We start from the raw sequence: 115,343 nt of genomic DNA, 5'->3' as shown, positions 1-115,343 counted from the left end.
TTGCCCGATTACGTCGGCACCTACGCCAACGAGTACTGGGGTCCGGCCACGATCAGCGAGGCCGGCGGCGAGCTCGTCCTCACCCTCGGCCCCGACCAGCGCCGGTACCCGCTGCGGCACTGGGACGGTGACACCTTCGCGTTCGACCTTTTCGGGGAGAACGCGCCGCCCGGCAGCGTCTCCTCGGCCCGCTTCGACGGCGATCGCCTGGTCCTGAACTACTTCGACGAGGACGGCCTGGGCACCTTCATACGCTGACCGTGCGCCAGGCCGCCGCCAAGCGCAGTGCGCGCACCTTGCCCGCCACGCCGAGCAGCGGCTCGTCCCGCTCCCACCGCGCCCTGGTGTCCTCGTCGACCAGTGCCCACAGCGGGGCGAGTTCAGCGCGCAGGCGTGTCAGCCGCTCGAAGACCCCGCCGAGCGCGATGTGGGCGCCCGCCGAGGCCGGATCCTCGGTGCTCACGCCACGCACCGCCGCAAACAGGCCCAGCAGCTGTTCTACGGGCTCGGCGGGCCAGTTCGCCTGTCGGGCCACCCGCACCAGATATCCGAGCACAGCGGCCACCACGTGGAGGTCCTCGACGGTGCGGAACGGTTTGAGGTAGTCGGCGTAGCCGTCGCCGGGCAGTAGTTCGCCCGGCGCGGCCTCGAAGGTGACGGTGGCGTGCGGGATCTCCGGCGCGAAGGCCAGCGCCGGCAGCGGCGTCACCACGGCGCCCTGGCCCGCCGGAACCAGGACCGCGCGCAGGTCGGGCCTGCCGTCCGCCTGGTCGCCGAACCGGGCGATCACCAGGAAGCGGGAGGCGAACTGGCCGAGCGTGGCGAAGGATTTCGTGCCGGTGACGAGGCCGTCGGCGGTCACCGTGGTCGTCAGCTGCGCGGGCTTGGCGCCGCCGGACTCGGTGGCGCACATGGCGGACAGTTCCTCGGCGGCCAGCGCCGGGACCAGCGCGTGCAGCGCCTCCTGGTAGCCACCGAGGAACGCCGTACCCGTTGTCGCACTGTCGAATCCGGCGACCGCGGCACGATCCACCGAACGCACGAACCCGGCGGCCCGCTCGCGATGACGAGCGGCGGCGAGGGAGATGTCACCCGAGGCGGACTCGTCCGGCGTCGCGGTGAGCAGGAAATCGAAAACCGAGGAATTCACAGAAGTGGAGCCTAGGGGAATCGAACCCCTAACCCCTGCCTTGCAAAGGCAGTGCTCTGCCAATTGAGCTAAGGCCCCGTGCGGGTTGGCAACCCCGAATCAGCGAGTGGTGACCTCGCGCCAGACATCAGCGTCGTCGCGCTTGCGGAATTTGGTGATACCGATGAGAACCGCGATCACAATGCCGACCGTGAGGACAATCTTCATGATTCCCACCCTACTGTGATGTTCGGGGAGTGGGCCTAGGAGGACTTGAACCTCCGACCTCTTCGTTATCAGCGAAGCGCTCTAACCGCCTGAGCTATAGGCCCGTACTCGTTCCGGGCCCCGCCTGAGCAGTGCACCGCAACGAAAAAAGAGGTTACCCTACCCGCCTGCCGATAACCAAAACGGCCGGTCAGGCCCCTTTTCATGGGGCTGACCGGCCGTCGTGGCAGAAGCGATTCCTAGTCCGGATCGGCCAGGGTCACCTGGATGCCACCGACCAGATCGCAGCACTGGTTGTAGATGAACACACCGACCGTGGCCAGCGCGGTGAACAGCACCACGTTGATCAGACCGATGACGCCGGCATAACCGAACACGGTGCCCGCGTCGATCAGGCTCGACGAGCTGCCCTCCTGGTTCAGCATCTCGCCGAGCGAGTTGTCCAGGTTGTCCCACACGCCCATGCCGGCGAGCACGATGTAGAGCAGGCCGACCGCCACCATCCACACGAAGAACAGCGCCACGCTGATCACCAGGGTGATCTTCAGCGTCGACCACGGATCGATCCGGCGGATCTGCACCGTCGCGCGTAGGGGCTCACCCGACGCGGCGGCCGCGATGGCCACCGGAACCGCGGGCGAGACCGACCCGGCCGCCGCCGCCCTGGCACTCGGCCCAGGCTGCGAGGGCACCTGGGCCATGGGCAGACCGGGAGCCGCGGGCGGCGCGTCCGGCGTCGGATGGCGCACCTCGGACAGGTCCGGCATGTCCTTGACCAGCTCCGGACGGGCGATGCTGCGCGTCGGGCCGTCGATGCCGACCGACTTCACCATCGCCGCTTCCTTGCGCGCCGCCTTGGCCGCCAGGTCGGCGGTCGTGCGGGCGTTGGAGGCGCCGCTGCCCTTCAGCCCGCCGCCCGAGGCGCCCGTGGCCCCCGAGGTCGGACGTCCCTGGCTCGGCGCCTCACCGGGCCGGTACAGATTCGACTGCGGTTCACGCTGCGGCAGCTGCGCCCACCCGTCCTGGTAGGGCGACTTGCCCTTGCCGTTGCCGGTCGGCGCGGATTCGTTGCCCATCCGCACGGTCGACTGGTCGAACGATTCGCCGCCACCGGCGCCGGACTCCGGCGCCGCGCCCTCGGCCGCACCCTGACGAGGGATCGGCCGCGGCTGGATCGGAGACGACGCGATCCGCTCGGTGACGCCGTTGGTCTGGTTCCGATCGTCGTTCGACTGATTCGGTGTGGTCAATGGAATCCTCAGATCCGTTCGTTGCCGCCGCTGGTTGGGTTATTGCTCCGAGGCCGCGTCGCCGATGAGCTGATCGGGATCGGGCTCGTCGGCGTTGCGCGCGATCGCTAGCAAGGTATCGCCATCCGCGAGGTTCATCAATCGCACGCCCTTGGTCTGGCGTCCAGCTTTCCGAACTTGCTTGGCTGCGGTGCGGATGACGCCACCACTGGAAGTGATCGCGTACAACTCGTCTTCGTCGTCGACGATGAGCGCACCGACCAGGCTGCCACGTTTCGGGTCGTACTGAATTGTCAATACGCCTTTTCCGCCACGACCCTGCGCGGTGTACTCCTCGATCGCCGTACGCTTGGCGTACCCACCGGCGGTCGCCACCAAAAGGTAGGTCTCGTCGCGAACCACGTTGAGCGAGAGCAATTCGTCGTCGGCGTTGAACCGCATGCCCTGCACACCGGAGGTGGCGCGACCCATCGGGCGCAGCGCCTCGTCGGTGGCGGAGAAGCGGATCGACTGACCGTGTGCCGAGACCAGCAGCAGGTCGTCGTCGGCCGAGCAGAGCACCGCGCCGACCAGCTCGTCGTCGTCGCGCAGGTTCACCGCGACGATGCCGCCGGAGCGGTTGGAGTCGAAATCGGTGAGCTTGGACTTCTTCACCAGGCCCGCGCGGGTCGCCAGCACCAGATACGGCGCGTCCTCGTAGGTCTTGAGCTGGATGATCTGGGCGATCTTCTCGTCCGGCTGGAACGCCAGCAGGTTCGCCACATGCTGGCCGCGAGCGGTCCGGTTGGCCTCGGGCAGCTCGTAGGCCTTGGCCCGGTAGACGCGGCCCTTGTTGGTGAAGAACAGCAGCCAGTCGTGCGTCGAGGACACGAAGAAGTGCTTGACGATGTCGTCCTGCTTGAGGCCGGCACCCTGCACGCCCTTGCCGCCGCGCTTCTGCGAGCGGTACAGGTCGGTCTTGGTGCGCTTGGCGTAGCCGGTCTCGGTGATCGTGACGACCACGTCCTCGCGGGCGATCAGATCCTCGTCGGCGACGTCACCGTCGTTGGCGATGATCCTGGTCCTGCGGTCGTCGCCGTACTTCTCGACGATCTCGGCCAGCTCGTCGCGCACGATCGCGCGCTGCCGCTCCGGCTTCTCCAGGATGTCCTTGTAGTCGGCGATCTCGAGCTCGATCTTGGCCAGATCGTCGATGATGCGCTGGCGCTCCAGGGCGGAGAGGCGGCGCAGCTGCATGTCGAGGATCGCGGTCGACTGGATCTCGTCGATGTCGAGCAGCTGCATCAGGCCGGTGCGCGCGGTGTCGGTGTTGGCCGAGCGGCGGATCAGCGCGATGACCTCGTCGAGCATGTCCAGCGCCTTGACCAGACCGCGCAGGATGTGGGCCCGCTCCTCGGCCTTGCGCAGCAGGTAGCGGGTGCGCCGGACGATGACTTCCAACTGATGGTCGACGTAGAGCCGGATCATCTGATCCAGGCGCAGCGTGCGCGGCACGCCGTCGACGATCGAGAGCATGTTGGCGCCGAAGCTGGTCTGCAGCTGGGTGTGCTTGTACAGGTTGTTCAGCACGACCTTGGCGACCGCGTCGCGCTTGACCGTCACCACGATGCGCATGCCGACACGGTCGGAGGACTCGTCGTGGATATCGGAGATACCCGCGATCTTGCCGTCCTTGACCTGCTCGGCGATCGAGTTGATGAAGTTGTCGGTGTTGACCTGGTACGGCAGCTCGGTGATGACGATCTGCGTCTGACCGCGGTTGCCCTCTTCGATCTCCACCACACCGCGCATGCGGATCGAACCGCGGCCGGTGGTGTAGGCGTCCTGGATGCCCTGGCCGCCGACGATCAGGCCGGAGGTCGGGAAGTCGGGGCCCTTGACGCGCTCCATGCAGGCGGCGAGGGTGGCTTCCTCGTCGGCGTCGTAGTTGTCCAGCGCCCAGTAGATGGCCTCGGCCAGCTCGCGCAGGTTGTGCGGCGGGATGTTGGTGGCCATGCCGACGGCGATACCGTTGCTGCCGTTCATCAGCAGCGCGGGCACGCGCGCGGGCAGCACGGTCGGCTCCTGCGAGCGGCCGTCGTAGTTGGGGACGAAATCGACGGTCTCGCTGTCGATGTCGCGCAGCATCTCCATCGCCAGCGGCGTGAGACGGCACTCGGTGTATCGCATGGCGGCCGCGCCGTCGTTGCCGCGCGAGCCGAAGTTGCCCTGGCCGTCGACCAGCGGGTAGCGCAGCGACCAGGGCTGCGCCATGCGCACGAGGGTGTCGTAGATCGACGCGTCACCGTGCGGGTGGTAGTTACCCATGGTCTCGGCGACCGGGCGCGCCGACTTCACGTAACCGCGGTCGGGCCGGTAGCCGTTGTCGTACATCGCGTAGAGCACGCGCCGGTGCACCGGCTTGAGGCCGTCGCGCACATCGGGCAGCGCGCGGCCCACGATCACGCTCATCGCGTAATCGATGTAGCTGCTCTGCATCTCGTTCTGGATGTCGACCGGTTCGATCCGGTCGCCCGCACCGCCGGAGGGCGGCAGCGTGGTCTCAGTCATCAAATCTCCTTGTCAGGGCTGACATGCGTCGCGGGCGCGCTCGACGGCGCAGCACCGGTTACACGTCGAGGAAGCGGACGTCCTTGGCATTGCGGGTGATGAAGCTGCGACGTGCCTCCACGTCCTCGCCCATGAGCACCGAGAACAGCTCGTCGGCCGCGGCCGCGTCGTCGAGCGTCACCTGACGAAGCACCCGCACCGACGGGTCCATGGTGGTCTCCCACAGCTCCTTGGCGTTCATCTCGCCCAGACCCTTGTAGCGCTGGACGCCGTCGTCCTTGTTGATCTTCTTGCCCGCGGCCAGACCGGCCTCGAGCAGCGCGTCGCGCTCGCGGTCGGAGTAGGCGAACTCCGGATCGGCGCGCATCCACTTCAGCTTGTACAGCGGCGGCTGGGCCAGGAACACGTGACCGTGCTCGACCAGCGGGCGCATGAACCGGAACAGCAGCGTGAGCAGCAGCGTCGCGATGTGCTGGCCGTCGACGTCGGCGTCGGCCATCAGGATGATCTTGTTGTAGCGCAGCTTCGCGATGTCGAACTCGTCGTGGATACCGGTGCCGAACGCGGTGATGATCGACTGGACCTCGTTGTTCTTGAGGACGCGGTCGATGCGGGCCTTCTCGACGTTGATGATCTTGCCGCGCAGCGGCAGGATCGCCTGGTACATCGAGTCGCGGCCGGACTTGGCCGAGCCGCCGGCGGAGTCACCCTCGACGATGTAGATCTCGCACTTGCTCGGATCCTTGGAGCGGCAGTCGGCCAGCTTGCCGGGCAGACCGCCCAGGTCGGTGGCGGACTTGCGGCGCACCAGCTCACGCGCCTTGCGGGCGGCGACACGGGCCTGCGCGGAGGAGACCGCCTTCTGCACGATGGTCTTCGCGTCGGCCGGGTTGGCCTCGAACCAGTGCGTCAGGTGCTCGTTGCAGGCACGCTGCACGAACGACTTGACCTCGGTGTTGCCCAGCTTGGTCTTGGTCTGGCCCTCGAACTGCGGCTCGCCGACCTTGACGCTCACGATGGCCGCCAGGCCCTCGCGGATGTCGTCACCGGTGAGGTTGCCGTCCTTCTCCTTGAGGAGCTTCTTCTCCTTGGCGTACTTGTTGACCACCGTGGTCAGCGCCGCGCGGAAGCCCTCTTCGTGGGTGCCGCCCTCGTGGGTGTTGATCGTGTTGGCGAAGGTGTGGACCGACTCGGAGTAGCCCGAGTTCCACTGCATCGCGACCTCGAGCTCGTGGCCGGTGCCCTTGCCGGTGAAGCCGACGACCGAGTTGTGGATCGCCTGCTTGGTGCGGTTGATGTGGCGGACGAAGTCCACCAGGCCGCCCGGGTAGCGATAGGTGCGGGTCTTGACCTTGTGCTCGACCGGCTTGTCCGCGCCTTCCTCGGCGTGCTTGGGCGCCTCGGCGGTATCGCTGACGACCTCGTCGATCACGTCGGACTCGGTGACGCGCTGGTCGGTCAGGGTGATGGTCAGGCCCTTGTTGAGGAAGGCCATCTCCTGCAGGCGGCGCGAGACCGTCTCGAAGTTGTAGGTGGTGGTCTCGAAGATCTCCGGGTCGGCCCAGAAGCGGATCGTCGTACCGGTGCGCTTGGTGGGCTCGCCCTGGATCAGCTTGCCCGGCTTGGCGTCCTTGTAGGTCTGGGCCCAGTGGTAGCCGTCGGTATCGATCTCGGCTTCCAGCTTGCTCGACAGCGCGTTGACCACCGAGATACCGACACCGTGCAGACCACCGGAGACGGCGTAGGAGTCGGAGTCGAACTTGCCGCCCGCGTGCAGCTGGGTCATGACGACCTCGACGGTCGGAATGCCCTGCGCGTGCATGGCGGTGGGAATGCCGCGGCCGTCGTCGATGACCTCGACACCGCCGTCCTCCAGCAGCGTGACGTCGACTCGCGTCGCGTAGCCGGCCATCGCCTCGTCGACCGAGTTGTCCACAACCTCCCAGATGAGGTGGTGGAGGCCGCGCTCACCGGTGGAACCGATGTACATGCCAGGGCGCTTGCGCACCGCTTCGAGGCCTTCGAGGACTGTGATGGAGGAGGCACCGTAGCCCTGTTTGTTGCCCGATGCGTTGGAGTCGTTGGCAGCCACTTGTCGGTAGCTCTCCTTACTTGCTGATCCCTGTCGCAGCGATCGGGCAGCACGCGGACTGCACAGCACGCGTCGAGGGTTCGCCGCTGGTTACGTCACCATCCTACTGGTAAGCCCAACTTACAGTGCACCTACGACACCCCTGACGCCGCCGTGAATGCGAGAAATCGACTTACGCCGACAAGCTTCCGCCTCGCGGAGATTTCCGCCCGCCAGAACTGGCGTGAGGCTCGCGTTCGGTGGTTCCACGTGAAACCCCGTCGACCAGCTTCAGGGTCCACCCGAGTTATCCACAGGCTTTGTCCACATGTCCACAGCGGGTGGGGGTGAGACCGGCCCCGCCGCAACGCAACTCGCCCTGGTCACCGCTCGGCTACCCGTAGGTGTCGCGCGGTCCCCGGCCCTTGATGTGCCGCTCACCCTTGCGCCAGCTCGGTGCGGCGGGGCCGGTGATCCGCAGCTGGGTCACCACGCCCTGGCCGACCGCGGCATTGATCTTGGCCAGGATCTGGCTCTGCAGCATGCGCAGCTGGGTGGCCCACGCGGTCGACTCGGCCGCGATCTTGAGCACCCCGCCCTCGAGGGTCACCGGGGTCGCGTGCGCGGCGATGTCCTCACCGACGACGCTGGACCAGCGGCCGAACACCATCCCCTCGGCGACCTTGCCCGACCAGCCACGACTCTTGGCGATCGAGCCCGCCAGCGACGACAACAGCTGGGGATCGCGGGGATCGGGTCCGGCGCCGGACCAGCCCGTGCGACGACGCCCGCCCGCGCGCAGCTTGCGCACCGGCGACGCCCTGCCCTGGCCGACGGACTTGCCGCTGGCCTTGGCCGCCGCTCGCGCCTCCTCCAGCGCACGCCGGGCCAGGTCGATCCCGCGCAGCTCCGGTTCGGGCTCGTTCGTCACGGGTTCCCGCCTTCCGGTGTCGATGCTGGCCGAGTGCGGACCGAGTCTACGCCGCGACGCCGACAACGCCCGCCCCGTCGGGCCGGCATATCTCCAGCATGTCGCCGGTTTTCCACAGGAGCTGTGGATAACCATGGCTATCTGTGCATATCCTCGGATTCCGCGACGGGCTCGGTGACGATCCGTGAGGTGCGCTGGTCGGCCTCCCCCGTCGTCTGCACCCGCAGTGGTTCGGCGGCGAGCTCGGCGGGCACGTCCTCGGCCACCGCTGCCGTGATCAACACCTGTTCGGCGCCCGCGGCGACCTCGGCCAGCGCGGTGCGCCTGCGCCGGTCCAGCTCGGCGAACACGTCGTCGAGCAGCAGCACCGGCTCGGTCCCGCCGCTGCGCAGCAGCTCGAAGGAAGCGAGACGCAGGGCCAACGCGAACGACCATGATTCCCCGTGACTGGCGAATCCCTTGGCGGGCGCGCTGCCGAGCAGCAGATCCAGATCGTCGCGGTGCGGGCCGACCAGGCAGACCCCGCGTTCCAATTCCCTTGTCCTGGCTGTGGACAACTCGCGCAGCACGACCTCGCGCAGCTGCTCCACATCGTCGGCCTCGGGCGCCCGCGCCGGATCGAGCAGTTCCGGCGGCAGGTACCCGGACCGGTAACCGATTGCCGCGGGACGTGATTCGGGCGCGATCGACCGATAGGCCTGTGCCAGATACGGATACAGGTCGTTGACCAGCCGCAACCGCTGTGCCAGCAGCACCGAGGCGTGCTCGGCCAGATGCCCGTCCCATACGTCGAGGGTGCTCAGGTCGGCCCGGGAACGAACATGCCGCCCAGCGGTTTTCAACAGGGCCGAGCGCTGGCGCAGCACCTTGTCGTAATCGGCGCGGACGCCGGCCAACCGGGGCAACCTGGCTGTGCACAACTCGTCGAGGAACCGTCTGCGCTCGCCAGGATCGCCGCGGACCAGCGCCAGATCCTCCGGGGCGAACAACACGGTCTGCAGGATGCCGAGGATCTCACGCGAGCGGCGCACCGGCGAGCGGTTGATCTGGGCCCGATTGGCGCTGCCCTGCTTGAGCTCCACGTCGACGCGCAGCTCCCGGCCCTGATTGACCACGGTCGCGCCGATCCTGGCGTGCGTCGCGCCCATCCGGATCAGCGGAGCGTCGGCGGACACCCGGTGCGAACCGAGCGTCGCCAGATAGCCGACCGCCTCGAGCAGGTTGGTCTTGCCGTTGCCGTTCGCCCCCAACAGCACCGTGCGCCCTGGGGACAACTCGAGCTCGGCGTGTTCCCACGACCGGAAATCACGGACCGACAGCGCACGAATGAACATGCCGGGTTACGCGGGCGGGGCTCAGCCGGGCAGCCGGACCGGCATCAACAGGTAGATGTACTGGCTCTCCAACGCCGCGAACGCGCCGGACTCCAGCACCTTGGGCTCCTCGTCGGAGGCGGGCAGCAGCACGGCGGGCCTGCTCGGGGTGGTGAAGCCGAAGGTGACCCGGTCCGCGTGCAGCGCCGACAGGCCCTCGGTGAGGTAGCCGGGGTTGAACGCGATGGTCAGCGGCTCGCCGCGGAAATCGGCCTCCAGCCATTCCTCCGCGCGGCCCGCGTCGTCCCCACCCGCCGACAGCAGGACACCGTCTGTGGAGAACTCCAGCCGCACCTGGGCGCCGCGCTCGGCCACGAGGGCGACGCGCTTGATCGCCTCGGACAGCGCGGCGACGGGCAGGGTGGCGATGGAGGTGTGCTCCTTGGGGAGCAACTGCCGGAACTTGGGGAATTCCGCGTCGAGCAGGCGCGTGGTGGTGCGGCGGCCCGCGTTGACGATGCCGAGCAGCCCGTCGGCCCCGCCGCCACTGCCCAGCGAGAGCTGCACGGGCGCGTCGGTGGCGCCGAGGGTCTTGGCGGCCTCGGACAGCGTGCGCGCGGGGATGAGCACCGCGGTCTCGATGTCGGGGCGGGTGGGCTGCCACTGCAGGTGCCGCACGGCCAGCCGGAAGCGGTCGGTGGCGGCGAGCACCACGTCGTTGCCCTCGATCTCGACCCGGATGCCGGTGAGCATCGGGAGCGTGTCGTCGCGGCCCGCGGCCACGGCGACCTGGCCGACCGCCTCACCGAAGACATCCACACCGAGCTCACCGGTCTGCTGCGGCACCTCGGGCAGCTGGGGATAGTCCTCGACCGGCATGGTGGGCAGGGAGAACTTGGCGCTGCCGCAGGAGATCAGCACGCGGGTGCCGTCGACGGACACATCGACCGGCTTGTTCGACAGCGCCTTGGTGATGTCGGCGAGCAGCCGGCCCGAGACCAGCACCTGGCCGGGACCGGCGACCTCGGCCGCGACGCGCATCTGCGCGGAGACCTCGTAGTCGAACCCGGAGACCGTCAGGCCGTTCTCGTCGGCGACCAGCAGTACGCCACCGAGAACAGGCACAGGAGGACGGGACGGCAGGCTGCGCGCCACCCAGGCCACCGACTCGGCGAAATCCTCTCGGGCGACCCGAAACTTCATGCTCGCAAGCTCCATCGCCCGATTTGTCCTCTCCGAGTTTCGAATCCGTGTGCGGGTGTGTTCAGCGGAGTTGAGGTGCTGCGTCGGCCGCGCACTGAGTCTCGCACAACAGGCCGACAACCAAACGGTACCCGGGCAACACGGGAAGTCCGCATCGACCCTCCCTGCCGATCCCGCGCTCTCGACCCACCCCCTCTCCTCCTTGCCGCTTGTGAGTGGAGCCCCGACCGAGCCGAGCCTGTCCGACCGACTTTCCACACACCCTGTTTTGAAGAGATCTCTTCAAGAAAGAGAACTGAAGTAGTAGTAGGCACTGTGGAATCTGTGGACTTCGACCGAATCCGCAGGTCAGACCGCACGGCGGCATGGGGATGGCCGTGGGGTGTCTCGAGGATGAATCGTCGGCGTCTGTGGACGCGCGAAGTTGTCCCATTTTCATCCTCGAGTAGTCCTCGAGTTGTTCCACCGGATTCACCCTGTTGTTCACACGCGGGGGCAGGGTGGTGGCAACCAGGTGGATTCCTCGAGGAGTCCACACGGATTCCTCGAGGAATCCACAGGCCCGATCCGGCGCCGTCGCAGGTGAGGACGACCGCGCGGCTGTGAGTGGATCAACCTGTGGACGATGTGGACAACTGCCTGTGAGCGAACACTCCCAGATCGGTCCCCAGGACCTGTGCGTCAACCGGTGCACAACCGGTGGATTCCTCGAGGACTCCACAGGGACTCCTCGAGGAATCCACAGGGCAAAAAAGAACACCGCCCCAGGTCAGGGCGGTGTTCGAGGGTGTGGATGAAATCAGCGCGAGCGCTGTTTGATGCGGGCTGTGAGTTCTTGCACCTGGTCGTAGACGCGGCGCCGCTCGGTCATCTCCTTGCGCACCTTCTTCTCCGCGTACATCACCGTCGTGTGGTCGCGACCGAAGGCCTGGCCGATCTTGGGCAGGGACAGATCGGTGAGTTCACGGCACAGGTACATCGCGATCTGGCGGGCCTGGGCGAGCGGACGCGCCTTGCCGGGCCCGGTGAGCTCTTCCAGCGTGGTGTTGAAGTACTCCGCGGTGACGGCCATGATCGTGGCCGCGTTGATCTCCAGCGCCGCCGTGTCGGGCATCAGGTCCCGCAGCACCACCTCGGCCAGGGAGAGATCCAGCGGCTGACCGTTCAGCGAGGCGAAGGCCGTCACCCGGATCAGCGCGCCCTCGAGTTCGCGGATGTTGCGCTCGACCCGGCTGGCGATGAGCTCGAGCACGTCGTGCGGCACGTCGAGCCGGTCCATCCGCGCCTTCTTGCGCAGGATCGCGATGCGGGTCTCCAGCTCCGGTGGCTGCACATCGGTGATCAGGCCCCACTCGAAGCGGGTACGCAGCCGCTCCTCCAGGGTCGCCAGCTGCTTGGGCGGGCGGTCCGAGGAGACCACGATCTGCTTGTTCGCGTTGTGCAGGGTGTTGAAGGTGTGGAAGAACTCCTCCTGGATGCCTTCCTTGCCCTCGATGAACTGGATGTCGTCGACCAGCAGGATGTCGGTCTCGCGGTAGCGCCGCTTGAACGCGACCTTGCGGTCGTCGCGCAGGCTGTTGATGAAGTCGTTGGTGAATTCCTCGGTCGACACGTACTTCACCCGCATGCCGGGGAACAGTCGCTGGGCGTAGTGGCCCGCGGCGTGCAGCAGGTGCGTCTTGCCCAATCCCGAAGCGCCCCAGACGAACAGTGGGTTGTAGGCCCGCGCCGGCGCCTCCGCGATCGCGACCGCCGCGGCGTGCGCGAACCGGTTGGACGCGCCGATGACGAAGGTCTCGAAGGTGTACTTCGCGTTCAGGCTCGCCGAGGACGAGGCCTGCGGCGGCGCCTCGGGCGACTTGTTGAAGTAGGTCGGCCAGTTGTTGCGGGCGTCGACGACCGGCTCGTCGTCGACGGAGTCGGCGCCCGGCGTGCCGGGGCGCATCGGCTCCTGCGCCGGTTCGGCGACGGTGTCCTCGGCGCGCGCGGCGACGGGTTCGTCCTGCTGCGGGCCCCGGCTCCGGCTGGGCGCGCGCTGCTGCGGCGGGTCGGGCGTGAACAGCGACTCCTGGCCGGGCGGGATGTGCTCGCGCCGCGGCGAGCCGGACTGCTCGCGCCGGGCGGGCGGCGCGGCGTCGGGCTGACGCTGGTCGGGCCGGGCGCCACGGAAGTCGCCGCGTCCGCCGAACTCACCGTTGGCGAAGTCGGGCACCGGGTAGACGGCCGTCGGCTCGAAGTCGGTACCGGGGAACTCGGCGCGCTCGGGCTGGAAGTCCGGCGTCTGGGCGTAGTCCGGCGCGGGCGCGTACTCGGGGGCCTGGGCGTACTCGGGCTGCTGCTGATATTCGGGTTCGGGCTGGCGGTACTCCGGCTCGGGTTGGCGGTACTCCGATTCGGGCTGGTACTCCCGGTGGCCGGAGTAGTCAGGGCGATCGCCGTACTCTCCGGAAGGGGCGGGGAACTCGCGGCCGCCGTAGCTGTTGCCGTAGTCGCCGCCGGCCGGATACTCCGAGCCGGACGGATAGTCGTTGCCGTACTCGCCGTTGTACTCGCCGGCGCCGTAGCGCGGCCGGCCGTACTCACCGCGCGCGGCGTAGTCGGGCACGCTGAAATCGGGACCGGGGTAGCCGGACGGCGGGCGCACCGGTTCGCGCGGACGCTCCGGGCGGCTGGTCATCCTGGCATGCCGTGGCGAGGAGCCGGTCCGCTCCCCCGCGGCCGGGCTCGGCGCGGCGATGCGGACGCCGAGTCCCTCCACCTGCGGACCCAGCCTGCGGCCGAGCGAACGCAGGATCGGCTCGCGCAGATCGCGCTCGATCGCCTCCTGCGCCAGCGAGGACGGAACCGACAGCAACGCGAAGCCCTGGGCGACGGTGAGCGGTTTCACCAGCTTCAGCCAGGCCTGCTGCGCGCGGCTGACCGCCGGGATGGCGCCGTCGGCGGAGCCGGTGGTGAGCTCGGCGACCACCTCGGGCCATACGGTGGCCAGCACGTTCTGCTCGTCGTCCATGCAGCGTCCTCCCCGGACCGGTTGTTGGGGCCCACGGCCGGGCGCACGCAAGTAACCACCTGTGACCAGGTGAAATCCAGTGATCCTGCGCACAACCGAAGCCGGTTCGAACGCCGTGCGGTCCCAGAATGCGGACTGCGGCGCGGGCACCGTCGGCCCTACGAATATGCCACTCCGGCCGTCTTTCCACACAATTATCCACAGATGTGGACAAACCTGGGGATAGAGGTGATCTGCCAGCGTGTGGCAGTGAATGGGGCTGGACCTGCGGTTCTTCAGCAATCCCCCGGCTACAGAGGTTAGCGGCCCCCGCCGCGGAAGGCCAGAGGTGTGGAGGAACTCACGAAAAGTTCCCGGGTGCGTGAGTGACGCCCGGGCGTGTCGTCCCAGGTCGGGCCGACTCGTGGCACCGAACCTGGGTCCGGTAGCCTGGACACCGTGCCTGGCGCACCTGCCTGGGGGCCGAGTTTGACCCTGCGTAGCGGTATCAGTACCCTCGTACAGTCACCCCTTGGCGCGGTGGCGGCTCCGTGCTGCACGCCGATCGCCAAGGCTTTCTGCGTGTAGACCGCGGTCGCTGCGCAGACACCGAATCACCGAACAGACTTCGGGTACCGAACGGTGCCCACCAACTCGAGGAGTGTTGACCGTGGCCAAGGGCAAGCGGACGTTCCAGCCGAACAACCGTCGTCGGGCGCGCGTGCACGGCTTCCGCCTCCGGATGCGTACCCGTGCGGGTCGCGCCATCGTTTCGGCGCGTCGCCGCAAGGGCCGTTCCGAACTGACTGCCTGATCGCGTCAGTCGGACGCTCGGGTGTTGCCTGAGCCGTATCGGTTGCACCACCGTGCCGAATTCTCCCGCACGGTGCGCCGCGGTCAGCGAATCGGGAGGCGAGATCTCGTCGTACACGCGCTCACGCACACGTACGACGATGTCGCCGATGTCGATTCCCTGATCCGGGTAGGCGGTCCGCGGTTCGGGTTGATTGTGAGCAAGGCGGTGGGAAACGCGGTGGTTCGCCACCGGGTGGCCCGCCGCCTGCGTCATATGTGCGCCCAGATCGTCGACGAACTGCCCGCCGATACCGATGTCGTGATCCGGGCGCTGCCCGGCGCGGCGACCGCCGACTCCGCCGAGTTGCTGCGCCAGCTGCGCACCGGCCTACGCAAGCTCGGCCTGCGTAGCGCGCCGGAGCCCGCGCTCGGTCGCACCCCGGCCGGTGAGCGGCGATGAGAAGCATCGCCCGGTTACCCGCGAACGCGCTGATCTTCCTGATCGAGCTGTACCGGACCTATGTCTCCCCCACCCGGATGCCGATCTGCCGGTTCACCCCGACCTGTAGCGAGTACGCGGTGACCGCCCTGCGCACCCGCGGGCTGGTCGTCGGATCGGCACTGACGGTGGTGCGCCTCGCCAAGTGCGCGCCCTGGCACCCTGGAGGGTGGGATCCCGTGCCTGAGCGCGGGTCGAAAGCCCGCATGAGAGGTCAGCGGCCGGAGGCGGAAGCGGAGCGTGACCACGCAGGCCGCCCGAGCATGCGTAATGGACACTGCACAAAGTCATCGCCCGCGCTGATCGGCGATACGAACGACGGGAGTACCTAGAGCCGTGCTCGACATCATCTATTGGCCGGTATCCGCGATTCTGTGGTTCTGGCACAAGGCCTTCGGCTTTGTGTTCGGGGCCGACAGTGGGCTCACCTGGGCCCTCGCCATCGTCTTCCTGGTCTTCACGCTGCGGCTCGTGTTGTACAAGCCGTTCGTCAAGCAGGTGCGCACCACCAAGCAGATGCAAGAACTGCAGCCCCAGATCAAGGAGCTGCAGAAGAAGTACAAGAACGACCGCGAGACCATGGCGCGGGAGATGCAGAAGCTGCAGAAGGAACACGGCTTCAACCCGCTGATGGGCTGCCTGCCGGTCCTGGTGCAGGTGCCGGTGTTCCTCGGTCTCTTCCACGTGCTGCGCTCGTTCAACCGCACCGGGCACGGCTTCGGCCAGCTCGGCCTGACGCCGGAGCAGAACGCCAGCCTCGGCAACTACATCTTCTCGGCGACCGACGTCCAGTCGTTCCTGAGCGCCCGGATCTTCGGCGCGCCGATCGCCGCCTTCATCACCGCCCCGCAGAACGAACTCGAGGGCTTCGCCGACTGGGGCGGCACGCCGACCCGGCTGAGCATCGCGCTCGTCGCGATCCCGCTGATGGTGATCGCCGGCGTGGCGACGCACTTCAACGCCCGCGCCTCCGTCCAGCGTCAGACGCCGGAAGCCGCCGCCAACCCGCAGGCCGCGATCATGAACAAGCTGTCGCTGTGGGTCTTCCCGCTCGGCGTCATGGTCGGCGGCCCCTTCCTGATGATCGGCATCCTGCTCTACTGGGTGGCCAACAACATCTGGACCTACGGTCAGCAGCACCTCGTGTTCGGCCGGATGGAGAAGGAAGAGGAAGCGAAGAAGGCGAAGAAGCTGGAGCAGCGCGCACAGAACGCGCCGAAGCCGGGAGCCAAGCCGGTCGACGTTCGCAAGCGTCCGCAGGACGCCGCCGCCGCTGATGCCGATACCCAGACGTCCAACGGCACCGCCGCGACCAACGGCACCAAGCAGACCGCCAAGCAGGGTGGTGGTCAGCGTCGCCCCGGTGGCCAGAAGCGGCCGGGCAACCGTGGTCGGGCGAACCAGAAGCGTAAGCGCTGAGTCGCGAGCAGATAGAGGAATCCAATGACTGTTGAGACCGAGACCGACGGAGGGGACGCCACCGTGTCGACGACTGTTGACGTCGCGAACGACGCCGAAGAGGCGTTGATCGAAGAGGGCGAGATCGCGGGCGACTACCTCGAGCAGCTGCTGGACGTGCTCGACTTCGACGGCGATATCGACCTCGATGTCGAGGGCGACCGCGCCGTCGTGAGCATCGACGGCGGCCGCGATCTGACCAAGCTCGTCGGGCGCAACGGCGAAGTCCTCGACGCGCTCCAGGAGCTCACCCGCCTGGCTGTGCAGCAGGCGACCGGTGTCCGCAGCCGGCTGATGCTCGACGTGGCCGGCTGGCGCGCGCAGCGCCGGACCGATCTGAGCGAGCTGGGAACCGCCGCCGCGAAGCGGGTGCTGGAGTCGGGCAAGCCCGAGGCGCTGTCGGCGATGACTCCGTTCGAGCGCAAGATTGTGCACGACGCCGTCGCCGAGATCGATGGCGTGGCGAGCGAGAGCGAAGGTGTCGAGCCGAATCGCCATGTGGTGGTAGTGCCCGAGTAGGCTGATTCCGCCGCGACCAAGAATCAGGCCTCCGGTCTCGGACCGGGGGCCTTATTCATGCCCTCTTGCGACCGACCACACTCGGAAGGATGTTTCACGTGGAACGAGAACTGGGTGCGCTGTCCGCCGAGCTGGAACCCCCGGCTGCCGCCGCGCGGGTTTTCGGTGAGCGCCTGGACCTCGCCCGCCATTACTGCGCGGCTCTCGCCTCCGCGGGTGTGGAGCGCGGACTCATCGGCCCCCGTGAAGTGCCCCGGCTGTGGGAACGCCACATCCTCAACTGCGCGGTCGTCGGTGAGCTGATCGAAGAGGGCGCGTCGGTCGTCGACGTCGGCAGCGGTGCCGGACTCCCCGGCATCCCGTTGGCCATCGCCCGGCCGGACCTCCGCATCACTCTGGTCGAGCCGCTGCTGCGGCGGACCGTGTTCCTGAGCGAGTTCATCGAAGAGGTCGGGTTGCAGAACGTCACCGTCGTGCGCGGGCGGGCGGAGCAGTCCGGGGTGATCAAGGAAGCCGGCGGCGCGGATGTCGTCACTTCGCGCGCGGTCGCCCCGTTGGCGAAACTCGCGCACTGGTCCCTCCCCCTCCTCCGCGACCACGGGCGGATGCTCGCGCTCAAGGGGACGAGCGCGGCCGAGGAACTCGAGCGCGACGGCGCCGAGCTGATCCGGGACGGCGCGACGGATTTGCGCGTGGTCGGCTGCGGCGCGGGGATCGTCGAGGTGCCGACTCTGGTGATCAATGCCGAGCTGCTCCCCCGGGGCGAGCGCCCGACGCGGCGAAGTGCGCGGAAGGCCGCGGGTGCGGAGAAGAAGGCGCGGAAGCGTCGCGAAGCCGGCTCTGCCTGAACACCGGACCCGGACGACCCGAATTTCCCTTTCGTAACGTGACGAAAATGTCCGAGGGTGGTTGTCTACGGCTCCGCCGGGTCGAATTCGGATGATGGCGCCGGGTTGCCGCAATCGGCTCGCCTGGAGTGTTTCACGTGGAACGTGGACGGCCTAGGCCGTGGACGAGGTCGTCGAATGAAATGTCATCGCCCACGGACGATCCGAACTCCCCCTCGCGCGGTGTCCGCTCCGCGGAATGGAATTCAGTAGTCGCCTCTGTTTCCCGTGAAACATCGATCAGGTAGCCGAATTCCGTGACTTTGGGTGTGTCCTTCCCGGCGTGCCGCGATTCAGCTTTCCTAACTGTCGCGGGGCTGGCAAGCTGTTCAGAGTCGGGCGTGTGCGCGAAGATTCACCGGAGTTGTGGACGGACGCCACGCCGATCTTGTTTGTGATGACACGGCGCCGACGCTCGGTCGGGAGAACGTGATCTGAAGTTTCTCGGGTTAGGAGCTGTCTATGTCGAGCGGTCCGGCGAATGTTTCACGGGAAACAGCGTCGCGGGTTCCGGGGATGCTGGACTCCAGCAACTTCGACGCGGAGACGTTCGGGAACACTCCTTTCGGGAACATCTCCCCGGCCGAGACCCCGATCGCGGCGGAAGCGCAACGCGCCAGCCAGATTCTCCATCCAGGAAAGGTCACTGTGCCGAAACCTCGCGAGCAACGGATCATCACCATCGCGAACCAGAAGGGCGGCGTCGGGAAGACGACGACCACGGTCAATCTCGCTGCGGCACTAGCGCACCAGGGGATGACGGTTCTCGTCGTCGATCTCGACCCGCAGGGCAACGCGAGCACGGCGCTGGGGGTTGCCCACCACTCCGGTGTGCCATCGAGTTATGAGCTGCTGATCGGTGAGGTGTCCGTCAAGGACGCGATCCAGGTGAGTCCGCACGGCGAGCGACTGCTGTGCATCCCGGCCACGATCGACCTCGCCGGCGCCGAGATCGAACTCGTCTCGATGGTCGCGCGCGAGGGTCGTCTGAAGACGGCCATCCACGAGGCCGCCCTCGCCGGCTACGACATCGACTACGTCCTGATCGACTGCCCGCCGTCCCTCGGGCTGCTCACGGTGAACGCGCTCGTCGCCGCGAAGGAGGTGTTGATCCCGATCCAGTGCGAGTACTACGCGCTGGAGGGCGTGGGTCAGCTGCTCCGCAATATCGGGCTGGTGCAGGCGCACCTGAATCCCGAACTGCACGTCTCGACCGTGCTGCTGACGATGTACGACGGTCGCACCAAGCTGGCCGACCAGGTCGCCGAGGAAGTGCGCAACCACTTCGGCGACGTGGTGCTCAAGTCGATGATTCCGCGCAGTGTGAAGGTGTCGGAGGCGCCGGGCTACGGGATGACCGTGCTCGATTATGATCCAGGCTCCCGCGGCGCGATGAGCTACTTGGATGCGGGCCGCGAGCTCGCCGCGCGCGCTCAGGTCCGCCAGGACGCGTCGTAGTGGTTGTGTTGGAACGAAGAAGGGATCGGTAGCCGATGAGTCAGGCGAAAAAGGGCGGTCTCGGGCGCGGGTTGGCCGCACTGATCCCGACGGGTCCGGCGGCGACGGCGCCGGGGCTCAGCAGTGCCGCGGCGAGCGTCATCGGGATCAACCCGATCGGCCCGCAGCCCGCCGAGGCGTTCCTGCATCGGGTACCCGACACCACCGAGGCTGAGGCCGAGCCGGAAGCGGAGCTGGTCTCCCCCGGCGACTCGGTCTACCGCGAGATCCCCGCCGAGCAGATCGAACCGAACCCGAAGCAGCCGCGCCAGGTCTTCGAGGAAGAGGCGCTGGCCGAGCTGGTGCACTCGATCCGCGAGTTCGGTCTGATGCAGCCGATCGTCGTGCGACGTGTCGAGCCAGGGGTCGACAAGTTTCAGTTGGTCATGGGCGAGCGCCGGTGGCGCGCGTGCCAAGAGGCAGGCCTGGCGACGATCCCCGCGATCATTCGCGACACCGCCGACGGCTCGATGCTCCGCGACGCGCTGCTGGAGAACATCCACCGCGTGCAGCTGAACCCCCTCGAAGAGGCGGCCGCCTATCAGCAGCTGCTCGAGGAATTCGATGTCACCCACGAGGAACTGGCCTCGCGAATCGGTCGGTCCCGGCCCGTGGTGACGAATATGATCCGATTGCTGAAGCTGCCGATCCCCGTGCAGCGTCGGGTGGCGGCCGGGGTGCTCTCGGCCGGACATGCCAGGGCGCTGCTCGGTCTGGATGCCGGAGCCGACGCACAGGAAGTGTTGGCGGCGCGGATCGTCGCCGAGGGATTGTCGGTTCGGGCCACCGAGGAAGCGGTGACGCTGGCCAACCGCAATCCGTCGGAGGTCGCTCCCCCGGCGCCGAAGCGCAAGCCGATCCACATGCCGGGACTGCAGGAAGTGGCCGAGCGGCTGTCGGGTTCCTACGACACCAGGGTCACGGTCAGCCTCGGCAAGCGTAAGGGCAAGATCGTTGTCGAGTTCGGTTCCGTCGAAGATCTCGAGCGCATTGTGGCGCTGATGGAGCAATCCGGCCCTGAAACGTCACTGTGACGGGGCACTTCCGGCCTTTCTACACAATTGAAAGAGGCGGCATTACTGTGGATAGTGATGTGGCGTGGCCGACCGCCAACGAGGCGGAGTCGTGAGCGTGGATGAATCGGACAGCTGGAGGCTGAGCAGAGCGGTGTCGACCAGCGTCACAGCCTTGACCCTCGACGGACTCGATCAGCTCCCGGCGCACACCCGGCGGTGTGTGTTCTGGGAGCTCGATCCGGCCGTCGCTGCCGACTCCCAAGCCTTCAGCGATCCGGTCTTCGAAAAGGAAGCCTGGCTGTCGACCGTCATGCTCGAGTGGGGATCGTGCGGACAGGTGGCGCACGTCGACAACAACATCGCCGGGTGCGCGCTCTACTCGCCCCCGAGCGCCGTGCCGCGGTCGACGCTGTTCCCCACCTCCCCCGTGAGCCCGGACGCGGTCCTGCTGACCACGCTGCAGGCCGAATTCCCCTATGAGGAGGCCGATGTAGCGGATCGGCTGATCCAGGCCGTGGTGGCCGATCTGGTCCGGCGTGGCGTGCGGGCGTTGGAGGCGTTCGGGATTCGCAACGGCCCGGCGACCAGCTCGCTGGCCGATCGCGGGCTCGGCTCCTCGATGCGGCTCATGGAACGGATCGCGGCCCCGCTGCGCGATCCCGCCGCGTCGACCCACTGCACGCCCGAAACCTGCATGATCGACGCCGACTTCCTCACCGATGTCGGCTTCGAGGTGATCGCCCCGCATCATCGCTTCCCCCGGCTGCGGCTGGAACTCGACTCCGACCACGGCTGGAAGGAAGACGTCGAGCGCGCGCTCGATCAGTTGCTCGCCGCCGCGTCGATGGCTCCCCCGGCTCGGGTCGGCGCGCAGTAGCACCGACGACAACGGCCCCGCGGAAAACCGCGGGGCCGTTGGTCGTTTCGGGGTTCGGTCAGACGCGCGGCGCGGTGGCGTTGCCCGCGTCGGCGGCGGCCAGTTCTTCGGCGAGCAGCTCGGCGAAGGTGTAGGTGCCGGTGGGCTGGTCGTCCTGGCCGAGCAGGTACAGCCGCTTCACCGAGATGAGGATCGCCTCGGCGATCACGTCGCGCATGCGCGGGTTGGTGAGGACCGAGGCGTCGTACTCGTTGGTGAGATAGCCCAGGTCGACCTGTACGGTCGGCATCTTGGTGAGGCGCAGCAGATCCCAGGTGCGCTGGTGGGTGCGGCAGTCCTGCACGGACGCCCGCGCGACCACCTCGCGCTGGATGAAGCCGGCCAGCACCTGACCGATCATCGACACCGAGCCGTGCGAGTTGCCCCAGTAGAAGCCGGCCACGCCGTTGGCGGACGGGTTGTCACTGGTGGCGCAGCGCAGCGAGATCATCAGGTCGGCGTCGAAGGCGTTGGAGGTCTCGGCGCGTTCCACATCGGAGGGGTTGGCGCCCCACGGCCGGGACAGGAAGGTCTCCATGCCGGTGGCGGCCATGCGGCCCTCGAGCCGGGAAGCCAGATCCCACAGGATCTCCGACTCGTAGACGTCACCGAACTCGGTGGGCACCGCGAAACCCTTGTCGGCGCCGCCGAACCCGGGATCGATGACGATCCGCTTGCCGGTGAGCTGCGGGCCCGCCCGGTGCACCACTTCCTCCTCGGCGATGCGATGCGGGTTGCCACCCGTCACGCGGGCGCCGAGCAGATCGAGCGAGCGCAGGGTGTCGGGACCGCAGATACCGTCGGCGGCCAAACCGATCTCGCGCTGGAACGCGCTGAGGCCGTCGTGGGTGTGCGGGCCGAAATAGCCGTCCACGCGGTGCACGTAGAAGCCGAGGTCCTGCAGCTTGCGCTGCAGGGTGGCCACGTCGTCACCGTAGAGCGGGGCGGACAGTTGATAGATCAGCGTGCGGGCACCCAGGCGGTAGGAGGCTTCCTTCAGCGCGCGGTAGGTCGCCGGACCGACCACACCGTCGACGAGCAGACCGCGCTGCTGCTGGAACGCGCGCACGGCGGAGTCCAGCGGACGGTCGAACTCCGCGTCGGTGTCTTTCCAATAGTCGCCGTGGGGCGGATGCAGGAAGCCAAGGCTTGCGAGGGTGCTCCGAACCTCTGCGACGGCTGGTCCTGAATCGCCGTGACGAAGTCGGTGCATGCGTGAGAGCCCTTTCCTTCGGCCGGAGCGTCGCCTCGATTGTCTCAGACCCGGGCGCTATTGCGGGAATCCCGGGTCCAGGCATCCTACGGCGCGTCGGCCGGTAGGAGGTGGGTTATCAGATCAGACCGTCGAGTTCGCGCAGCAGGGCCGCCTTGCCCTTCGCACCGACGATCTGCTTCACCGGCTTGCCGCCCTGGAACAGGATCATGGTCGGCAGGGACAGGATCTGGTAGTCGCGGGCGGTGGCCGGGTTGGCCTCGGTGTCGAGCTTGGCGATCGTCAGCTTCTCGGCGTGGGTACCGGCGATCTCCTCGAGCACGGGGGCGACCATCTTGCACGGGCCGCACCAGTCCGCCCAGAAGTCGACCAGCACCGGCTTCTCGCTGAGCAGGACGTCATCGGCGAAGGACTTGTCGGTGACGGTGATGGTGTTGGCGCTCTCGGCCATGGGTGTCTCCTAGGTGGAACTCAGTACTCGAAATCAGTTGGCGGACACCGCGGCCGCGCCGTCGGCGTTGGCGAGGGTGTTGGCGGTGATGTCGCCCTGCTCGGCGAGCCAGCGCTCGGCGTCGATCGCGGCGCGGCAGCCGGTACCCGCGGCGGTGATCGCCTGGCGGTAGGTGTGATCGACCAGGTCGCCCGCGGCGAACACGCCGGCCACGTCGGTGGCGGTGCCCGGATCGTTCACCCGCACATAGCCTTCGCCGTCGAGCGCGACCTGGCCCTTCACCAGTTCGCTGCGCGGGTCGTGGCCGATGGCGACGAACAGGCCGGTCGCGGCGAGCTCGGACTCCTCACCGGTGCGGGTGTCGCGCAGGGTCAGGCTGGTGACGCTCGTCTCGCCGTTGACCTTCACCACTTCGGCGTTGAGCGCGAACTTGATCTTCTCGTTGGCCTTGGCGCGCTCCAGCATGATCCGCGAGGCGCGGAACTCCTCGCGACGGTGCACGATGGTGACGCTGGCCGCGAACTTGGTGAGGAAGGTCGCTTCCTCCATGGCCGAGTCGCCGCCGCCGACCACCACGATGTCCTGGCCCTTGAAGAAGAAGCCGTCGCAGGTGGCGCAGGCGCTGACGCCGCGGCCGAGGAGCTCCTGCTCCCCCGGCACGTGCAGGTAGCGGGCCGCCGAGCCCATGGCGAGGATCACGGCGTAGGCCTCGAAGGTCTCGTCGCCGACGGTCACCTTTTTGATGGTGCCGGACAGGTCGATCGCGTCGACGTCCTCGGTGCGCAGGTCGGCGCCGAAACGCTTGGCCTGCTCACGCATCTGCTCCATCAGGTCGGGACCCATGATGCCCTCGCGGAAGCCGGGGAAGTTCTCCACCTCGGTGGTGGTCATCAGGGCGCCACCGAACTGGGTGCCTTCGAAGACGAGCGGCTGCAGCTCGGCGCGGGCGGCGTAGACGGCGGCCGTGTAACCGGCGGGTCCTGAGCCGACGATGATCAGGTCGCGAACTGGCGTGCTCATGGGGCCCTTCCGAAAGACAAGCTGGGGACGTGTCGGTCAACAACAGCCTAAACGGTGTTGTTCCCGGAGTGACGGCACTGCCCGGGAAGCAGCGCGCTCAGCCGATATCGCGCAGCGCCAGCTGTTCGGGCGCGCCGGTGCCGCAGCCGGGCCCGACGACCAGCGCGGTGATGGTCGGCGGCTCCGGCCCGAGGACGAGCACGAGCACCGCGTCGGTACCGCGGAAGGTGATGCTCGACGCACCGAGCACGGCGCGGTCGACACCGTTGGCCATGACGCAGCGGGTGAGCGCGGCCTCGTCGGCCAGCGGGCCACGCACCTCGCGTTTACCGAGGGCGCTGAGCGCGGCCGCGGCGGTGAGTTCGTCGCCGGGGCCGTCGGGTTCGATGAGCGGCGCCGCCGTGGGGGTGCCGTCGGTGGAGTCGAACGTCTGGACGACCGCACCGGCGCCGGCGAGCACTGCGACGGTGGCGGCGGCCGCGGCGAGCAGACCAAGCCGACGGCGGGACCGGCGCTGTGCCAGGGAGATCGGCGGCGGTGGCGCCGCCGCTTCGGCGGCGGGCGGGACCAGCGACATCGGCGTGATGCGGTCGGTCGGGCCGTCGCCCGCGTCGAGTTCGGCGACGAAACGGAACATGCGGTCGGCGACGTCGTCGGGCATGCGATGCGCGACCCGGTCGTCGGCGCCGAGCTTGCGGAGGTGGGCGTTCACCTCGTCGAGCTGATTCAGGTAGTGCAGCGCGTCTGGGTCGGTGCTGACCTGGGGCCACAGTTGCTCACGCAGTTCGGGCGCGAGGTTGTCGGCATGCAGATCGGCCAGCAGTTCCGACGGGAACGGAGGCTGCGGCACGGATCGAGACACCCTCGCACCTCCCCTGTTCTGTCGATATCGGATCGCAGGATTTACATCGCTGACTTGTTCGTCACTGTTAATGACGCATCCGGGCTAGATCCGGTTCCCTGGATCCCGGAAAAATTCCAAACGTTCTTGCAAACGTACTCTCGCTCGGGCGCATCGGCTCTTGATCGTGCCCTCCGCCACGCCGAGCGCGACCGCGGTTTCGGCCACGCTGCGGCCCTCCATCTCGACCATCACCAGGGCCAGCCGCTGCTCCTCCGGCAGCGTGAACAGGGCCTCCTCCACCACGGTCGTGAGCTCGTACTCGGCGAAGACGTCACGGGGCTCCACGGCCTCCGGCATGGTCTCCGGCAGCAGCGAGATCGCGCGGCGCGTCTTGTTCCGCCGGATCCGGTCCAGGCACGCGTTGACGACGATGGCGTGCAGCCAGCTGCGGACCTCGGCCTCGGCGCGGAACGAGCTCGCCGTGCGATGCGCGGACAGCAGCGCGTCCTGCAGCGAGTCGGCGGCGTCCTCGCGGTTGTAGGAGGTGCGCAGGGCGGTCTGCCACAGATGATCCTTGTGCCTGCCGAGCAGTTCGGCGAACGCGTGCGGCACTCCGCGCACGTGGGCGGCCAGCAGTTCCTTGTCGCTGCCGTTCGCCAGCACGAACGAGCGATCGCGGTCTGCGGCGACCTGCCGTGTCCCCCCGCGGACTTGCTCGTTGACTTCCGGCAACACCTGACCCCTTGGACAGCGCTCATTACGGCGACTTCACGTCGGCGAACGAGGCCGATCCATCACCTGACTACAACGCGGCGTCCAGGACCGACGTGGACAGATCCTGGGTAGCTCCCTGCCGAGAGCGCTGCTAGATCATATCGTCGATAACAATTGCGCACCAACCGGACCGCAGTTCGATCAACGTCGGCGTCCGCGGCGGAATCACGCGGCCACCTGCGCTGATAGCGGTGGGAAATGAGTTGGCTACGGTGCGGCGTCGAGGCGGACGTCGGCGATCGCGGTCTGGAACTGACCGCCGGAATTCGCCAGCCCGGTGATCCACACGAGCACGAAACGAGCTGCCTGATCGGTCTGCACGGCGATGTCGGTGACGCCCTCACCGAGCTTGGCGGAGCCGATCAGCTGGGTCTGGTCGAGCGTGGGCGCCTCGGTCGGCGAGGTGCGGATCTCGACCGTGCTGCCCGCGCTGGGCGAGGTGATCGAGACGTTGGTCAGTTTCGCCGGGGTGGGCAGCGTGGCCAGCAGGCCCACGCCCTTCTTGAGGGCGGGGAACTGCTGGAAGTACTGATCGGTGCGCCACACCGTGGCGGGGTTCTGATCGAGCACGGCCCCCGCCGTCGCCGCGCCGTCCGGGGTGCCCTCCGGCGAGAACACCGCGGCCCCGGTGACGGGCACCGGGACACTGGTCGGCGGGGCGACGGAGGTCTCCTCGGCGGGCACCGCGGCCGCGCTCGGCGGCGCGACGCTCGACGTGAGGCCGATGTTGATCTGCTCGTCCAGCGGCTTGTCCGAGGCGCCGGGCGCGAAGATGCTGACCATCCACCAGATCAGGATGCCGACGACCAGCGCGGCGAGCACACCGAGGCCGACCATGATCCACATCATCCGCTTGGAGCGTTCCCGCTCGGCGGCGAGCAGCTCCGGATCGGCCAGCGAATCGGGTCCGCCGGCGACCGCCCGCTGACCCAGCCGCAGCACCGGGATGAAATCGGTCTTCTGGTCGACGACCGAGGCCTGCTCCAGCACGTGCTGCACGGTGGCCGCGGTCCGCACGCCCTTGTTCGACTCGAGCGAGCGCACCGCGACGGCCGAGATCTCGAACGGCACCTCCGGCCGGATCTGGCGCGGCTCCACCGGCGTGCCGTCGGGCCCGAAATCGGCCAGGCGCAGGCCGCCGATGGTGGCGGCCGTGCCGGTGACACCGCCGACGCGGATCGGCCAGCGCGCGGTGATCAGCGCGTAGAGCATCGCGCCGAGGCCGCGCACGTCGGACTGGGCGTCGGAATCGCCGAGCGTGCCAGGGAACGCGAGCACCGCGTCGCCGGAGGCGCTGATCCTGATGCGATCGGGGTGATCGATCGAGAGCGAGCCGCCGCCGCGATGGGCCAGTTCGGCCGCCGAGGCCAGTGCCCTGATCGCCCTGGCCGCGCCGATCGGCGAGGGGACCGTCTCGGCCATCTCGCGCAGCGAACGACCCGGCGTCCACTCGGCCACCACGATGCCGCCCGAACTGCCGCGCACCACGTCGAGCACCCTTGCCAGGCCGGGCGAGTTGATCCGGCCGAGCCGCAGCGTGCGCGACAGGATGGCCTGCGGGCCGTCGTGCCCGGAGTTCTCACCCGACTTCTGATCGGCGTCGACGAACGTCAGCGCGACCTCGCGGTCGAGCTTGATGTCGAGCGCCTGCCAGAACTTCAGCCCACGCGCGCCGCCGTGACTCGCCAGCAGCCGGTAACGACCGCCCGCGACCGACGCGCCCGGAATCAGCTTCGGACCACGCTGCGCGCGGTTGGCCGACTGCGGCACCTGCGGCGGGATCGGCAGCATGCCGGTGTCGTGCGTCGGATCGTGCGGCGGCATGGCCGCGTGCGCGTCATCGGGCTCTCGGTCATCGTCAGCGGGTCCTTCGACCTGCGGATTCTCGCTGTCCTCGGGCACGTCGTCGGGCGCGGATCCTGCCTTGTCCGCCGCAGCGGGCTGGACGTCGGTGGACATACCTCCTGCTGCGCGCGCCGCAGAATCGGCGGCCGGGACTCCGCCCACCGCGTCATCGCTCACCCTCGGTCCTCCTTCGGCCTGATAATCGCCATCGGTCTGCCGAACAGCGTACGGGAACTGTGCCTGACCGGTGATGTCAACAGCGCCGGGTCGGATCACGGGCAGGACCATCGTCTGGGTGTCCATGGAGTGCCCGTACGCGGGGAAGGCGTAGGTATCGGGGCGCCGCAGGACCGTGGTCGCGTAGATGTCGTCGGACGGTGTGTCGTCGAGGCCGAGATCCGGCGCGGGCGGCGTGATGCCGAGCTTGCGCGAGATCGCCACCGTGATCGCGACGACCTCGGGGATGCCGGCCAGGCGCATCAGACCGAACGCCACCGAGAACATCACCAGCGCCCCGACGGTGACCCGCAGCAGCGAGGCGGGACCGCCCGAGAGGTGGTCCATCCGGGTGATGGTGTCCACGATCAGCATCACCGCGCCACCGGCCACCGAGGCGAGCAGTACGCGGGTGACAGTGCGGCCGACGTTGGACATGCGGAGATCGCCGAGGCTGCGGTGCAGCAGCATGCCGCCGATCACCGCCCCCGCTGTGAAGCCGAGTCCGGTGGCGACGCCGAGGATGATCACGACGTCGTCGCTGTCGCGTGCAAGGACCGGGGCCAATGCAGAGAACAGGATCTTGATCGTCGTGATGCCGAGGATGATCCAGGTGGGGGTCCACGCTTGTTCGCGGGCGTAAAACACGCGCAGATGGATCAGCACGAGTGAGTACGGGATCAGCGTGAACGCCGACCAGCTCACCGCTGTGCCGAGCCGCTCGGCATCGCCGGAGAATCGGGCGTAGCCGTAGAGCGCCTCACCGATCGTCGGGCCGGCCAGGGTCAGGAAGGTGACTACCGGGATCAGAGCGATCATCGTCAGGCGGGTCGCCACCGACAGGTCGTCGACCACCGCGGGTGTGTCGTCGTTGGCGGCGTTGCGGCTGAGCCGCGGCATGATCGCCGTCAGCAGGGTGACGCCGAGGACGCCGTACGGCAGTTGGAGCAGCAGCCACGCGTTCGTGTAGATGGCCGGGCCTGCCTCGTCGGCGGTCGAGGCGATGTGGTTCGCGACGATCGCGCCGATCTGGCTGATCAGCACGTAGAGAATGATCGCCGCGCCCATCTTGCCGAACTGCTTGAGCCGCGCATCGATGCCCCACAGCGGCCGCAGGTTGATGCCGTGGCGGCGGATCGCCGGAAGCAGGCACAACGCCTGCGTGGCGACGCCTGCCGTGACGCCGATGCCGAGCACAAGCAGCTTGATATCGCCCATTCGCACGGGATCGAGGCTGATCTCACCGGGCGTCAACGCGTAGACACCGAGCACGATCAGCACCACCATGTTGTTCAGCACGGGGGCCCACGCGCCCGGTTTGAACGCCTGCCTGGTGTTCAGGATCGCGGTGAACAGCGCCGATACGCCGTAGAAGAAGATCGCGGGCACCAACAGATACGTGAGTGCCGTGGTGAGCTGGGTGTTCACCTTGCCGTCGGCAGCGATGAACACCTGGCTGGCCAGGACCGGTGTGGCGGCGGCGGTCAGCAGCGTCGCGGTGAACAGCACGGTGACCGCCGCGGTGACGAGTCTTCGCACGAACGCGGCACCGCCGTCGGCGTCCTCCTGTTCGGCGCGCACCAGGGTCGGCACCACGATCGCCGTCAGCACCGCGCCGAGCACGAGCTCGGCGATCATGTTCGGGATCAGGTTGGCCGAGATGAACGCCGACGCCACCGCCGGGCCGAGCACCGTCAGCAGCAACAACTGCTTGGCGAAGCCGGTGATGCGGCTGATCAGCGTCGCGATCGCGATCGAGCCGGAATCTTTGAGCAGTTTCGCGTTGGCGCTCTGCGGAGCGGCGGCCTTCTCGGTCTGTACCCGCTGCGGCCGGGCGATCTTCTGCGTCTTCGCCGCGGCCGACTCGTCGACGGGCGGACGCCGCCGTCCGGCCTCGGGTTCCCGCCGATCAACCGGAGTCCCTGGCATGCCCGGATACGAGGCCCGCGCGGGAGCGCCGCGAAGCCCTGGCTCGCCAGGACCGGCGGCCTGTGCCGCGCCGTAGCCCGCCGCACCGGACCGATTCGCCGCTTCCGGCCGCGCGGGCCGCTGCGGCCTGCCGTCGTCGAACTCGTTCCGCGCCTGTCGCGGAATCGCACCGGACTGCCCGCCACGCGGCGGCACGGGCTCCCCCGGCCGCAGTGCCCGACCTGCCCGGCCTTCCTGCGCGAATTCACCGGACTGCGCCCCGCCCGCAGGCCGCGGCGGCTGTCCGGGCCTGCGCTGCGGCCGGTCACCGAAGTCACCCGAACCACCCGGCCTACCAAGCGCCTGGTTCGGCGTATCGCGCGGATGGTCGGCGGGACCCGCCGGCCGCGAAGGCGACACGAGCCCAGCGTTGGGCGACTGGTCCGGATACTCGCCGGATCCGTCATGGAAGGCGGAACGCGACGGCTGCGCGGGCCGCTGCCGCGGGAATTCCCCCGACTGCCCGGCCGAACCCGACGCCGGCCGTGGCGCCTGACCAGGCCGCTGCTGTGGAAATTCGCCCGATTGCCCAGCTGAACCCGGTGCGGGCCGTGGCGGTTGACCGGGCCGCTGCTGCGGGAACTCGCCCGATTGCCCAGCTGAACCCGGTGCGGGCCGTGGCGGTTGACCGGGCCGCTGCTGCGGGAACTCGCCCGACTGTCCGGCCGAACCGGGCGCATGCCGTGGTGGCTGTGCGGGGCGGTGCTGCGCGGACTCGCCACTCTGTCCGGCCGAGCCCGGTGCCGGCCGCGCGGGCTGGCCGGGGCGCTGCGGGAAGTCGCCCGCCGGTTCTCCGGATTGGCGCTGTTGGCCGTTGGCACCCGGCATCGGACGCGGGCCGTCGCGCAGATCATCGCCGCCGACCCCCGGCCGTGGGAGGTGGCGCTGATCGTCAGCGCCCACCACCGGGCGTGAGGTTTGCCCTGGATACTGTCCCTCGGCGCCTGGTGCCGGGCGAGGTGTCTGCGCCGGAGTCTGACCGTCGTACGGCGACATGTACCGGGTGGTCTCGCTGTCGGCGTGGGACTGTCGAGCCCCAGCGGCTGGCAGTGAACGGTCCGGCAGTCCATCGGCGCCCGGCATGTGACCGGGCCGTTGTGCGTCGAATCCCTGCACCCGTCGGGTGGTCTCGTCGTCGGCGCCGGGCAGTGCGTGGCCGAATCGGCTGTCGGCGCCGGGCCCGGGGCTGGGCTGGCCCTCGCCGGCCTGGGTGTACCCGGGCTGAGCACGGGGCCTCGGCGAGAGTGGTTCCTCCCAGTCCGGGCGCGCCGGTCGGCCCGGGCGTTGCTGGGGAAATTCACCGGACTGCCCCGCACCGGACGCGGGGCGGGGCGGTTGTGCGGGACGCCCGCCCTCGAAGGAAGGCGCGTAGCGGGTGGTCTCGCCGTCGGCGCCGGACACGGGGCGGCCCGGGTGGGGCTCGGCTCCGAGCCTCGGATAGACCGGCTGGCCGTCTCCGCCAGGGGGCAGCGGGCGCTGGCGGGGGAACTCACCGGACTGGCCCGCTGACCCGGGCGCCGGGCGCGGGGGCTGGCCCGGGCGTTGCTGGTACGGCGGCTCGCCGGAACGGCCGGCAGTGCCGGGGCGGTTCGGTCTCGGCAACTCCTCTGGCTGACCGGGCAGCTGTACGCGCGGAAGTTCACCCGATCGGCCTGGCTGCGGCGCGGGACCCGGTCGGCTCTTCGAGGGTTCGCCGGAACGGAACATATCGCCTGGTCGCCCGGTGTCGCCGGGAGGAAAGTTATGGCCGGAACTTCCGCTCTGTCGGTTCGCGCCGGGCGAAAACGAGTCGCCGGGCCGGCCGGAGCGGGACGCATCGCCCGGGCGGCCCGGCGCGGGCTGTGCGTGTTCTCCGGGGCGGCCGGAAGCGGGACGTGGGTCCTCGCCGAAAGCACCGGCGTCACCGAGACCGGGCCGACTCTGCCCGGGCCGATCACCATAGGGGTCCGGCTCATCAGGCCGACCGGGCATGGGCAGACGAGCGCCGGGCTCCCCCGGCTGACGTGGCCGCTCGAACGGCTCACCCGGCCGCGACCCGGCGACGTCGCGTTCCCCGGCCGTCATCCCGCGCTCCCACGGCGCGACGGGCGCGTGGCGCTGCGCCGGTCCGTCGCGATCATCGTCGTGGTCGTGCCGATGAGCGGAATCATCGTCGCCCATCATGCCTCCTGTACCCGGCGTAACCCGCGATGCCCGCCGGTCCGGTGAGCGTTTCGCTCACCCGTGCCACTCTCGTCCTTGTCTGTCATGGTCCCCCGCCCGCGTGTCAGGCGGTGGCGTTCACTGTCGTTCGAACCCCTCGTCGGCGGGGTCGGGTTGGCCGCGGAACCGGCGCAGGAGCCGACGCCCGGCCAACAGCAACAGCAGTATCGCGGCACATGCCGTAATTATGGCCAAGGCCTGCCCGTAGGCGTTCGAACGCACCGAGACCGAGGTCGGCTCTCCTAGCGCTACCCCTTCGGGCGTGGTAAGGGAAATCGGAATCACCAGCTTACGGCTGTCGCTCACCTCGGTCGGGATCTGGAACGACCTGGTCCCCGACGGTGGAAGCAGCTGTTCGCCGATATCGGTGATGTTCGTCTCGGCGGGCGCCTCGATCTTGAAATGGACCCTGATCGCGACCGGCAGATTGTTGCGGGCCACCAGCAGCAGCGGGCTCTGTTCCGAGGCCAGCGTGTACACCCCGCCCGGCGGCAGCACCGAGACCGCGCCGAACATCGTGTCCAGTTCGCGGGTGGCCTGATCGATCCGGCGCTGGGCGTGCAGATCGGCCTGGGTGTCGTCGTCGGCCCTGCGGTCGGACAGGCTCAGCGCCCGCAGCAGATCCTCCCGGACCGGAGTCATGTACGCGTGCGGGGTGAGCTCGGATTCCGGCAGTTCGACGAGCGCCCGCATGAGTTCGGTGATCCGCGCGCCCTGCGCCTGAATCGGCGGGACGAAACGCTCGGGTGCCGCGTCCTGCGCCGCTCGCGGCAGGTATTCGAGGGCGAACGGCCGCGGGTCGGGCCCCTGGGCGACGAGCTCGGCGAAGCTGCGCGGCCCGGCCAGGTTGTTCTTGGTGAGCAGCTCGATGTGCTTGAGCAGCGCGACGCCCTCCTCCCGGCTGGCGCCCCACTGCTGCGGCGGCATGAGCAGCTGCGAGCGCGGCCGATCCGGCGAGGGGTTGAGCGCCGTCCACGCCATCGCGCCCAGCGCGTCCTGCAGCCGGGCCGCGCGCGAATCGTTGGTCACGTCGAAACGCACCTTGGACGGCGTGAACGAGGGTGTCGGCGGGTTCGAGCCGACGGCGGCCAGCGCCGTCGCCGACCAGATGTCGAAGGTGGTCACGCGCAGCGCCGGATCGGTCCCGGCCGGCGCGTTCGCGGGCGGGTCGACGCTGACGCCGGGCACCCGCACGACGTCCGGCGCCGCCTCCTCCCCACCGACGACGACGCCCGGTTCCAGCGTCGTCGGCGCCGAGGTGAGCGCGTTGTCGGTGTCGGTGGGCTCCCCGTCGGCCGAGACCGCCGTGCTGGCCAGCACCGCCGTGCCGTACCCGTGCCCGCGCAGCAGCAGCCCGGCCGGATCGTCGATGGAACCCGAATCGGGCAGGCTCACCCCGCGCAGCGACCGGGTGTTGAGAATGGTGTCCACCACGTCGGCGGGCGCCTGCAAGGCTCTGGCCGAGAGGCCGGGATCGTTCACCGCGGCCAACGCCGACACGTCGACCTGCGCGAACGGCAGTGCCACCGTGCACATCGTGCTCGCCAGCGCGCGCAGCCGGTCGAGCCATTCCTGGGCGGCGACGGCCCCGGTGCCCTCCCTGGTCGCGCCCTCCGGGTCGGACGGGCTGGCCAGCACGCGATAGCCGTAGGTCATGGTCTGCACGGTCGACACCAGGTCGGGGTCGATCGCGATACACACCGAGTTCGCCACCCCGCGTTCCCGGCCGGGCGCTGGCGCGACGGTCTCCAGCGCGGCGACCAGCTGTTCCAGGCGCCCGCCCTTCCCGACCGAGACCGCCAGCTCGTCGTCGAGCAGCTCCGCCTGCGCGTTCACCGAGCCGGGCCTGCCCGCGACCATCCGCGGCCGATCGGCCAGCGGCCAGATCATCGTCGTGGCCACCGGCGAGGCCTCCGGCGGCGCGGCGACCGGTTCGCTGGTGGCGTCGCCGCCCACCGGCGGCAGCCCGAGCACGGGGAGCAGGAAGCGCGCGTCGTCGAGGCGGGCCTGCGTCCCGTAGGCGGGCTCGCCGTTGACATTGAGCAGCAGCGGATACACCCCGGGATCGGTGAGGCCGAGCGAGGGGCCGTCGCCGCCCGCCCGCAATGCGATCCGCACCGAGAACTGTTTGCGCTGACCGGGACTCAACCGCTCGGCGACATCCTGGAACGGCCCGGTGACCTCGTAGTTCACCTGATCGAGCCGCAGTGAGCTGCGCAGCCCGCTCGGCGAGTCCACCGCGGCGGCGCGCTGCACGCGCACGCTCACGTCGTCGACCACCCGGTCACCGATATTGGTGACGGTGCCCGACACCGTGAGCATCGAATCGCTGCTCGTCGTGACCGTCCCCGGCGCCACCGCGTCCAGCGTCAGCTTGAGGAACTTCGGCGCGGTGGTACCCGACCCGTTCGGTTGCGCGTGCCCGACCGCTCCGAGCAGCGTCACCGAACCCAAGATGGTCAGGACCGCCGTGATCAGCCGGAACAGTCCACCCGTCATCGCTTGCCGGTCTCCATCCGGTCGATCATCCGATTCGCCACCTCGGCCAGCCGCCGCTCGTCGGCGTAGGCCAAACGGGAATCCAACTCGCTCAACGGAACCCACGCAACCTGGGTGACCTCCACGTCGGCATCGGAGAGTTCACCGCCGAGCGAGCGCAGCAGGAAATGGTGCACGGTCTTGTGTACCCGTCTGCCCTCGGTCACGAACCAGTAATCGATACTGCCCAGTTCGGCGACCACCTCGCCGTTGATCCCGGTCTCCTCGGCGACCTCGCGGATCGCGGTCTGCTCGGAGGTCTCGCCCTCCTCGATATGGCCCTTGGGCAGCGACCACAGCAGGCGCCCCCGGCGATCGGTGCGTCCGATCAGCGCGGCGGAGCGTTGCTCACGCGGCCCGTCCAAGCCGTCGACGACCAGCCCGCCCGCGGAGGTTTCGCGCACGGTACGCATGCGCGGCTTACCGGCATTGCCCGCCGACCCGCGGCGCCGCGGCTGGCGGCGTCGACTGTTCGCGCGATCGGCCGGAGGAGACACCAAGTCAGCTTAGCGGTGTTGCTGGAGCGCGGGCGCGCTCGAGGTCGCGGCCCTCCGGGTCCCGCCGCGGATTACTGATTCGACGTGGTCAGTAAGCTCCTAGGCGTGGTTTCTCCTGACGTCGCCCCAGATGCTGTCGCGGATCGTCGTGCTCGACTGCTGGCCGGTGCGGCGGTGACGTTGGGGCAGCTGTCCGATGTGTTGACGCCGCTGGGGAAGATGTTCGCCGAGCGTGGCCATTCCCTCTATCTGGTGGGCGGCAGTGTGCGCGACGCGATTCTCGGGCGGCTCGGCAACGATCTCGACTTCACCACCGATGCCAGGCCCGAGGTGGTGCAGGAGCTGATGCGCGGGTGGGCCGATCAGCTGTGGGACACCGGCGGGCTGGCCTTCGGCACCGTCAGCGCGGCCAAGGACGACCAGCAGCTGGAGATCACCACGTTCCGGGCCGACACCTACGACCGGGTCTCACGCAATCCCGAGGTCACCTTCGGCGACACCCTCGACGGCGACCTGGTCCGCCGCGATTTCACGGTGAACGCGATGGCGGTGAAGATCGCCGCCGACGGCTCGCAGGAATTCGTCGACCCGCTCAACGGACTCGACGCGCTGCTCGCCGGCGTGCTCGATACCCCTGCCGCGCCCCAGGATTCGTTCGACGACGACCCGCTGCGCATGCTGCGCGCCGCCCGCTTCGTCGCCCAGCTCGGTTTCGACGTCGCGCCGCGCGTGCGTGCCGCGATCGTGGAGATGGCCGAGCAGATCGACCGGATCACCGCCGAACGGGTGCGCACCGAACTCGACAAGCTGATCGGCGCCGCCCATCCGATCGACGGCATCAACCTCATGTGCGACACCGGCCTGGCGCAGCGGGTGCTGCCCGAGGTGCCCGCGATGAAGCTCGAGATCGACGAGCACCACCAGCACAAGGACGTCTACCAGCACTCGCTGACCGTGCTGTCGCAGGCGATCGACCAGGAGGAGGGCGACCCCGACCTGGTGCTGCGCTGGGCGGCGCTGCTGCACGACATCGGCAAGCCCGACACCAAGCGCAACGAGCCGGGCGGTGGCGTGAGCTTCCACCACCACGAGGTGGTCGGCGCGAAGATGGTGCGCAAGCGCATGCGCGCGCTGAAGTATCCGAAGGCGTTCACCGAGGACGTGGCCCGCCTGGTGTTCCTGCACCTGCGTTTCCATGGCTACGGCAAGGGCCAGTGGACCGATTCGGCGGTGCGCCGCTACGTCACCGACGCCGACGACCTGCTCGATCGTCTGCACAAGCTGGTCCGCGCCGACTGCACCACCCGCAACAAGCGCAGGGCCGCCGCGTTGCGCGCCACCTACGACGAGCTCGAGGTGCGCATCGCCAAACTGCGCGAGCAGGAGGACCTCGCGCGGGTGCGGCCCGACCTGGACGGCAACGCGATCATGGAACTGCTCGGGCTGCCGCCGGGCCCGCAGGTCGGCAAGGCGTGGAAGTACCTCAAGGACCTGCGCCTGGACCGCGGCCCGATGACGCGCGAGGAAGCCGAGGCCGCCCTGCTCGAGTGGTGGGCCGGGTCCTGATCAGAAGACGATCAGCGTCGTCCCCGCGACGATCGCGGATCTGATCTGGGCCAGGTCGAACGAGCCGGTCGTCTCGGGTAGTTCGATCCGGAAGCGGACCTTGTCGCCGCGCCGGTGCGCGTAGGTGATGCTCGCCCGGTTCGGCAGGTCGTCCAGCAGCAGCGCGGGCGCCTGGACCGCGCGGCGCGGCAGCGGGATGCCGAGCCAGCTGGCCTTGCGGATGTCGATGGTGAGCAGGTTGTCGTAGACCTGCGCGTCGACGATGGCGCGCATCTTGCGCGTCCGGTGCGAGGCGACGATCCGGCCGCGTTCGTCCAGACTCACCCGCCAGTCGAGATTCTGCTCGTCCACCCAGGCGACCAGCGCGTCGATCCCGATGACGCCCTCGACATCGAGTTGCTGCGCGCGGATCTTCGTCGGCACGCCGGGGATGAGTCGCACACCGTGGGCGATCACGGTGACGTTGTCGAACGGATGCGAGTCCCAGACCAGGTCGGAGAGCACGGTCTTGCTCTGGAAGTGGGCGCCGCGGCGGCGCACCTTGAAGACGTCGAGGGTGGCGGTGAGTTCGTGCCCGAGCAGGGTGGCGTCGACCCGCTGGCCACCGAACCGGCTGAGGATGCCCTCACTGAGCACGGTCATCAGCACGTCGGGCATGAGCGCGGTGACGGTGCCGGAGCCCAGGTCGGCGACGGGATCGGCCCAGGACGTGGTGAAGCCGAGCCACTGGTCGATCCATGACGGGTCGAGCAGGCGCTTGCCCAGATCGACAGCGCCCGACAGTGACCAGGACTTCGGATCGAAATACGTGGCCATGATGCTCCGAGCGTACTTGGCCGCGGGTCCGGCGGCCACGCTCCGCGGCGTGTTGTGCGCGCATCACGGCCGGAGAGTTCCGAATGTGCGGAGTTGTTCTCTTGTTCTCTCCGAATCTGCGGAACTATCCTGGACCGGTGGCGACACTGCGTATCAAGGAAGCGGCCGATCTGCTCGGCGTCAGCGACGACACCGTGCGGCGCTGGATCGACGCGGGCACCCTGGCCGCGACCAAGGACTCCGCCGGCCGGCTGGTGATCGAGGGGCGCGAGCTCGCGGCGCTGGCGGTGGAGCAGGCGCGGCCGCCGCACGCGTCGGTCGGCAGTGCCAGTTCGGCACGCAATCGGTTTCCCGGGCTGGTCACCCGGGTGGTGGCCGACACGGTGATGGCACAGGTGGAGATGCAATGCGGTCCGTTCACGGTGGTCTCGCTGATGAGCAGCGAATCGGTGCGCGATTTGGGGCTGGAACCGGGCAGCGTCGCGCTGGCCAGCGTCAAGGCGACGACGGTCGTGGTCGAGAAGGCCGCCGGATGATCGGCCGGGTCGCGCTCGGTGCCACGCTCGTCCTGCTCACGGTCAGTGCTTGCGGGAGTACTGATTCCGCGTCCGAGGACACCCTCACCGTCTTCGCTGCCGCCTCGCTGAAGAATGTCTTCACCGGTCTGGAGCCGGAGTTCGAGGCCGCGAATCCCGGTGTGGACGTGCGGTTCTCGTTCGCGGGCTCCTCGGATCTGGCGGCTCAGCTGCTAGCCGGCGCGCCCGCCGATGTGTTCGCGGCCGCCGACCAGCCGACCATGGACAAGGTCGTGCAGGGCGGGCGGATCACCGCCGCGCCCGCCACTTTCGCCACGAACGTGCTCACGCTGATCACAGCGCCGGGAAACCCCAAGGGCATCACCGGAATCGAAGACCTCGCCGATGCGACCGTTGTGGTCTGCGCTCCGCAGGTGCCGTGCGGCCGCGCGACCCAGAAGGTCGTCCAGGCCGCGGGAACCGAATTGCGCCCGGCGAGTGAGGAATCCTCCGTCGCCGACGTGCTCACCAAGGTCACCTCCGGTCAAGCCGACGCGGGCCTGGTCTATGTCACCGACGCGACAGGCGCCGGATCAAAGGTGAGCACCGTCCCCATCCCCCAGGCCTCGGCCGCCGTCAACACGTATCCGATCGCGGTCGTGGCGGATTCGGAACACCCGGCAGCGGCGAAGTTCACCGAGTTCATCACCGGACCCGCTGGCCGAAAGGCATTGGTGGCGGCAGGATTCGGCGCTCCATGAGCGGCAGCCCCGTCCGGATCGCCCGTGCGTCCGCCGCGCTGGTCACGACCGCGGTGTCGGCTGGGCGCCCAGCGCCTGGTTCGCGGCCCCGGCTGGAAGTCGAGGTGTCCTGGGGAGAGGTCCAGCCGGGGATGAGGCCCGAACCCCAGCTAGAGCCGGTGGTCGTCCGCGACTACCCGACATGCGTGCAGTGGATGTTCGCGTCGGCGGTGGGGGCGTTCCCGCTGGGGGCGTTGGCTGCCAGGCCGTCGGTGCCGTGCGCCAGCAGTGGGTTCAGGGCGCAGCATGTGGGCCGGGGGGTCGCGGATGACGGCCGGGGCGCCGTGGTGGGGGCTGGTGATGCCGCGGCTGGTGGCGCGCACAGCCGTGCCGTCGTTGCCATGCTCCAGCTGTGGGCTCGGGGCGGAGGTCTTCCTGTCCCCGCGTGTGGGTCGGGTGGTCGCGGATGACGGCCGGGGTGCCGCGGTGGGTGCTCGGGCCCGCGGTGGTGGGGTTCGCGCTGGTGGTATTGCCGCTGGTGGCATTGGCGGCGGGGGTGGAGTGGGGGCGGTTCGTCGAGCTGGTCGGTAGTGCGGAGTCCAGGGACGCCTTGTGGTTGAGTCTGCGGACCGCGACTGTGAGCACGGTGCTGTGCCTGGTGTTCGGTGTGCCGATGGCGGCGGTGCTGGCACGGGCGCGGTGGCGTGGGCTGCCCGTGTTGCGCGCATTGGTGTTGCTGCCCTTGGTGTTGCCGCCGGTCGTCGGCGGTATCGCGTTGCTGTACACCTTCGGTCGGCAGGGGCTGCTCGGTGCGCATCTGGAGGCGGCGGGGATTCGGATCGCGTTCAGCACCACCGCTGTCGTACTCGCGCAAACCTTCGTCGCCCTGCCGTTTCTGGTGCTCACCCTCGAAGGTGCGCTCCGGACGGCGGGTAGTCGCTACGAACAGATCGCCGCGACCCTCGGCGCGGGCCCGAGCACCGTCTGGTGGCGGATCACCCTGCCGCTGCTGCGCCCGGCGCTGATCTCCGGCGCCGTCCTCGCTTTCGCCCGCGCCCTGGGCGAATTCGGCGCCACCCTCACCTTCGCGGGCAGCCTCCAAGGCCGAACACGCACTCTCCCCCTCGAGATCTACCTCCAACGCGAAGCCGACGCCGACGCGGCCATCGCCCTCTCCGTCGTCCTGATCGTCATCGCGATCGCCATCGTCCTGCTCGCCTACCGCCGAACCAGCCCCATCCCCGGCACCCAACTCCGCAGCCCCACCCCGTCGCGACCAGCGGAGGTGGCATCACCTCGATGACCGATGACCACCCGTCCCACGATGGCGCGTCCGGCGGTGTCACGTCCGGCGGTGTCACGTCCGGCGGTGTCACGTCCGGCGGTGCCGCGTCCGGCGGTGCCGCGTCCGGCGATGCCGCGTCCGGCGGCGGCGCGCCCGGCGGCGGCGCGTCGGGCGATGCCGCGTTCGGCGATGCCGCGTCCGGCAGTGCCACGTCGGGCGATGCCACGTTCGGCGGTGCCGCGTTCGGCGGTGGCGCGTCGGGCGATGCCGCGTTCGGCGATGCCGCGTCCGGCGGTGGCGCGTTCGGCGGTGGCGCATCCCCTGCCCGCATGTCCTGCGACGATGTCCCTCTCCCGGCATCCGATGCCGGTGCGGCCCAGAGTGATACGGCCACTGACGCGTTGATCGACGATCCAACGCGGCGGGCTGGGTTGTCCGTCTCCGCGCGGATCGCTGGGCGTGGACTCGATGTGCGGGTCGATGTGCGGCCGGGGGAAGTGCTGGCGGTGCTGGGTCCCAATGGGGCTGGAAAGTCCAGCCTGTTGCAGGTGATCGCCGGTTTGGTCGCGCCCGAGGAGGGGCGGGTGTGGCTCGGGGAGCGCGTGCTCACCGATGTGGCGAAAGGGATTGCGGTACCGGCACATCGGCGCGGGATCTCGCTGCTCGCACAGGATCCGCTGCTGTTTCCGCACCTCACTGTGCGCGACAACGTCGCCTTCGGTCCGCGCAGTCGCGGCGCGAGAAAGCTTGCGGCACAGGCGATCGCCGACGAATGGCTCGCGGCGGTCGACGCCACCGATCTCGCCGATCGGCACCCCGGCGCGCTCTCCGGCGGTCAGGCGCAGCGGGTCGCCCTGGCCCGCGCCCTCGCCGTCGACCCCGACCTGCTCCTCCTCGACGAACCCATGTCGGCCCTCGATGTCGATGTCGCCCCAGCCATGCGCTCCCTGCTGCGCCGCGTCCTGCGCGACGAGCCGGCCCGCGCCCGTCCGCGCTGCGCGGTGCTGGTCACCCACGACATCATCGACGCCATCACCCTCGCCGACCGCCTCGTCATCCTCGAAGCGGGCCGCATCGTCGACGCGGGCCCGGTCGCCGATGTCATGTCCCACCCACGCAGCCCCTTCGCGGCCCGCGTCGCCGGCCTGAACCTCCTTCGCGGCACCGCGATCGAGTATCGACAGGTCGAGTCGGCCGATGTCGAGCCACAATCCACAGCGCGCGGTCACGAAGCCGGTCCTTCGGCGCCCGGGCATGCCCACGGCCAGGTGAATGCGACTACACAAACTGCCGGGCCGAGTGCGGCCGAGCGAGGCGAGCGTGCGACTCGGTCGCCCGGGCACAGTCCGGCCGACACGGGAGACGCCGTCGACCAGCCGATTTCGGCGAAGCCATGCGAGCACTCGGGTCCGCCACCAGGGCACGATCCAGGCTACTCCGAGGTCGCCGGTCAGCAGCCGAGTGCGCCGGCGCAGGACGAGCATTCAGCTCAGCAACCCGAGAACGCCTACTCCGAGCTCGCCGGTGAGCAGCCGAGTGTGCCGTCGCAGGAAGAGTATTCGGCTCAGCAACCCGAGAACGCCTGTTCGGAGGAGTCCGGTGAGCAGCCGAGTGTGCCGGGGCGAGGCGAGTATTCGGGTCAGTCGATAGGGCGAGGGCCCGCCCACGCGGACGGCGTCGCCGACCACCCGCACCGAGCCGCGGCGTCGGCGTTCGGCACGGTCGACGCCGCCCGGCTCCGCGTCGACGGGCGCACCGTCGGCGAGTTCCGCCCAGGCGACAGCGCCGCCGCCGTCTTCGCCCCCGCGTCGGTGGCCGTGTTCACCTCCCCGCCCGACGGCAGTCCTCGCAATGTCTTCGCGGGCCGGATCGCCGACATCGCCGACCACGGCGGCATCGTCCGCGTTCGCGGTGAGCTGGGAGCGGCCGGAGCATTGCACGCCGACCTCACCCCGGCCGCTGTCGCCCAGCTCGATCTCACCGTGGGAACCACGGTGTATTTCGTGGTCAAAGCCACCGAGGTGCGGGTATACGCCTGTTGAACGCGCCCCGGTGGTGACGACACGAACGGAATCGTTCATGCTCGAAGCACCGGGGCACATCCACCTGGAACGACGGAGGGCATCGGATGCCGCTGGACCTGAACAGTGATCTGGGCGAGGGCTTCGGCCCGTGGCGGATGGGCGATGACGCCGCCATGCTCGACATCGTCACCAGCGCCAACATCGCCTGCGGCTTCCACGCGGGCGACCCGTCCATCATGCGCAGGACCTGTGAACTCGCCGTCGCCAAGGGCGTGCGGATCGGCGCGCACGTCGGCTACCGGGATCTGGTCGGCTTCGGCCGCCGCGACATCGCGATCGCCCCGGCCGACCTGCGCGACGAGGTGCTGTACCAGATCGGCGCCCTGGCGGCCTTCGCCCGCGCGGCGGGCGACCGCGTGCGCTACGTCAAGCCCCATGGCGCGCTCTACCACGCGGCGGCCCGCGATCGACTGCTCGCCGACGCGGTGCTGGCCGCGGTGGCCGAGGCGGAACCGGGGCTGGCTCTGCTCGGCCCGGCCGGAACCGAACTGGAACGGGCCGCGGGCCGGGTGGGTGTGCGCTTCGTCGGCGAGGGTTTCGCCGACCGCGCCTACACCGCCACCGGCGCGTTGGCCCCGCGCGGAGTAGCCGGTGCGGTGCTGGCGCCCGACGACGCCGTGGCGCAGGCCGTAGCCCTTGCGGTGTCGGGGTCCGCGCGTACCGTAGACGGTCCCGGTACGGTCGCCGTGTCCGTGGCCAGTGTGTGCGTCCACGGCGATTCCCCTGCTGCCGTGGAGATGGCCCGTCGCATCCGGCGGGCGCTCGACGAGGCGGGGATACCGGTGGAGCCGTTCGGCTGAGGGTGGGAGGCCAGATGACCGACTGGAGCGCGCGGATCCGTCCCGCGGGTGACCGTGCCGTGCTCATCACCCTCGACGATCCGAGCCCCGTCCAGCGGCTGGCCTCCGCGCTGCGGGTGCACGCCATCGCGGGCGTGCAGGATGTGCTGCCCGCGGCGGAAACGGTGCTGGTCACCATGCATTCGGTCAGCTACGGAACCCAGGTGCGACGCGAGCTGGTCGCCCTGCTGGATCGGCTGGATCTGGAACAGCCACAGGCGGATTCGCCGGATGTTTCCCGTGGAACAGTGCCCGCGGACGACGACGTGGTGGAGATCCCGGTCCGCTACGACGGCGCCGACCTGCCCGAGGTCGCCCGCCTGCTCGACCTGACGACCGCGGAGGTGATCGCCCAGCACACGGGCACCCTCTGGCGGTGCGCCTTCGTCGGCTTCGCGCCCGGCTTCGGCTACCTCACCTCGCCCGACGGCAGGCTCACCGTCCCGCGCCGCGCGCAGGCACGCACCGCCATCCCGCCGGGCGCCGTCGCCCTGGCCGGCGGCTATTCGGCGGTGTATCCGCGGGGCACGCCGGGCGGCTGGCAGCTGATCGGCAGCACGGATCTGCGGATGTGGGCGGTGGACCGCGATCCACCCGCGCTGGTGCGGGCGGGCACGGCGGTACGGTTCGTCGACACGGCGACAGCGGAATAACACCAGGGCTGCTCAACGATGCGCCGCCTCGACAGCGAATCGGGGAGTGATCGCATGCTGATCTTCATCGAGCGGGTGGGGCCGCTCGCGACGGTCCAGGACCTGGGCAGACCGGGCTGGTTCGATTCCGGCGTCGGACAGGCGGGCGCCGCCGATCGCGCCTCGCTGCGGCTGGCCAATCGACTGGTCGGCAACCCGGAGGAGCTGGCCGCGATCGAGGTGCTGCTCGGCGGACTCACCCTGCGCGCCGACGGTCATCTCACGGTCGCTGTCACCGGCGCCGCCACTCCCGCCACCGTCGACGGCACCCCGGTCGGCCATGCGAGCGTCCTCGAACTGGCCGAGGGTCAGGTCCTTCGCCTCGGTTACGCCACCTCCGGCCTGCGCAGCTATGTGGCCGTACGCGGCGGCATCGACGTGCCGATGGTGCTCGGCTCGCGCAGCCGCGACACCATGTCCGGCATCGGTCCCGAACCGCTGCGGGCGGGCAGTCAACTCCCCGTCGGCCCGTCCCCGCGCACCCTGCCGACGGTGGAGTTCGCGCCGGTGCCCGTGCCGCCCGAGCAGCTCACGGTGCGGGCGATGCCGGGTCCGCGCGCCGAATGGTTCGCCGATCCCGCCGAATTGTTCCGTGGTTCCTGGTCGGTCTCCCCCGACACCGACCGGATCGGCGCCCGCCTCGATCGTGCCGAGGGCGCTCCCCTGGTCCGGTCGATCACCCGGGAACTGCCCGCGGAGGGTGTCGCGCTCGGGTCGGTGCAGGTGCCGCCGAGCGGTCAGCCGGTCGTCTTCCTCGCCGATCACCCGATCACCGGCGGCTATCCGGTGATCGCCGTCGTCGTCGACGCGGATGTCGACCGGGTGGCGCAGGCCAGGCCGGGCGAGCGGCTGCGGTTCGTGTCGGTGGAGTGATTCAGCGCAGTCGCGCGTGCATGAGATACACGTTGTAGCTGTCCCACGCTGACATCGTGAAGTACAGGTCGCGCGCGGTCGACCAGGGGTGGATGAATCCGCCGTAGGCGCGCGGATAGTCGGCGGTGGAGACCAGCGGCGCCGCCTCGGTCCAGCGGCCCTGCGGGTGCCCCGCGGTGCGCAGCACGATCTGCCCGGCGGCCGAGTCGAGGTAGACCATCTGCCACTGCTCGCTCTCGGCGTCGAAGCGCACCGACAGTTCGCTGGCCATGCCGAGGACGAGCGGCGTCGCCGAATTCTCCGCCGCGGGCGCCCAGTTGCCGTCGACCCAGTACTGATAGGCCGTCTTGTTGAGCACGTCGTCCTTGCGCACCCTGGCCAGGCCGATCACGCCGATCCGCCCGTTGGGCGTGCCGAACATGTAGACGTAGTCGCCGTGCGGCACCATCGCCGCCACCTGGAACCGGCCGACGCCGAACATGTTCTCCCAGCGGGCGTGCTGATCCTTGGTCCAGGTCTGGCCGCCGTCGTCGGAATAGGCCAGCCCGCCGTAGTTCGTCAGCCACATGCCGGGCACCTTTGACCAGTGGTTCACCGACATGTAGCTCAGGAACTGCCTGCGCCCCAGCGCGAATCCCGAGGTGGGGATGGTGGTGGTCTCCCAGTTCCTGATCTTGCGGCTGCCCAGCAGTTCGGCGGCGTGACACGGGCTGTCCTGCACCATCGAGTCGATGACGATGCCGTCGGCGAGGTTCTTGTCGGTGCTGTAGGCGAGCACGTTGGAGCGCCAGTCGGCCGTGTCGCCGCCCGCGCCGCCGTAGACCCAGCCCGCACCGAAGGTGTCGCCGAAGACCATGGCGACCTTGCCGGGTTCGGTCTCCCAGAACAGGCCGAGGTCGGTGCCGTCGACCTGCCAGCGCATGTCGGTCCGGTTGTTCGACCCGTGCCCGGTGACCTGCTCGACGAGCCGCACCGATTCCACCACCGGCCGCGCCACCGCGGGCCGCAGCGGCCCCGGCTCGACAGGCCGCACCACGGGTTCGGGCGCCTCCTGCGGCGGATCGCCCTCGCCGCCGGGCACCGGGATCGGGATGGGCTCGAATTCGGGCCGGATCTGGATCCGCGGCAGCGCGATCGCCGAACCGGTCGACGTGCCTTCGGGTTCGGTGGATTCCGGTTCCGGCTCCGGCGTGTCCCGCACGTCGGGGCACGGGTTGCGGCACGGGTCCGACGGCAGCGGCGCCTGCGCGACGCGCGTGTTGTCGTGCGGGGGATCCGGAAGCGGCACCGGCGTGAGCTGCGGCACCGGGATCGGGATGTCGATGGTCGGTGGCAGCGCGGGGACCGGCGGCGGGTCCGGCGCGGCCGGGTCGGGTTCCCGCGCGAGCGGGTCGAATCCTGTTTCGCCGCAGATGTTCACGGGCGGCGGCGCCCACGGGAACGGGGTCGCCTGCGCCGGAACGGCGAGCAGCACCGCGAGGAACGCACCGAGTGCTGTCGAGTGCGGTACCAGCGTGGGGCGCATGCTGTGAGAACTTACCGGAATCGGGCGCCGTCACAGTGCATTCGACCAGTCAGAAGGTCCTGATCCGGCGGGCGTTGAGCGCGATGGCGACGATGCCGAGCGCGTACACGCCCGCGCCCGCGAGCACCACGCCCAGCGAGCGGCCGTCGGCGGGAACCACCAGCGCGGCGGCGGCGATCGCCAGCACGAAGGTCATGTTGAACACGGTGTCCTGCAGGGCGAACACCTGGCCGCGCTGGTCGTCGTCGATGTCGATCTGCATGCTGGCGTCGCCGGTGAGCTTGATCGTCTGGCCTGCGAGGCCGAGCCCGAACGCGCCCGCCAGCAGCAGCCGGTGCGCGTTGTCCACGGCCGCGCCGGTGGCCAGCGCGATCGGGGTCACCAGCGTCAGCTGGACGACGACCGCGGTGACGAGCCCGAGCAGGACGGTGCGCGGCCTGCCGAGGCGTGGGATCAGCACCGGCGCGAGAATCGCGGCGAGCAGCATGCCCGCCGCGGCGAACCCGATCGCGACGCCGAATCCCACCAGGCCACCGCTCATGTCGACGCTGGGCTGGCGCAGCACCAGCACCATGATCAGCGTGTTCATCCCGAACACGACGCGGTGCGCGCCGATGCCGATCATCGCCGTGGTCACCTGCGCCGACCGCCACACCGCGACGGCGCCGGTGCGCAGACCGGTGGCGATGGCGTGCACGGTGCTCTCCGAAGTCGCCGAACCACTTTCGGGCCCGAGCACCCCGCGCCGGAATCCGAGGGCGAGCAGCGCGCCGACGATCGATCCGATGCCGCTGAGCGCCACGGCCACAGCCGAGGCCGAGTCCCCCGCACCGAGCAGCGCGATCACCGCGACCGAGGCGGTGGCGCCGACACCCGCACAGACCGAGGCCACGGTCGCGAGGACCGAGTTCATCGGCACCAGCCACCGCTGTTCGAGCACCCGCGGCAGCGCCGCCGACACCCCCGCGAGCACGAACCGGCTGATGCCGACGGTGGCCAGCGCCAGAATCAGCAGCGGTGTCTCGCTGATGCCGGAGAACAGCCCGATCGCGGCAAGCCCGATCAGCACGGCGCGCGCCACACTGGCGGTCAGCAGGACATTGCGCCGATCCCAGCGATCGAGCAGCGCGCCCGCGTAGGGGCCGAGAATCGAATACGGCAGCAGAAGTACCGCGAACCCGGCCGCGATGGCCAGTGGATCGGTCTCTCGCTCGGGATTGAACAGGATGGCGCCCGACAGCGCGGCCTGGAACATTCCGTCACCGAACTGGGCGGCCAGCCGCAGCAGCGCCAGCCTCGGCATCTGCGGATTGCGGCGCACCACGCCGCGGCTCTCGCGGATCAGATGACGCAGCGAGACCGGTGACTCATCCGCCGGTGTGGAGCCGTCTGGGCGATGAGTCGACACCACGCGAGAATAGTGGTGCCAGAATTGGGGCGGCGGTACGGGTGCGAGCAGGAGGAACGTCATGACCATCGAACTCCATCGCGGCGGTGACCGGATGAAGACCCGGATCTCGTGGCTCGATTCCAAACATTCGTTCTCGTTCGGGGAGCACTACGACCCCGACAACACCCATCACGGCCTGCTGCTGGTGAACAACGAGGACGTGGTGCTGCCCGGCGAGGGCTTCGACACCCATCCGCACCGCGACATGGAGATCGTCACCTGGGTGCTCGGCGGCAGCCTGGTGCACCAGGATTCGCTCGGCCACAGCGGTGTCATCTATCCGGGCCTGGCGCAGCGGATGAGCGCGGGCACCGGCATCCTGCACTCGGAGAAGAACGACTCCTGGCGCCTGGACGGCAAGCTGCCCGAGCACGACGAGCCGGTGCACTTCGTCCAGATGTGGGTGGTGCCCGACGAGCCGGGGGTCGATCCGGGCTATCAGCAGCTCGAGATCGACGACGAACTCGCGCGCGGTGACCTGGTGACAGTCGCCTCCGGCCTGCCCCGCTATCGCGATCGCACCGCCATCGCCATCAATTCTTCGCACGCGGCCATGCACGTCGCCCGGATGCCGGCCGACAGCCCCGGCGTCACCCTGCCCGATGCCCCCTACCTGCACGTCTTCGTGGCGCGCGGGGAGATCGACATGGAAGGTCTCGGCACGCTGTCGCAGGGCGATGCCGTGCGCCTGACCCGCTCGGGTGGCCAGCGGCTGCGCCCGCACGGCGATGCCGAGGTGCTGGTGTGGGAGATGCACGCCCGCCTCGGCGGGCAGTAGTCAGGCCGAGCCGTCGCGCTGCAGCAGCGCCGTGCGCGCGTTGGTGCGGGTGGCGGCGACGATCTGGGCGAAATCCGGGCGGTAGTCGCCCTCGGGTTCCTGCATCCAGGTGCGGTAGCCGGTGCGTTCGTCGGCCGGGGAGGGCAGCACGATCTCGCTGCCGGGCAGGGCCACCGAGGCGCACACGCGGAACAGGTCGGCGAACAGCACGGTGTCGAGGTAGGAGTTGTCGGTGGGGCCGGTGAGGAAGGTCCAGCGTCCGGAGCGAGGATGGGCGATGATCGGGCCGCAGCGCAGGCCGCGCCCGGTGAGCAGGCCGCGGACCCGTTCACCGAGGGTCGAGGGCATGACCACGGCACCGACCGCGCCGATTTCGAGCATGATCCTGCCCATCGAGGCGTCGACGATGCCGTAGAGCCCGTTGTGCTTGCGGTAGTGACGACAGCGCGAGAGCGCATCCTGAGTGGCCGAGTATTCCTCGGCCGCGGTATACCCGCCCTTGTCTTCCGTGCGCGACGTGCTCATCACGACCTCGTCTCTGTCGACGCTGACTCGATGTAGCTGTGTGTTCGCTAGATCTACAGCCTAATGCCGCACAACCGCACTGACAATAGTCAATGGCGGGTGTGTCGACGGCGTACCATATTCGCCCATGGCCCCCCTTTCGCCGACCGCGGCGCGCTGGGAACTCGTGCTACGACTGCGTGAACTTCGCGAGCAGCGTGGCTTCGACTCGGCCGGTTTCGCCCGGCGGGTCGGCTTCACCCCCGCCAACTGGTCGCACGTGGAGAAGGGTCGACGGGTGCTCACCCGCACCACCATCGAACCGGTGCTCGATGTGCTCGACGTGAACGCCGAGGAGCGCGCCGAACTGCTCGCGCTGCTGGAGGCGAGCAAGCAGCGCGGCTGGTGGTCCACCGCGGGGACGCTGATCGGTCCGGAGCTGCAACGCCTGTACGGCATGGAGGCGGGTGCCCAGAGCATCCGCAGCTACGACAGCCTGATCGTGCCGGGCCTGCTGCAGACCGAGGCCTACGCGCGTGCCCTGATCAGCGCCGATGTGATGATCCGGCCGGTGCAGGTCGATCAGCTGGTCTCGATCAGGATGCGCAGGCAGCAGCGGCTGCGCGGCCCCGATCCGCTCGAGCTCACCGCGGTGCTCGGCGAGGCGACGCTGCGTCAGCAGACCGGTGGTCCCGAGGTCCTGCGCGGGCAGTTACGTCACCTCGTCGAGCTGATGAGCGAGCTCGACACCGTCGACGTCCGGGTGATCCCGTTCAGTGCGCCCGAGGGTGCTGTTCTCGGTGGTTCCAGCTTCCATCTACTCGACTTCGCAAGCGATCAGCTACCTACCTTCGCGTGGGCGGAGAGCGCGGTGTTCGGCGGTCCGGTCGACGATGCCGAGCAGGTCCGCGATCTGGGCTTCGCGTACGTGCGGGCCAGGGACCGATCGCTGTCCCGTGCTGATTCTCTTGCCCTGATCAGGGAGTATGCGAGCGTGTAGGATTCAAGGTATGTCCACCACCGCTCGTCGCCGCCCGGCCGATCACGGCTGGTTCACCTCGTCGCGTTCGAACAACGGCAATCAATGTGTCGAGGTTCGATTCGACGGCGACATCGTTCAGATACGTGACAGCAAATTCCGTCGCAATCCGATGAACATCGGTTCCGAGGAGCCGATCATCACCGTCGACGCCGAGGTGTGGACCGCCTTCTTACACTGCCTGCTGAGCTCCCGCCGCCACCCCGAACTGGTCGCCCACGTCGCCGTCGACGGGTCGGCGACGCTGCGCCACGAGGACGTGCTGCTCCGCTTCACCGCCGGCGAGTGGGAGGCCTTCGTCGCGGGCGTCCGCGACGACGAATTCGTCTGCGCCTAGTCGGCGAGCCGGCTGAAACGGGGTTGCCGACGGATCGCCGCCTGCACCGATTCACCTGGAAGCGCACCGCTTTCGGGTGAATTGTCCGGGTGTATCCCAGGGTTGTGCCGGATGTGGGCCGGGCCGTTCCGGAAATAGTGTTCGGTGATGACTTCGACATCGTGGCGGTGGCGCGTGGCCGCTCTCGGGGCGGCTGTGCTCGCCGTCGCCGGATGTGCTGGGCCGGAGGGGAATTCCGTCGAGCAGCGGCTGCGCGCAGATGTCGCGGCCATCCACGCGCTCGGGATCAGCGGGGTCCAGGCGCGCGTGATCACACCGGACGGCGAGGCGGTGGCCACGGCGGGCACCGCCGATCGCACCACCGGCGCCCCGGTCTCCGCCGACGGCTACTTCCGGATGGCGAGCACGGTCAAGACCATGGTCGCCACGGTCGTGCTGCAACTCGCCGCCGAGGGCACGCTGTCCATCGACGACCCGGTGGGCCGTTGGCTGCCGGAAACTCTGCGGGACAGCGGGAGCGCCATCACGATCCGCCACCTGCTCCAGCACACCAGCGGCCTGCGCGACGACCTCCCCGGCTACACCACCCCGGCGGAATACCTCGAGCAGCGCTACGACCAGCACGGCACCGAGCAGCTGGTGGCCCGCACCCTGACGAACGCGCCCGCCTCCGCACCCGGTGCGGCCTGGGCGTATTCGAACACCGGCTACCTGCTGCTCGACCTGATCATCGAACGAGCCACCGGCAGGCCCGGTCATCAGGCGATCGACGAGCGCGTCGTCGGCCCGCTCGGCCTCGACGACACCCGCTGGACGGGCACCTCGCCGACACTGCCGGCGCCGCACGCGCGGTCCTACGAGTTCTTCGGCCCCGACGCCGAGATCGATGTCACCGAGCAGGTCCCGTTGGGCCACGCGCTGTCGTGGGTGACGACCACCAGGGACCAGAACGACTTCTTCCGCGCGCTGCTCGACGGCCGTCTGCTCGCACCGGCGGAACTGGCCGAGATGAAGCGGGGCGTCCCGGTGAGCCCGGACCTCGAGCCCATGTGGCCGGGCGGCCGCTACGGGCTCGGTCTGCTCGAACGTCCGCTGAGCTGCGGCGGAGGTTACTGGAGCCATGAGGGCGGGGACGGTGGGTACATCACCCTCAACGGCGTCACCAGCGACGGCGCCCGCAGCGCGGTGGTGTCGATGTCCGAGGCGCTCGGCGACACCCCGGAGCACATTCTCGAACAGGAGCGAACGGCGGCGGCCCTGATCGACCATGCGCTGTGCCCCGGCGGCTCGTGACGGCTCACCGGCCCCACCGGCTGGCGCGAATTCTGCATACTGGAGCGCGTGACTTCCGATCTGAGCGCTCCCTCCGGTATCGACCTGTCCTTCCGTGATCAGGATGTGCGGGTGCAGGACGATCTGTTCGCGCACGTCAACGGTCAGTGGCTGGCCGAGTACGAGATCCCGGCCGACCGCGCGGTCGACGGCGCCTTCCGCACGCTCTACGACCAGGCCGAGCTCGACGTGCAGGCGATCATCACCGAGAGCGCGGCGGGCACCTCCGACGACGCCGACGCCCGCAAGATCGGCGATCTGTATTCCAGCTTCATGGACACCGACGCGGTGGCCGCGGCCGGGTTCACGCCGATCGCCGGCGAGCTGCGCGAGATCGCCGAGGTGGCCGATCAGAGCGCGTTCGCCGCCCTGCTCGGCCGCCTGCAGCGCACCGGTGTGCGCGGCGCGCTCGGCTACTACGTCGACACCGACGACAAAGACTCCACCCGCTATCTGGTGCACGCCACCCAGTCCGGCATCGGTCTGCCCGACGAGTCGTACTACCGGTCCGACGAGTTCGCCGAGATCCGCACCGCCTACCAGGCGCACATCGCGAAGATGTTCACCATCGCCGCCGCCGACCCGGCCCTGGCCGGCTTGCTCCCCGCCGACCCCGAGGACGCCGCCCGCCGGGTGTTCGAGCTGGAGCGCACCCTCGCCGCTGGCCACTGGGACGTGGTGCGTCGCCGCGACGCCGAGAAGAGCTACAACCTCGTCACCCTCGCCGATCTCGCCGCGCGCAACCCCGAATTCGACTGGGCCGCCTGGGTCGAGGCCGTCTCCGCCGGTGTCGACCGGGCGGGCGCCGAGCTGTTCGCCGAGCTGGTGGTCCGCCAGCCCGACTACGTGCGCGCCTTCGCGCAGGCGTGGGCCGCTGTGCCGTACACGGATTGGCAGGACTGGGCCCGCTGGCAGGTGCTGCACGCCAGGGCCGCCTTCCTCACCGACGAGATCGTCGAGGAGAACTTCGACTTCTACGGGCGCACTCTCACCGGCGCGCAGGAGAACCGGGAACGGTGGAAGCGCGGCGTCTCGCTGGTGCAGGACCTGCTCGGCGAGGCCGTCGGCAAACTGTATGTGGCCAAGCACTTCCCGCCGCAGGCCAAGGCGCGGATGGTGGAGCTGGTCGCGAATCTGCAGGAGGCCTACCGGCGCAACATCGCCGAGCTCGAGTGGATGGGCCAGGACACCAGGGCGGCCGCGCTGACCAAGCTGGCGAAGTTCACCCCCAAGATCGGCTACCCCGACACCTGGCGCGACTACTCCGCGGTCGAGATCGACCGGGCCGACCTGGTGGGCAACTACCGCCGCGGCTACGCCGCCGATCACGACCGCGACCTGGGCAAGCTGGGTGGCGAGGTGGACCGGGGCGAATGGTTCATGACTCCGCAGACCGTGAACGCCTACTACAACCCGGGCATGAACGAGATCGTCTTCCCCGCCGCGATCCTGCAGCCGCCGTTCTTCGACATGAACGCCGACGACGCCGCCAACTACGGCGGCATCGGCGCCGTGATCGGCCACGAGATCGGCCACGGTTTCGACGACCAGGGCGCCAAGTACGACGGCGACGGCAACATGAAGGACTGGTGGACCGACGACGACCGCGCCGAGTTCGCCAAGCGCACCAAGGCGCTGATCGATCAGTACAGCGTGCTCTCCCCCGCCGACCTGGCCGACGAGCACAAGGTCAACGGCGAGTTCACCATCGGCGAGAACATCGGCGACCTGGGCGGTCTCTCGATCGCCCTGGCCGCGTACAAGATCTCCCTCGACGGCGCCGAACCACCGGTGATCGACGGCCTCACCGGCCTGCAGCGCGTGTTCTACGGCTGGGCCCAGGTGTGGCGCACCAAGGCGCGCCCCGAGGAGGCGATCCGCCGCCTCGCCGTCGACCCGCACTCCCCGCCGGAGTTCCGCTGCAACGCCGTCGTTCGCAACATCGACAGCTTCTACGAAGCCTTCGACGTGACCTCCGACGACAAGCTCTACCTGGCCCCCGAGGAGCGCGTGACGATCTGGTAGACGCCGCGGGTGCGATGATGGAAACCGAATTGATCGGTGCTCGCAAGGCCTGACCGGTACGGTTGCTCGAGCGGCCGGACGCGATGGAGTTGTGATGTCTTGTGAGCTGGTGGCCGATGATGTCTTCGTCATCGGTGGCACCCACGTCAACATGTACCTCTTGCGCGACGGCCGGGATCTCACCTTGATCGATGCGGGTTGGTACGGCGACGCGGCGACGATCGAGAAGGCGATCCGCGGCATCGGCCATCGGCCCGAGGACATCGCCGCGATCCTGCTGACTCACGCGCATCTCGACCACGTCGGTGCCATGAACCACCTGCACAGCCACTACGGCATTCCCGCCTACACCAGCGCAATCGAGGTGGCCCACGCCCGCGGCGAGTGCCACGAGTCCGCGACTCCACTCGACGTGATCAAGCGTCTCACCGACCGCGACACCATCGCCTGGGCCGCCCGCATCACCGCCGCGGGCGGCCTCCGCAAGAACATCGTTCCCCACATCCAGCCCTTCCCCACCGAAGGCCCCCTGGACCTCCCCGGCCACCCCGTCCCGCTCCCCTGCCCCGGCCACACCTCAGGCCACTCGGCCTTCCATCTCCCGGAGGCAGGAGCCATTGCCACCGGCGATGCCCTGGTCACCGCCCACCCCACCTCGAAAATCCAAGGTCCCCAACCCCTTCCGAACTTCTTCAACCACGACACCCCGGCCACCCTCGCCGGCTACACCACCCTCGAGTCCGTCCCCGCCGACAACGTCCTGCCCGGCCACGGTCCGGTCTGGCGCGACGGCATCGCCGCGGCGGTGGCACTTGCCAGGGAAAACGCCCGGCACCAACGCGATTGAGCTGGGTTTCTGTCAACACCCGGCGCGACTTGCCAAAGCTGCCGACAGCCCGGGTCGCGGGCGGTTCGCATTCCGGTGCTGGGTGACACCGTCCCGCTTATATTGATTGACCCGCTCGGGTTCCGAGAACGGCGAAGGAGGTGGCCCGTATGGCGATGCCCGTGATGTCATGGTCGCCGCCGGTGCGGTCGACCTCGATGCCCGCGGCGTTCCGGTCGACCAGGTGGACTTGGTCGTGGAGGTCGTCTCGCGGTCGACGACGATGACAGACCGTGTCGTCAAGCCGATCATGTACAGCGCTGCCGGTATCGCCTCTTACTGGCGATTCGAGATCAATCCGTTCACAGGCCAATTTCCCGGTGAGACGTTGCCGGTCCTGTTCGCCTACCGGCTCGGCCCCGACGGCGGATACGAGCAAACTCACCGGGTAGCCGCCGACGATGCCGCCGACCTCCGTACCCCCTTCGCCGTTACCATCACCCCGGCCACCCTGCTGCCTCGATCCTGATGCGAGACCAGCCCGGGACAGTGGGCGCGACTCAGCGCAGGCGCTCGTCGGACGTGGCGTCGAAGTAGAAGATCTCGTCGGGCTTGGGGCGCAGGTGGAGGGTTTCGCCGAGGGTGGTGTGGAAGCGGCGGTCGACGCGGATGACGATCTTGCCGGAGCGGGTTGACCAGTCGGTGCCCGCGCCGTGGGTGTAGACGAAGGACTCGGCGCCGAGTTCCTCGAGGAGTTCGGCGACGACGGTGATGCCCTGGGGGTCGGTGGTGACCTCCCAGGATTCGGGGCGGATGCCGAGGACGACGCGCTTGCCGGTCACGCTGCGCGGCACCGGGATTCGCAGGCCGTCGAGCACGGCCGCGCCGTCGGAGACGGGCGCTTCGAGCAGGTTCATGCCGGGTGAGCCGATGAAACCGGCGACGAAGGTGTTCACCGGGTTGTCGTAGAGCTCGCGCGGTGAGGCGATCTGCTGGAGCGTGCCGTCGCGCAGGACGGCGACGCGGTGACCCATCGTCATCGCCTCGACCTGGTCGTGGGTGACGTAGACCGTGGTGGTGCCGAGCCGCTGCTGCAGCGCGGCGATCTGGGAGCGGGTGCTCACCCGCAGTTTGGCGTCGAGGTTCGACAGCGGTTCGTCCATGCAGAACACCTGCGGGCGGCGCACGATCGCCCGGCCCATCGCGACGCGCTGGCGCTGACCACCGGAGAGCTTGGCCGGCTTGCGATCGAGCAGCGGTTCGAGCTCCAGCATCGCCGCCGCCTCGCGCACGCGAACGAGAGTGTCGGACTTGCTCATTCCCGCGTTGCGCAGGGCGAAGCCCATGTTCTCGGCGACGGTCATGTTCGGATACAGCGCGTAGCTCTGGAACACCATGGCCACGTCGCGGGCGCGCGGCGGCAGCCCGGTGACGTCGCGATCGCCGATCCAGATCGTCCCCTCCTCCACCGACTCCAGACCCGCGAGCATGCGCAAACTGGTCGACTTGCCGCAGCCCGACGGCCCGACCAGCACGAGGAACTCGCCGTCGGCGATATCGAGATCGAGTGCGTCGACAGCGGGGGTGTCGGCGCCGGGATAGCGGTGCGTGACACCGTCGAACTGCACTGTCGCCATGGGGGTTTCTCCTGGGAACGAGGCGGGCCGGTGGTCACCACGACCACCGGCCCACGGGGTGACTACTTCGGCAGCTTGGGCGTGATCTGCCGGTCGATGATCGCCTGCACGTCGGCGGCGACCTTCGCCAGCACGGTCGCGGGATCGGCGTTCTGGAGGCCGATCTGCTCGTAGCCGGTGCCGATGATCTGATCGGCGCCGGGCACGAACACCCGCGCGTAGTCCTGCGACTTGGTCACCGCCAGCTGGTCGATGGCGACCTTCGAATTGGGGTTCTTCGCCAGGAAGTCCACCTCGGACGGGTCGTTGACCGCCGACTTGCGCACCGGCATGTACCCGGTGTTCTGCGAGAAGTACGCGGTGTTGGCCGCGTTGGTGACGAACTCGATGAACTTGAGCGCGTTGGCCTTTCGCTCATCGGAGATGCGCGAGGGGATGGCCAGGCCGGCGCCGCCGGTGGTGACGCCGGGGCCGTTCGGGTGCGGCAGGAACGCGGTGCCCAGCTCGAACTTGCCGTCGGCGTTCTTCTTGATGCCCTTGAGGTCACCGGTGGAGGCGATCGTCGAGGCCGCGACGCCGGTGCCGAAGTCGACCGCGATCTGCGGGCGGATCGCCGCGTACTTCTTCACATTGATCGAGTCGCGCAGGTAGGTGGCCGCGGCGATCGAACCCGGGTCGGTGAATTTCAGCTGCCATTTGTCGGAGTAGGCGCCGCCGAAGGTCCAGTTCGGGCCCTGGAAGGTCCAGCCGAGGTAGTTCTTGGCATCGCCCCAGGCGTGCGCGAACTTGTCGGCGCCGACCACCGACTGCAGCTTCGGGCCCCACTCGTCGAATTCCTGCCAGGAGTTCGGGCCGCGGTCGGGCAGACCGGCTTTCGCCCACACGTCCTTGTTGTAATAGAACAGCGGGGTCGAGCGGGCGTAGGGCAGGGCGTAGTGCTTGCCGTCGAAGAGGTAGTCGGCCGCGAGCGAGTCGACGTAGTCGTCGAGCTGCACGCCGGCCGCGCCGAAGAGCCCGTCGAGCGGCTCGATCGCCTTGGTCAGCGCGTAGTTGAACCACCAGACATCCGAGAGCACGACGACATCGGGCAGGTCGCCGCCGGTGAGCGCGGCGTTGAACTTCTGCGCCACCTCCTCGTAGTTCTTGCCCGCGTCGACCAGGTTGACCGTGAGGTCGGGGTACTTCGCGGTGAAGCGGTTGATCAGCTCCAGCTCGAGTTCCTTGGACGTGCCGGGGTGGTTGGACCAGAAGGTGATGGTCTTGGCGTCGCCGCCGGACCCGGACCCGCCGCCGGTGCCCGCGCAGGCGGTCAGCGCCAGACCCGCGGCGGCGGCGCCGGTGAGACCGAGGAAGCCGCGACGGCTCAGCGCCGGGAATCGTGTTGTGGACACGTGGATCTCCGTTCGAGAATCAACCCTTGACCGCACCGGAGGTGAGGCCTTTGATCATGTGACGTTGCAGGGCCAGGAACACGATGAGGATCGGCAGCATCGTGAGCACGGTGCCCGCCATCACCGGACCCCAGTTGGTGACCGAGGGGTTCTCGGTGTTCTGCAGCAGCGTGAGGCCCACCGGCAAAGTGGCGACCTCGGCCGAGTCGGCCATCAGGAACGGCCACAGGTATTCGTTCCACTCGTTCACGAGCGTGACGACCGCGAACGCGACCATGGTCGGACCCGACATCGGCAGCACCACCCTGGTCAGCAGCCGCCACCAGTTCGCGCCGTCCATCCGGGCCGCCTCGATGACCTCACCGGGCAGCGACAGGAAGTGGTTGCGCATCAGGAAGGTGCCGAAGGCGACCCCGCACAGCGGAATGATGATGCCCTGGAAGGTGTTGCGCCAGCCCAGCTGCGCGATGAGCGCGTAGTTGGAGATGACGGTGATCTGGTTGGGCACCATCAGCGCCGCGATGATCACCAGGAACACGATGTTCTTGCCGGGGAACCGCAGGAACACCAGCCCGTACGCGCTGAACACGCCGAGCACGAACTTCACCGCCGACACGACGCCCGTGACGATCAGCGAATTGCGCAGGAAGGTCCAGAACGGCACCGTGGTGGTGGCCTCGCCGTAGTTCTCCGGGTGCCAGGTGCGCGGCCAGTACACCGCGGGCTGGGTGTAGATGTCGGGCCGGTCCTTGACCGAGGTGATCAGGATCCAGAACAGCGGCACGCCGATTAGGATCAGCACGCACACCATCGCGGCATAGCCGAGCGCGGTGATCGCGCGTTCGCGCCTGCGGTACGAGAGGGTTTGTGGGCCGATGTGTTTCATCGCTCGTTCCGATCCATGACGCGCACCTGGATCAGCGTCACCACCAGCAGCACCAGGAACATGATGGTGGCGACGGTGGCGCCGTAGCCGGCCCGGAAATTGCGGAACGACTCCTCGTAGACCTGGAACACCATCGTGGTGGTGCCGTTGCCCAGCGGTCCGCCGCGCGTCATCACATTGATGATGTCGAAGACCTGCAGCGAATTCAGCAACACGGTGATCGACAGGAAGAATGTCGTCGGACGCAATTGTGGGAGAAGCACTTTCGTGAAAGTCGTCCACCGGCTCGCGCCGTCCATTTCGGCCGCCTCCATCAACTCCGCGCGCACGCCCTGAAGGGCGGCGAGATAGATGACGAAGGTGTAGCCGAGGTTCTTCCAGATGTAAGTGATCGTCACCATGAACAGGGCCCAGTGCGGGTCCTGATAGAAGTCCGGCACCCGCTCGACGCCGAGCCGGTGCAACACGTCCTGCACCAGTCCGAAACTCGGGTCGAAGATGAATTGGAAGGCCACGCCGATGGCCGCGCCGGAGATGACGAACGGCGCGAAAATCGCGGAGCGAACGACATTGCGCCCGAAGAGCTTTCGATCGAGCAGCAGGGCCAGCGCGAGACCGAGCGCCATGCTCACCGCGACCGCGGCCACGGTGAAGATCACCGTGTTGGAGACGACCTTCCAGGAGTCGTCGCGCTGCCACCACTCGAGGTAGTTGTCGAAACCCACCGGGGTCGCGACGGGATCGGCGATGTTCCAGTCGGTGAACGACAGCCGGATGTTGTCGGCCAGCGGCCGGTAAACGAACAGCGTCAGCAGCACCAGATTCGGCACGACCAGGACCAGGAACAGCGCATAGTCCTGCCACGGGCGGCTTTTCAGCCCGCGGCCTCGTGGTGCGGGGAGGACCCGCTCTGGACTGCTTCGCACCGCGGCAGTTTTACGGCGCATGGCGAACTGTTGGTTAACCCTGGCCGCCGATCTTCTGAACATCGGGCGCACAGGGCTGAGTACAGCAAAAAGCCGAACAACACGATCGCGATTGATCGTATTGTTCGGCTTTTGTTCAGTGAATCAGTTCCAGTCGCCCAGTCCGTCACCGGAACTCAGGGTCGGGCCCTGGGTGTTGGAGACGATCACGGCGTCGCCGCGCTTGGCGTTCTCGAGGAACCACTTGGCGTTCTCGGTGCTCACGTTCAGGCAGCCGTGGCTGGCGTTGGAGTAGCCCTGCTGACCGACCGACCACGGCGCGGCGTGCACGAAGATGCCGCTGTTGGACAGGCGGGTGGCGTACTCGACCTCGAGCTTGTAACCCTCGGGATCGGTGACCGGGACGCCGTAGGTGGAGGAGTCCATGGTCATCTTCTCGAGCCGCTCACCCACGATGTAGGTGCCGTTGGGGGTCTCGTAGCCGGGCTTGCCGAGCGAGGTCGGCATCTCGCGCACCGTCTCGCCGTTGACCGTCACGGTGATCGTCTTGGTGTTGTCGTCCACGTAGGCGACGAACGCGTCACCGATGTGGAACGAGCTGGTGGTGCCGCCCGCCACGACGGTGACGTCGGTGTTGGCCGGCCAGAACTCGTTCGGCTTCCAGCGCACCTGCTTCTCGCCGGTCCAGTAGAAGTGGCCGGGCGCGGGGTTGCTGGAGGTGACCTTGATGGCCTTCTCCGCGGCCGCGCGGTCGGTGACCGGCTCCTTGAAGGTGATGGCGATCGGCTGCGCGACGCCGACGGTCTCGCCGTCGGCGATGTTGATGTTCGGCGGCGCGAACGGCGCCTGGGCGGCGGGCGCGTCCACCGCGGGCTGGCTGGAACCGGAGCCCGGGAGGGTCGGCTCGGCCTGCGCGGGAATCACCAGCAGTGCGCCGGTCGTCGCGATGGCCGCCGACAGCAGCAGGCCCCGGCGAAGCCGACGCGATCGCTGCGTATGTGCCTCGTAGTGCATAGGTTTCTCGTCCATTCCATCTCCCGTGCCGCACGAGGCGCCACGAGATCTTCGTGATTGACGCGTTACTACTCCCCGACCCTGACCGTCCATTCCTACCTGGCCGGGGTGACAACGTGCCAGCGGCGTTGCGTCGCGATAACGACCTGGCAACTCTGTGCCCTGGATCACATAACAGGCTGTGATCCACCGGCTTTCGTCAAACGCCACGCTCACGGCGGCGAGTCGACGGGAGTGATCTCGGGGCCGCTGGAAGCACATCCGTGTGAGCTTCAAACGTCAAGTGATCGAAATCACTCCGGATTTGTGAAGTGGCTCGCTATGGTCGCGGAGCGGGCGAACTCGATCTGCTCGGCGACGACGCGCTCGCGCAGCGATTGATCGGTGTAGAAGCTGAAGTGGGTGCCCGGATAGACCCGCAGTTCGCCGTCGGGCGCGCGCTCGGCCAGCTCCCGGCTGGTCGCCACCGGCGTCTCGTGGTCGTCGGCGGCGGCGCAGACCAGCAGCGGGCAACGCAGCCGGGCGGCGGACTCGGCCGGGCGATACCGCGTCATCATCGTCAGTAGCGCGCGCGGGGCGACGGTGTTGCGCCAGCTGGTCTCCCCGTCCCCGGTGAGGGTGCGGATGTGCTGCTCGGCCTCATGGGTGGTGGTCACGGCTGTCGTGCCGGGCGCGCCGACCATCGGGATATAGCGCGGTCGCAGTCCGAGCGCGCCGCGCGCGGCATCGTCCACGATCGCCGCCAGCAGCCGCAGGGTGTCGGCGGTCGACCGGCCCGCCACCTTCTTCGGGAAGCCGTTGAACGGGATCTGCGCCACCACGGCGGAGATCCGGGGATCATCGGCGGCGACCGTCACCGCGTGCGCGCCGCCGAGCGAATTGCCCCACAGGACAACGCGTTCCGAGTCGACTTGTGGGTGCGCGCGGGCGAAGGCGATGGCGCCGCGCAGATCGTCGAGCTGGCCGGCGATCGTCGGCACCTGGCGCGGCTCGCCCGCGCTCGCGCCGAAGCCGCGATAGTCGAAGACGAGGGCCGCGAACCCGGCCGCCGCGAAGCGTTCGGCGTAGTCGAACAGCCGGTCCATGGTCCCGCTGAAGCCGTGGCAGAGCACCACGCAGGGCACCGGACCCGCGCCGGCGGGCACCCAGAGGCGCCCGGCGCACCGGGTGCCCGCGACATCGAATGTGACCGTGCTTCCCATGGCGACCAACTCCGCGGCAATAGACTGACCCTTGGTCGGCAGACTACCCCATCGACTGACCCGAGGTAAGTGGATTGTGACGACATCCGAGCGGATCCTGTCCGCCGCGGGCGAGCTGTTCTCGGCGCGCGGCTACCGCGCCACGGCCATGCAGGCCATCGCCGACGAGGTCGGCATCACCAAGGCGGCGCTCTACTACCACTTCGATTCGAAGGAAGCGATCCTCCAACGGCTCACCGTCCCGCTGCTCGACGAGCTGGAGGCGGTGCTGGCCGCGGCCGAGGCGGGCGGCGACCCCGAGGCGGTGCGGTGGCGGGCGATCGAGGGCTATGTCGATGTGCATCTGCGTCACCGGCACACCCTCACCATGCTGGTCAAGGACATGACACTGCTGGTCCAGGCGCCGATCGCGGATCGGTTCCGTGCCGCGATCGCGCTCGCCAACACGCTGGTCGCGGGCCCGGCGGCGGGCCTCGAAGCGCGGGTCAGGGCTTCGCAGGTGGTGGCGGGGCTGGCGGATCCGGTGGTCCTGTTCCGGGACGTGCCCGCCGCGACGCTGCGCGAGCTGATCCTCGACGGGGCGCGGGTACTGCTGGGCGCGCCGGTCGGCACGGTGACGCGGGGCCGGGCCCGTGGACGGGCCGGTGGGCGGCCGGCGAAGCTCGGCGCCGACCGCGTCGACGAGATGAGGGCGCTGCACGCCGAGGGTGTCGGCGCCGCGGAGATCGGCGCCAGGTTCGGGGTGTCGCGGGCCACGGTCTACCGCTGTCTCAAAACGTGAAGCATTGAGACTTTGATTATGAGACGTCAGGCGACCCGGACGAACCGAATCGGACGACCTGGTGCCGTCGCGAGATTGCGAGGCACGGCCCGTGGTCGCCTGCCGAGAGCGAGGGCGGGCTCCAACCTCAGCTCGGTCTCGGTCACCAGCATGGCCAGGACGCTGCGCAGCTCGTGTTCGGCCAGCGTGGCGCCGATGCACCGACGGTGGCCCCCGCCGAACGGCGCGTAGTCGGACGGCGCGATCTTGCGGTCGAGGAAGCGGTCGGGATGGAACAGGCGGGGCGCGGGCCACGTCGACGGCTGGCTGTGCAGCACGCCGACCGCGAGGCCGATGGTCTGGCCGGCGGCGAGGTCGACCCCGCGCCAGCGCCGCGGTTCGGTGAGGGTGCGCAGCACCATCGGCACCGGCGGGTGCAGGCGCAGGGTCTCCTGGCAGAGTGCGCCGAGCAGGGGCGAGGCGGCCTGTTCCTCGGGATCGGTTGGGGCGTCGGCGAGTTCGGCGGTGAGCCGGGAGCGCAGCCCTGGCTCACGGTGCAGGTGGTAGAGCGCCCAGGTCAGGGTCGTCGCCGTCGTCTCGTGGCCCGCGACGAGCAGGGTGCGGAGCTGTTCGCGCAGTTCGGTGTCGGTGAGGGTGCTGCCGTCGTCGTAGCGGGTGGTCAGGAGCAGATCGAGCAGGCCGCCGTCGCCGGGGCCGACGGCGCGGCGTCGATCGATGTCGCCCTGGATCAGACGATCGAGCCGGGCGCGGGCGGCGACGAATCTGCCCCACGGCCCGAATCCCGCTGGGCCACGGCGCAATACCGGCGCGGCGAGCAGCGGTGTGGTGAACGAGGCGAGGAAATCGGCGATGGCTCCGGCGTATTCGACCGCGCGGTCGGCGCGGCGGGCCGAGCCGGGCGCGTCACCGGCGGCCGGGCCGAACGCGGTGGCCAGGATGACGCGCTGGGTGATCGACCGTGCTGCGGACAAGGCATCGAATGTGGTCCCGACCCGCCACGGACCCGTTGCGCCGGAACCGCTTTCGATCTCGGCCAGGGTCGCCTCGCGGATCACCCCCGCCAGTTCCTTCGTGCGCGCCCCGTGCAGCGCCGGTGCGAGCAAGGTGCGGTCGGTGCGGTGCCGTGCGCCGGAACTGAGGATCAGCGACGCGGCGCCCACCATCGGCTCGATCGGATTCGGGCCGGGCGGCCGCACCGCCGCCGCGGGAATACGGAACAGTTCCCGCGCGCCGTCAGCCGTGCCGGTGAACAGCACCGGCGGAAAGCCGGGGAAGCCCACCGCGAACGGATCGCCGCGGCGGGCGCGCCGGCGCAGGTAACCGTCCAGGTCCCAGGCCGCGGCCAGGCCGTGCGGCAGCGACAGGCGCGGTGGTGTCGGCGCGTTCATGTCCTTACCTACGCGGGGGTGGCCGCGACCGGTTCGAAACACTCAGTGCTCGCTCGCGCGCAGCCTGCGCACCGTGCCCTGCGCGATCGCCGACAGTTTCGCCAGCCGCGCGTCGCCCAGCGCGGTGACCGCGTTGCCGAGCCGATTGGTGACGAACGCGATCGACATCCGCAGATCCGGATCGGCGTAGGCACCCGACCCGCCGATCCCATAGTGCCCGAACGCGTGTCGCGGCTGCTGCTTGGTCATCAGGACGGGGCGGTGATAGCCGAGGGTGAAGCGCAGCGGCAGACCGAGGACGTAGTCGCGGCTGTCGGTCTGCTGGGTCCGGTTGACCGCCGCGATCGTCTCCGGGCGCAGGAACCGCACCGGCTCGTCGGCGCCGGTGTACACCACACCGTCGTTGGCGAGGGCGCCGTACATCCTGGCCAGCGCCCGCGCCGAGAACACCCCGTTCCAGCCGGGCATCACCGCGTCGTGCACGCGTGGGTCGCGCACCAGTTCGTCGAAACTCTCCGGCATCCCGGCCTCGGCCAGCCCGCGCACCGGCCGCACCCAGGACAGCACCGACGACGCGGTGTTCCAGCGGATCCCCGGCGGCGCGAGATGCGGGAAGATCTTGGCGATCCGGTACCGCTGCGCCGGCGGGACCTGGAACCAGAATTCCTCGGTTCCCAAGGGCTCGGCCACTTCCCGGCGCAAGACCTCGGTGAACGGCTCGCCCGTGACGCGCCGCACGATCTCGGCGACCAGCCAGCCGAAGGTGATCGCGTGATAGCCCGACGACCTGATCCGGCGAGGGTCGGCCGGGCTCTCGGCCAGCGCGGTGATCACCGCGTCGTAGTCGAGGATGCCCTCGCGGCCGGGCACCAGCCCGCGCACGCGGTGCAGTCCGGCCCGGTGCGAGAGCACGTCGCGCACGGTGATGTCGTGCTTGCCGTGCGCGGCGAATTCGGGCCAGTACCCCGCGACCGGCGCCTCGTAGTCGATGAGCCCGCGCTCGGCCAGCCGGTGCACCACCGTGGCCGCGACGCCCTTTCCGGTGGAGAAGGTGAGCGCGACGTGTTCGCCGTTCCAGCGCTGATCCTTGGCCGCCCAGCCGGCCCAGATGTCCACCACCGGCCTGCCGTCCAGGTAGACGGCCAGCGCGCCACCGCCGCGGTGGGGCTGCGGGAAGAGGCCGAAGAAGTGATCGGCCAGCCGGATGAACCGCGGATCCACCAGCATCTGCCGAGGTGCCGCGAGTGGCTCGCCACCGCGCTTGGTCCTCGGCCCGAAATCTCCCGCCGTTGCCGCCACCATCGGGTTCACCTCCTGATGCAGGTTCGGCCGGGAGGCCGAAGACCAAGGGTAACCGGCGACCGGCCCGCGCGATCGAGTCGACGCGGGTGGCTCCGGTGGTGTATTCACAGTAGGTGTTTGCAGACCTGCCCATCGGCCGTATCGTCGGCGCCGTCGCCATCGCGGTGACCGCGTTCGTCGCGACCGGGTGCGGTGGCACCATCGACGGCCACGCACAACCCGCTATCGATGTGGTCCCCGCGACCAGCACCGGCAGCCCGACGACGAAACCGGGCAAGCCGACGACCAGCAAACCGGCGCCGACCTCGAGCAAGGGCGGCGACACCGACTTCCAGGCCAACGTCGGCGACTGCGTCTCGCTCGGCGGCACCGTCACCGACGCGACGATCGAGAAGGCGTCCTGCGGCAGCCGTTCGTCGAACTACAAGGTCATCGGCAAGGCCAAGACCAGCAGCGGCTGCATCAGCGACCGCGACAACTACTACGCCGAGACCCTCAACGGCATCGAGACCGGCGCGCTGTGTCTCGACATCGACTGGGTGGTCGGCGGCTGCATGGACGTCGGCGGCGACGAGCCCAAGCGCATCGAGTGCAGTGAGGGGGGTTCGGAGCCGGTCAAGGTCATCACCATCAAGAACGACACCGACAGCGTCGACTCCTGCCCCGACGCCGCCGACTCGGGCTTCAAGTACGAAGAGCGACGCGTCGTCGTCTGCGTGGAGAGCCTGTAACCCGGTGCCGGGCCTGCCGAACGGCTAGTTTGGACGGGTGCCCCCGATCAGGACGGTTCGGCTGAAGTCAGCCTCCGGGCGGTGGATTCTGCTCGCCACCATCCTCGGCTCCTCGATGGCGTCGCTGGACGCCACCGTCGTCTCGGTCGCGCTGCCTCGCATCGGTGAGTCGCTGCACACCGACGTCGCCGGCCTGCAGTGGACCGTCAACGGGTACACGCTCACGCTCGCTTCGTTCATCCTGCTCGGCGGCTCGCTCGGCGACCGGCTCGGGCGGCGGCGCGTGTTCGTCTGGGGGATCGTCGGATTCGCGCTCACCTCGCTGTTGTGCGCGGTGTCGGTGAACATCGAGATGCTGGTCGGCGCGCGATTGCTGCAGGGCGTCGCGGGCGCGCTGCTCACCCCGGGCAGTCTGGCGCTGATCTCGGCCTCGCTCGACGAGCGCGATCAGGGCAGCGCGATCGGGCTGTGGTCCGGGCTCGGCGGCGTGGCGGGCGCGCTGGGTCCGCTGCTGGGCGGCGGCCTGATCGACCTGGTCGGCTGGCGCGCGATCTTCCTGTTGAACGTGCCGTTGGCGCTGGTCGTCGCGGTGATCGCGGTGCGGTGGGTGCCGGAGAGCCGCGATCCCGAGGCGCCGACCCGGATCGACGTGCCGGGCGCGGTGATCGTCGCCTGCGCGCTCGGCGCGCTCACCCTCGGCTTGATCGACGGGTATCCGGTGCTGATCGGCGTCGGTGTGCTCGGCCTGGCCGGGTTCGTGCTCGTCGAGTTGCGCAGCCCGAATCCGCTGGTGCCGCCGTCGCTGTTCGGCTCGCGCGTGTTCACCGTGGCGAACCTGGTGACCCTGTTCGTCTACGCCGCGCTGGGGGGCGTCTTCTTCCTGCTCGTGTTGCAGTTGCAGCTGGTCTCCGGGTACTCGCCGATGGCTTCGGGCGCGGCCAGCCTGCCGGTGACGCTGCTGATGCTGGTGCTCTCGGCGCCCGCCGGACGCTGGGCGCAGCGGCACGGCCCGCGCCTGCCGATGACCGCGGGCCCGCTGCTGGCCGCGGTGGGCGTGTTCGCGTTGCAGCGGGTCGGGGCCGAGGCGAACTACCTCACCGATGTGCTGCCCGGCGTGCTGATCTTCGGGCTCGGCCTCGCGGTGATGGTCGCCCCGCTCACCGGCGCGGTGCTGGCGGCGGTGCCCGTCGCCGACGCGGGCATCGCCTCGGGAGTGAACAACGCGGTGGCCAGGACGGCCCAATTGCTCGCCGTCGCGGCGCTTCCCGGCCTGGCCGGCTTGTCCGGCGACTTCGACGACCCGGTCGGCTTCGCCGCGGGCTTCGACACCGCGATGCGCTGGTGCGCGGTGTTGCTGCTGATCGGCGCCGTCGTCGCCGGTGTGCTGTTGCGGGTCCCGCGCCGGGCCCCCGCGCCGGAGCGGGTCGACTGCCTGCCGCACTGCGCGGGCGCGGACGGACCGGCGCTGGCACCGAAATGAACGGGCCGCGTGGACGAATCCACGCGGCCCGCTCGGTCTCTTGTCGCGGCTAGATCGGGCGGTAGCCCGCTCCGACGCCGCCGCGGCCGTTGATGTCGTCCATGATCGAGTTCATGTTGGTGCCGACCTCGGGGCCGAAACAGGCCACGGCCAGGTAGGCGTTCACCATGCCGACCAGGGTCGAGCCGACGACGACCGGTGCGCCGGAATCACCTTCGACCACGCACATCTGCGACCAGGTCTCGGTGTTGGTCTGGAACACATCGCCCCAGGTGATCCCGCAGGTGTTGCCGGTGGTGCGGCCTTCCTTGCAGACGATCGTCGGGAACTGGGCCGGCCCGCCGACGCCGGTGATGCTGACATTGCCGATCCGGTTGACCGGGATGATCCGGCCCGGGGTGAACTCGATGACCGCGTAATCGAGTTCGTGGTTGCTGTAGGCGAACCGGCCGATCTCGCCGAAACCACGGTCGACCTCGGCGGAGACGGACGCGCCCGCGTCGCCGCAGTGGCCGGCGGTCAGGCCGACGAGGCGTCCGGCACCGTCGTGGCCGACGGTGGTGACGGTGCATTCGAAGGTGTTGTCGATGACGATCCCGGAGCCGCCGCCGATCACCGGCGGGCCGGGCTGTGCCTGCGAAGTGCCCGCGCCGGTGCCGAGGAGCGCGGCACCGAGGGCGACGGCGAAGGCAGCGTTGGCCACCTTGGCGAGTGTGGTGAACATGTCCCTCCAGACGTCGGAAGTCCGCACGATATCAATTCGGTCTGCCTATCGTGCCTGTATCCCGTCCCGGGCGCGCCTCGCCACGAGCGGCGTTTGGTGATAGCGATTCTCTATGAATTCAAGTGATCAATTGTCCAGTTTTATGCGAACCTGTGACATGTCGGGGTATTCGCCCGGGGGTCTCGTTATGAATGACAGTTTTCCGCAATATTTATTCGGCACCGCCGCCAATGCTGGAAACGGCCCGGAAAACGACATCTGACGTAACTGCCATACCTGCACAATTGTGGGCTGTATGGTCCGACATGGCAGGACGCATTGCTGTTTCCGGACAGTGACCTCTCTCTATGACAGCGCTCACATGTCGGTGGTGTGTTCTGCGCTACTCCGTAGTAAGGTGCGTCAAGCAAACAAGTCGTCGGGGTGTTGATGACCTGGCGTCGAGAGGGGTAAAAGCAGTGCAGTCGACCAAGAGTCCGCCCGCCCGTTCACGCGTCAGTGAAGCTGTCGACTGGACCAAGGGCCTTTGGGACGACCATCCGAAGAAGTCACTCGAGACCTTCGGTCGACAGATCACGATGGGTATCGAAGCGGTCACGGAGTTGATCGTCGCGATCTTCCGCCGCCGCTTTCCCTTCGACGAGTTCGTCCGCCAGTGCGCCTTCATGGCCAGCGTGGCCGCGGCCCCGACCCTGCTCGTCGCCATTCCGATCGCGGTCATCGTCTCGATTCAGGTCGGCGCCGTCGCCGGTCAGGTCGGCGCGACCTCGTTCATCGGCGCGGCCAACGGCCTCGGCATCATCCAGCAGGGCGCCCCACTGGTCACCTCGATCATGATCGCGGGCGCGGTCGGCTCGGCCGTCTGCGCCGACCTCGGCTCCCGCACCATCCGCGAAGAGATCGACGCGATGAAGGTGATGGGCGTCGACCCGTTGCGCAGGCTGGTCGCCCCCCGGCTCGGCGCGGCGATGCTCGTCAGCTTCCTGCTCTGCGGCTTCGTGGTCTTCGTCGGCTTCATCACCGGCTACATGTTCAACATCTTCGCCCAGGCGGGCACGCCCGGTTCCTACATGAGCACCTTCGCCTCGTTCGCGGTCACCCGTGATCTCGCGGTGGCCCTGCTCAAGTCGGTGATCTTCGGTCTCATCGCCTCGATCATCGCCTGCGACTCCGGCCTGAACGCGCGCGGCGGCCCCGGTGGCGTCGCCAACGCGGTGAACTCGGCGGTCGTCAGCTCGATGGTCATGCTGCTCGGTGTCAACGTGGCGATCACGCAGATCTACGCCGCCGTCTTCCCCCCTCAGGTGGTCTGAGCCATGTCATCAACGTACGTACCTCCCCTGCTGCGCCCGCTACGGCAACTCCAGGCCGCGGGCAAGGCGCCCATCGACATGCTGGCCCGCCTCGGCCATCAGGTCTTCTTCTTCCTGCGCTCCGTCGGCTCGATTCCGTTGGCGTTCAAGCAGTATCCGAAGGAGATCTGGCGTCTGCTCTCCGACGTCACCTGGGGCAACGGCAACATCGTCGTCGGTGGCGGCACCATCGGCGTCATCCTGATCATCAGCGCCTTCGGCGGCATGACGGTGGCCATCCAGGGCCACACCTCGCTGAACCTGCTCGGCCTGAGCCCGATCACCGGCGCCATCTCGGCCTTCGCCACCACCCGTGAACTCGGCCCGCTGCTGGCGGCACTCGCGTTCGCGGCACAGGCGGGGTGTCGATTCACCGCCCAGCTCGGCGCCATGCGCATCTCCGAGGAGATCGACGCGCTCGACTCCATCGCCATCCGCCCGCTGCCGTACCTGGTGAGCACCCGGATGATGGCCGCGGTCATGGCGATCGTGCCGCTGTACTGCATCGGCCTGGTGATGGCCTACGTGTCCTGCTCGATCACCGTCCAGTTGATCGGCGGCACGGCGGCGGGTACCTACTCGCACTACTTCTACCAATTCCTGGTACCGACCGACGTGCTGTACTCGCTGCTCAAGGCGGTCGTGTTCGTCATGATCACGACGTTCATCCAGTGCTACTACGGCTTCTTCGCCTCGGGTGGTCCCGAAGGCGTCGGCGTCGCGGCGGGCCGCGCGATCAAGATGTGCATCATCCTGGTCGTCTTCGCCGACCTGTTCATGACATTGGCGATCTGGGGCGTCAACCCCGGAATCAGGATCTCGGGGTAGGCGCGCGATGATCATCGATCCCAGTGGGCGCGGACCCACGATGAAACAGCTGTACGTGGCGGGAGCCTGCGGCCTCGCGGTCTTCGCCGTGATCCTCGCCTTCCTGATGGCCAGGTACCAGGGCTATTTCGTGCCCAAGGTGAACGTCGCCGCCAACCTGTCGACCACCGGTGACGGCCTCCCGTCCGACGCCGACGTGAAGTTCCGCGGCGTGCTCGTCGGCGCGGTCAAGGACGTCGAGATCGTCGACAAGGGCGCGACCCAGAAGGTGAACATCGAGCTCAAGCCCGAGTTCGCCGGCGACATCCCGAGCAACGTCACCGCGCGCGTGGTGCCGAGCAACCTGTTCGCCGTCACCTCGGTCGAACTGGTCTTCAACGGCGCCTCCGACCAGTACCTGCACGAGGGTTCGCAGATCCCCGAGGACCGCAGCCAGGGCACGATCGCGCTGCAGGACACGCTCACCACGGTGCGCGACATCCTCAACGAGGTCGACCCGGTGCAGCTGGGCCGGGTGCTCGGCACCCTCACCCAGGCACTCGACGGCAGCGGCCGCGTCCCCGGTTCGACCATCCAGCGCCTTGACCACTGGCTGACCACGGTCGCCGATGCGGGCCCGAACCTGGGCGGCATGCTCGACAATTTCTCGGCCTCGGCGCACGCGCTCAACCAGTCGGCGCCGGAACTGCTCAACGTGCTCGGCAGCTCGGTGCAGACCGCGAACACCATCGCGACCAAGCGTGATCAGCTGATCGCGTTGCTCGCCGGTGCCAGCGCCACCACCGACCGGGTCAACGACCTGTTCGCGGCCAACCCGGATGTCGGCAAGGAAGTCACCACCGGCATGAACGCCACCCTCGGCGCCCTCGCCTCCGATCCGGCCTCGATCACGACGCTCTTCGACGTGTTCGGTCCCTCGCTGGCACAGCTGAACACGACCTTCCATGGCGGCCCGAGCGGCAAGCAGATGGTGTGGAACGCGGGTCTGACGTTCACCCCGTACAAGCCGAACACCGTGGCCGAGTGCCCGCGCTATGGCGACCTGCTGGGCCCGAGCTGCTTCACCGCGCCCGCCGAGGTGAGCCTGCCGCCGATGCCGGAGAGCGTGCGTCCGCGCGCGCTGGACTCGGCCGCCGGACTGCCGCCGCTGGTGGCGATCCCGGGCATGCCCGCGATCCCCGGCCTCACCACGCCGGGCATCGCGCCGATGCAGACCGCGAACGGCACCGAGGTCAAGCCGTTCGCGGGCACCCCGCTCGAGGGCCTCGTCCCGTCGATCCAGATCCCGGGTCTGCCCGGCATCCTCGGCGGCTCGCCCGCCCCGGCCGCGGCTCCGGCCCCGGCGCCCGCGCCGGTGGAGCCCGCCTCGGCTCCGTCCGGCAAGCCGATCTCCTACCAGGGCGAAGCGGCGATGACGCAACTGCTGGGGCGTAAGCCGACGGCATCCGAATTCCTGCTGCTCGGTCCGATTTTGAAGGGCGGAACCCTGCAAGTGTCCGAAAACGGGGGTGGCGCATGAGCATCCGTAAGCCACTGATCGGGTTCAGTATCTTCGCGCTCGTCTCGATGCTGGTCATCGTGGTCGTGTGGAACACGCTCGCCCGCACGGTCGACGGAGACACCCGCAAGTACACCGCGATCTTCACCGATGTCCTGGGCCTGCGGCCCGGCGACGACGTCCGCATGGCGGGCGTGCGGGTCGGCAAGGTCGAGAAGATCGAGCTCGACGGCAAGAACGACGCCAAGGTCTCGTTCATCGTGCAGAGCGACCAGACGGTCTTCGACGACACCAAAGCCCTTGTCCGCTACCAGAACCTGATCGGCCAGCGCTACGTCGCGCTGACCCCGGGCGACGCGGCCAGCCCGCAGGCGCTCAAGAGCGGGTCGACGATTCCGCTCGAGCGCACCGAACCGTCGTTCGACATCTCGGCGCTGCTCAACGGATTCCAGCCGCTGTTCCAGGCGCTCGAGCCCGCGCAGGTCAACGCGATGTCGGAGACGCTGATCCAGGCACTGCAGGGTGACGGCGTATCACTGTCGTCGTTCATCGTGCAGGCGGCCCAGCTGGCCACCGATTTCCAGCGTCGGGACGCGATTCTGTCCGACGTGATCACCAACCTGTCCGGTGTGATGGCCGGGTTGGCCAAACGAGGGGATGAATTGGAGACCCTGGTTACCCAGACCCGGGCGCTGATCGGCGGGCTCTACGAACAGGGCCAGTCGCTGCAGAACTCGACGGTGATCCTGGCCGACGCCACCACCTCGCTGGTCAGCATGGTCGGCAAGATCCAGCCCCAGCTCGCGGCCGCGCAGAACTCGTCCACCGCGGCGCTGAACCTGCTGCTCGCCAACGGCGCCAAGCTCGACCAGGCCGCGATCGACCTGCCCTCGATGCTCGCCGACCTCGGCCGGATGACCTCCGAGGGCACGCACGCCAACGCCTACCTGTGTGGGCTGGACGTCTCGCTCTACGGCGTGCTGTTCCCGCGCGGCCTGTTCAGCCAGATCGGTGGCAACTCGCACTCGGCGGTGTGCCGATGAGCAAGCTGAAGAGGTCGTTCCTCGGCAACCGCAACTTCTGGCTCGGTGTCATCGGCTCGCTGGTGATCGTGGTGCTGCTGGTCGGTTCGACGATCTACCAGTTCATCGGCATCGGCAGGCAGTCCATCGAGGCGGAGTTCGTGCAGGCCGCCGGCATCAAGACCGGCGACAAGGTGGCGGTCTCGGGTGTCCAGGTCGGCACCGTCACCGGCGCGAAGATCGAGGGCGATCACGTGGTGGTCACCCTCGACGTGGACAACTCGCTGAAGTTCGGGCCCGACGCGCACGCCTCGATCAAGATGGCCACCCTGCTCGGCGCTCGCTACGTCGACCTGAAGCCGGGCGACGGATCGGGCCTGAAGGACGACACGATCCCGCGCACCAACACCGACGTGCCCTACGACATCGCCGATGTCGTGCAGGTCGGCACCCCGAAGTTCGAGGAACTCGACACCAAGAAGCTGGCCGCCTCGCTCAACACCATCAACGGTGAGCTCGGCGATTCCCCGCAGCTGGTCGCGCAGGCGCTCGACAGCGTCGGCGCGCTGGCCAAGGTCGTCGACCGGCGCAAGGGTGAGGTCGACAGCCTGCTCAAGGACCTGAACCGGGTCACCCAGCTGCTGGCCGACAACCGCAACTCCATCCTGCTGGTCATCACCCAGGGCGAGGCCATCGCCAACCGGGTGATGGAGCGGCAGAACCTGCTGCGTCAGCTGCTCGACAACATCGCCACGCTGACCCGTCAGCTGGAGGAGATCGGCGCCGAGAACGGCGGCCAGTTCGCCGGCACCATCGGCCAGCTCAACACGATGGCCGAGGGTCTGCAGAAGAACAAGGACAACCTGGACAAGCTGCTGCAGATCGGTCAGCCCACCGCGCGCTACTTCAACAACGCGCTCGGCAACGGCAACTACGGCGACGTCTCGCTGCCGTGGATCTTCCCCGACAACTGGCTGTGCTTCGTTCAGGTGATTCAGGGGTGCGCAGGATGAAACCGACTTCGACATTCAAGACGCTGGGCCGGTACCTGATGATCGGCGCCACGGCGCTGGCGCTGGGCAGCTGCTCGCTGATGCCCGGCTCGGTGAACGACGCGCTCGGCCGCACGACCAAGATCACCGCGGACTTCGAGAACATCGCGGGTATGTACGAGGGCAACGAGGTCATGGTCCTCGGCCTCGCGGTGGGCAAGGTCGACAAGATCGTCCCCAAGGGCACTTTCGTCGAGGTCCACATGACCATCGACGCGGGCGTGAAGATCCCGAAGGAGGCGATCGCCGCGATCGTCTCGCCCTCGATCGTCACCGACCGGCACATCGAGATCACCCCGCCCTACACCGGTGGTGAGGAGATGGAGTCGGGCCAGCACCTGACCAAGGCCAGCACCAGGACCCCGGTCGAGCTGGACACGATGATCAAGACCATCGACCAGTTCTCCGCTTCGCTCAAGCCCGAGGAGGGTCAGGAAGGTCTCGGTCCGCTCTCTGGCCGGGTGCTCTACCCGGTGCTCAACGGCAACGGGCAGAAGATCCGCGAGACCCTCGACGCGTTGTCGGCGGCACTGAAGGTCGGTGTCGACAACAAGGACGCGATCTCCAACATCATCATCAAGCTCAACGAGCTGACGACGATGCTGGCCGACAACGACCAGTCGGTGCGCGACTTCAGCAACCGGGTGACCGCGATGTCGGGTCTGCTCGCCGAGCAGGCGCCCGGCCTGCAGGCCACCCTGGACCAGCTCAACCAGTTCCTGGCCAACACCTCGACCACCTTCGGCGAGCACGCCGACGAGCTGTCCTCCTCGCTCACGGGGTTGACCACCGTCACCAACCAGTTGCGCGCCAACTCGGGCGCGATGGTCGAGATCGTCGACATCGTGCCGCTGCTGATGCAGAACATCGACGGCGCCATCGACAAGGAGGGCAGGTTCGTCCGGCTGCACGGCCTCATCGGCACCGCGCTCTCCGGCGAAATCGTGAGCGTGTTCTGTGAGCGGGTGCAGATGAAGTCCGATGGCTGCCGCTCCGGGAACATGCAGGACTTCGGCCCCGATTACGGTCTGACCGCCGCACTCCTTGGACTGACGAAATGACGCGACGAATGACGATGAAAGCCCGCCGCGCGGTCGTTGCCGCGGCCGCGGTGGCCACGGTGGCGATCACCTCCGGCTGTGGATTCACCGTGGAGGACCTGCCGCTGCCCAAGCCGGGCGCCGAGGGCGACACCTACACGCTCAACGCGGAGTTCGACAACGCGCTGAACCTGCCCGATCAGGCGAAGGTGAAGATCGGTGGTTCCGATGTCGGGGTGGTCTCCGGCATCTCGACCAAGAACTTCCAGGCCAACATCGTCATGCAGATCAGCAAGGACATCGTGTTGCCCAAGGGCAGCACCGCCGAGCTGCGTCAGGCGACGCCGCTGGGTGACGTGTTCATCGCGCTGTCGAAGCCGAAGAACGATACGAGCGGCGGTGCCTCGCTGCAGGACGGCGACACCCTCACCCGCGAGTTCACCTCGGCCGGCGCGACGGTGGAAGAGCTGCTGATCTCGGTCTCGATGCTGTTCAACGGCGGCGGCGTGGCGAGCCTGAGCCGCCTCGGCACCGAACTCGGTTCGATTCTCAACGGCCAGGGCGGCAACCTGTCGCACCTGATCATGGAGATGACCGGCGTCATCGGCGAACTGAACAACAACAGCGACCGCATCGACACGGTGCTCGGCGAGTTCAACTCGCTGGCCAACACGGTCGAGAACAACAAGGCTCAGCTCGGCCAGGTCGCCGACACCCTGCCGCAGGCCATCGGCGCGATCGCCGAGAACAACAGGGCCATCGGCGATCTGCTCACCAAGGTGTCCACGGCCAGTGCCGCACTCGGTGACTACTCCAACACCACCGGTGATCAGCTCTCCGAGCTGCTCACCAATCTCGACAACCTGATGAACGCGCTCGCCGCGACCGGCGACGATTTCGGTTACGTCCTGGATCAGCTGCACGCGATCCGTCCCGGCGCCAACCAGACCTTCCAGGGAAAGTCGCTCGCTCCGTACGCGACGCTGACCAACCTCGACATCGGGCTGCTGACGGCTCCGGAGAACAGCAAGTTCCCGGACCTCAAGGATGTGAACGATTTCGTCGGCACCTTCATCCAGGTGCTGCAGATCGTTCAGGGCCGGGTGGGAGGCCACCGATGAGCAAGGCGAAGAAGTTCTTCAGCAGCAAGATCGTGCTGGCCAACACCGCGCTGGTGCTGGTGCTGATCGTCGGCGCCACCTACTTGCTGGTGAACGTGATGCGGGTGAATCCGCTGCGCTCCGAGTACGCCGTGACGGTGAACCTGGACCGCTCCGGCGGTCTGCAGCCGGGCAACGACGTGACCCTGCGCGGGCACCGGATCGGCAAGGTCACCTCGGTCGAGCTGATCAACCAGGGGCAGGCGATCGCGGCCAAGGCCCAGATCGACAAGAGCTACAAGATCCCGGTCGACACCATGATCCAGGTGGCGGCGCTCTCGGCCGCGGGCGAGCAGTACATCGACTTCCGCCCGAAGTCCGATGTCGGCCCGTTCCTCGGTGACGGCGCCGTGATCGAGTACAACCCCGATCAGATCAAGACGCCGGTCCCGGTGTGGGCGGTGCTCGACGACACCAGCGCGCTGATCTCGCAGGTGAATCCGCAGCAGTTCAAGACCATCCTGACCGAGCTCGACACCGCGCTCGGCGGCGGTCCCGACCAGCTGCGCGGTCTCATCAACGGCGTCAGCCTGGTCGTCGCCGGTCTGGACAACCTGCTGCCGCAGACGGTGAACCTCATCGCGAACCTGCGGGTGATCGCCGAGACCACCTCGCACGCGCAGCCGGATCTGCAGACCCTGACCAGCAATTCGGGCACATTGTTCACCCAGTTCAACAACGCCAACGCCGAGTTGCAGGGCGTGCTGGACAACTCGCCCGCGCAGTTCGAGGCGCTGGGCGCGGTGCTGGACAAGACCGCCGACCCGATCAGCAGCCTGGCGGCGAACTTCGTCGCCATCACCAAGGCGGCGCAGCTGCGCACGCCCGCGCTGCGGTTGTTGTTCCCGTCGCTGGCGCTGGGTCTCGGGTCGATCAGCGCCCCGGCCCACGACGGCGAGTTCCACACCATCATCGATATCTGGCCCCGCCCGACCTGCTACTACGCGACGGAGTACCGCCGCAACGAAGAGGTCCAGGACGGCACCATTCCGAAGTGGAACTACTGCGTGAACCCGCCCGCCGACCAGCAGATCCGTGGTTCGGCCAACGCGCCGCGGCCGAATGTGCCGAACAACGGCGCGCAGATGCCGCCGGGTGTCGATCCGAACGAACGGACGCCGCTGCCGGTGAAGTGAGTTCTTGCCCCGGTCCGGTCGCTCGCGCACCGGACCGGGCATACTCGCACGAGAAGAGCGTGTGGCCCGGCTCACGGGTCCGCGAAGGAAATCGGTGCGATACGTGTGCCGGGAAAGAGCAGGATTGATTCGATGACCAGCGACGACGCCGAGAGCAAGAAGGACGATGCCACGGCGGACAAGCCCGACCTTGCCAAGTCCGCCCCGACCGTCAAGGGCGCGGCGGCGACTCCGGAGGACGACGCGGCGACCGTGAAAGCGGCCACCGTGTCCGAGGCGCCGGCGGCCACTGCGGCCGCGCCGACCGGGAAATCGAGCTCGACGGGCTGGATCGCCGCTGGTGTCGCCGGTGTGGTCGCGCTCGGCGCGGCCACCGCGGCCGTGGTGTTCTTCCTGCAGAGCAACGACAAGGCCGACAAGCTCGACGCCATCGCGGAGTCGACCAAGGCGGCCTGCGACTACGGCAACATCCTCGCCAACTACGACTACTCGCAGAACCTCGACGGCTACATCGAGCAGATGAAGGCGGGCGCCACCGGCGACTACCTCAAGGAGTTCAGCGACGCCAGCGAGGCGCTCAAGGGCGCGATGGTGCAGGCGCAGGTGAAGTCCCGCGGTGAGGACGTGCAGTGCGCTTACGTCTCGGGCAGCACCGAGGACGTGAAGTCGATGGTCACCATGACCCAGTACCGGACCAACTTCACCCAGACCGAACCCGACCGGATGATGTTCGCCATCGAGATGACCCTCGAGAAGTCCGGCGACAAGTGGCTGGTCAGCAAGCTGGATTCGCCGCTGCTCAAGAACGGTAGCGGGGGCCAGGCCGGCGCCGGCGCCGGCGCGGTGCCGGGCGGTCAGCCCGCCCCCACGCAGGAGGCCCCGGCGCCCGCTCCGGCGCCCGGCAACTGATCGATCCGAAACGCCTCCGGCGGTAGCTGCGCGCTGCCCGCCGGAGGCGTTTTTCGTGCGGACCGTCCCGGTCGTGCCTGCCCGTCAGAACAGGGTGAGTGTTGCCGACGGTGCGGCCGGCTCGACCGGCTTCCCTGAGGTCCGCGGTCTGGGGGTTTCCGGCACCGCGGGCGGGCGGGCGGCGGCTTCGCGCGCGGCCGCGCCGGCCAGGGTGTCGGCCTGTTCGTTGAAGTAGTTGCCCACGTGTCCGCGCACCCAGCGGAAGCGCACCGGGCCCTCGCGGGTGGTGATGGCGCGGTCGATCTGCTTGATGATCTCGACGTTCTTCACGGCGCCGCCGGTGGAGGTGCGCCAGCCGTTGCGTCGCCAGCTGGTGATCCACTCGGACGCGCACTTGATGGCGTAGAGCGAATCGCTCTCGATGAGCATCGGCTCGGCGCCGGGATGGGCGAGGATGGCTTCCAGTACCGCGCGTAGCTCGGCGATCTGGTTCGTTCCGGTGACCGCTCCCCCGCTGGCGGCCGGTCCCTGGTGGTTCACCCAGGCCCAGCCGATGGCACCACCGGGATTACGCAGGCAGGACCCGTCGGTGCTCACGATGATCATGACCGCCACCCTAGGCGATGCGGCCGACAAGATCGGTACCGTGGAATGCCTCTATCTCCCTTCGCAACCGCGACTCCGTCCGGCGCAGTGCCGATCTCGCGACCGCGTCGACGAGGCCGTGGCACAGGCGGCCGAACACACCGCGTGGTGGTGGATAGTCGGCTTCGGAGGTCAGCACCGACCGTTCGTAGCCGAGCGGATCGAACCGCAGGGTCACGGTTCCGTATACCCGCCCACGCAGGGTATACCCGATCACCGCGTTACGCCGGTATTCGGTGATCTCACAGCTGGATCGGACCGGAATCGCCCCGAGGAGACGGACTTTCATCGCGAACGCGGCACCGAGGCCGCGATCGGGATCACCGACGGGTTCGATGGCGCTGACGCCGGTCATCCAATGCGGAACGAACCGGAAGTTCTCGGCGTAGGCGAAGGCGACGTCGACGGGTGCGCCGACGTCGCACGCATACCTGATGTGGTCCATCGGCCCTCCCTGATCACGGATGGGCACAAAAGTACTACAACTATCCTCTTTATTTCCCGCTTTCCGGATCAGAGCTGGTCGACGAGGTATTCCGCGATGGGCATGGCCGAGGTGGCCGCCGGTGACGGCGCGTTGAGCACGTGGATCGACCGCGGGGTGCGCTCGATCAGGAAATCGTGCACCAGACTCCCGTCGCGCAGCACCGCCTGGGCGCGGATCCCGGCCCGATGCGGCAGCAGGTCGGCGACGGTGAGCTCCGGGCAGTACTTGCGGCATTCGGCCAGGTAACCGCGCTTGAACAGCGAATTGCGCAGCTCGCGCGCCCCGGTGCGAACATGGGCGCGCGCGACCCGGTGGAAGCCGGGGAAACCCAGCACGTCGACGGCGTCGCGGGCGCTGACGCTGCCCTTGGCGTAGCCCTCGCGCGCGAGGCCGAGCACCGCGTTCGGCCCGACGGTCAGCTCACCGTCGATGGTCGGGCTCAGGTGCACGCCGAGGAACGGCAGCGCCGGATCGGGTACCGGGTAGATCAGCGTGCGGACCAGGTCGGCCCGCGCGGCGGGCAGTCGGTAGTACTCGCCGCGGAACGGGACGATGCGGAAGTCGGTGCGGATTCCCGCTTTCCGCGCCATCCGGTCGGCCTGTAGGCCCGCGCAGACCACGAGCGTGCGCGTCGTGATCGAGGTCGCCGGGCCGGAAATCGTGACGGTGGCGTCGGTTTCGCCGATCGCCTCGATCGGGGTGTCGAGCAGGACCCGCCCGCCCATGGCCACGACCTGATCGGCCAGCGCTGTCGCGACCTTCGGGTAGTCGATGATGCCGGTGCTGGGCACGAACAGCGCGCCGACACCGGTGATCCTCGGTTCGCGCCGCGCCAGCTCGGCGGCGTCGATGGCCTCGACATCGACGCCGTTGGTGATCGAGCGCTCGTAGAGGTCGCGCATCCGCGCCAGCTCGGCGGAGTCTGTGGCCACCAGCAGTTTTCCGCATTCGCGGAACGGAATGTCGTTGGCGGCGGCGAATTCCTTATTCCAGGCCGCGCCCGCCCGGCACAATCGCGCCTTGAGGCTGTCGGGCGGGTAGTAGATGCCCGAGTGGATGACGCCGCTGTTGTGTCCGGTCTGATGGGCGGCGAGGGCCGATTCCTTCTCGACCAGCGCCAAACTCGCGCCGGGGAACTTCGTCAGCATACGGTGTGCGGTCGCCACGCCGACGATGCCGCCGCCGAGCACGCAGAAGTCGTACACACCGTCGCCGGTGCCGCCAGAACTCACACGCCGACGGTAGTCGGCGCCTCGTCGGCCGGTGCCTCGGCCTGCTCGTCGGCCGGTTCCGCCGCGGCCGTCGTCTGGTCGGCGGGCGCGGTGCCCGGCTTCTGGATCCGTTCGACGCGCAGCGTGTGGCTGCCCAGCGCCGGGTCGGACAGCACGAACATCAATTCGCCGCGTCGCGTGTCGAGTTCGGTGCGCAGCGCGGTGACCCCCGCCGGATCGGCCGTCACGCCAAGGTATTTCGAGGCGATGGTCACCACGTTGGTGTCGACGGTGAACGAGATCGTGTCGGTGCGCGCGGGCGCGACCTGCGCGCCGACGTAGGTGGTGCCGATGCGCAGCCGCCCGGCCAGGGTCGAATCATTCGGCGCCGCGGCGGTGGTGGAGCGCTGGGTCGTCACCGGGGTCGGGACCGGCGCGGAGGGCGCTCGCTCGGTGAACACGGCCAGCTGGACGAAATCGCTGGTGAACCGCGGCGATCCGCCCTCGGCGAGGGTGGGCTGATGCCCTCCCGGCGCGGGCGCCGATCCGGGTTCCGCGTGTTCGCGGGTGGGCGCGGGGGCGAGCTCGGGCATGTTGTTGACGATGTAGGCGCCCGCGGCGACGGTCAGGCAGAGACTGGCCGCGCCGGCGACGACGGTGGCGGACAGACGCGCGATCTGCGCAGGTCGATGTGCGGTCATGATGCGGGTCCTTCCTGTGCCTGTGGGTGTACCCGAGGGACGGGGCCCGCATCGTTGAAAGCCACGCGTTGATTTCCACGGTACGGGGTGCTAGCTAGAGTTAGCACTCTCCATGGATGTGATCAGGCACACACCTGGACGGGCGACCTATAGGGCCTGGTCAGCACGGTCCCGCGCGGCCGCCGTTGTTTCTCACATCACTCGATGGGTAACCCATCAGAGCAGGCGAGCGTCATTCGCGACTGCCACGGAGGTCAGCCCCCGGCCAACGAAGTCCGGGGCAGTCGGCACGAATGGCGCTCAGAGACTGGCGCTCGCCTGTACCTTCCGCCGATCAGGCGAACTGGCCCGCCGCCCGGCCCTCGCCGGGCGGGCCCGCGAAGGCCTGGGCGATGGTGAGCCAGTGCTCGGCGTCGGGGCCCTCGGTGGCCAGTGCGGTGTCGTCGCGATGGCGGCGCTGGGTGGTGACCAGGCAGAAGTCGAGAGCCGGGCCGGTGACGCGCTGCTTCGCGTCCTCGGGGCCCCAGGTCCACAGGCTGCCGTCGGGTGCGGTCAGCTCCACCCGGAATTCCTCGCTCGGCCCGGACTCCCCGTGCACGGTGTAGGCGAAGTTCCTGGTGCGGACGCTGATGTGGGCGACGGTGCGCAACCGTGCGGTGGGCGTGCGGTCGACGCCGAGCGCGTCGGCCACGTCCTGACCGTGCGCCCACGTCTCCATGATGCGCGCCGAGATCATCGACGCCGGGCTCATCGGCGGGCCGAACCACGGCAGTTTGGTGCCCGCGGGCACGGCGGCCAGCGCGGCGATCAGCGCGGCGCGGCCGGTCCGCCAGCGCTCGAGCAGCTCGGCGGGCGGGGTCTTGGCCACTTCCTCGGCGGCCTCGTCGACGAAGGTGAACATCTTCGGCGCCGCCTCGGTGAGCAGCTTCGTGAAGGTCTCCCCGTCGGTGGCGGCGATCACCGACACCTCGTCGGTCCAGGTCAGGTGGGCGATCTGGGTGGTGATGTCCCAGCCGGGCGCCGGGGTGGCGGTGCGCCACTGCTCGGCGGTCAGCGGCGCGACGAGGTGTTCCAGGTCCGCGCATTCGGCGGCGAAGTCGTCGAGCAACGGTGCGAGGTCAGCCATCTGTTCCCTTGCCGATCATGGCGCGGTCAGGTCCGGCGCGCCTCGCCACCAAGAATCTCAGCGGGCCGAGAAAAATGCAAGCACGCGTGCTTGTTATTCGTGGGCTACCAACCGAAGGTGATCAGGTGGATCGCGCCGACGCCGAGGCCGAGCACGCCGCCGTGCAGGTAGAGCAGCCACGCGTCCTGTTCCACCGAGGCGTAGAACATCTCCATGAACTCGCCCGGCGTCAGTTTCTGCAGCTTGCGGCCGGCGAAGGCGTCGATCTTCTTCGCCTGCTCGAGCACGAACTTCTCGTCGTCGACCATGCCGGGCGCCAGGCTCAGGCCCGCGCCCGCGCCCGCGAGGGCCAGGTTGTCGTAGCCCTTGCGCCCGATCGCGGCGCGGACCATGAAGGCCGTCGGCCCGAGCTGCTCGCGGATCTCCTCGGCCACCACCCGCTCGATGAGCTGCTTGGTCTTGTCCCCGTTCGGGCCCGCGAGCAGCTCGTTCGACAGGTTCTCCACGGTCAGCACCTGGTAGGCCAGGATGTGGGCGAGGTCGGTCGCCGCCTGCGGCTGCCGCTTGGCCAGCAGCGCCTGGCGCCACAGGTACTTGTAGCGCGGCTGCGGATCGCCCGGCTCGAACACCATCTTGATCGCGATCACGTTCACGATCACGCCGATCGCCGCCGAGGCCAGCAGCACGATCACCCACGCGGGCACCAGGCCCCAGTACGGGATCTGCGGGTGAACGTGCAGGTACAGCGCCAGCGCGAGACCGAACGGCGCGCCGAGCAGGCCGATCCGGACCATGAACTTCAGTTCCGGCGCCGCGATGGTCGTGGTCAGGTCCTTGAGGATCGACGGATTCTTCTCCAGGTACCGGATGACGAAGTTCTTCACGTCGAGCAGCTGGTCGATGTTGTCGCCGAGGCTGGTGAACGCGCGCCTGCACAGCGCGGGTAGCTGTCGGTCGACGCGCTGGTACACGGCCTGCTTCACCGGCCGGGGCAGCGACCGCCACAGGTCGGGGTTCTCCCGGTACATGATCTCGTCGACGATCGGTTGCACCTGGTCGCGGGCGCGTTCGGCGAGATAGTCGCCGATCCCGTCCAGGTCGAGTTCGTGGATGAAGTCGCGGGGACTGCCGATGCGCATCAGCGCCTTGTCCACGCAGATGCTGGCCATCTTCTCGGAGCGGGCCGGGATGAAGCCCTGGAAGCCGAGCCTGCGCCCGTCACCGGAGAAGGTGGGCAGCACCTGAACCCGACGCGGCAGGTACGGGTAGAGCACGTGCAGCCCCGGCACGCGGAAGCCCTTGAACTGGATCGGCCAGAACAGCATGAGCACGCCGGTCCAGTTGGTGAGCCAGCCGGCCAATGCGGCGAAGATCGGAAAACTGATCAGCTCGACGACGAACTTCGACTGCCCCGTCAGCTCTTCCCAGTCGATGAAGAGTCCGGAGGCCAGTGTGGTCATCGAGGAGCCCCCTAGTGCTGACGCGCGAAAACGTGAAGAACGTGAGGATAAGGCAATCACATTCTGACCGGTCGCGACGGGGTGTCAACGGATCGAGCGTCTGTCGCGGGCGGTCGCGCGCCCGCCGCGGCGATAGGCTGGGGGTGCTGATCGAACCGAAAATCCGCGTCACCCGTTCTTGCCGCCGTCGCACGCAGAGGGAGTCGTCGTGAGCAGTGTTCCGCGCAATCATCTCGATCGTCCGGTCGCCGTCGTCGGGGCGGGCACCCTGGGCAGACGTATCGCGCTGATGTTCGCCACCAGGGGCGGGCTCGTGCGCATCACCGATCCGGGGGCGGAACAGGGCGCCGCCGCGGTCGCCTTCGTCGAGGAGCAGCTCTCCGACGTGGCCGCGAAGGTGCCGGGCGGCTCGCCGGGCACGGTCGAGTACGTACCGGAGCAGGCCGCCGCGGTGGCAGGCGCCTGGCTGGTGGTCGAGGCCGTGCCGGAGGTGCTGGAGCTGAAGAAGAAGATCTTCGCCCAGCTCGAGGGCGACGCCGACGCCGACGCGATTCTGGCGTCGAATTCCTCGTCGTACGCCAGCCGGTTGTTCACCGAGGGATTGGCGACGGCCGACCGGATGCTCAACACGCATTTCTACATGCCGCCCGGTTCGACCGTGCTCGATGTGATGTCCGACGGCGTGACCTCGCCCGAGATACTGGAATTCGTGCTGAAGACGTTCCCGGACTACGGATTACATCCGTTCCTGGTCCGCAAGGAGAGCACCGGCTTCATCTTCAATCGCATCTGGGCGGCGATCAAACGCGAGGCGCTCGAGGTCGTCTACGAAGGCGTTTCGGTCCCGAAAGACGTCGACGAGATGTTCGCGCGCAATTTCGGCACGCAGGCCGGGCCGTTCCGGATGATGGACCAGGTCGGCCTCGACGTCGTCCTCGATATCGAGGACCACTACGCGAAGGAGAACCCGAATCTGCCCGCGGGCCCGCGCGAACTCCTGCACCGCTATGTGGACGCGGGCAAGCTCGGCGTGAAGACGGGCGTCGGCTTCTACGACGACTACCCGAAGCCGAACCGATGACCGAGCTGCTGGCGCTGGACCTGAAAGCCCGTGCGATGCACGCGGTCTCGCTCGGCACGGGCGCGCTGCGCACCGTCGTCGAGGACCTGGACGAGTTCCCCGACGGCGTGGTGGTCGACCAGCTGCGCGGCCACATCTACTGGACCAACATGGGCAGGCCCGATCCCGGCGCCGCGCCTGGCACCGAACCGGAGTTCTTCACCCGCAACGGTTCGATCGAGCGGGTCGACCTCGACGGCGGCAATCGCACCAGGATCGTGCCGGTCGGCGCGTTCACCACCGGCAAGCAGCTCACCGCCGACTTCGAATCGGGCAGGCTGTACTGGTGCGACCGCGAGGGCATGGCGGTGCTCAGCTGCGATCTCGACGGCGGGGACCTGCGCCCGATCGTGGTCACCGGCCGGAGCGAGGCGGACGCGCGGGTGCCGCGGAACTGGTGCGTCGGGATCTGCCTGGACATGGATCGCCGCCTGGTCTATTGGACGCAGAAGGGCGCGGCCAAGGCGGGCGACGGCCGGATCTTCCGCGCCCCGATCGACCTCCCGGACGGTGCGGGCGCCGCCGACCGCACCGATCTCGAGCTGCTGTGGCAGGACCTGCCGGAACCGATCGACCTGGAATTGCACGGCGCGAGCCACCTGGTCTGGACCGACCGCGGCGCCGGCCCGCACGGCAACGCGCTCTACGCCGCCACGGTGCAGCCCGAGGTCGGCACGCCGAAGGTGCTCTCGACCGGCTATCGCGAGGCCATCGGGCTGGCCGGCCTCGGCAGTGCCTTCTATGTGAGCGATCTCGGTGGCTCGATCCGGTTCGTCGACGTCGGGCGCGGCACCGATACCGAACTGGTCCGGATCGGCAATCCGCTGACCGGCCTCGCGCTGGCCGACCTCTAGGGCGTCTGCGCGCGCAGCACCACGTGCAGCGCGATCGTCACGCAGCGCCCGATCAGGAACTCCGGCGCCCGCAGCCCGAGCAGGCGGCGGTCGAGCACGGCCTCAGCGCTCACCGTCACGGTGTCGGTGCCGAGGGCGAACTTGGTGACGGTGAAGACCAACGGCACGTCGCGCCCCCGCACGGTGGCGACCCCGGCGACCCGCCATTCGCCGTCGGTGCCGGTGATGTCGTCGGCGACGAAGCTCATCACCGGGTGCCGGTCGAGGTCGAGCAGGCGTGGTTTGCGCAGGTCACGGTCGCGCCGGGCGTTGCCGGTGTCGATCGCGGCGAGGTCGACGGCGCCGCTGACGGTCGCGGGTTGCCCGTCCGGGCCGAGCGTGAGCCTGCCGTCGAGCACCGGGATCGAGCCGCCCACGGTGTGCCCGAAGTGCCCGACCCGGAAGTGCGCGGTGCTGTCCTGCGGTGCGGCCGCCCAGCGCACGCAGCGGCGCTCGCCCAGCATGATCCAGTTCATGACCGTGTCCCTTCGGCGTAGATGTCGGCGGTGTCGCGGTGGCGCAGCACCGGATAGATCTCGACCCGGTCCGGGCCGGGCAGCAGCTCCGGGTCCTCGCCCGGCAGCAGCTCGGTGGCGAGGATCGCGTCGCGCACCGCGTGCAGCGCCGCCTCGGTCTCGCCGAAACCGATCACCACGCCGGACCCGTCGTCGCGGCGCAGTTCGTAGTAGTCGACCAGTCCCGGCACGGTGGCCAGCGCGGGAGCGATGCGGTGGGTCGCCGCGAAGTCGGCGGCGGCCAGCTCGGCCTCGGTGCGTGGCCGGTCGAACCAGACAAGGTGTGCGTACATGATTTTCAGCTCCTGACCTCGGGAATTCGGTGCTTCCAGCCTCGCCGCAGCGACGCCGCGCCGGATCAGTGCCAGTACGCATTCGCGGTACTGAACTTCGCGCGATACTTGGCAGGTGCAGACTCCGGCGGTCGGGCGGCATCAGGAGATCGCGCTGCTGCGCGCGGCCGTGCTGTCCGCCGCGGGCGGCGCGAGCCGCTTCGTGCTGATCAGTGGTCCCGCCGGGATCGGTAAGTCGTGGCTGGCCGAACGCGCGGTAGAACTCGCCGCGGAGGCGGGCCTGCGGGTCGCGCGGGGCAACGCGCTCGACGACGCGGGGATGCCGCCGCTGTGGCCGTGGCGCCGCGCCGCCCGCGAGCTGCCGGAGCTGGCCGCCGCGCTCGACACCGTCACCGAGCCGGGCGGTGGCGCGGCCGCGCAGCGTTTCCGGATGTTCACCGAGGTCGCCGACGTGCTGGCGGCCGAGCCAGGGCTGCTGCTCGTCCTCGAGGATCTGCACTGGGCCGACCCCACCTCGCTCGCGCTGCTCACCCACGTGGTCACCCAGACGCCGCGGGCCGCACTGCTCATCGTCGGTACCGCACGGGAGCCGGCGGAGGAGCCGCTGCTCGATCAGCAGGCCGAGTGGTTGCGCGTGCCTCATGCGCGAGCACTGTCGGTGCCGGGGCTCACCGCGCCCGAGGTTCGATACTGGCTCGAACAGCTCGGTCTGCCCATCGATCTCGCCGCCGGTCTGCGCGAACGTACCGAGGGGAACCCGCTGCTGGTCCGGCTGATCGTGGAATCCGGTGTGGCCGAACGCGGTTGCGATGCCGAGGCCGTACTCGCCGTGCCCGGTGTGCGCAGATTGGTGCTGGCTCGGCTCGATCGGCTCGCCCCGGCGGTGGTCGAGGTGCTCGGCGCCGCGAGCGTGCTCGGCGAACGCATAGATCTCGCGTTGCTGGTCGGCGTAGCAGAGCAGGTCTCCAGCGAAAAACGCGAGGCCGCAAGTGCTTTGCCCGAACCGGGGCCGCTTGCCTTTACGGTCGACGGCCTGAGCCGCAGTGCCGACGACGAGCGTCGGCCTGCGCGTGATCCGGTACCCGGCGGTGCGGCCTCGAACGCCGCGGACGAGCGTCGGTCGGCGCGTGATCCGGCGCCCGGCGGCGCGGCTTCGGACGCTGCCGACTCGCGTCGCATCGGGCGCCGACACGGCGAGGATGGTCGGCGCGCGGGCGATCGGGCCGGCGAGGGTGTCGTGTCCGCAGCCATCGACGCCGCTGAATCCGCGGGGATCGTGCGCCGATTCACCGACGGGACAACAGCGTTCACGCACGCACTGGTGCGCGACGCGGTGTACGCCGACCTCGGACCCGCACGCCGCCGCGCCCTGCACCTCGCGGCCGCGCGGGTCTTGGACGAACGCGGCGGCCCTGATTCCGCGATCGCGGGCGCCATCGCGACACACTGGCGAAACGCCGACTTGTCCGCGCCCGACGCCGCGCACTGGGCCAGGAGGGCGGCCCGTGCCGCGCGCACCGCAGCCGCCTATCCCGAGGCGATCCGCTTCGGGCAGTGGGCGCTCGAGTCGGTGGGTGACTCCGCGCCCGAACCGGAGCAGGGCGAACTCCTCATCGAGCTCGCCGGCGACGAGTTCGCCGCCGGCCACATCGCCGACAGTCTCGACCACTGTGAGCGGGCCGCGGCACTCGCCGAACAGTCAGGCAGACCCGATCTGCTCGCCAGGGCCGCGCTGGTGGTGCACGGCGTCACCACGCCCACGGTCATGACGCGGCTCGATCAACTCTGCGCAGCCGCGCTGCGGCGACTCGAACCGGGGCAGCACGATGATCTCATCGCGCGCATCCTGGCCAGGGTGGCGCTGTCGGCGGCCGATCGCGGCGCGGGCGCCGAGGCGCGGGCCCTGTCGGAGCGGGCCATGCGCGCCGCGGGCCGGTCCACCGACCCCGACGTGGTGCTCGACGCCATCCACGCCAGACACCTCTCGCTGGCCTCGACCGAGTTCCTCGAGGAGCGAACCGCTCTGGCGGCCAGGGCGATCGAGATCGCGGTCGACGCCGAGCAGCCGCTGGCCCAACTCTGGGGACACGTGTGGACAGCCGACGCGAGCCTGCAACGCGGCGACCTCACCGCCTTCGACGACGCGCTCGACCGCATCGCGCTGCTCGCCGAACGCCGCCGCCTGCCGATCGCGCGCTGGCACCTGCTCCGGCTGCGCGCCACCAGGTCGGTGCTGGTCGGCGAGTTCGCCGCGGGGCTCGAATTCGACGGCGCCGCCCATGAATTGGCGCTGGGCATCGGCGATTTCTCCCTGGCCGGGCTACACCATGCCTTTCGTGGGATGTACGCGGCGATCCTCGGCGAGGTCGACCGGAGCGAGATGACCGCCGCCGTCGAGGCACTGGCCTTCGCCCCGAAAATCCCCATCGCTCAACTCTTCACGCCGATGATGCTCGCCCTGGCCGGTGACCTCGACGAGGCCCGCGCCCGATTCGAGCCCTTCCGCGATCTGCCCGACACCCTCGAGCGCGGTCCGCGCTGGTCCGGCACCGTGTTCTCGGTCGGCCTGATCGCGCAGCTGCTCGACGATGCCGAGACCGCCGACCGCGTCTACCGCGCTCAAGCGGGTCAGGAGCCGTATTACTCGGCCGACGGCACCGGCGCCCTCATCTGTGTGAGCTCGCTGGCCCGCGTGCGTGCCGACAACGCCCGGGTCGCGGGCCACCTCGACGCCGCGGTCGAGCTGTACCGGCAGGGCCTGGTCATGGACACCAGGATCGGCGCGCTGCCCTTCGTCGCCCTCGGCCACCTCGGCCTGGGCCGCACCCTGCTGGCCCGCACCGAGCTGCCCGCCGCGCGCGAGCACGCCGAGCGGGCCGCCGCCGGTTTCCGCCGCCTCGGCATGACCCACCGCCTGGCCACTGCCGACGCCCTGCTGACCGAGATCGCCGCGGCCGCCCGCACCACCGATCCCCTCACCCGCAGGGAGCGCGAGATCGCCGACCTCGTCGCCACCGGCCTGACCAACCGCGAAATCGCCACCCGCCTCGTCCTTTCCGAGCGCACGGTCGAGACCCACGTCCGCAACATCCTCGCCAAGCTCGGCATCACCAATCGCCTGGAGATTGTCCGGGGAGCGCGCTAGCTCGCGGCCCCGGCCGTGGTCGGGCATCGGGGTTACAGTGACCGGGCGAACCCCGGGCCGCCGCGCTCGGCTGATCGAAGGATTCACAGGCAATGCAACCGCTCGGCACGGACGATCCACGGCAGATCGGGGCGTACCGACTGCTCGGCGTGCTCGGCGCGGGCGGCATGGGAAAGGTGTATCTGGGCCGGACCGGCGGCGGCCGCACCGTCGCGGTGAAGGTGATCCGCCCCGATCTCCTCGGCGATCCCGAGCTGCGGGCCAGGTTCCGGCGTGAGGTCGCGGCCGCGCGCCGGGTCGGTGGGGCGTTCACGGCACCGGTGCTGGATGCCGATGTCGACGCCGATCCGCCGTGGCTGGCCACCGGTTTCGTAGCCGGGCTTCCGCTCTCGGACGCGGTGAGCCGGTTCGGCCCCTTCGGCGAACCCGCCCTGCTCGCGCTCGGTCACGGCCTGGCCGAGGCGCTGGTCGCGATTCACGGCGCCGGCGTGGTGCATCGCGATCTGAAGCCGTCGAATGTGCTGCTCGCGGTCGACGGGCCCAAGGTGATCGATTTCGGCATCGCCCGCGCCACCGAGGACACCGCCCTCACCACCACCGGAAAGGTCATCGGTTCACCGGGTTTCATGTGTCCGGAGCAGGTGAGCGGCGAACCGCTCGGCCCCGCCTGCGATGTCTTCGCCCTCGGCGGCGTGCTCGCCTTCGCCGCCACCGGCCACGGCCCGTTCGGCACCGCGGAACTCGTGCAGATGCTCTGGCGGATCATGTACGAGGAGCCCCGCATCGATGCGCTCCCCGAGCGCCTGCGCCCGCTCGTCGCGTCCTGTCTCGTCAAGGACCCTGCCGCCCGCCCAGCCCCCGCGCAGGTCCTCACCGAACTCACCCGCCTGGGCGATACCGGGCGAACCGGATGGTTGCCACCGGCCCTCGTCGAGGAGATCGGCACCCGCGCGGTCCGCCTCCTCGATCTCGATACCGCACCGGACGGCCACCCCGTTGACGGCGGCCCGGCGCCGGCGTCGACCGGACCCGCATCGCATGCGCCGCCGCCGGGACCCACACCTGACTCGACCGGCCCCGCGTGGGCGTCGACCGGCGGACACCCGACGGCCGCGACAGGTCCGGGCTCGGTGCCCAGCGGCAGCGGACCTGTTCGCGCCGGGACGCAGACCGGGCCTGGCCCAACCGGACCCGCCTGGTCGCCGAGAGGCGGATCCCCCTCGACCGGCGGTGGCCCCGCCACCTCCGCGACCGGACCAGCGCCGAACTCGACCGGGCCCGCGTGGGCGTCGACCGGCACGGGCATCAGTGGGTCGGGTCCGAGCTGGGCCGTGGTCGACCCCACTGTTCATCGGCGCCCCGAAGGCACTGCCCCCGGCCCCCACCAGCCCGGCCGTAAACCGCGCGGAGCCCGGCGCACCCGCGGCCTGCTGGTAGCGGCCGTGCTGGTCGTGGTGGTCGCGGTGGCGGCGGGGGCCTATCTGATCGGCACCCAGCTGCGCGATCCCCGCGCGGGCGTCAGTCTGACGATCGCCCCGTCGAACACCGAGGTGCGGTCACCGGGGACCCCGCCGTCCACCGACTCCCCCGGGTCACCGCCCACCGGCGACGCGGCGGGCACAGTCCCCGCCGCATTCGTCGGCACCTGGAAGGGCCGGGCGTCGGACGGCCTCGCCAGTTTCACCATCGAGCTGACCATCGGCGCCGGATCGGTCGGCGAGGAGGTCGCGAACTCGGCCAATACCGGCACGATCTCGGGCGCCCGCTGCGCACGGGCGGAGACGCTGACCGAGGCCACCGCCGGGCGGCTGACCTTCCGCGCGCGCCTCACCGGCGAGAGCGGGGCGGGCGGCTGTGTCGACGACGGCAAGTCGTCCACGGTCACCCTGCGGCCGGACGGCACCGTCGACTACAGCACCCCGGGACTGCTCGGCGGCGCCATCGCCGGCGTGCTCAGCAAGGGCTGAACGGCGGGATTGCCGATGAATTGCCGAGCCGAGGGACGGGTCGCGAAAGTCCGAACCGCCTCCCGTGCGCGGCCCGGGGTGGTTCACTACGAGCGCGAGCAGTTTGGACCCCTGACCAATCCATCACCCCAGGTGACGGCGATCGCACGGTTTCTGCCGTTGCGATCTGGGTCACTACTATGCCAGACTCTCCCCCACTGTGAAGCCGTCCGGTCTCACAATGTCCGGAAAGGGAGTGGGTTGAGCAAGCGGCAAGTGCGTGAAGTTGCCACCCGCCCATCGATCGTCCGGAAATCAGTCCCGATCGACGAGCGCGAGCGCGGCAGCGGCCAGCAGGTCCACCAGCTCGCCGACCGGCGGTCGCGATTCGCGCAGCAACCACTCGTGCGCCACGCCGTTGACCGCGCCGGTGATGAGCCCCGTCGTGAGTTCGGCGTCCCCGCGCAACCGCACGCCCTTCGCGCCCAGCGCGGCCGAGATCAGCGCCGACCAGGCGTGCCGCCGCGAGCGGCGATGGTCCTCCATCCGATCGCTCACGCCGACGACCTCGATCAGCGCGACCTGCGCGCGCCACGGGTCGGAGCCGAGCGATTCCAGGTACGCGGCCAGGCCGGCCCGGAACGCGTCCTCCGGATCGGAGTGCAAGACGACCGCGGCCCCGACCGCCGAGGCGGCGTCGTCCTGGATGCGGTCGTAGGCCGCGATGAGCACGTCCTCGCGGGTCTCGAACTCCTCGTAGAACTGCCGCTTGGAGAGGCCTGCCGCCGCGCACACCTCGGCGAGCGAGCATGTGGCGTACCCGCGTTCGGCGAAGATCCGCGTCGCTGCTTCCAGGAACCGCTGGCGCCGTTCGGCTTTACGCGCGACGACCGTACGACCCCCATACCGTCTGTCCGCTGTAGTCACCTTTCCAATGTATCTGAAACCCCGGATCACACTTACCGTTCCGGACTGCTCCACCCCATCCCCACAAAGAAGGACGGCTGACCAGTGCTGCGCACCCGAGGCTCGCGGACCGCTTTGTCCGCTCTCGTACTAGCGGTGAGTGCCTCACTCGCCGCACCGGCATCGACCATGGCTGCCCCGCGACCAGCGGCGCAGCCGAGCGTTCCGGCGATCGCGGAGAACGTTCCCTCCGAGACGCTGGCCGCGCTGGCACCGTCGATCGTAAGCGCCATCTCCGCCCCCGGCCCCATCGCCGACGGCGCGCAGGCCGGAATCCTGGCCCAGGCGCGCGTCCTGCTGGCCACCCCCGGCATTCCCGCGCAGGTCAAGGCGACGCTGGAGAAGGTCATCACCTTCCTCGACGGCAGTGGCGGCGGCGGCCCCGAGCTCCCGCCGTCGGACGGCCCGCGCATCGCGCAGTTCCTCTACCCGACCATCGGCAAGGGCTGCATCGGCCCGACCTCCGATTCCGTCGGCACCGCGCTGGCCGTACCCGGCCCGGCCGAGCTGCCGCCGCCCGGCCCGGCCAGTGGCCAGACCGGTTTCGTGTTCACCGCGCTCGGCACCAAAACCCCCACCGCCGAGCAGAACCCGCCGATGACCGTGCAGTGGGTCAACCTGGACAACCGGCGCTCGGGCACCCAGGCGCTCACCACCGAGGCCGCGATCAACCCCGACGGTCCGGCCACCCTCTCGGCCATCGCCGACACCGGCACCGGCCGGGTCGCCGCGGTGATCACCGGTGGGCTCACCACCAAGACCGCCGACGGTGACGTCCGCACCTGCTCGTTCGCCCCGACCGTCGGGTTCTTCTCCGTCGGTTGATCCGACGCCACGCATTGGAGTTTCGAGTTATGAAGTTTGCCGTTCCCGGCCTGATCAGTGGGCTGGCCGGCGCGATCATCGGGGTGATTGCCGTTCTCGGCATCACCGCTGGCGCGCAACAGAATTCGATCCCGGACCCCGAGACCACGGCTGATCCGGGTTCCTCGGTGCTCGGCAACGTCACGTACGGCAGCCGATGAGCAACATGCGCAGGACCATCGCCTGCATCCTCGTCGGACTCGGCGCGCTGCTGCTCGCCGCCGCTGTCATGATCCCCACCTACACCGTCGACAAGGTCGCCAAGACCCCGCTCGACCTGCGTATCACCACCGTCGCCAAGAGCGTGCCCGGCGAGGAGAGCATGGTGCTCGACTCGAAGTCGCTGGTCTCGCCCGAGGGCTCGGCCAAGGTGGACAAGGTCGCCGTCTCCTCGCAGCGCTTCCTCACGGTCGAGGAGCCCTCGGACGCCGACCAGATGACCGTCCAGGCCGGCCAGACCCTGCGCCGCGACGATCGCGACGGCGACGCCGGCGTGCTCGACGCCAAGGTCGACCGGGTGACCATCGACCGGTTCACCGGCGCGCCGGTGGCGACCTCGCCCAACGGCTCCATCGCCATCAACGTCGACAAGTCCGGCGCCTCGGTGGCCGACGCGACGAGCCGTGAGGGCCTGCAGTACCGGTTCCCGATCGGCACGGAGAAGAAGTCGTACCCGTACTTCGACCTGAACGCCCGCGCCACCCACCCGATCGACTTCGTCGAGGAGACCCAGATCGACGGGATGCCGGTGTACTACTTCAAGCAGAGCATCCCGGTCACCAACCTCAACGACGTCGCGCCCACCGCGACCAGCAAGCTGACCCTGCCCGCGGCCAAGTGGGGCCTCGAGGGTGACGGCGAGGTGACCATGTACCGCTTCTACACCAACGTCCGTGAGCTGTGGGTGGAGCCGCGGACCGGCGCGGTCATCAAGGGTGGCGAGCAGCTGCACCTGTACTACGGCCGCAGCGCCGAGCAGGTCGACGTCTCCGCGCTCAAGGCGCACCTGGTCTTCGACCAGGAGACCATCGACGCCCAGATGGCGGTCACCCAGGAGAGCCTCGACAAGCTCGACCTCTTCGGCAAGACCCTGCCCATCATCCTGGGCATCCTCGCCGCGATCCTGCTGATCGCCGGCGCGGTCCTCGGTGTGATGAGCAGCGGCGGTCGCGTCATCGACCCGCCGACCCAGCGGATTCGCCCCTCGAACCTGTAGGTTGTCCCCCTGCACGACCAGGCCTCCCCGGACTCGTTCCGGGGAGGCCTGGCTCGTTTCAGCCGCAGCAGCTCGCGCCCGCGGCGACGGCCTTCTGCTTGGCTTCGCTACCGCAGCAGGCGTTCTCGGCCGCGGCCTCGGCGGCCGTGCCGCAGCAGGCGTCCACGGCTTCGGCGTCGCTCTGTGCGAGTTCTGGTGCGGTACCGAAGGTTTCGCTGTCGGCGAGGACGGTGTAGACCTCCCACCGCTCCTCGCCCGGGCCGGTGACCCAGACCTTGTCCTGGGTGGCGAAGCAACAGGTGGTGGCGATCTGCTCCTCGGTGAACAGTCCCGCCTCGGAGAGCCGGGCGATCTCGGCGTGGACCTGTTCGGAGGTCTCGACCTCGACGCCGAGGTGGTTCAGGCTGCCGCCCTTGCCCGCGTTCTCGATGAGGACGAGCTTGAGCGGCGGTTCGGCGATGGCGAAGTTGGCGTAGCCGGGCTTGCGCTTGGCCGGCTCGGTGGCGAACAGGGTGGAGTAGAAGCGCACGGCGGTGTCGAGGTCGTCGACGTTGAGGGCGAGTTGCAGGCGAGACATGAGATGACCTCCACTTGTGAGACATATATCGAAGAACTTCTGCCGCTGAGTCTGCTGACCTTTTCGACATATGTCAATACTCTCGGTAGAGTCGATCGCATGCCCAAGGCGCTGCCCGTGATCGACATGTCCGCCCCCGTCTGCTGCGCACCGGTGGCCGCGGCCCCGGTCGACGACGCCGCCGCGCTCGAAGTCGCCCTGCGGCTCAAGGCGATCGCCGACCCCGCCAGGGTGAAGCTGCTGTCCCTGCTGCTGACCAGCCCGCTCGGCGAGGAGAACGGCGGCGACCTCGCCGCCGCGGTGGGCCTGAGCGAATCCACCGTCTCCCACCACCTCGGCCAGCTCCGCAAGGCAGGCCTCGTCGACTCCGAACGCCGCGGCATGAACACCATCCACCGCGCCCGCCGCGACGCCCTCTCCGCCCTGTGCACCGTCCTCGATCCCAATTGCTGCTCCTGAGGTCCGTTCGCCGTCAGTGAACGGGGGCACACGGTCGGAACAAACGGGTGGGGTGCTGGGTTGAGTCAGCAAAGCTCAACTTTGGAAGGGTCGTTATGACTACAGCTCAGAACCTGCCGGTGCTGTTCCTGACCGATCCGATCGTGCTGCCGGGCATGGTCGTGCCCATCGAATTGGACGAATCCGCGCAGGCCGCCATCGACGCCGCGCAGGCCGGGAAGACCGGTGCTGTGCTGGTCGCGCCCCGGCTCGACGAGGGCTATGCCTCCTACGGCGTCGTGGCCACGATCGAGCAGGTCGGGCGGATGCGCGGCGGTGCGCCCGCCGCCGTCCTGAAGGCCGAGCGCAGGGCGCGGATCGGCCATGGAGTCACCGGACCGGGTGCCGCGCTGTGGGTCGAGGCCGAACCCGTCGAGGACGCCGCGCCCGACGAACGCACCACCGAACTGGCCGCCGAATACAAGAAGCTGGTCGTCGCGGTCCTGCAGCGGCGCGAGGCCTGGCAGATCATCGACATCGTCAACCAGCTGGACAAGCCCGAAGCGATCGCCGACACGGCGGGTTACGCGCCGTACCTGTCCAACGATCAGAAGCGGGAACTGCTCGAGACCCCGGACGTCACCGCCCGGCTGACCAAGCAGATCGAGTGGATCAAGGACCACATCGCCGAGGTCGAGGTCACCGACAAGATCTCCGAAGACGTCCGCGAGGGCATGGAGAAGAGTCAGCGCGAGTTCCTGCTGCGCCAGCAGCTCAACGCCATCCGCAAGGAACTCGGCGAGGACGAGCCCGACGGCGCCGACGACTACCGCACCCGCGTGGAGAACGCCGACCTGCCCGAGCACGTGCGCGCCGAGGCGCTGCGCGAGGTCGGCAGGCTGGAGCGGGCCAGCGATCAGAGCCCGGAATCGGGCTGGATCCGCACCTGGCTCGACACCGTGCTCGACCTGCCGTGGACGGTGACAACCGAAGACAGCAGCGATGTCTCGGCCGCCCGCGCCGTCCTCGACGCCGACCACCACGGTCTGGACGAGGTCAAGGACCGCATGGTCGAGTACCTGGCGGTGCGCGCCCGGCGTGCCTCGCGTGGACTCGAGGTTGTCGGCGGACGTGGCTCCGGTGCCGTGATGGTGCTCGTCGGCCCGCCCGGTGTCGGTAAGACCTCGCTGGGTGAGTCGGTCGCGAAGGCGTTGGGCCGCAAGTTCGTTCGCGTCGCGCTCGGCGGCGTGCGGGACGAGGCCGAGATCCGTGGCCACCGTCGCACCTACGTGGGCGCGCTGCCTGGTCGGATCGTGCGCGCGGTCAAGGAGGCGGGATCGATGAATCCCGTTGTGCTGCTGGACGAAATCGACAAGGTCGGTTCCGATTTCCGGGGCGACCCTGCCGCGGCGCTGCTCGAGGTCCTCGACCCGGCGCAGAACCACACCTTCCGCGATCACTACCTGGATCTGGACCTCGACCTGTCGAACGTCCTGTTCATCGCGACCGCCAACGTCATGGACACCATCCCCGGTCCGCTGCTGGACCGCATGGAGCTCATCACCGTCGACGGGTACACCGAGGCCGACAAGGTGGCCATCGCCCGCGACTTCCTGGTGCCGCGGCAGCTGGAACGCAACGCGCTGACCACCGAGGAGGTGTCGATCACCGACGCGGCCCTGCGCGAGATCGCGGCGAACTACACCCGCGAGGCGGGCGTGCGCCAGATGGAGCGACTCGTCGCGAAGGCCCTGCGCAAGGCGGCGACCCGGTTGGTGACCGGTGACTCCGGCGAGTCGAGCACGCTCGGCTACGAGCCGGAACTGGGCTACGACAACGTCATCGACATCGAGTCGGGCCCGCAGCCGGCGGGCCAGCTCGCGAGCCTGGTCGTCGACGTCGACAACCTGACCGACTACCTGGGTCGTCCCCGCTTCACCCCGGACTCGGTGGAACGCACCGCGGTCCCCGGTGTGGCCACGGGCCTCGCGGTCACCGGCGCGGGCGGCGATGTGCTCTACATCGAGGCCAACGCCGCCGAGGGCGAGCGGTCGCTGACCCTGACCGGTCAGCTGGGCGACGTCATGAAGGAATCCGCGCAGATCGCGCTGACCTACGTGCGCTCGCACCTGGAGGAGATCGGCATCGAGCCGAAGGTCCTCGACCGCAACATCCACATCCACTTCCCGGCGGGTGCGGTGCCCAAGGACGGGCCGTCGGCGGGTGTCACCATGGTGACCGCCCTGGTCTCCTTGGCGCTGGGCAGGCAGGTGCGCGGTGATGTCGGCATGACCGGCGAGGTCACGCTGAACGGCCGGGTGCTGCCGATCGGTGGCGTGAAGCAGAAGCTGCTCGCCGCCCAGCGCGCCGGTTTGAAGACGGTGTTCATCCCGGCACGCAACGAGGCTGACCTCGACGAGGTGCCCGCCGAGGTGCTGGCCGCGCTGGACGTGCGACCGGTCGCCGACGTGGCCGACATCCTGGCCTACGCCATCGAACCGATCGCCGAACCGGCGGCCGACGGCTCCTTCGCCGTCAGCGCCTGAGTGGAACGAGAACGGCCCGTGCGCGAACCTCGCGCACGGGCCGTTCGCCTTACCTGCTGACGGTCGGCGGCAGCGCCTCCTCGCGCGCGGGTGTGACGATCGCGAGCTGGTCGGTGACGAAATCGTCCTGGTCGTCCTGCTCGTCGTCGAACTCGGTGTCGTCGGTGTCGGCCTCGGCGGCCGCCCGCTCGAGGTCCTTCTCGACGCGGCGAGTCGTGCCCTGCGCGACCGCGCACAGGACCGGCTCCTCGCCGTCGATCTCGGCGTAGACGTCGCAGTGCGTCACGGCCTGGCGGCGGGTGGCGCCGAGCACGGTGGCGTGGATGCGCAGCCGCTCGCCCTGGGCGGGGCGCAGGTAGGTGATGGTGAAGCCGCCGGTGAGGACGTTGGGCCCGAGGACGGTACCCGCGGCGAAGGTGAGCGCGTTGTCGGCCGCGTAGGCGAGCACGCCACCGTGGACGAAACCGAACTGCTGGCCGTGTTCGGGCTGGATCTCGATGACCAGGGTCGCCCCGCCCTCGCCGAACTCGGTGAGTTCGGTGCCGACGAGGCGCGCGAACGGCTGGGCGGCGAGAACCTGGCGGGCCAGGTCGAGGTCCAGGGTGGTGGCTTCGGTCGGCATCGGGTGTTCCGTTCTTCGAGCTCTGTCGTGACATCGGTTGGCGCGCTACGGATATTGCCATCCGGGGGTTACGCCCAGCACCCCAGTGCCGACCACCGCCGCCGTGGCGACCGCGCGTTGTCGGTGCCGTGGGTGATACTGCAACCGTGCCCCAGTGGCTCCTGCATGTCGATCTCGACCAGTTCCAGGCGGCGGTGGAATTCCGGCGCCGCCCCGAGCTGCGCGGTCAGCCGGTGATCGTCGGCGGCGAGGGCGACCCTGATCAGCCGCGCAAGGTCGTGACCTGCGCGTCCTATCCGGCCAGGGCGTTCGGCGTGCGGGCCGGGATGCCGTTGAAGATGGCGCGGCGCAAATGCCCCGACGGCGTGTTCCTGCCCGTCGACATGGCGGCCTACGAACAGGCGTCCGAGGAGATCATGGCGACGCTGGGCCGAGTCGCCGGCGACGTGGAGGTGTGGGGCATGGACGAGGCCTTCGTCGCCACCGACGATGACCCGTGGCTGCTCGCCGCCGAGGTCCGCCGCGCCGTCGTCGACCTCGGCCTGACCTGCTCGGTCGGCATCGGCGACAACAAACTCACCGCCAAGCTTGCCACCGGCTTCGCCAAGAGCACCGGGAAAACCTCCGCCGAACCCGAGCACGATCCGGGCGCGGCGGCGGGAATCTTCGAACTCACGGCCGCCAATTGGGCCGAGCTCATGGGCCACCGCCCCACCGACGCGCTCTGGGGCGTCGGTGCCCGCATCGCCAAGCGCATGGCCGAGCTCGGTATCACCACCGTCGCCGAACTCATGGCCGCCGACCGGCAGCGACTCGCCGCCGAGTTCGGCCCGAACACAGGCCCCTATCTCTGGGTCCTCGGCCACGGCAAAGGCGACACCGAGCTCACGACGGTCCAGCGAATCCCGATAGGCCGGAGCAAGTCCGAGACGTTTCCTCGCGACCTCACCGATCCCGCCGAGATCCGCCACGAGGTCGCGAGAATAGCGACCGAGGTCGCCGAGGAGATGCGCGAGCACGGCCGGACGAGTACGAGGGTGTCGGTCACGGTCCGCACGAAGACGTTCTACACGCGCAGCAAACAGAAGAAACTCCCCCAGCCCACCGACGATGTCCCCACCATCGTCGACACCGCCCTGACCATCATCGACCGCTTCGACCTCGACCGCCCCGTCCGCCTCCTCGGCGTCCGCCTCGAACTCCTCCCCCTGGACACTTGATCACCACGCCCTGGTGGCGGCATTGCCCGAGAGCGCCCCGCCACCAGCGCGTGGTGATCACTTGTCCAGCGTGGAAGGGTCTGTCTGCGGGGGTGCGCGGCTCGTATGCTCGGGGCCATGGATTACTCCGCGATGGTGGCCCGTGAGTCCGATGGTGGGATCGTGCTCGCTCGTGAGCAGGTCGGAGAGGACTTCCTCGGCGCTGGGGAGGTGACGATCAAGGTTCATTACTCGAGCGCCAACTACAAGGATCTGCTCGCGATCACTCCGCGCGGCGGTGTCGTGCGCGAATATCCGATCGTGCCCGGCATCGACATCACCGGCGAGGTCGTCGCCTCGGAGACCGAGGATTTCGCGCCCGGCGACCAGGTCGTGGCGCACGGCTACGAGCTCGGCGTCTCGCGCAACGGCGGCTTCGCAGAATACGCCAAAGTGCCCGCCGAATGGGTCGTGCGCTTGGACGGTCTCGACACGCGCGACGCGGCGACCATCGGCACCGCCGGCTTCACCGCGGCGATGAGCGTGCGCGCCCTGCTCGACAACGGCCTGACCCCGGACGACGGCGCGGTGCTCGTCACCGGCGCGACCGGCGGCGTCGGCACCATCGCGATCGACATCCTCTCCGGCCTCGGCTTCGAGGTCATCGCCTCGACCGGCAAGACCGACGCGGGCGACCTGCTCGCCGAGATCGGCGCGAACGAGGTCATCGGCCGCCTCCCGCTCGACCCGGACGCCAAGCCGCGCCCGCTGAACAAGGCGCTGTGGGCCTCGGCTGTCGACAGTGTCGGCGGCGCCTCGCTCGCCCACGTGTTGAGCTCCATCGGCTACGGCGGCGCCGTCGCGGCCAGCGGCCTCACCGGCGGCGCCGAACTCCCCGCCACCGTCCTGCCGTTCATCCTGCGCGGGGTGAGCCTGCTCGGCATCGACTCCGTCTTCCTGCCGATCGAGAAGCGCCGCGAGATCTGGTCCTCGCTCGGGAAAGAGCTTCGCCCCCAGCATCTCTCGACGATCGAGTCGTTCGCCCCGATCACCGAGGTCGAGCAGGTCCTGCGCTCGATCAAGGACGGCACGCATTCGGGCCGCACGGTGATCGGCGTCGCCGGCGAGTTCTGAGCGCGCCTACCGCGCCGGGAACGACGGGGGGAACAGTTCCTCGGCGGGCCTGCGCAGGTAGTCGCGCTCGGAATAGGCCGCGCGCATCCGGTCGAACAGCGCCTGCGCGCGCCGGGTCATCGCGGGCAGGTCGACACCGGGAATCACCCCGTCCCGCACCGTGATCCGCCCGGCGACCATGACGAAGTCGGCCGCGCGGGCGGTGCTGTTCATGCACAGGGTGCGGACCGGGTCGTCGAGAACCCCGTCGCGGGGATCGTCGAGACGGAAGGCGACCAGGTCCGCGGTCGCCCCGGCCGCGAGCCTGCCCAGGTCGGAACGGCCGAGCGCGTCCGCGCCGCCGAGGGTGGCCGCCGTCAGGTAGTCGGCGTAGGTCGCCGCGTCGAGCCGGTGGGTGAGGACCTTGGCGATGGTCACCCCGATGTCGATGCCGCGCAGCAGATCCGGGGGGAAGGAATCGGTGCCGAGCGCGATCCGCACACCTGCCCGCCGGTAGCGGTCGAAGGTGTTCAGCGCCGAGGCGTGCCGGCCGGAGGTGAGCGGGCAGTGCACGATCGCGGCGCCCGAGGCGGCCAGCGTGCCGAGGTCGTCGTCGGTGTCCGCGTCGACCAGGGGATGGGCGTCGAGGTAGATGCCGTGCGGAATCAGGAGGTTCGGTCCGAGCAGCCCGGTGCGCGCCAGGACCGCGAGCGGCGACGCGCCGAAGCGTTCCAGGATGAACCGGCGTTCGAGCAACCCTTGGAGGGCGTGCAGCCGGACCAGCACACCGGTCTCCGAGGCCAGCTCGGCAGTGCGCCGCATCAGGTCCTCGGAGAGTGTCTCGATCCGGCAGGGCAGCAGCGCGCCGTGCACGAGGTCGCTATCCTGCCCGGCGGCCCAGTCGAGAAACTCTGCCGCACCGTCGAATCCGGCCTCGCCCAGTTCCTCGTTCCAGTAGATGGATCGTGTGCCGTCCGCGTCGACCACGTTCACGCCCGACCGATAGGCGGGGCCGACGTACACCCGCAGCCCGAGCCGCCGCGCCGCCTCGGCCATCGCGACGGCGTCGTCGAAGGTCTCGGCCCAGTCGCTGTGCACCTCCGACGCGATCGGCATCGCTGTCGTCACTCCGTGCAGCAGCAACTGGACGAAGCTGTACTCGCGAATGAACGCGCGTTCCCCGGCGTCGAAGACCGCCCGGCGTCGATGCGTGGCGTAGTCACGCGACCACTGCAGGCCGAGGCCCAGTTCGCGCGACTGCCACGAGTCCAGGATCGTGTGGTCGATGTCGGACAGCGCGTCGAGGTCGACGAGCCCGGGCAGCAGCAGGACGTTCCCGAGCTCGATCACGTCGTCGACCGGTTCCGCGCCCCGTGGGCCGACGGCCACGATGCGCGAATCCTCCACCACCACTTCGGCATCCGTGAGCATGACGTGTCCGCCGGCCGGGCGAGCGGCCCCGGGTTCCCCCGCGGTGAGTTCGGACGAATACGCGAGCACATGCCGTGCGCGAAGACCGCGTCGCACCGTCAGCTCCCTTCCCTGCCGAAGCGTCCGGGGATCTCGAAACCCTCGATGGCGGTGTCGACCGAAACCACGGCGCCCCGATGGATGACGGTGCGCGCGGCGGGCCGATCCATCACGGCGGCGGCCGGGCTCACCGCGTCGACGAGGAAGAACTCCGCCGGATCACCGACGGCGAACCCGGGATGTGTATCGCTGAGGTCGAGCGGGCGCAGGCTCCGGTCCAGCACGCTCGCCCCACCCCAGGTCGCCACGGCCAGTGCGTGTTCCACGTGCTGATCCGAGCCGAATCCGTTGACGAACGCGAGTTGCCAGGCGCGGTCGAGCATGTCGCCGTTACCGTACGGCGACCAGTAGTCCCGCTGACCATCCATGCCGACACCGACCCGCACGCCCGCGGCCGCCAGGTCGAGCAGGGGCAGCGCCCAGCCCTGCGCTCCCGCGGCGTGCGTCAGCGCGATGTCGTACTCCGCGAGTCGCTCGATCGCCCCCGGCACCCCGGGCAGGCCGCTGGCCAGGCACCGCGCGTGCGAGACGGTGGCCTGCCCGGCCATCCCCAGGGCCCGCACCCGTTCGACGATCAGCGACAATGTGAACAGCCCGAGCTCGCCCGCCTCGTGCAGATGGATGTCGACGCCGGCCTGGTGCTTCTCGGCCAGGCCGAAGACCGCGTCGAGGTGCCGGACCGGATCGCGGTCGAGTTCACACGGGTCCATCCCGCCGACCAGGTCGGCCCCGGCCGCGAGCGCCGCGTCCATGAGGTCGACGACGCCGGGCTCGAGCAGGATACCCACCTGCGGGAACGCCACGATCTCCACATCGCAGACGTCGGCGTAGCGCTCCCGCGCCGCGAGTTCGCCCTCGAGCTTGGCCAATCCGGTGTCGGCGTCCACCTGCGCGTGGCTGCGAATCCTGGTGGCGCCGTTGGCCACCGCGACGGCGAGCGTGAACGACGCGCGTTCGGTCACCGAGCGTTCGGCGCCGCGCCAGTGCTCCCGGTCGTTCATGATCCGGCCCCACCGGCCCGGCTCCCCGGTCTGCGCCCGGAACGGCAGCCCGAGCCGACTGGAATCCAGATGCAGGTGCACGTCGGACAGCGCGGGCAGGATCAGCCTGCCCGCACCGTCGACCCGCTCCGCCGCCGTCGTCGATGCGCCGGTCGCGGCCACCGCGGCGACCGCCCCGTCCTCGACGAGCACGTCCACCGGATCGCCGCCCCATGGCCGCACCTCGGTGATCAGCAGCGAATCTCCCATGGACTCAGTCCGTTCCGAAGGTGGCCGCGTCGACGGTGATCATGCCGTCCGCGCGCGGCTGCCAGCGCAGCGCCGGATCGACGGCATAGCTCGCGTCGGGCGTGTAGAGGCCGATCAGCAGCGCCTTGGTGTCGTTGAGGGTGAACAGTTCGCGGTACACATCGATCCTGGCCTGCCCGGCGACGGTCCTGGTCTCGGCGACCAGCGCTTGGGTCTCCGGCAGCATGGCGTAGTCGTTCCACTGCCCGCCGAACATCGAGGCGATCGGCGCGTCACCGTCCATGGTCGAGGGCGCGTAGGTGTTGAGGTAGATGCCCGCGGCCGACTTCTTGGTGTAGATCATCTGCGACAGGCTGTTCTGATCGGTGCCCTGCAGGGTGACGGTGATGCCGACCTCGGCAAGGTTGGCCTGGATCGACTGGGCGATCTCCGAACTCAGCGGAATGCGCCCATTCGTCGCGTACTGGAACGGAATCGGCGCGCCGCGGTAGCCCGCGGCGGCCAGCAACTGCTTGGCCTTGGTGGTGTCACGCACCGGTGCGGGGTATTTCGGGTCGAAGCCGCCGACGTTCTGGGCGACCAGCTGATTGGCGACGGTCGCGCGGCCGGCCAGCAGCGTCTTCACGATGCCCTCGCGATCGATCGAGAGCGCGATCGCCTCCCGGACCCGCTGGTCGGCCAGTGGGCCCGCGGTGGCATTCATGCCGAGGAAGGTGACACCGTTGGAGACCCTCGACTCGATGTGCACGCTCTTGGACCCCTCGACTGCCGCGACCTGGTTGGGCGCGACCAGCGCGATGTCGAGGCTGCCCGACTGCACACCGTTGAGCCTGGCGTCGGCGTCGGCCACCGTCTTGAAGGTCACGGCTTCGACCGCCGCCTTCGTACCCCAGTAGTCCGGATTGCGCTTGACGGCGTATTCGACGCCGCGTGTGTAGTGGTCGAAGACGAACGGCCCGGAGCCGACGGGCGCGGCGGCGAAGCCCGCCGACCCGAGTGCGGTGTACACCGATTCCGGCACGATGGAGACGCCGGTGGTGATCGTCGGCCACGCGGAGAACGGGGCGTTGAGGCTGAACACCACGGTGTTGCCCGGCCCGACCGCGGCGGACTCGAACATCTCCATGTATGTGGCCGGATCGCCGGTCGGCGTGGCCTTGATCTTGTTGTAGGTGAAGGCGACGTCGGCGGGCTTCAGCGGTTGGCCGTTGTGGAACTTCACGTCGTCGCGGATCGTGAAGGTCCACTGGGTGAAGTCGGCGTTGTGCTCCCACTTCGTCGCCAGTTTCGGCCCGATCACCCCTTCGCTGTCGAACCGGGCGAGCTGGTCGAAGGTCGCGAAGTAGTAGTTGTAGCCGGCCAGCGAGCCGTCGCTGATCGGGTCGGGCACATCGGTCGGCTCGGTGACAGCGCCGACCACCAGCGTCGTCTGCGACGCGGTGTCGGAGCCTGCGGGCGCACAGGCGGTCAGGGTGAGGGTGGCGCAGGCGAGGGCGGCGAGTCCGGTCGCCAGGCCGCGGGTGATCGGTTTCATCGGTTTCCTTTCGGCGGGCCCGCGAGCGGACGCAGGCAGGCCACGACATGGTCGGTGCGACCCTGTTGTTCGAGTTCCGGTACGCGCGTGGCGCATTCGGCGGTGGCGAGGGGGCATCTGGTGCGGAAGGTGCAGCCGGTCGGCGGGTTCGCGGCGTCGGGAAGCTCGCCGCGCACCAGCGTGGCGCTGTCACGGCGGCGCTGATGCGGGTCCGGCACCGGGGCCGAGGCGATCAGGGCCCGGGTGTACGGGTGTCCCGGTGCGGTGAACACGTCCTCGGTCGCGCCGATCTCGACGAGCTTGCCCAGATGCATCACCGCGATCCGGTCGGACAGGTGCCGCACCACCGAGAGATCGTGGGCGATGAACAGGTACGACAGGCCGAGCTCCGCCTGCAGGTCCTGCAGCAGATTGATGACCTGGGCCTGCACCGAGGCGTCCAGCGCCGAGACCGGTTCGTCGAGGACGAGCACCTCGGGTCGCGGTGCGAGCGCCCTGGCGATGCCGAGTCGTTGCCGCTGCCCACCGGAGAACTCGGCGGGCTTGCGCGCCAACGCGTCCCGGCCCAGTCCCACCTGCTCGAGCAGCTCAACCACCCGTTCGTGCCGGTACCCGCCCGCGATGCGCAGCGGTTCGGCCACGATGTCGTGCGCGGTCATGCGCGGATCGAGGGAGGAGTACGGGTCCTGGAACACCAGCTGGACCCGGTTGCGCAGCGCGCGCCGGGCCCCGGGACGCAGGGTCGCCAGGTCGTGGCCGAGGATGCGCACCGAGCCGGCGCTCGGGGTGTTGATGCCGAACAGAGCGCGCACCAGCGTCGACTTGCCACCGCCCGACTCGCCGACCAGGCCGAACGTCTCGCCCCGGCGAACCGCGAAACTCACGCCGTCGAGCGCGCGGAGCCTGCGGGTGCCGAAGAGTCCGCGCCTGCTGGTGAAGCTCACCGCCAGCCCTTCGACCCGGATGACTTCGTCCACGGGCGCATCGATCGTCGTCATGCGGAACGGTCCTGTTCGATCGGCGCGGCCTCGACCGCGGGCGGACACGCCACGGCGCGCCCGGTCTCTAGCCGCACGAGAATTGGTGCGGCGGTCGCGCATTCGTCGCGCTTCCCGGCGAATTCGCACCGCGGCGCGAAGCCGCACCCCGGGGGCCGTTGCCGCGGCGACGGCGGCGATCCGGGAATGGCGTAGGCGCGGGCGGACCCCGACTGCCCGAGCAGGCTGCGTTGCAGGCCACGGGTGTACGGGTGGGTGGCGTCGTCGAAGATCTGCCACACGGTGCCGGACTCGACGACTCGGCCCGCGTACATGATCGCCACCCGATCCGCGTACTGGGCGACCAGTCCCAGATCGTGGGTGATCAGCACCATCGCGGCGCCGCTGCGGGCGCGTGCCCGCGCCAGCACCTCCATGAGCTGGGCTTGAACGGTCACGTCGAGGGCGGTGGTCGGCTCGTCGGCGACGAGGACGGCCGGGTCGTTCGCCATGGCCATGGCGATCACCGCGCGCTGACGCATCCCGCCCGACCACTGGTGCGGGTAGGCGCGCGCCCGCTCGGCGGGCTGGGGAATCCCCACGGCGGCAAGGAGTTCGACGACCCGTTCGCGCCGTGTCCTGGCGTCCAGCCGCTGGTGGACGGCCAGCGCGCGCCCGATCTGCACGCCCACCCTGCGGACGGGATTGAGGGTGGTCATCGGGTCCTGGAAGACCATGCCGAGTTCGGCGCCACGCAGGCGGCGCAGGGTCTCGTCGTCGGCGCCGACGAGTTCGGCGCCGCGGAAACGCACACTGCCCGAGAAGATCTCCAGCGGTGCGGGCAGCAGGCCGAGCACAGCGAGCATCGTCACCGACTTGCCCGATCCGGACTCGCCGACGAGACAGAGCACTTCGCCCTCGGCCAGGCTCAGGCTCACCGAATCGACGAGCACGACCCGCTCCCCCGCCGCGGTCTCGTAGCCGACGGTGAGATCGGTGATTTCCAGCAGCGCGCTCATGCCGTGACCTCCTTCGCGAGCGCGCCCCGACCGGTCCGCGACGCCCGGCGGGCACGGCGCAGACCCTGGCCCTCATCGGTGAATCTCCTGCTGGCCAACAGGGTTCCGCCGATCACGAGCAGCAGGGCGACGGCGGGGACGATGGTCAGATACGGGGCTTGGCGCAGATACTTCTGGCCGTCGGTGATCATCAGGCCCCAGCTCGGCGTCGGTGGTTGCACCCCGAGGCCGAGATAGTCGAACGACGAGATCATGATCAGCACGTTGCCGAGATCAGCGGTCGCCAGGATCAGCACCGGCGCGGTGACATGGCCGAGGACGTGCTTGCGCATCACCCAGCCCGAGCGCGCGCCGAGCAGCTTGGGCGCGATCACGAAATCCCGGCCCGACAGACCGAGCGCCACCGAGCGGGCCACCCGGGCGTAGCCGACCCAGAAGGTGACGCCGAGGATCGTGGCCATGAGCGCGGTGCTCGGGCCGCGAATGGCCGAGACGGCCATGATCACCAGAGTCATCGGTACCGCGAGCTGGATATCGGCGACGCCCATCAGCACGTTGTCGGTGACGCCACGGAAGTACCCCGACACCGTGCCGATGGCCATCCCGATCACCGCGTTGACCAGCACGATCACCAGCACCAGCCCGAGCGTGATCCGCCCGGCCAGCGCCAGCCTGCTGGCCAGATCCCGCCCGAGCGAATCGGTGCCGAGCGGGTAGCGCCCGTCGGTGAACGGCCGCACGAACGCGGCCGCGAGCTGCTGCGCGTACGGGTCGTAGCCGGGCAGCAGCGGGTAGAGCAGGGAGAACAGGACGACGGCCAGGATCATCGTGATACCCATGACGGTGGCCGCAGTGCCGGGCCGGGTCATCGGACCCTCGCCCTCGGATCGATGACGCCGTAGAGGACGTCGATGCCGAAGTTGACGACCACGAAGATCGTCGCGATCACCACCAGCCCGGACTGGACCACCGGGAAGTCGCGATTGAACACCGCGTCGAGCATGAGCTGACCCAATCCCGGCCAGGCGAAGACGTTCTCGACGATGACGAGGCCACCGAGCAAAGTACCCAGCGTGATGCCGGAGATCGTGAGCACCGGCAGCAAGGCGTTGGGCAGCACCTCACGCATCAGCACCGACGACCGGCGCTCACCCCGCGCGTACGCGGTGCGCACGTAGTCCTGCGCGCTCTCGGCGATCAGGGAGTTGTCGAGCAGGCGGGAATAGACGACGAACTGCGCGGTCGCGATGGTCACCGCCGGCATCACGATCGCGAGCGGATCGGCGCCGGCCAGCGACGGGAGCCAGCCCAGCGTCACCGAGAACACCAGCACCAGCAGCAGCCCGAACAGGAAGTCCGGCACCGCGAGGCGGGCCGCGCCGACGCCGAGCGCCACGCCGCGCAACGACCAGCGGCCGCTGAGGTGGATGGCGAGCACCACGGCGAAGGCCAGCGCGAGCCCGATCGCGAAGCCTGCGACGCCGAGCTGCAGCGAAGCCGGCAGTCGCCGCAGTACCAGCGACATCGATGACGTTCCGGTCTGCTGGTACGAGTCCCCGAAATCGCCGGACAGGATGCCGAGCAGATAGTCGAGATATTGCGTCAACGGCGGCTTGTCGAAGCCGAGTTCGTGGTCGAGCGCCGCGATATCGGCCGCGCTGGCGGTCTCGGGCAGCATCGACGCGGCCGGGCTGCCGGTCAGCCGACCGAGTAGAAACGCCAGCGAGATGACGGCGAAGACGGTGATCACCGCCTGCGCGAAGCGGCGGAGCAGATAGCGGGCCAACTCGCATCCTCTCTGTGACCGATGGAGAATCGGTATACAGAATTGGAGTCGGGTGTATCCCTATTGTGTTCCGTACGTTTCGGTCCGGTGAATGATCACGAAGACCGAAAAGATATATCTTTCATGGTCAACCGGCATTTCGTCAGCCGCTTCGATGCTCCGTCGCGGTCGTCGACAGGCGTGAACGAAGAGCTGCTGTGCGAGACAACGGTCGACCGAAGTGATATTCGTAGACTAGCTCCGTGGCCCGAGACCAAGGTCGCCCGGCGGACGCCGTGGACGACACCTCCCAGACCCGGCGCATCTACGACGAACTGCGGCGCAACATCATCACCGGGGTGTACCGGGAGGGCGAGAAATTACCGGAGGCTCGGGTCGCCGCCATGCTCGGCAGTTCGCGGCTGCCGGTGCGGGAGGCGTTGGCGCTGCTCGAATTCGACGGGATCGTGAGCGCGCTGCCGCGGCGCAGCGCGGTGGTGCGGTCGTGGGACCGCACCGCGGTCGAGGAACTGTTCGACGTGCGCATCGGCCTCGAACCGCTGGCCGCGCGCCTGGCCGCCGCCCGGATCGGGCAGGGGCACGACAGCGCACCGCTGCGGGCCGCGCTGCGAGAAGCGCAGGCGGCCACCGATTCCCGTGACCCGCTGCGGATCGCCGAGACGAACGCGCGGCTGCACGGCGCGATCGTCGAACTGTCGGGCAACAGCCTGCTCAGCCAGTTGATGCGCACCATTCTGGCGCGCATGGCCTGGCTGTTCTTCCTCACCGCCGATCGCGACACGGAGGAACAGCGCGACGAACACCGCCACCTCATCGAGGCGATCTCCTCCGGCGACGAACGGCTGGCCGAGTACGCGATGCTCAGCCACACCGAGGCGGGCCGGGCGCCGACCCTGGCGATCGTCACCGCGCTGCGGCACGCCGACCCGGCGCGGTAGCCGGGCCGGCGTCGCCGGGCTCAGGCGGCGGTGGGGACCGGGTCGTCGGCGAACTGGGTGCGGTACAACTCGGCGTAGCGGCCGTCGGCGTTGAGCAGGTCGGCGTGCGTGCCGCGCTCCACGATGCGGCCCTGTTCGAGGACGATGATCTGATCGGCCGCGCGGATGGTGGAGAGCCGGTGCGCGATCACCAGCGCGGTGCGACCGTGCAGCGCCTCGGTGAGGGCCTCCTGGACGGCGGCCTCGGAGGTCGAGTCCAAGGAGGCGGTGGCCTCGTCGAGGATCACCACGCGCGGCTGCTTGAGCAGCAGGCGCGCGATGGTCAGCCGCTGCCGTTCGCCACCGGAGAGCCGGTAGCCGCGTTCGCCGACCACGGTGTCGAGGCCGTCGGAGAGCGAGGCGACCAGCTCGCGCAGGCGCGCCCGTTCCAGCGCGTCCCACAGTTCGTCCTCGGTCGCCTCGGGCCTGGCGAGCAGCAGGTTCGCACGGATCGTGTCGTGGAACAGGTGCCCGTCCTGGGTGACCAGGCCGACGGTGCGCTGGATCGACTCGGTGGTCAGCTCGCGCACATCGGCGCCGTTGAGCCGGACCGCGCCCGAGTCCACGTCGTAGAGCCGCGAAACCAATTGGGCGATGGTCGATTTACCCGCACCCGAGGAGCCGACCAGGGCGACGAGCTGACCGGGCTCGGCCCGCAGCGACACCTCGTGCAGCACCTCCACGCCGCCGCGGCTGTCCAGCGTCGCGACGTCTTCCAGCGAGGCGAGGGAGACCTTGTCGGCGGAGGGGTAGCCGAAGTTCACCGCGTCGAGCTCCACCGCCACCGGGCCGTCGGGGACCGCCGTCGCGTCGGGCGCGTCCTCGATCAGCGGCTTCAGGTCGAGCACCTCGAACACCCGCTCGAAGCTCACCAGCGCCGACATGATCTCCAGCCGCGCGCTGGCCAGCGCGGTGAGCGGGGTGTAGAGCCTGGTCAGCAGCAGCGACAGGGCGACGACCGAACCGGCGTCGAGCGTGCCGCGCAGCGCGTACCACCCGCCGAGGCCGTAGACGAGCGCCAGCGCCAGCGCGGAGACCAGGGTGAGCGAGGTGACGAAGGTGGTTTGCAGCATGGCCGTGCGCACGCCGATGTCGCGAACCCGGGTGGCGCGCACCGCGAACTCCGCGGACTCCTGCTTCGGCCTGCCGAACAGCTTCACCAAGGTGGCGCCCGGCGCGGAGAAGCGCTCGGTCATCTGGGTGCTCATGGCGGCGTTGAGTTGCGCGGCCTCGCGCTGCATGGCGGCCAGGCGGTTGCCCGCGCGACGTGCGGGGATCACGAAGACCGGGAGCAGGACCAGCGCGAGCAGGGTGATCTGCCAGGAGATGCTGAGCATCACCGCCAAGGTCAGCGCCAAGGTGACGATATTGGTCACCACGCCGGAGAGGGTGTCACTGAAGGCGCGCTGCGCGCCGATCACATCACTGTTCAGCCTGCTCACCAGGGCGCCGGTCCTGGTGCGGGTGAAGAACGCGACCGGCATCTTCTGCACGTGGTCGAACACGGCGGTGCGCAGGTCGAGGATGAGGCCCTCGCCGATCCGGGCGGACAGCCACCGGATCACGATGCCGAGGCCCGCGTCGAGCACCGCCAGGCCCGCGATCGCCAGGGCGAGCAGTACGACCGTGCGCGGCGCCGACCCCGCCACGATGTCGTTGACGACCCGGCCCGCGAGCACCGGCGTCGCCACGCCGAGCACCGCGGCCACGACGCTGAGCAGCAGGAATGCAGAGATCCGGCGCCAGTGGGCCTCGGCGAAGCGCAGGATGCGACGCGCGGTGGACAGGCTGAAGGGCCGCTCCTCCTCCGGCGCGTTCGCCCGCCGGTACATCTGGCTGTAGGCCACCGATTCGATACTCACTGCCGCACTCCTCTTCGCTCCCCACCCATCGAACTCCTGGCCACCGACACTAAAACCTCAACAAAGGTTGATCGCAAATACTTTCCGGCGACCGCCCGTTCAGCGGACAGCGAAACCACGTCGGGAATTTCGGCCACCGGGGCCGAATAGGCTGGTCCGGTGGACGACAACCGGAGTGCGGAGCTGGTGGCCGATGCCCTGCGGGCCCAGGTCTCCTGCGTGGTCGACGCGTCGGTGCGGCGCCGCGCGGAGTACTCCTCCGACGCCTCCAACTATCGCGTCCGGCCCACCGTCGTCGCGTTCCCCCGCGAGGATTCCGAGGTCGCGGCGACGGTGACCTTCGCCAGGCAGAACGGCCTGACGGTGACCGCCCGCGGTGGCGGCACCTCGGTGGCCGGCAATGCGGTCGGCCCGGGGATCGTGCTCGATTTCAGCAGGCACATGCGAGCCGTCCGGGCGGTCGACGCGCAGGCGCGCACGGCGGTGGTCCAGCCCGGTGTCGTGCTGTCGGACCTGCAACGACAGCTGCGGCCCTCGGGGCTGCGCTTCGGGCCCGACCCGTCCACCCAGGACCGCTGCACGCTGGGCGGGATGATCGGCAACAACGCCTGCGGTCCGCACGCGCTGGCCTGGGGACGGACCTCCGATACGGTGCGGTCGCTGCGTGTCGTCGACGGGACCGGGACCGAGCGCCTGCTCGGCGCCGATCTCGCCGCGGTGCCCGGGCTGGCCGGGTTCACCACGGCCAACCTCGCCGTTCTGCGCACCGAACTCGGCAGATTCGATCGGCAGGCCTCTGGATACGGACTGGAACATCTGCTGCCGGAACGTGGTTCGTCTATCGCGCGCGCCTTCGTCGGGACGGAGGGAACCTGCGGTCTGCTGCTCGAGGCCGAGGTCGAGCTCACGCCCCTGCCGGGCGCGACGGTTCTCACCGTGCTCGGCTATCCCGATATCGCCACGGCGGCAGACGATGTCGCCGCGGTGACGCGGTGCGCGCCGATCGCCGTCGAGGGTATCGACGCCGGACTGGTCGACCGGGTGCGCGCGCATCGGGGGACCGTGCCGGAGCTTCCGCGTGGGCGCGGTTGGCTTTTCGTCGAGACCGCGGGCGACAGTGCCGCCGAGGCCTTGGCGTCCGCCGAGCGCCTGTGCCGGGAAGCCGGCGCCGACGACTACCTGATCGTCACCGATCCCGTTGCCACCGCGGCACTCTGGCGGATCCGCGCCGACGGAGCCGGCCTGGCGGGACGGACACCGGAAGGTCAACCGGCGTGGCCCGGCTGGGAGGACGCGGCGGTGCCGCCCGAGCGCCTCGGCGCCTATCTGCGTGAATTCGACGCGCTCACCGACGAATACGGTGTCGACGGTCTCCTCTACGGCCACATCGGCGACGGCTGCATCCATGTGCGCCTGGATCTCCCGATCGCCGACGCACCGCGCCGATTCCGTTCGTTCCTCTTCGACGCCGCTGAACTCGTTGTGCGCCACGGTGGCTCGCTGTCCGGCGAACACGGCGACGGCAGGGCGCGCTCCGAACTGCTGGAGGTGATGTACTCCCCCGCCGCTCGGGCCGCCTTCGCCGGCTTCAAGTCCCTGTTCGATCCCGACGACATCCTCAATCCCGGTGTGCTGGTCGCGCCGAATCCGGTGGACGCCGATCTGCGAGTGGCGGGACTGCGGCCGCTGCCCGCCGCCCACGGCTTCGCGCTCGCGGACGACTCCGGCGATCTGTCCACAGCTGTGCACAGATGTGTAGGAATCGGCAAGTGCCGCGCGGACACTCGCGCGGCGGGCGGCTTCATGTGCCCCTCGTACCTGGCCACGGCCGACGAGAAGGACACCACGCGCGGTCGCGCCCGCGTGCTGCAAGAAGTGGTGCGCGGCGAACTCGATTGGCGCGCACCGGCGGTCGAGGAATCCCTCGACCTGTGCCTGTCCTGCAAGGCCTGCGCCTCGGACTGCCCGGCCGGCGTCGACATGGCGACCTACAAATCCGAGGCACTTCACCGCCGCTACCGAGGCCGTCTTCGCCCGCTGGACCACTACGTCCTCGGTCAGCTCCCCCGCTGGCTCACAGTGGCCCAACGGTTTCCACGCCTGGCCAACGCGCTCGCCGCACGCCCCACACTCCGCAAACCGGCCATGCGCGCGGCGGACATCGACCCCCGCCGCGACGCGCCCGTCCTCGCCCCGACCCCTTTCCGCCGCCTCTGGCGGGACCTCGGCGGCAACGACCGCACCGAACCCGCCGCCAAGGCGCTCGACAGGTCACGCCACCGTGACAACGCACCGGCGGCGTGGCCGGCGGCCGAAACCAGTGGTTGCGCGGCAACTTCCGGACTGCCCCACGCCGGCGATGCCGCACTCGGGACCGCTCCCGTGGCGAGCGCGGCGGCCACTCCACCCTCCGCACCGGTAAGGGCCGATCGTCGACGGCCCCCCACTCCCGCGTCGGCGAGCGCGGCTGTGGAGGCCGCGGTTGGATCCGTCGCGCCGACGGTTGAGTCCGGAGTTCGGCGGCTCGACCCATCGGTCCCGGGCCGCGAGCCCGGCCCGGCCGCGGGCCGCGATGTGGCCAGGCCGACTCCGACAGCCGCCGCCTTACCTGCCGGCAGCGCGTCCACCGCCGGTGACGTGATGTTGTGGGTCGACTCGTTCACCGACACGTTCGATCCGGAGAACGCGCTGGCGGCGGTGATCCTGATCGAACAGCTCGGGTATCGGGTCCGGATCCCCGAACGCCGCGTCTGCTGCGGTCTGACCTGGATCACCACCGGCCAGCTCGACGGCGCGCGCAAGCGGCTGCGCGCGACGCTGGACGCCGTCGCCGACCATGCCGCGGCGGGTGGGGTGATCGTCGGCCTCGAACCGTCCTGCACCGCGGCGCTGCGGGCCGACCTGCCCGAACTGCTCCCGGACGATCCGCGATCCGCCGACGTCGCGGCGTCGATGCGCACGCTCGCCGAATTCCTGCTCGACCAGCCCGGGTGGCGGCCACCTCGCCGAGACGGGGAGACCGTCGTCGTGCAGCCGCACTGTCATCAACACGCCGTCGGGGGCTTCGCGGCCGAACGTGAACTGCTGGCGGCCATGGGCGTCACAGTGGCGGAACTGGCCGGGTGCTGCGGGCTGGCCGGGAACTTCGGCATGCAGCGCGGCCACTACGAAGTCTCGGTCGCGGTCGCGGAGAACGCCCTGCTCCCGGCCCTGCGCGCGGCACCGGAAGGCGCGGTCTTCCTCGCCGACGGCTTCTCCTGCCGAACACAAGCCGCCCAGCTCGCGGGCACCCAGGGCATCGCCTTGGCCACGTACCTGCTCGGTGCGCACCAACCCCCGATGCTGGGCGGCTAGACAATCCGGGCCGCGAGTGCGGCACAGCTGGCCGGCGCGAGCAGGCCCGCCGTCCGGGCGCGCAGCGAGGTATGGACTCAGCTCCCCAGCGCTCTGGCGCGGCCGGCGTCTTGGCTGCTCGGCACAGCTGGCCGGCGCGAAGCAGGCCCGCCGTCCGGGTGCGCAGTGCGGGCATGGACTCAGTCCCCTGCGCTATGCCGCGGCCGGTGTCTTTGGCTCCCTCGCACAGCTCCCGGCAGTGTGAGGCTGCCGATCCTCAGCTGCCGTGCGGCAAGGTCCCCGGCGCGAGCTGGTACCCCGAGCTGCCCGCGGACCCGCTGCCCCACGCCGCCAGCAGCCAGTTGATTGCGTTCGTGATCATCGGTTACCTCCCGCGTCGAGCCCGGATGCCGACGGTTTGCCGACACCACCGATATCGCCGCCGACGTGGCGAATATTACGAATGCGCATCGGCGGCCCGGCGGTGG

General features: G+C 69.2%; 100 protein-coding genes, 2 tRNA genes and 2 pseudogenes (2 of these 104 cut by a window edge). 54 read left to right on the top strand and 50 right to left on the bottom strand.

Annotated features, from left to right (window positions below; all coding sequences use genetic code 11):
- Positions 1-258, top strand: the end of a protein-coding gene (locus tag DFR69_RS14070; RefSeq protein WP_110037957.1) for a serine hydrolase. 1,320 nt of this gene lie to the left of the window's left edge; 258 of the gene's 1,578 nt are visible here — the last part of the coding sequence; its start codon lies beyond the left edge, outside the window; the stop codon is at positions 256-258.
- Here DFR69_RS14070 and DFR69_RS14065 read toward each other — a convergent pair.
- The 10 genes from DFR69_RS14065 to dnaA all read right to left on the bottom strand — a co-directional run bounded on the left by DFR69_RS14065 (position 248) and on the right by dnaA (position 13,685).
- The gene (locus DFR69_RS14065; protein ID WP_110037956.1) at positions 248-1,150 is read right to left on the bottom strand and encodes an acyl-CoA dehydrogenase middle domain-containing protein; all 903 of its coding nucleotides are present in this window, start codon (positions 1,148-1,150) and stop codon (positions 248-250) included. The two genes, DFR69_RS14070 and DFR69_RS14065, sit on opposite strands and share 11 nt — an antisense overlap.
- Before the next feature lie 5 nt (positions 1,151-1,155).
- Positions 1,156-1,228, bottom strand: a tRNA-Ala gene (locus tag DFR69_RS14060).
- A gap of 159 nt (positions 1,229-1,387) precedes the next feature.
- A tRNA-Ile gene (locus DFR69_RS14055) sits at positions 1,388-1,461 on the bottom strand.
- 135 nt (positions 1,462-1,596) lie between these two features.
- Positions 1,597-2,607: a DUF3566 domain-containing protein gene (locus tag DFR69_RS14050; protein WP_110037955.1), complete on the bottom strand. Its 1,011-nt coding sequence runs from the start codon at positions 2,605-2,607 to the stop codon at positions 1,597-1,599.
- 39 nt (positions 2,608-2,646) lie between these two features.
- Complete coding sequence (gene gyrA, locus DFR69_RS14045) at positions 2,647-5,157, bottom strand: DNA gyrase subunit A (protein WP_110037954.1); 2,511 nt, start codon at positions 5,155-5,157, stop codon at positions 2,647-2,649.
- Between the two features lie 58 nt (positions 5,158-5,215).
- Entirely contained in the window at positions 5,216-7,249 is a 2,034-nt protein-coding gene (gene gyrB / locus DFR69_RS14040; protein WP_110037953.1) for a DNA topoisomerase (ATP-hydrolyzing) subunit B, read from the bottom strand.
- A gap of 373 nt (positions 7,250-7,622) precedes the next feature.
- The gene (locus tag DFR69_RS14035) at positions 7,623-8,183 is read right to left on the bottom strand and encodes a DUF721 family protein (RefSeq protein ID WP_186817378.1); all 561 of its coding nucleotides are present in this window, start codon (positions 8,181-8,183) and stop codon (positions 7,623-7,625) included.
- 113 nt (positions 8,184-8,296) lie between these two features.
- On the bottom strand, positions 8,297-9,493 hold the full coding sequence (gene recF / locus DFR69_RS14030; RefSeq protein ID WP_110037951.1) for a DNA replication/repair protein RecF: 1,197 nt from the start codon (positions 9,491-9,493) through the stop codon (positions 8,297-8,299).
- Positions 9,494-9,514: 21 nt separating this feature from the next.
- Positions 9,515-10,690 (bottom strand): DNA polymerase III subunit beta, encoded by a 1,176-nt coding sequence (gene dnaN / locus DFR69_RS14025; RefSeq protein ID WP_110037950.1) that lies wholly within the window; start codon positions 10,688-10,690, stop codon positions 9,515-9,517.
- Positions 10,691-11,474: 784 nt separating this feature from the next.
- Positions 11,475-13,685 carry a chromosomal replication initiator protein DnaA gene (gene dnaA / locus DFR69_RS14020; protein ID WP_110037949.1) on the bottom strand — a complete coding sequence of 737 codons (2,211 nt, stop codon included), beginning with the start codon at positions 13,683-13,685 and terminating at the stop codon, positions 11,475-11,477.
- A 649-nt stretch (positions 13,686-14,334) separates the two neighbouring features.
- On the opposite strand from dnaA, the gene rpmH reads away from it, so the two are divergent.
- The 9 genes from rpmH to DFR69_RS13975 all read left to right on the top strand — a co-directional run bounded on the left by rpmH (position 14,335) and on the right by DFR69_RS13975 (position 21,212).
- Positions 14,335-14,478 (top strand): 50S ribosomal protein L34, encoded by a 144-nt coding sequence (gene rpmH, locus DFR69_RS14015; protein ID WP_071932098.1) that lies wholly within the window; start codon positions 14,335-14,337, stop codon positions 14,476-14,478.
- Positions 14,479-14,499: 21 nt separating this feature from the next.
- Positions 14,500-14,919: a ribonuclease P protein component gene (gene rnpA, locus DFR69_RS14010; RefSeq protein WP_110037948.1), complete on the top strand. Its 420-nt coding sequence runs from the start codon at positions 14,500-14,502 to the stop codon at positions 14,917-14,919.
- Positions 14,916-15,290, top strand: coding sequence for a membrane protein insertion efficiency factor YidD (gene yidD / locus DFR69_RS14005; RefSeq protein WP_110037947.1), 375 nt, complete (start codon positions 14,916-14,918; stop codon positions 15,288-15,290). The genes rnpA and yidD overlap by 4 nt, the downstream gene beginning before the upstream one ends.
- A gap of 4 nt (positions 15,291-15,294) precedes the next feature.
- The gene (gene yidC / locus DFR69_RS14000) at positions 15,295-16,377 is read left to right on the top strand and encodes a membrane protein insertase YidC (protein WP_110037946.1); all 1,083 of its coding nucleotides are present in this window, start codon (positions 15,295-15,297) and stop codon (positions 16,375-16,377) included.
- A 24-nt stretch (positions 16,378-16,401) separates the two neighbouring features.
- Positions 16,402-16,935 carry a Jag family protein gene (locus tag DFR69_RS13995; protein ID WP_110037945.1) on the top strand — a complete coding sequence of 178 codons (534 nt, stop codon included), beginning with the start codon at positions 16,402-16,404 and terminating at the stop codon, positions 16,933-16,935.
- An 89-nt stretch (positions 16,936-17,024) separates the two neighbouring features.
- Entirely contained in the window at positions 17,025-17,783 is a 759-nt protein-coding gene (gene rsmG, locus DFR69_RS13990; protein WP_110037944.1) for a 16S rRNA (guanine(527)-N(7))-methyltransferase RsmG, read from the top strand.
- 555 nt (positions 17,784-18,338) lie between these two features.
- Positions 18,339-19,280, top strand: coding sequence for a ParA family protein (locus DFR69_RS13985; RefSeq protein ID WP_232995928.1), 942 nt, complete (start codon positions 18,339-18,341; stop codon positions 19,278-19,280).
- A gap of 35 nt (positions 19,281-19,315) precedes the next feature.
- Entirely contained in the window at positions 19,316-20,353 is a 1,038-nt protein-coding gene (locus tag DFR69_RS13980) for a ParB/RepB/Spo0J family partition protein (RefSeq protein ID WP_110037942.1), read from the top strand.
- Positions 20,354-20,486: 133 nt separating this feature from the next.
- The gene (locus DFR69_RS13975) at positions 20,487-21,212 is read left to right on the top strand and encodes a hypothetical protein (protein WP_110037941.1); all 726 of its coding nucleotides are present in this window, start codon (positions 20,487-20,489) and stop codon (positions 21,210-21,212) included.
- Positions 21,213-21,270: 58 nt separating this feature from the next.
- Here the strand turns inward: DFR69_RS13975 and DFR69_RS13970 are convergent, their stop codons facing one another.
- The 6 genes from DFR69_RS13970 to DFR69_RS13945 all read right to left on the bottom strand — a co-directional run bounded on the left by DFR69_RS13970 (position 21,271) and on the right by DFR69_RS13945 (position 29,543).
- Entirely contained in the window at positions 21,271-22,464 is a 1,194-nt protein-coding gene (locus DFR69_RS13970) for an N-acetylmuramoyl-L-alanine amidase (RefSeq protein ID WP_110037940.1), read from the bottom strand.
- Between the two features lie 118 nt (positions 22,465-22,582).
- A complete protein-coding gene (gene trxA, locus DFR69_RS13965; RefSeq protein WP_110037939.1) occupies positions 22,583-22,915 on the bottom strand; it encodes a thioredoxin in 333 nt (110 codons plus the stop codon).
- Positions 22,916-22,948: 33 nt separating this feature from the next.
- The gene (gene trxB / locus DFR69_RS13960) at positions 22,949-23,935 is read right to left on the bottom strand and encodes a thioredoxin-disulfide reductase (RefSeq protein ID WP_110037938.1); all 987 of its coding nucleotides are present in this window, start codon (positions 23,933-23,935) and stop codon (positions 22,949-22,951) included.
- Positions 23,936-24,032: 97 nt separating this feature from the next.
- A complete protein-coding gene (locus tag DFR69_RS13955) occupies positions 24,033-24,797 on the bottom strand; it encodes a hypothetical protein (protein WP_146229285.1) in 765 nt (254 codons plus the stop codon).
- Between the two features lie 84 nt (positions 24,798-24,881).
- Complete coding sequence (sigM, locus tag DFR69_RS13950; RefSeq protein WP_110038284.1) at positions 24,882-25,442, bottom strand: RNA polymerase sigma factor SigM; 561 nt, start codon at positions 25,440-25,442, stop codon at positions 24,882-24,884.
- 318 nt (positions 25,443-25,760) lie between these two features.
- A complete protein-coding gene (locus DFR69_RS13945) occupies positions 25,761-29,543 on the bottom strand; it encodes a murein biosynthesis integral membrane protein MurJ (RefSeq protein WP_244198274.1) in 3,783 nt (1,260 codons plus the stop codon).
- 663 nt (positions 29,544-30,206) lie between these two features.
- Here DFR69_RS13945 and DFR69_RS13940 point away from each other — a divergent pair.
- Together DFR69_RS13940 and DFR69_RS13935 are read left to right on the top strand one after the other, a co-directional pair.
- Positions 30,207-30,497 (top strand): hypothetical protein, encoded by a 291-nt coding sequence (locus DFR69_RS13940; RefSeq protein ID WP_110037936.1) that lies wholly within the window; start codon positions 30,207-30,209, stop codon positions 30,495-30,497.
- 828 nt (positions 30,498-31,325) lie between these two features.
- A complete protein-coding gene (locus DFR69_RS13935; protein ID WP_146229284.1) occupies positions 31,326-31,790 on the top strand; it encodes a hypothetical protein in 465 nt (154 codons plus the stop codon).
- A 72-nt stretch (positions 31,791-31,862) separates the two neighbouring features.
- On the opposite strand, the gene DFR69_RS13930 is transcribed toward DFR69_RS13935, so the two are convergent.
- Positions 31,863-34,283, bottom strand: a complete 2,421-nt coding sequence (locus DFR69_RS13930; protein ID WP_110037934.1) for a DUF6049 family protein — start codon at positions 34,281-34,283, stop codon at positions 31,863-31,865.
- Positions 34,280-34,735, bottom strand: coding sequence for an NUDIX hydrolase (locus DFR69_RS13925; RefSeq protein WP_110037933.1), 456 nt, complete (start codon positions 34,733-34,735; stop codon positions 34,280-34,282). The genes DFR69_RS13930 and DFR69_RS13925 overlap by 4 nt, the downstream gene beginning before the upstream one ends.
- Before the next feature lie 189 nt (positions 34,736-34,924).
- Here DFR69_RS13925 and DFR69_RS13920 point away from each other — a divergent pair, with 189 nt between their 5' ends.
- A complete protein-coding gene (locus DFR69_RS13920; protein WP_110037932.1) occupies positions 34,925-36,385 on the top strand; it encodes a CCA tRNA nucleotidyltransferase in 1,461 nt (486 codons plus the stop codon).
- Here DFR69_RS13920 and DFR69_RS13915 read toward each other — a convergent pair whose 3' ends face one another.
- The gene (locus tag DFR69_RS13915; protein WP_110038282.1) at positions 36,386-37,201 is read right to left on the bottom strand and encodes a hypothetical protein; all 816 of its coding nucleotides are present in this window, start codon (positions 37,199-37,201) and stop codon (positions 36,386-36,388) included.
- Between the two features lie 137 nt (positions 37,202-37,338).
- Between DFR69_RS13915 and DFR69_RS13910 the strand changes: the two genes are divergently transcribed.
- The 8 genes and pseudogenes from DFR69_RS13910 to DFR69_RS13875 all read left to right on the top strand — a co-directional run bounded on the left by DFR69_RS13910 (position 37,339) and on the right by DFR69_RS13875 (position 44,229).
- Positions 37,339-37,737: a TOBE domain-containing protein gene (locus DFR69_RS13910; protein WP_110037931.1), complete on the top strand. Its 399-nt coding sequence runs from the start codon at positions 37,339-37,341 to the stop codon at positions 37,735-37,737.
- Positions 37,734-38,477, top strand: coding sequence for a molybdate ABC transporter substrate-binding protein (modA, locus tag DFR69_RS13905; protein ID WP_110037930.1), 744 nt, complete (start codon positions 37,734-37,736; stop codon positions 38,475-38,477). The genes DFR69_RS13910 and modA overlap by 4 nt, the downstream gene beginning before the upstream one ends.
- 445 nt (positions 38,478-38,922) lie before the next feature.
- The gene (locus DFR69_RS13895; RefSeq protein WP_110037928.1) at positions 38,923-39,759 is read left to right on the top strand and encodes an ABC transporter permease; all 837 of its coding nucleotides are present in this window, start codon (positions 38,923-38,925) and stop codon (positions 39,757-39,759) included.
- A 386-nt stretch (positions 39,760-40,145) separates the two neighbouring features.
- Positions 40,146-40,907 (top strand): annotated as a pseudogene (locus DFR69_RS35210) (sulfate/molybdate ABC transporter ATP-binding protein); the annotation flags it as partial.
- A gap of 102 nt (positions 40,908-41,009) precedes the next feature.
- A complete protein-coding gene (locus DFR69_RS13890; protein ID WP_244198273.1) occupies positions 41,010-41,783 on the top strand; it encodes a TOBE domain-containing protein in 774 nt (257 codons plus the stop codon).
- An 86-nt stretch (positions 41,784-41,869) separates the two neighbouring features.
- Complete coding sequence (locus DFR69_RS13885) at positions 41,870-42,625, top strand: LamB/YcsF family protein (protein ID WP_110037927.1); 756 nt, start codon at positions 41,870-41,872, stop codon at positions 42,623-42,625.
- A 14-nt stretch (positions 42,626-42,639) separates the two neighbouring features.
- Positions 42,640-43,317 (top strand): 5-oxoprolinase subunit B family protein, encoded by a 678-nt coding sequence (locus tag DFR69_RS13880; protein ID WP_110037926.1) that lies wholly within the window; start codon positions 42,640-42,642, stop codon positions 43,315-43,317.
- A gap of 54 nt (positions 43,318-43,371) precedes the next feature.
- Positions 43,372-44,229 (top strand): 5-oxoprolinase subunit C family protein, encoded by an 858-nt coding sequence (locus DFR69_RS13875; RefSeq protein WP_110037925.1) that lies wholly within the window; start codon positions 43,372-43,374, stop codon positions 44,227-44,229.
- A gap of 1 nt (position 44,230) precedes the next feature.
- On the opposite strand, the gene DFR69_RS13870 is transcribed toward DFR69_RS13875, so the two are convergent.
- Together DFR69_RS13870 and DFR69_RS13865 are read right to left on the bottom strand one after the other, a co-directional pair.
- Positions 44,231-45,754 carry a DUF4185 domain-containing protein gene (locus tag DFR69_RS13870; RefSeq protein WP_110037924.1) on the bottom strand — a complete coding sequence of 508 codons (1,524 nt, stop codon included), beginning with the start codon at positions 45,752-45,754 and terminating at the stop codon, positions 44,231-44,233.
- Positions 45,755-45,803: 49 nt separating this feature from the next.
- Entirely contained in the window at positions 45,804-47,057 is a 1,254-nt protein-coding gene (locus DFR69_RS13865) for an MFS transporter (protein WP_244198272.1), read from the bottom strand.
- A 166-nt stretch (positions 47,058-47,223) separates the two neighbouring features.
- Here DFR69_RS13865 and DFR69_RS13860 point away from each other — a divergent pair, with 166 nt between their 5' ends.
- On the top strand, positions 47,224-47,982 hold the full coding sequence (locus tag DFR69_RS13860) for a pirin family protein (RefSeq protein ID WP_110037923.1): 759 nt from the start codon (positions 47,224-47,226) through the stop codon (positions 47,980-47,982).
- Here DFR69_RS13860 and DFR69_RS13855 read toward each other — a convergent pair whose 3' ends face one another.
- Entirely contained in the window at positions 47,983-48,507 is a 525-nt protein-coding gene (locus tag DFR69_RS13855; RefSeq protein ID WP_110037922.1) for a hypothetical protein, read from the bottom strand.
- A gap of 127 nt (positions 48,508-48,634) precedes the next feature.
- Here DFR69_RS13855 and DFR69_RS13850 point away from each other — a divergent pair, with 127 nt between their 5' ends.
- From DFR69_RS13850 to DFR69_RS13825, 6 genes are all read left to right on the top strand, one after another.
- Positions 48,635-49,486: a helix-turn-helix domain-containing protein gene (locus tag DFR69_RS13850; RefSeq protein WP_110037921.1), complete on the top strand. Its 852-nt coding sequence runs from the start codon at positions 48,635-48,637 to the stop codon at positions 49,484-49,486.
- Between the two features lie 10 nt (positions 49,487-49,496).
- Positions 49,497-49,862, top strand: a complete 366-nt coding sequence (locus tag DFR69_RS13845) for a DUF397 domain-containing protein (RefSeq protein WP_110037920.1) — start codon at positions 49,497-49,499, stop codon at positions 49,860-49,862.
- 147 nt (positions 49,863-50,009) lie between these two features.
- Positions 50,010-51,155 carry a serine hydrolase domain-containing protein gene (locus DFR69_RS13840; RefSeq protein ID WP_110037919.1) on the top strand — a complete coding sequence of 382 codons (1,146 nt, stop codon included), beginning with the start codon at positions 50,010-50,012 and terminating at the stop codon, positions 51,153-51,155.
- A 48-nt stretch (positions 51,156-51,203) separates the two neighbouring features.
- A complete protein-coding gene (locus tag DFR69_RS13835; protein WP_110037918.1) occupies positions 51,204-53,219 on the top strand; it encodes a M13 family metallopeptidase in 2,016 nt (671 codons plus the stop codon).
- A gap of 94 nt (positions 53,220-53,313) precedes the next feature.
- Entirely contained in the window at positions 53,314-54,066 is a 753-nt protein-coding gene (locus tag DFR69_RS13830) for an MBL fold metallo-hydrolase (protein ID WP_186817404.1), read from the top strand.
- 169 nt (positions 54,067-54,235) lie between these two features.
- Entirely contained in the window at positions 54,236-54,574 is a 339-nt protein-coding gene (locus tag DFR69_RS13825; RefSeq protein ID WP_110037916.1) for a Uma2 family endonuclease, read from the top strand.
- A gap of 31 nt (positions 54,575-54,605) precedes the next feature.
- Here the strand turns inward: DFR69_RS13825 and DFR69_RS13820 are convergent, their stop codons facing one another.
- From DFR69_RS13820 to DFR69_RS13795, 6 genes are all read right to left on the bottom strand, one after another.
- Complete coding sequence (locus tag DFR69_RS13820) at positions 54,606-55,682, bottom strand: ABC transporter ATP-binding protein (protein WP_110037915.1); 1,077 nt, start codon at positions 55,680-55,682, stop codon at positions 54,606-54,608.
- A 62-nt stretch (positions 55,683-55,744) separates the two neighbouring features.
- Positions 55,745-57,073 carry an ABC transporter substrate-binding protein gene (locus tag DFR69_RS13815; RefSeq protein WP_110037914.1) on the bottom strand — a complete coding sequence of 443 codons (1,329 nt, stop codon included), beginning with the start codon at positions 57,071-57,073 and terminating at the stop codon, positions 55,745-55,747.
- A gap of 19 nt (positions 57,074-57,092) precedes the next feature.
- Positions 57,093-57,959, bottom strand: a complete 867-nt coding sequence (locus DFR69_RS13810) for a carbohydrate ABC transporter permease (protein WP_110037913.1) — start codon at positions 57,957-57,959, stop codon at positions 57,093-57,095.
- Complete coding sequence (locus DFR69_RS13805; RefSeq protein ID WP_186817405.1) at positions 57,956-58,906, bottom strand: carbohydrate ABC transporter permease; 951 nt, start codon at positions 58,904-58,906, stop codon at positions 57,956-57,958. The genes DFR69_RS13810 and DFR69_RS13805 overlap by 4 nt, the downstream gene beginning before the upstream one ends.
- 123 nt (positions 58,907-59,029) lie before the next feature.
- Positions 59,030-59,914, bottom strand: a complete 885-nt coding sequence (locus DFR69_RS13800; protein WP_244198240.1) for a L,D-transpeptidase — start codon at positions 59,912-59,914, stop codon at positions 59,030-59,032.
- Positions 59,915-60,192: 278 nt separating this feature from the next.
- On the bottom strand, positions 60,193-61,101 hold the full coding sequence (locus tag DFR69_RS13795; RefSeq protein ID WP_110037911.1) for an alpha/beta hydrolase: 909 nt from the start codon (positions 61,099-61,101) through the stop codon (positions 60,193-60,195).
- 76 nt (positions 61,102-61,177) lie between these two features.
- On the opposite strand from DFR69_RS13795, the gene DFR69_RS13790 reads away from it, so the two are divergent.
- Positions 61,178-61,882 (top strand): TetR family transcriptional regulator, encoded by a 705-nt coding sequence (locus tag DFR69_RS13790; RefSeq protein ID WP_167456261.1) that lies wholly within the window; start codon positions 61,178-61,180, stop codon positions 61,880-61,882.
- 26 nt (positions 61,883-61,908) lie between these two features.
- On the opposite strand, the gene DFR69_RS13785 is transcribed toward DFR69_RS13790, so the two are convergent.
- Positions 61,909-63,270 carry a cytochrome P450 gene (locus DFR69_RS13785; RefSeq protein WP_110037909.1) on the bottom strand — a complete coding sequence of 454 codons (1,362 nt, stop codon included), beginning with the start codon at positions 63,268-63,270 and terminating at the stop codon, positions 61,909-61,911.
- 42 nt (positions 63,271-63,312) lie between these two features.
- The gene (locus tag DFR69_RS13780; RefSeq protein ID WP_110037908.1) at positions 63,313-64,497 is read right to left on the bottom strand and encodes a serine hydrolase domain-containing protein; all 1,185 of its coding nucleotides are present in this window, start codon (positions 64,495-64,497) and stop codon (positions 63,313-63,315) included.
- A 188-nt stretch (positions 64,498-64,685) separates the two neighbouring features.
- Between DFR69_RS13780 and lppU the strand changes: the two genes are divergently transcribed.
- Positions 64,686-65,303 (top strand): LppU family putative lipoprotein, encoded by a 618-nt coding sequence (gene lppU, locus DFR69_RS13775; protein WP_110037907.1) that lies wholly within the window; start codon positions 64,686-64,688, stop codon positions 65,301-65,303.
- Positions 65,304-65,340: 37 nt separating this feature from the next.
- Positions 65,341-66,783 carry an MFS transporter gene (locus tag DFR69_RS13770; RefSeq protein ID WP_110037906.1) on the top strand — a complete coding sequence of 481 codons (1,443 nt, stop codon included), beginning with the start codon at positions 65,341-65,343 and terminating at the stop codon, positions 66,781-66,783.
- A gap of 49 nt (positions 66,784-66,832) precedes the next feature.
- On the opposite strand, the gene DFR69_RS13765 is transcribed toward DFR69_RS13770, so the two are convergent.
- On the bottom strand, positions 66,833-67,507 hold the full coding sequence (locus tag DFR69_RS13765; protein ID WP_110037905.1) for a chymotrypsin family serine protease: 675 nt from the start codon (positions 67,505-67,507) through the stop codon (positions 66,833-66,835).
- A 458-nt stretch (positions 67,508-67,965) separates the two neighbouring features.
- Here DFR69_RS13765 and DFR69_RS13760 point away from each other — a divergent pair, with 458 nt between their 5' ends.
- From DFR69_RS13760 to DFR69_RS13720, 9 genes are all read left to right on the top strand, one after another.
- Positions 67,966-68,820: an MlaE family ABC transporter permease gene (locus DFR69_RS13760; RefSeq protein WP_110037904.1), complete on the top strand. Its 855-nt coding sequence runs from the start codon at positions 67,966-67,968 to the stop codon at positions 68,818-68,820.
- 3 nt (positions 68,821-68,823) lie between these two features.
- Complete coding sequence (locus DFR69_RS13755; protein ID WP_110037903.1) at positions 68,824-69,687, top strand: MlaE family ABC transporter permease; 864 nt, start codon at positions 68,824-68,826, stop codon at positions 69,685-69,687.
- A gap of 40 nt (positions 69,688-69,727) precedes the next feature.
- Entirely contained in the window at positions 69,728-71,206 is a 1,479-nt protein-coding gene (locus DFR69_RS13750) for an MlaD family protein (RefSeq protein WP_110037902.1), read from the top strand.
- Positions 71,203-72,228, top strand: coding sequence for an MCE family protein (locus DFR69_RS13745; RefSeq protein WP_110037901.1), 1,026 nt, complete (start codon positions 71,203-71,205; stop codon positions 72,226-72,228). Before DFR69_RS13750 ends, DFR69_RS13745 begins: the two co-directional genes overlap by 4 nt.
- On the top strand, positions 72,225-73,220 hold the full coding sequence (locus DFR69_RS13740; RefSeq protein WP_110038278.1) for an MCE family protein: 996 nt from the start codon (positions 72,225-72,227) through the stop codon (positions 73,218-73,220). The genes DFR69_RS13745 and DFR69_RS13740 overlap by 4 nt, the downstream gene beginning before the upstream one ends.
- Positions 73,217-74,320, top strand: coding sequence for an MlaD family protein (locus DFR69_RS13735; RefSeq protein ID WP_110037900.1), 1,104 nt, complete (start codon positions 73,217-73,219; stop codon positions 74,318-74,320). The genes DFR69_RS13740 and DFR69_RS13735 overlap by 4 nt, the downstream gene beginning before the upstream one ends.
- Positions 74,317-75,420, top strand: a complete 1,104-nt coding sequence (locus DFR69_RS13730; protein ID WP_244198239.1) for an MCE family protein — start codon at positions 74,317-74,319, stop codon at positions 75,418-75,420. Before DFR69_RS13735 ends, DFR69_RS13730 begins: the two co-directional genes overlap by 4 nt.
- The gene (locus DFR69_RS13725) at positions 75,417-76,595 is read left to right on the top strand and encodes an MlaD family protein (protein WP_110037898.1); all 1,179 of its coding nucleotides are present in this window, start codon (positions 75,417-75,419) and stop codon (positions 76,593-76,595) included. The genes DFR69_RS13730 and DFR69_RS13725 overlap by 4 nt, the downstream gene beginning before the upstream one ends.
- A 132-nt stretch (positions 76,596-76,727) precedes the next feature.
- Positions 76,728-77,504: a hypothetical protein gene (locus tag DFR69_RS13720; RefSeq protein WP_110037897.1), complete on the top strand. Its 777-nt coding sequence runs from the start codon at positions 76,728-76,730 to the stop codon at positions 77,502-77,504.
- Positions 77,505-77,588: 84 nt separating this feature from the next.
- Here the strand turns inward: DFR69_RS13720 and DFR69_RS13715 are convergent, their stop codons facing one another.
- From DFR69_RS13715 to DFR69_RS13690, 6 genes are all read right to left on the bottom strand, one after another.
- Positions 77,589-78,110, bottom strand: a complete 522-nt coding sequence (locus tag DFR69_RS13715; RefSeq protein ID WP_110038277.1) for a ribonuclease H family protein — start codon at positions 78,108-78,110, stop codon at positions 77,589-77,591.
- Positions 78,111-78,120: 10 nt separating this feature from the next.
- Positions 78,121-78,594: an SRPBCC family protein gene (locus DFR69_RS13710; RefSeq protein WP_110037896.1), complete on the bottom strand. Its 474-nt coding sequence runs from the start codon at positions 78,592-78,594 to the stop codon at positions 78,121-78,123.
- A 68-nt stretch (positions 78,595-78,662) separates the two neighbouring features.
- Positions 78,663-79,868 (bottom strand): L-2-hydroxyglutarate oxidase, encoded by a 1,206-nt coding sequence (lhgO, locus tag DFR69_RS13705; RefSeq protein WP_110037895.1) that lies wholly within the window; start codon positions 79,866-79,868, stop codon positions 78,663-78,665.
- A complete protein-coding gene (locus DFR69_RS13700) occupies positions 79,865-80,548 on the bottom strand; it encodes a hypothetical protein (RefSeq protein WP_110037894.1) in 684 nt (227 codons plus the stop codon). The genes lhgO and DFR69_RS13700 overlap by 4 nt, the downstream gene beginning before the upstream one ends.
- Before the next feature lie 334 nt (positions 80,549-80,882).
- Positions 80,883-81,674, bottom strand: a complete 792-nt coding sequence (locus DFR69_RS13695; RefSeq protein WP_110037893.1) for a TIGR03084 family metal-binding protein — start codon at positions 81,672-81,674, stop codon at positions 80,883-80,885.
- A gap of 104 nt (positions 81,675-81,778) precedes the next feature.
- Positions 81,779-83,134, bottom strand: a complete 1,356-nt coding sequence (locus DFR69_RS13690; RefSeq protein WP_110037892.1) for a DUF445 domain-containing protein — start codon at positions 83,132-83,134, stop codon at positions 81,779-81,781.
- Positions 83,135-83,342: 208 nt separating this feature from the next.
- Between DFR69_RS13690 and DFR69_RS13685 the strand changes: the two genes are divergently transcribed.
- Both DFR69_RS13685 and DFR69_RS13680 read left to right on the top strand, forming a co-directional pair.
- On the top strand, positions 83,343-84,215 hold the full coding sequence (locus DFR69_RS13685; RefSeq protein ID WP_244198238.1) for a 3-hydroxyacyl-CoA dehydrogenase family protein: 873 nt from the start codon (positions 83,343-83,345) through the stop codon (positions 84,213-84,215).
- Complete coding sequence (locus DFR69_RS13680; protein WP_110037891.1) at positions 84,212-85,108, top strand: hypothetical protein; 897 nt, start codon at positions 84,212-84,214, stop codon at positions 85,106-85,108. Before DFR69_RS13685 ends, DFR69_RS13680 begins: the two co-directional genes overlap by 4 nt.
- Here the strand turns inward: DFR69_RS13680 and DFR69_RS13675 are convergent.
- Entirely contained in the window at positions 85,105-85,623 is a 519-nt protein-coding gene (locus DFR69_RS13675; protein ID WP_110037890.1) for a YceI family protein, read from the bottom strand. The genes DFR69_RS13680 and DFR69_RS13675 overlap by 4 nt on opposite strands.
- The gene (locus DFR69_RS13670) at positions 85,620-85,955 is read right to left on the bottom strand and encodes a hypothetical protein (protein WP_110037889.1); all 336 of its coding nucleotides are present in this window, start codon (positions 85,953-85,955) and stop codon (positions 85,620-85,622) included. The genes DFR69_RS13675 and DFR69_RS13670 overlap by 4 nt, the downstream gene beginning before the upstream one ends.
- 115 nt (positions 85,956-86,070) lie before the next feature.
- On the opposite strand from DFR69_RS13670, the gene DFR69_RS13665 reads away from it, so the two are divergent.
- Together DFR69_RS13665 and DFR69_RS13660 are read left to right on the top strand one after the other, a co-directional pair.
- Positions 86,071-89,100: an ATP-binding protein gene (locus tag DFR69_RS13665; RefSeq protein WP_110037888.1), complete on the top strand. Its 3,030-nt coding sequence runs from the start codon at positions 86,071-86,073 to the stop codon at positions 89,098-89,100.
- Positions 89,101-89,192: 92 nt separating this feature from the next.
- Entirely contained in the window at positions 89,193-91,067 is a 1,875-nt protein-coding gene (locus DFR69_RS13660) for a serine/threonine-protein kinase (RefSeq protein WP_110037887.1), read from the top strand.
- Positions 91,068-91,361: 294 nt separating this feature from the next.
- On the opposite strand, the gene DFR69_RS13655 is transcribed toward DFR69_RS13660, so the two are convergent.
- Positions 91,362-91,973, bottom strand: a complete 612-nt coding sequence (locus tag DFR69_RS13655; RefSeq protein WP_110037886.1) for a TetR/AcrR family transcriptional regulator — start codon at positions 91,971-91,973, stop codon at positions 91,362-91,364.
- 84 nt (positions 91,974-92,057) lie between these two features.
- Here DFR69_RS13655 and DFR69_RS13650 point away from each other — a divergent pair, with 84 nt between their 5' ends.
- Genes DFR69_RS13650 through pgfA form a run of 3 tightly spaced genes read left to right on the top strand, consistent with a single transcriptional unit; the run spans position 92,058 to position 94,092 of the window.
- Positions 92,058-92,837 carry an Rv1157c family protein gene (locus tag DFR69_RS13650; protein WP_110037885.1) on the top strand — a complete coding sequence of 260 codons (780 nt, stop codon included), beginning with the start codon at positions 92,058-92,060 and terminating at the stop codon, positions 92,835-92,837.
- Between the two features lie 29 nt (positions 92,838-92,866).
- Entirely contained in the window at positions 92,867-93,037 is a 171-nt protein-coding gene (locus DFR69_RS13645) for a DUF2613 family protein (RefSeq protein ID WP_110037884.1), read from the top strand.
- A 5-nt stretch (positions 93,038-93,042) separates the two neighbouring features.
- Positions 93,043-94,092, top strand: coding sequence for a cell envelope lipid trafficking protein PgfA (gene pgfA / locus DFR69_RS13640; protein ID WP_244198237.1), 1,050 nt, complete (start codon positions 93,043-93,045; stop codon positions 94,090-94,092).
- Positions 94,093-94,150: 58 nt separating this feature from the next.
- Here the strand turns inward: pgfA and DFR69_RS13635 are convergent, their stop codons facing one another.
- Positions 94,151-94,669 (bottom strand): ArsI/CadI family heavy metal resistance metalloenzyme, encoded by a 519-nt coding sequence (locus DFR69_RS13635; RefSeq protein ID WP_110037882.1) that lies wholly within the window; start codon positions 94,667-94,669, stop codon positions 94,151-94,153.
- 99 nt (positions 94,670-94,768) lie between these two features.
- Here DFR69_RS13635 and DFR69_RS13630 point away from each other — a divergent pair, with 99 nt between their 5' ends.
- Both DFR69_RS13630 and lon read left to right on the top strand, forming a co-directional pair.
- Entirely contained in the window at positions 94,769-95,128 is a 360-nt protein-coding gene (locus tag DFR69_RS13630) for an Rv2640c family ArsR-like transcriptional regulator (protein WP_110037881.1), read from the top strand.
- A 95-nt stretch (positions 95,129-95,223) separates the two neighbouring features.
- Positions 95,224-97,653, top strand: a complete 2,430-nt coding sequence (gene lon / locus DFR69_RS13625) for an endopeptidase La (RefSeq protein ID WP_110037880.1) — start codon at positions 95,224-95,226, stop codon at positions 97,651-97,653.
- 214 nt (positions 97,654-97,867) lie between these two features.
- On the opposite strand, the pseudogene DFR69_RS13620 reads toward lon, so the two are convergent.
- A pseudogene (locus tag DFR69_RS13620) lies at positions 97,868-98,275 on the bottom strand (PaaI family thioesterase); the annotation flags it as partial.
- Between the two features lie 146 nt (positions 98,276-98,421).
- On the opposite strand from DFR69_RS13620, the gene DFR69_RS13615 reads away from it, so the two are divergent.
- Both DFR69_RS13615 and DFR69_RS13610 read left to right on the top strand, forming a co-directional pair.
- A complete protein-coding gene (locus DFR69_RS13615; protein WP_110037878.1) occupies positions 98,422-99,495 on the top strand; it encodes a DNA polymerase IV in 1,074 nt (357 codons plus the stop codon).
- Between the two features lie 117 nt (positions 99,496-99,612).
- Positions 99,613-100,608: an acrylyl-CoA reductase family protein gene (locus DFR69_RS13610; protein WP_110037877.1), complete on the top strand. Its 996-nt coding sequence runs from the start codon at positions 99,613-99,615 to the stop codon at positions 100,606-100,608.
- A gap of 6 nt (positions 100,609-100,614) precedes the next feature.
- Here DFR69_RS13610 and DFR69_RS13605 read toward each other — a convergent pair whose 3' ends face one another.
- From DFR69_RS13605 to DFR69_RS13575, 7 genes are all read right to left on the bottom strand, one after another.
- Complete coding sequence (locus tag DFR69_RS13605; protein WP_110038275.1) at positions 100,615-102,018, bottom strand: chlorohydrolase family protein; 1,404 nt, start codon at positions 102,016-102,018, stop codon at positions 100,615-100,617.
- 98 nt (positions 102,019-102,116) lie between these two features.
- Complete coding sequence (locus tag DFR69_RS13600; RefSeq protein ID WP_208643968.1) at positions 102,117-103,367, bottom strand: amidohydrolase family protein; 1,251 nt, start codon at positions 103,365-103,367, stop codon at positions 102,117-102,119.
- A gap of 4 nt (positions 103,368-103,371) precedes the next feature.
- Positions 103,372-104,901, bottom strand: coding sequence for an ABC transporter substrate-binding protein (locus DFR69_RS13595; protein WP_167456260.1), 1,530 nt, complete (start codon positions 104,899-104,901; stop codon positions 103,372-103,374).
- Positions 104,898-105,899: an ABC transporter ATP-binding protein gene (locus DFR69_RS35685; RefSeq protein WP_110037875.1), complete on the bottom strand. Its 1,002-nt coding sequence runs from the start codon at positions 105,897-105,899 to the stop codon at positions 104,898-104,900. Before DFR69_RS35685 ends, DFR69_RS13595 begins: the two co-directional genes overlap by 4 nt.
- Positions 105,896-106,897 (bottom strand): ABC transporter ATP-binding protein, encoded by a 1,002-nt coding sequence (locus tag DFR69_RS35680; protein ID WP_110037874.1) that lies wholly within the window; start codon positions 106,895-106,897, stop codon positions 105,896-105,898. The genes DFR69_RS35685 and DFR69_RS35680 overlap by 4 nt, the downstream gene beginning before the upstream one ends.
- A complete protein-coding gene (locus tag DFR69_RS13580) occupies positions 106,894-107,766 on the bottom strand; it encodes an ABC transporter permease (RefSeq protein ID WP_110037873.1) in 873 nt (290 codons plus the stop codon). Before DFR69_RS13580 ends, DFR69_RS35680 begins: the two co-directional genes overlap by 4 nt.
- The gene (locus tag DFR69_RS13575) at positions 107,763-108,683 is read right to left on the bottom strand and encodes an ABC transporter permease (protein WP_110037872.1); all 921 of its coding nucleotides are present in this window, start codon (positions 108,681-108,683) and stop codon (positions 107,763-107,765) included. Before DFR69_RS13575 ends, DFR69_RS13580 begins: the two co-directional genes overlap by 4 nt.
- Positions 108,684-108,925: 242 nt before the next feature.
- Between DFR69_RS13575 and DFR69_RS13570 the strand changes: the two genes are divergently transcribed.
- Positions 108,926-109,621: a GntR family transcriptional regulator gene (locus tag DFR69_RS13570; RefSeq protein ID WP_110037871.1), complete on the top strand. Its 696-nt coding sequence runs from the start codon at positions 108,926-108,928 to the stop codon at positions 109,619-109,621.
- Between the two features lie 20 nt (positions 109,622-109,641).
- Here DFR69_RS13570 and DFR69_RS13565 read toward each other — a convergent pair whose 3' ends face one another.
- Positions 109,642-111,522 (bottom strand): ABC transporter ATP-binding protein, encoded by a 1,881-nt coding sequence (locus DFR69_RS13565; RefSeq protein WP_110037870.1) that lies wholly within the window; start codon positions 111,520-111,522, stop codon positions 109,642-109,644.
- A 159-nt stretch (positions 111,523-111,681) separates the two neighbouring features.
- Here DFR69_RS13565 and DFR69_RS35205 point away from each other — a divergent pair, with 159 nt between their 5' ends.
- Complete coding sequence (locus DFR69_RS35205) at positions 111,682-114,876, top strand: FAD-binding and (Fe-S)-binding domain-containing protein (RefSeq protein ID WP_244198236.1); 3,195 nt, start codon at positions 111,682-111,684, stop codon at positions 114,874-114,876.
- 442 nt (positions 114,877-115,318) lie between these two features.
- On the top strand, positions 115,319-115,343 hold the beginning of the coding sequence (locus DFR69_RS13550; protein WP_373867026.1) for a DNA-3-methyladenine glycosylase family protein. 962 nt of this gene lie beyond the right edge of the window; 25 of the gene's 987 nt are visible here — the first part of the coding sequence; its start codon is at positions 115,319-115,321; the stop codon falls past the right edge of the window.

The sequence above is a fragment of the Nocardia neocaledoniensis genome, assembly GCF_003182135.1.
Lineage (GTDB): Bacteria > Actinomycetota > Actinomycetes > Mycobacteriales > Mycobacteriaceae > Nocardia > Nocardia neocaledoniensis.
The sequence above is the reverse complement of the archived record's forward strand: the minus strand, read 5'-3'. Positions and strand labels throughout refer to the sequence as shown.

Excerpts from the sequence above, each read along its gene's own strand:
- DFR69_RS13915 (WP_110038282.1), bottom strand. The coding sequence starts at position 37,201 with ATGGCCACGTATTTCGATCCGAAGTCCTGGTCACTGTCGGGCGCTGTC.
- DFR69_RS13780 (WP_110037908.1), bottom strand. The coding sequence starts at position 64,497 with ATGCTGGTGGATCCGCGGTTCATCCGGCTGGCCGATCACTTCTTCGGC.
- DFR69_RS13715 (WP_110038277.1), bottom strand. The coding sequence starts at position 78,110 with ATGATCATCGTGAGCACCGACGGGTCCTGCCTGCGTAATCCCGGTGGT.
- recF (WP_110037951.1), bottom strand. The coding sequence starts at position 9,493 with ATGTTCATTCGTGCGCTGTCGGTCCGTGATTTCCGGTCGTGGGAACAC.
- DFR69_RS13985 (WP_232995928.1), top strand. The coding sequence starts at position 18,339 with ATGCTGGACTCCAGCAACTTCGACGCGGAGACGTTCGGGAACACTCCT.
- DFR69_RS13645 (WP_110037884.1), top strand. The coding sequence starts at position 92,867 with ATGAAGTTTGCCGTTCCCGGCCTGATCAGTGGGCTGGCCGGCGCGATC.
- DFR69_RS13660 (WP_110037887.1), top strand. The coding sequence starts at position 89,193 with ATGCAACCGCTCGGCACGGACGATCCACGGCAGATCGGGGCGTACCGA.
- DFR69_RS13600 (WP_208643968.1), bottom strand. The coding sequence starts at position 103,367 with ATGGGAGATTCGCTGCTGATCACCGAGGTGCGGCCATGGGGCGGCGAT.
- DFR69_RS13995 (WP_110037945.1), top strand. The coding sequence starts at position 16,402 with ATGACTGTTGAGACCGAGACCGACGGAGGGGACGCCACCGTGTCGACG.
- DFR69_RS13805 (WP_186817405.1), bottom strand. The coding sequence starts at position 58,906 with ATGCGCCGTAAAACTGCCGCGGTGCGAAGCAGTCCAGAGCGGGTCCTC.
- DFR69_RS13725 (WP_110037898.1), top strand. The coding sequence starts at position 75,417 with ATGAGCAAGGCGAAGAAGTTCTTCAGCAGCAAGATCGTGCTGGCCAAC.
- gyrA (WP_110037954.1), bottom strand. The coding sequence starts at position 5,157 with ATGACTGAGACCACGCTGCCGCCCTCCGGCGGTGCGGGCGACCGGATC.
- lon (WP_110037880.1), top strand. The coding sequence starts at position 95,224 with ATGACTACAGCTCAGAACCTGCCGGTGCTGTTCCTGACCGATCCGATC.
- DFR69_RS13730 (WP_244198239.1), top strand. The coding sequence starts at position 74,317 with ATGACGCGACGAATGACGATGAAAGCCCGCCGCGCGGTCGTTGCCGCG.
- DFR69_RS13820 (WP_110037915.1), bottom strand. The coding sequence starts at position 55,682 with ATGGCGACAGTGCAGTTCGACGGTGTCACGCACCGCTATCCCGGCGCC.
- dnaA (WP_110037949.1), bottom strand. The coding sequence starts at position 13,685 with ATGGACGACGAGCAGAACGTGCTGGCCACCGTATGGCCCGAGGTGGTC.
- DFR69_RS13765 (WP_110037905.1), bottom strand. The coding sequence starts at position 67,507 with ATGTTCACCACACTCGCCAAGGTGGCCAACGCTGCCTTCGCCGTCGCC.
- DFR69_RS13690 (WP_110037892.1), bottom strand. The coding sequence starts at position 83,134 with ATGACCACACTGGCCTCCGGACTCTTCATCGACTGGGAAGAGCTGACG.
- DFR69_RS13865 (WP_244198272.1), bottom strand. The coding sequence starts at position 47,057 with ATGCCGAGGCTGGCGCTGCTGCGGCTGGCCGCCCAGTTCGGTGACGGA.
- rsmG (WP_110037944.1), top strand. The coding sequence starts at position 17,025 with ATGTTTCACGTGGAACGAGAACTGGGTGCGCTGTCCGCCGAGCTGGAA.
- DFR69_RS13880 (WP_110037926.1), top strand. The coding sequence starts at position 42,640 with ATGACCGACTGGAGCGCGCGGATCCGTCCCGCGGGTGACCGTGCCGTG.
- DFR69_RS13755 (WP_110037903.1), top strand. The coding sequence starts at position 68,824 with ATGTCATCAACGTACGTACCTCCCCTGCTGCGCCCGCTACGGCAACTC.
- DFR69_RS13610 (WP_110037877.1), top strand. The coding sequence starts at position 99,613 with ATGGATTACTCCGCGATGGTGGCCCGTGAGTCCGATGGTGGGATCGTG.
- DFR69_RS13825 (WP_110037916.1), top strand. The coding sequence starts at position 54,236 with ATGGTCGCCGCCGGTGCGGTCGACCTCGATGCCCGCGGCGTTCCGGTC.
- DFR69_RS13860 (WP_110037923.1), top strand. The coding sequence starts at position 47,224 with ATGACCATCGAACTCCATCGCGGCGGTGACCGGATGAAGACCCGGATC.
- dnaN (WP_110037950.1), bottom strand. The coding sequence starts at position 10,690 with ATGGAGCTTGCGAGCATGAAGTTTCGGGTCGCCCGAGAGGATTTCGCC.
- DFR69_RS13595 (WP_167456260.1), bottom strand. The coding sequence starts at position 104,901 with ATGAAACCGATCACCCGCGGCCTGGCGACCGGACTCGCCGCCCTCGCC.
- yidD (WP_110037947.1), top strand. The coding sequence starts at position 14,916 with ATGAGAAGCATCGCCCGGTTACCCGCGAACGCGCTGATCTTCCTGATC.
- DFR69_RS35685 (WP_110037875.1), bottom strand. The coding sequence starts at position 105,899 with ATGACGACGATCGATGCGCCCGTGGACGAAGTCATCCGGGTCGAAGGG.
- DFR69_RS13670 (WP_110037889.1), bottom strand. The coding sequence starts at position 85,955 with ATGTACGCACACCTTGTCTGGTTCGACCGGCCACGCACCGAGGCCGAG.
- DFR69_RS13745 (WP_110037901.1), top strand. The coding sequence starts at position 71,203 with ATGAGCATCCGTAAGCCACTGATCGGGTTCAGTATCTTCGCGCTCGTC.
- DFR69_RS13675 (WP_110037890.1), bottom strand. The coding sequence starts at position 85,623 with ATGAACTGGATCATGCTGGGCGAGCGCCGCTGCGTGCGCTGGGCGGCC.
- DFR69_RS13930 (WP_110037934.1), bottom strand. The coding sequence starts at position 34,283 with ATGACGGGTGGACTGTTCCGGCTGATCACGGCGGTCCTGACCATCTTG.
- DFR69_RS13925 (WP_110037933.1), bottom strand. The coding sequence starts at position 34,735 with ATGCGTACCGTGCGCGAAACCTCCGCGGGCGGGCTGGTCGTCGACGGC.
- DFR69_RS13580 (WP_110037873.1), bottom strand. The coding sequence starts at position 107,766 with ATGACCCGGCCCGGCACTGCGGCCACCGTCATGGGTATCACGATGATC.
- DFR69_RS13970 (WP_110037940.1), bottom strand. The coding sequence starts at position 22,464 with ATGCACCGACTTCGTCACGGCGATTCAGGACCAGCCGTCGCAGAGGTT.
- DFR69_RS13845 (WP_110037920.1), top strand. The coding sequence starts at position 49,497 with ATGTCCACCACCGCTCGTCGCCGCCCGGCCGATCACGGCTGGTTCACC.
- DFR69_RS35680 (WP_110037874.1), bottom strand. The coding sequence starts at position 106,897 with ATGAGCGCGCTGCTGGAAATCACCGATCTCACCGTCGGCTACGAGACC.
- DFR69_RS13800 (WP_244198240.1), bottom strand. The coding sequence starts at position 59,914 with ATGGACGAGAAACCTATGCACTACGAGGCACATACGCAGCGATCGCGT.
- trxB (WP_110037938.1), bottom strand. The coding sequence starts at position 23,935 with ATGAGCACGCCAGTTCGCGACCTGATCATCGTCGGCTCAGGACCCGCC.
- DFR69_RS13635 (WP_110037882.1), bottom strand. The coding sequence starts at position 94,669 with ATGTCTCGCCTGCAACTCGCCCTCAACGTCGACGACCTCGACACCGCC.
- DFR69_RS13935 (WP_146229284.1), top strand. The coding sequence starts at position 31,326 with ATGGCCGGAACTTCCGCTCTGTCGGTTCGCGCCGGGCGAAAACGAGTC.
- DFR69_RS13870 (WP_110037924.1), bottom strand. The coding sequence starts at position 45,754 with ATGCGCCCCACGCTGGTACCGCACTCGACAGCACTCGGTGCGTTCCTC.
- DFR69_RS13840 (WP_110037919.1), top strand. The coding sequence starts at position 50,010 with ATGACTTCGACATCGTGGCGGTGGCGCGTGGCCGCTCTCGGGGCGGCT.
- modA (WP_110037930.1), top strand. The coding sequence starts at position 37,734 with ATGATCGGCCGGGTCGCGCTCGGTGCCACGCTCGTCCTGCTCACGGTC.
- DFR69_RS13810 (WP_110037913.1), bottom strand. The coding sequence starts at position 57,959 with ATGAAACACATCGGCCCACAAACCCTCTCGTACCGCAGGCGCGAACGC.
- DFR69_RS13850 (WP_110037921.1), top strand. The coding sequence starts at position 48,635 with ATGGCCCCCCTTTCGCCGACCGCGGCGCGCTGGGAACTCGTGCTACGA.
- DFR69_RS13700 (WP_110037894.1), bottom strand. The coding sequence starts at position 80,548 with ATGACCGCACATCGACCTGCGCAGATCGCGCGTCTGTCCGCCACCGTC.
- DFR69_RS13895 (WP_110037928.1), top strand. The coding sequence starts at position 38,923 with ATGACGGCCGGGGTGCCGCGGTGGGTGCTCGGGCCCGCGGTGGTGGGG.
- trxA (WP_110037939.1), bottom strand. The coding sequence starts at position 22,915 with ATGGCCGAGAGCGCCAACACCATCACCGTCACCGACAAGTCCTTCGCC.
- DFR69_RS13750 (WP_110037902.1), top strand. The coding sequence starts at position 69,728 with ATGAAACAGCTGTACGTGGCGGGAGCCTGCGGCCTCGCGGTCTTCGCC.
- DFR69_RS13680 (WP_110037891.1), top strand. The coding sequence starts at position 84,212 with ATGACCGAGCTGCTGGCGCTGGACCTGAAAGCCCGTGCGATGCACGCG.
- DFR69_RS13710 (WP_110037896.1), bottom strand. The coding sequence starts at position 78,594 with ATGGACCACATCAGGTATGCGTGCGACGTCGGCGCACCCGTCGACGTC.
- DFR69_RS13785 (WP_110037909.1), bottom strand. The coding sequence starts at position 63,270 with ATGAACGCGCCGACACCACCGCGCCTGTCGCTGCCGCACGGCCTGGCC.
- DFR69_RS13740 (WP_110038278.1), top strand. The coding sequence starts at position 72,225 with ATGAGCAAGCTGAAGAGGTCGTTCCTCGGCAACCGCAACTTCTGGCTC.
- DFR69_RS13720 (WP_110037897.1), top strand. The coding sequence starts at position 76,728 with ATGACCAGCGACGACGCCGAGAGCAAGAAGGACGATGCCACGGCGGAC.
- DFR69_RS13735 (WP_110037900.1), top strand. The coding sequence starts at position 73,217 with ATGAAACCGACTTCGACATTCAAGACGCTGGGCCGGTACCTGATGATC.
- DFR69_RS13885 (WP_110037927.1), top strand. The coding sequence starts at position 41,870 with ATGCCGCTGGACCTGAACAGTGATCTGGGCGAGGGCTTCGGCCCGTGG.
- DFR69_RS13855 (WP_110037922.1), bottom strand. The coding sequence starts at position 48,507 with ATGAGCACGTCGCGCACGGAAGACAAGGGCGGGTATACCGCGGCCGAG.
- DFR69_RS13795 (WP_110037911.1), bottom strand. The coding sequence starts at position 61,101 with ATGGGAAGCACGGTCACATTCGATGTCGCGGGCACCCGGTGCGCCGGG.
- DFR69_RS13875 (WP_110037925.1), top strand. The coding sequence starts at position 43,372 with ATGCTGATCTTCATCGAGCGGGTGGGGCCGCTCGCGACGGTCCAGGAC.
- DFR69_RS13605 (WP_110038275.1), bottom strand. The coding sequence starts at position 102,018 with ATGCTCACGGATGCCGAAGTGGTGGTGGAGGATTCGCGCATCGTGGCC.
- pgfA (WP_244198237.1), top strand. The coding sequence starts at position 93,043 with ATGCGCAGGACCATCGCCTGCATCCTCGTCGGACTCGGCGCGCTGCTG.
- DFR69_RS13980 (WP_110037942.1), top strand. The coding sequence starts at position 19,316 with ATGAGTCAGGCGAAAAAGGGCGGTCTCGGGCGCGGGTTGGCCGCACTG.
- DFR69_RS13630 (WP_110037881.1), top strand. The coding sequence starts at position 94,769 with ATGCCCAAGGCGCTGCCCGTGATCGACATGTCCGCCCCCGTCTGCTGC.
- DFR69_RS13830 (WP_186817404.1), top strand. The coding sequence starts at position 53,314 with ATGTCTTGTGAGCTGGTGGCCGATGATGTCTTCGTCATCGGTGGCACC.
- DFR69_RS13695 (WP_110037893.1), bottom strand. The coding sequence starts at position 81,674 with ATGGCTGACCTCGCACCGTTGCTCGACGACTTCGCCGCCGAATGCGCG.
- DFR69_RS13945 (WP_244198274.1), bottom strand. The coding sequence starts at position 29,543 with ATGCCAGGGACTCCGGTTGATCGGCGGGAACCCGAGGCCGGACGGCGG.